This window comes from Psychrobacter sp. KCTC 72983 (genome assembly GCF_014280455.1).
Classification (GTDB): domain Bacteria; phylum Pseudomonadota; class Gammaproteobacteria; order Pseudomonadales; family Moraxellaceae; genus Psychrobacter; species Psychrobacter pacificensis.
Genome location: NZ_CP060390.1, coordinates 1,211,102 through 1,326,444, shown reverse-complemented (window position 1 = coordinate 1,326,444; position 115,343 = coordinate 1,211,102). Strand labels below are relative to the sequence as shown.

At 44.4% G+C, this 115,343-nt stretch carries 99 protein-coding genes and 1 riboswitch (2 of these 100 running past the window's edge); of the genes, 65 read left to right on the top strand and 34 right to left on the bottom strand.

Annotated elements, in window-relative coordinates:
* From PSBA01_RS05650 to PSBA01_RS13205, 3 genes are all read left to right on the top strand, one after another.
* Positions 1-817, top strand: partial view of an NADP-dependent oxidoreductase gene (locus PSBA01_RS05650; RefSeq protein WP_186475305.1) — the 3' portion only. It extends 209 nt beyond the left edge of the window; the window shows 817 of its 1,026 coding nt (coding positions 210-1,026); its start codon lies beyond the left edge, outside the window; its stop codon occupies positions 815-817.
* Between the two features lie 226 nt (positions 818-1,043).
* Positions 1,044-1,628 carry an EcsC family protein gene (locus PSBA01_RS05645; RefSeq protein WP_186475304.1) on the top strand — a complete coding sequence of 195 codons (585 nt, stop codon included), beginning with the start codon at positions 1,044-1,046 and terminating at the stop codon, positions 1,626-1,628.
* A complete protein-coding gene (locus PSBA01_RS13205; RefSeq protein ID WP_222436685.1) occupies positions 1,616-1,720 on the top strand; it encodes an EcsC family protein in 105 nt (34 codons plus the stop codon). Before PSBA01_RS05645 ends, PSBA01_RS13205 begins: the two co-directional genes overlap by 13 nt.
* Before the next feature lie 32 nt (positions 1,721-1,752).
* Here PSBA01_RS13205 and PSBA01_RS05640 read toward each other — a convergent pair whose 3' ends face one another.
* The 3 genes from PSBA01_RS05640 to PSBA01_RS05630 are packed head-to-tail and all read right to left on the bottom strand — an operon-like array spanning position 1,753 to position 5,232.
* Positions 1,753-2,370, bottom strand: a complete 618-nt coding sequence (locus PSBA01_RS05640) for an alpha-ketoglutarate-dependent dioxygenase AlkB family protein (protein ID WP_186475303.1) — start codon at positions 2,368-2,370, stop codon at positions 1,753-1,755.
* Between the two features lie 20 nt (positions 2,371-2,390).
* Complete coding sequence (locus PSBA01_RS05635) at positions 2,391-3,281, bottom strand: alpha/beta fold hydrolase (protein ID WP_186475302.1); 891 nt, start codon at positions 3,279-3,281, stop codon at positions 2,391-2,393.
* A 37-nt stretch (positions 3,282-3,318) separates the two neighbouring features.
* A complete protein-coding gene (locus PSBA01_RS05630; RefSeq protein WP_186475301.1) occupies positions 3,319-5,232 on the bottom strand; it encodes an ABC transporter ATP-binding protein in 1,914 nt (637 codons plus the stop codon).
* A gap of 361 nt (positions 5,233-5,593) precedes the next feature.
* On the opposite strand from PSBA01_RS05630, the gene PSBA01_RS05625 reads away from it, so the two are divergent.
* Together PSBA01_RS05625 and PSBA01_RS05620 are read left to right on the top strand one after the other, a co-directional pair.
* Complete coding sequence (locus tag PSBA01_RS05625) at positions 5,594-6,442, top strand: EamA/RhaT family transporter (protein ID WP_186475300.1); 849 nt, start codon at positions 5,594-5,596, stop codon at positions 6,440-6,442.
* Between the two features lie 177 nt (positions 6,443-6,619).
* The gene (locus PSBA01_RS05620) at positions 6,620-7,510 is read left to right on the top strand and encodes a fructose bisphosphate aldolase (protein WP_058023584.1); all 891 of its coding nucleotides are present in this window, start codon (positions 6,620-6,622) and stop codon (positions 7,508-7,510) included.
* Positions 7,511-7,584: 74 nt separating this feature from the next.
* Here the strand turns inward: PSBA01_RS05620 and thiC are convergent, their stop codons facing one another.
* On the bottom strand, positions 7,585-9,711 hold the full coding sequence (gene thiC, locus PSBA01_RS05615) for a phosphomethylpyrimidine synthase ThiC (protein ID WP_223334314.1): 2,127 nt from the start codon (positions 9,709-9,711) through the stop codon (positions 7,585-7,587).
* A gap of 246 nt (positions 9,712-9,957) precedes the next feature.
* Positions 9,958-10,113: riboswitch (TPP riboswitch) on the bottom strand.
* A gap of 292 nt (positions 10,114-10,405) precedes the next feature.
* Here thiC and pstS point away from each other — a divergent pair.
* From pstS to phoU, 5 genes are all read left to right on the top strand, one after another.
* Positions 10,406-11,578 (top strand): phosphate ABC transporter substrate-binding protein PstS, encoded by a 1,173-nt coding sequence (gene pstS, locus PSBA01_RS05610; protein ID WP_071002586.1) that lies wholly within the window; start codon positions 10,406-10,408, stop codon positions 11,576-11,578.
* A gap of 209 nt (positions 11,579-11,787) precedes the next feature.
* Positions 11,788-12,741, top strand: a complete 954-nt coding sequence (pstC, locus tag PSBA01_RS05605) for a phosphate ABC transporter permease subunit PstC (protein WP_186475299.1) — start codon at positions 11,788-11,790, stop codon at positions 12,739-12,741.
* A 153-nt stretch (positions 12,742-12,894) separates the two neighbouring features.
* Positions 12,895-13,707, top strand: coding sequence for a phosphate ABC transporter permease PstA (pstA, locus tag PSBA01_RS05600; RefSeq protein WP_416383516.1), 813 nt, complete (start codon positions 12,895-12,897; stop codon positions 13,705-13,707).
* Positions 13,708-13,784: 77 nt separating this feature from the next.
* Positions 13,785-14,705 carry a phosphate ABC transporter ATP-binding protein PstB gene (pstB, locus tag PSBA01_RS05595; protein ID WP_186475298.1) on the top strand — a complete coding sequence of 307 codons (921 nt, stop codon included), beginning with the start codon at positions 13,785-13,787 and terminating at the stop codon, positions 14,703-14,705.
* Between the two features lie 102 nt (positions 14,706-14,807).
* Positions 14,808-15,590: a phosphate signaling complex protein PhoU gene (phoU, locus tag PSBA01_RS05590; protein ID WP_186475297.1), complete on the top strand. Its 783-nt coding sequence runs from the start codon at positions 14,808-14,810 to the stop codon at positions 15,588-15,590.
* A gap of 84 nt (positions 15,591-15,674) precedes the next feature.
* Here the strand turns inward: phoU and PSBA01_RS05585 are convergent, their stop codons facing one another.
* On the bottom strand, positions 15,675-15,965 hold the full coding sequence (locus PSBA01_RS05585) for an oxidative damage protection protein (protein ID WP_186475296.1): 291 nt from the start codon (positions 15,963-15,965) through the stop codon (positions 15,675-15,677).
* Positions 15,966-16,439: 474 nt separating this feature from the next.
* Complete coding sequence (argH, locus tag PSBA01_RS05580) at positions 16,440-17,813, bottom strand: argininosuccinate lyase (RefSeq protein ID WP_186475451.1); 1,374 nt, start codon at positions 17,811-17,813, stop codon at positions 16,440-16,442.
* Between the two features lie 239 nt (positions 17,814-18,052).
* Between argH and PSBA01_RS05575 the strand changes: the two genes are divergently transcribed.
* From PSBA01_RS05575 to PSBA01_RS05550, 6 genes are all read left to right on the top strand, one after another.
* Positions 18,053-19,078, top strand: coding sequence for a histidine kinase (locus PSBA01_RS05575; protein WP_228724648.1), 1,026 nt, complete (start codon positions 18,053-18,055; stop codon positions 19,076-19,078).
* A 244-nt stretch (positions 19,079-19,322) separates the two neighbouring features.
* Positions 19,323-20,060: a LytR/AlgR family response regulator transcription factor gene (locus PSBA01_RS05570; RefSeq protein ID WP_186475294.1), complete on the top strand. Its 738-nt coding sequence runs from the start codon at positions 19,323-19,325 to the stop codon at positions 20,058-20,060.
* A 204-nt stretch (positions 20,061-20,264) separates the two neighbouring features.
* Positions 20,265-21,299, top strand: a complete 1,035-nt coding sequence (gene hemC / locus PSBA01_RS05565; protein WP_186475293.1) for a hydroxymethylbilane synthase — start codon at positions 20,265-20,267, stop codon at positions 21,297-21,299.
* Positions 21,300-21,394: 95 nt separating this feature from the next.
* A complete protein-coding gene (locus tag PSBA01_RS05560) occupies positions 21,395-22,384 on the top strand; it encodes a uroporphyrinogen-III synthase (RefSeq protein WP_186475292.1) in 990 nt (329 codons plus the stop codon).
* A 179-nt stretch (positions 22,385-22,563) separates the two neighbouring features.
* A complete protein-coding gene (locus PSBA01_RS05555; RefSeq protein ID WP_186475291.1) occupies positions 22,564-23,601 on the top strand; it encodes a hypothetical protein in 1,038 nt (345 codons plus the stop codon).
* 53 nt (positions 23,602-23,654) lie between these two features.
* Positions 23,655-24,143, top strand: coding sequence for an acyl-CoA thioesterase (locus tag PSBA01_RS05550; RefSeq protein WP_414706363.1), 489 nt, complete (start codon positions 23,655-23,657; stop codon positions 24,141-24,143).
* 132 nt (positions 24,144-24,275) lie between these two features.
* Here the strand turns inward: PSBA01_RS05550 and ribBA are convergent, their stop codons facing one another.
* Together ribBA and PSBA01_RS05540 are read right to left on the bottom strand one after the other, a co-directional pair.
* Positions 24,276-25,388: a bifunctional 3,4-dihydroxy-2-butanone-4-phosphate synthase/GTP cyclohydrolase II gene (gene ribBA, locus PSBA01_RS05545; protein ID WP_071002577.1), complete on the bottom strand. Its 1,113-nt coding sequence runs from the start codon at positions 25,386-25,388 to the stop codon at positions 24,276-24,278.
* 310 nt (positions 25,389-25,698) lie between these two features.
* On the bottom strand, positions 25,699-26,988 hold the full coding sequence (locus PSBA01_RS05540; protein WP_186475290.1) for a replication-associated recombination protein A: 1,290 nt from the start codon (positions 26,986-26,988) through the stop codon (positions 25,699-25,701).
* A gap of 423 nt (positions 26,989-27,411) precedes the next feature.
* Between PSBA01_RS05540 and PSBA01_RS05535 the strand changes: the two genes are divergently transcribed.
* Together PSBA01_RS05535 and PSBA01_RS05530 are read left to right on the top strand one after the other, a co-directional pair.
* Positions 27,412-27,945, top strand: coding sequence for a type IV secretion protein Rhs (locus PSBA01_RS05535; RefSeq protein ID WP_186475289.1), 534 nt, complete (start codon positions 27,412-27,414; stop codon positions 27,943-27,945).
* 84 nt (positions 27,946-28,029) lie between these two features.
* On the top strand, positions 28,030-28,926 hold the full coding sequence (locus tag PSBA01_RS05530) for a hypothetical protein (RefSeq protein WP_186475288.1): 897 nt from the start codon (positions 28,030-28,032) through the stop codon (positions 28,924-28,926).
* Positions 28,927-29,059: 133 nt separating this feature from the next.
* On the opposite strand, the gene gltA is transcribed toward PSBA01_RS05530, so the two are convergent.
* Positions 29,060-30,340, bottom strand: coding sequence for a citrate synthase (gene gltA, locus PSBA01_RS05525; RefSeq protein ID WP_186475287.1), 1,281 nt, complete (start codon positions 30,338-30,340; stop codon positions 29,060-29,062).
* Between the two features lie 1,028 nt (positions 30,341-31,368).
* On the opposite strand from gltA, the gene sdhC reads away from it, so the two are divergent.
* From sdhC to PSBA01_RS05465, 12 genes are all read left to right on the top strand, one after another.
* Entirely contained in the window at positions 31,369-31,755 is a 387-nt protein-coding gene (sdhC, locus tag PSBA01_RS05520) for a succinate dehydrogenase, cytochrome b556 subunit (RefSeq protein WP_083328899.1), read from the top strand.
* A 2-nt stretch (positions 31,756-31,757) separates the two neighbouring features.
* Entirely contained in the window at positions 31,758-32,162 is a 405-nt protein-coding gene (gene sdhD, locus PSBA01_RS05515; RefSeq protein WP_228724673.1) for a succinate dehydrogenase, hydrophobic membrane anchor protein, read from the top strand.
* 332 nt (positions 32,163-32,494) lie between these two features.
* Positions 32,495-34,345, top strand: a complete 1,851-nt coding sequence (gene sdhA, locus PSBA01_RS05510; RefSeq protein WP_071002571.1) for a succinate dehydrogenase flavoprotein subunit — start codon at positions 32,495-32,497, stop codon at positions 34,343-34,345.
* A 206-nt stretch (positions 34,346-34,551) separates the two neighbouring features.
* Positions 34,552-35,262, top strand: a complete 711-nt coding sequence (locus tag PSBA01_RS05505) for a succinate dehydrogenase iron-sulfur subunit (RefSeq protein WP_058023969.1) — start codon at positions 34,552-34,554, stop codon at positions 35,260-35,262.
* A gap of 938 nt (positions 35,263-36,200) precedes the next feature.
* Positions 36,201-39,086, top strand: coding sequence for a 2-oxoglutarate dehydrogenase E1 component (locus PSBA01_RS05500; RefSeq protein WP_186475285.1), 2,886 nt, complete (start codon positions 36,201-36,203; stop codon positions 39,084-39,086).
* 153 nt (positions 39,087-39,239) lie between these two features.
* Positions 39,240-40,475, top strand: a complete 1,236-nt coding sequence (odhB, locus tag PSBA01_RS05495) for a 2-oxoglutarate dehydrogenase complex dihydrolipoyllysine-residue succinyltransferase (RefSeq protein ID WP_093069779.1) — start codon at positions 39,240-39,242, stop codon at positions 40,473-40,475.
* Positions 40,476-40,731: 256 nt separating this feature from the next.
* Entirely contained in the window at positions 40,732-42,186 is a 1,455-nt protein-coding gene (gene lpdA, locus PSBA01_RS05490) for a dihydrolipoyl dehydrogenase (RefSeq protein ID WP_186475284.1), read from the top strand.
* Between the two features lie 158 nt (positions 42,187-42,344).
* Positions 42,345-43,511, top strand: a complete 1,167-nt coding sequence (gene sucC / locus PSBA01_RS05485; RefSeq protein WP_186475283.1) for an ADP-forming succinate--CoA ligase subunit beta — start codon at positions 42,345-42,347, stop codon at positions 43,509-43,511.
* A 74-nt stretch (positions 43,512-43,585) separates the two neighbouring features.
* Positions 43,586-44,461 carry a succinate--CoA ligase subunit alpha gene (gene sucD / locus PSBA01_RS05480; RefSeq protein ID WP_093069786.1) on the top strand — a complete coding sequence of 292 codons (876 nt, stop codon included), beginning with the start codon at positions 43,586-43,588 and terminating at the stop codon, positions 44,459-44,461.
* 335 nt (positions 44,462-44,796) lie between these two features.
* Positions 44,797-45,672 (top strand): UTP--glucose-1-phosphate uridylyltransferase, encoded by an 876-nt coding sequence (locus tag PSBA01_RS05475; RefSeq protein WP_093069789.1) that lies wholly within the window; start codon positions 44,797-44,799, stop codon positions 45,670-45,672.
* A 2-nt stretch (positions 45,673-45,674) separates the two neighbouring features.
* Entirely contained in the window at positions 45,675-47,351 is a 1,677-nt protein-coding gene (gene pgi, locus PSBA01_RS05470) for a glucose-6-phosphate isomerase (RefSeq protein WP_093069791.1), read from the top strand.
* Between the two features lie 37 nt (positions 47,352-47,388).
* Positions 47,389-48,795, top strand: a complete 1,407-nt coding sequence (locus PSBA01_RS05465) for a UDP-glucose/GDP-mannose dehydrogenase family protein (RefSeq protein ID WP_186475282.1) — start codon at positions 47,389-47,391, stop codon at positions 48,793-48,795.
* Between the two features lie 346 nt (positions 48,796-49,141).
* On the opposite strand, the gene PSBA01_RS05460 is transcribed toward PSBA01_RS05465, so the two are convergent.
* Positions 49,142-50,629 carry a phosphomannomutase CpsG gene (locus PSBA01_RS05460; protein WP_186475281.1) on the bottom strand — a complete coding sequence of 496 codons (1,488 nt, stop codon included), beginning with the start codon at positions 50,627-50,629 and terminating at the stop codon, positions 49,142-49,144.
* Between the two features lie 244 nt (positions 50,630-50,873).
* Here PSBA01_RS05460 and mazG point away from each other — a divergent pair, with 244 nt between their 5' ends.
* The 8 genes from mazG (at position 50,874) to yjgA (ending at position 58,423) form a co-directional block, all read left to right on the top strand.
* Positions 50,874-51,740, top strand: coding sequence for a nucleoside triphosphate pyrophosphohydrolase (gene mazG / locus PSBA01_RS05455; RefSeq protein ID WP_186475280.1), 867 nt, complete (start codon positions 50,874-50,876; stop codon positions 51,738-51,740).
* Complete coding sequence (locus PSBA01_RS05450; RefSeq protein ID WP_186475279.1) at positions 51,724-52,116, top strand: ComEA family DNA-binding protein; 393 nt, start codon at positions 51,724-51,726, stop codon at positions 52,114-52,116. Before mazG ends, PSBA01_RS05450 begins: the two co-directional genes overlap by 17 nt.
* Before the next feature lie 166 nt (positions 52,117-52,282).
* Positions 52,283-54,436, top strand: a complete 2,154-nt coding sequence (gene pcnB / locus PSBA01_RS05445) for a polynucleotide adenylyltransferase PcnB (protein WP_186475278.1) — start codon at positions 52,283-52,285, stop codon at positions 54,434-54,436.
* 1 nt (position 54,437) lies between these two features.
* Entirely contained in the window at positions 54,438-54,959 is a 522-nt protein-coding gene (gene folK, locus PSBA01_RS05440; RefSeq protein ID WP_223334360.1) for a 2-amino-4-hydroxy-6-hydroxymethyldihydropteridine diphosphokinase, read from the top strand.
* 118 nt (positions 54,960-55,077) lie between these two features.
* Positions 55,078-55,878: a 3-methyl-2-oxobutanoate hydroxymethyltransferase gene (gene panB / locus PSBA01_RS05435; protein WP_186475277.1), complete on the top strand. Its 801-nt coding sequence runs from the start codon at positions 55,078-55,080 to the stop codon at positions 55,876-55,878.
* Positions 55,879-55,928: 50 nt separating this feature from the next.
* A complete protein-coding gene (gene panC, locus PSBA01_RS05430) occupies positions 55,929-56,831 on the top strand; it encodes a pantoate--beta-alanine ligase (RefSeq protein WP_186475276.1) in 903 nt (300 codons plus the stop codon).
* A gap of 50 nt (positions 56,832-56,881) precedes the next feature.
* Positions 56,882-57,862, top strand: a complete 981-nt coding sequence (rapZ, locus tag PSBA01_RS05425; protein WP_186475275.1) for an RNase adapter RapZ — start codon at positions 56,882-56,884, stop codon at positions 57,860-57,862.
* A 48-nt stretch (positions 57,863-57,910) separates the two neighbouring features.
* Positions 57,911-58,423, top strand: a complete 513-nt coding sequence (yjgA, locus tag PSBA01_RS05420) for a ribosome biogenesis factor YjgA (protein ID WP_075105814.1) — start codon at positions 57,911-57,913, stop codon at positions 58,421-58,423.
* Between the two features lie 128 nt (positions 58,424-58,551).
* On the opposite strand, the gene PSBA01_RS05415 is transcribed toward yjgA, so the two are convergent.
* The gene (locus PSBA01_RS05415) at positions 58,552-59,172 is read right to left on the bottom strand and encodes a thiol:disulfide interchange protein DsbA/DsbL (protein ID WP_058023985.1); all 621 of its coding nucleotides are present in this window, start codon (positions 59,170-59,172) and stop codon (positions 58,552-58,554) included.
* Positions 59,173-59,672: 500 nt separating this feature from the next.
* On the opposite strand from PSBA01_RS05415, the gene ubiG reads away from it, so the two are divergent.
* The 4 genes from ubiG (at position 59,673) to PSBA01_RS05395 (ending at position 62,653) form a co-directional block, all read left to right on the top strand.
* A complete protein-coding gene (gene ubiG, locus PSBA01_RS05410; RefSeq protein ID WP_186475274.1) occupies positions 59,673-60,521 on the top strand; it encodes a bifunctional 2-polyprenyl-6-hydroxyphenol methylase/3-demethylubiquinol 3-O-methyltransferase UbiG in 849 nt (282 codons plus the stop codon).
* Positions 60,522-60,590: 69 nt separating this feature from the next.
* The gene (locus PSBA01_RS05405; protein ID WP_186475273.1) at positions 60,591-61,301 is read left to right on the top strand and encodes an HAD family hydrolase; all 711 of its coding nucleotides are present in this window, start codon (positions 60,591-60,593) and stop codon (positions 61,299-61,301) included.
* 98 nt (positions 61,302-61,399) lie between these two features.
* A complete protein-coding gene (locus PSBA01_RS05400) occupies positions 61,400-62,236 on the top strand; it encodes a YciK family oxidoreductase (RefSeq protein ID WP_186475272.1) in 837 nt (278 codons plus the stop codon).
* 150 nt (positions 62,237-62,386) lie between these two features.
* Complete coding sequence (locus PSBA01_RS05395) at positions 62,387-62,653, top strand: DksA/TraR family C4-type zinc finger protein (protein WP_058023989.1); 267 nt, start codon at positions 62,387-62,389, stop codon at positions 62,651-62,653.
* A 71-nt stretch (positions 62,654-62,724) separates the two neighbouring features.
* Here the strand turns inward: PSBA01_RS05395 and PSBA01_RS05390 are convergent, their stop codons facing one another.
* Together PSBA01_RS05390 and ompR are read right to left on the bottom strand one after the other, a co-directional pair.
* Positions 62,725-63,951, bottom strand: coding sequence for a GTP-binding protein (locus PSBA01_RS05390; protein WP_186475449.1), 1,227 nt, complete (start codon positions 63,949-63,951; stop codon positions 62,725-62,727).
* A gap of 67 nt (positions 63,952-64,018) precedes the next feature.
* Positions 64,019-64,777, bottom strand: coding sequence for a two-component system response regulator OmpR (gene ompR, locus PSBA01_RS05385; RefSeq protein ID WP_071002551.1), 759 nt, complete (start codon positions 64,775-64,777; stop codon positions 64,019-64,021).
* A gap of 376 nt (positions 64,778-65,153) precedes the next feature.
* Between ompR and PSBA01_RS05380 the strand changes: the two genes are divergently transcribed.
* Complete coding sequence (locus PSBA01_RS05380) at positions 65,154-67,697, top strand: Tex family protein (protein ID WP_186475271.1); 2,544 nt, start codon at positions 65,154-65,156, stop codon at positions 67,695-67,697.
* Positions 67,698-67,812: 115 nt separating this feature from the next.
* Here the strand turns inward: PSBA01_RS05380 and PSBA01_RS05375 are convergent, their stop codons facing one another.
* Both PSBA01_RS05375 and PSBA01_RS05370 read right to left on the bottom strand, forming a co-directional pair.
* Entirely contained in the window at positions 67,813-68,406 is a 594-nt protein-coding gene (locus tag PSBA01_RS05375; protein ID WP_071002549.1) for a hypothetical protein, read from the bottom strand.
* A 722-nt stretch (positions 68,407-69,128) separates the two neighbouring features.
* The gene (locus PSBA01_RS05370; protein ID WP_186475270.1) at positions 69,129-70,415 is read right to left on the bottom strand and encodes a saccharopine dehydrogenase family protein; all 1,287 of its coding nucleotides are present in this window, start codon (positions 70,413-70,415) and stop codon (positions 69,129-69,131) included.
* Positions 70,416-70,841: 426 nt separating this feature from the next.
* Between PSBA01_RS05370 and PSBA01_RS05365 the strand changes: the two genes are divergently transcribed.
* A complete protein-coding gene (locus PSBA01_RS05365; protein ID WP_021814049.1) occupies positions 70,842-70,997 on the top strand; it encodes a DUF1328 domain-containing protein in 156 nt (51 codons plus the stop codon).
* A 110-nt stretch (positions 70,998-71,107) separates the two neighbouring features.
* Here the strand turns inward: PSBA01_RS05365 and PSBA01_RS05360 are convergent, their stop codons facing one another.
* The 4 genes from PSBA01_RS05360 to PSBA01_RS05345 all read right to left on the bottom strand — a co-directional run bounded on the left by PSBA01_RS05360 (position 71,108) and on the right by PSBA01_RS05345 (position 74,765).
* Entirely contained in the window at positions 71,108-71,401 is a 294-nt protein-coding gene (locus PSBA01_RS05360) for a 4a-hydroxytetrahydrobiopterin dehydratase (RefSeq protein ID WP_071002546.1), read from the bottom strand.
* A 109-nt stretch (positions 71,402-71,510) separates the two neighbouring features.
* A complete protein-coding gene (locus PSBA01_RS05355; RefSeq protein WP_071002545.1) occupies positions 71,511-71,804 on the bottom strand; it encodes a GNAT family N-acetyltransferase in 294 nt (97 codons plus the stop codon).
* Positions 71,805-72,028: 224 nt separating this feature from the next.
* Positions 72,029-73,396, bottom strand: a complete 1,368-nt coding sequence (locus PSBA01_RS05350) for a fatty acid desaturase family protein (RefSeq protein WP_093069821.1) — start codon at positions 73,394-73,396, stop codon at positions 72,029-72,031.
* Positions 73,397-73,556: 160 nt separating this feature from the next.
* Positions 73,557-74,765: a flavin reductase family protein gene (locus tag PSBA01_RS05345; RefSeq protein WP_093069823.1), complete on the bottom strand. Its 1,209-nt coding sequence runs from the start codon at positions 74,763-74,765 to the stop codon at positions 73,557-73,559.
* Positions 74,766-75,196: 431 nt separating this feature from the next.
* Here PSBA01_RS05345 and ettA point away from each other — a divergent pair, with 431 nt between their 5' ends.
* Positions 75,197-76,858 (top strand): energy-dependent translational throttle protein EttA, encoded by a 1,662-nt coding sequence (gene ettA / locus PSBA01_RS05340; protein ID WP_071002540.1) that lies wholly within the window; start codon positions 75,197-75,199, stop codon positions 76,856-76,858.
* Between the two features lie 98 nt (positions 76,859-76,956).
* Here ettA and plsB read toward each other — a convergent pair whose 3' ends face one another.
* Entirely contained in the window at positions 76,957-79,791 is a 2,835-nt protein-coding gene (plsB, locus tag PSBA01_RS05335) for a glycerol-3-phosphate 1-O-acyltransferase PlsB (RefSeq protein WP_186475269.1), read from the bottom strand.
* Between the two features lie 247 nt (positions 79,792-80,038).
* Between plsB and ybaK the strand changes: the two genes are divergently transcribed.
* Complete coding sequence (gene ybaK / locus PSBA01_RS05330; protein WP_186475268.1) at positions 80,039-80,527, top strand: Cys-tRNA(Pro) deacylase; 489 nt, start codon at positions 80,039-80,041, stop codon at positions 80,525-80,527.
* An 88-nt stretch (positions 80,528-80,615) separates the two neighbouring features.
* On the top strand, positions 80,616-80,990 hold the full coding sequence (locus tag PSBA01_RS05325; protein WP_093069829.1) for a 5-carboxymethyl-2-hydroxymuconate Delta-isomerase: 375 nt from the start codon (positions 80,616-80,618) through the stop codon (positions 80,988-80,990).
* Between the two features lie 78 nt (positions 80,991-81,068).
* Here the strand turns inward: PSBA01_RS05325 and PSBA01_RS05320 are convergent, their stop codons facing one another.
* Positions 81,069-81,545: a hypothetical protein gene (locus tag PSBA01_RS05320; RefSeq protein ID WP_186475267.1), complete on the bottom strand. Its 477-nt coding sequence runs from the start codon at positions 81,543-81,545 to the stop codon at positions 81,069-81,071.
* A 114-nt stretch (positions 81,546-81,659) separates the two neighbouring features.
* A complete protein-coding gene (locus tag PSBA01_RS05315) occupies positions 81,660-83,480 on the bottom strand; it encodes an acyl-CoA dehydrogenase C-terminal domain-containing protein (RefSeq protein ID WP_058024882.1) in 1,821 nt (606 codons plus the stop codon).
* Between the two features lie 498 nt (positions 83,481-83,978).
* Here PSBA01_RS05315 and PSBA01_RS05310 point away from each other — a divergent pair, with 498 nt between their 5' ends.
* A complete protein-coding gene (locus PSBA01_RS05310) occupies positions 83,979-85,103 on the top strand; it encodes an FUSC family protein (protein ID WP_186475266.1) in 1,125 nt (374 codons plus the stop codon).
* A 36-nt stretch (positions 85,104-85,139) separates the two neighbouring features.
* Here PSBA01_RS05310 and aroE read toward each other — a convergent pair whose 3' ends face one another.
* Positions 85,140-86,003 (bottom strand): shikimate dehydrogenase, encoded by an 864-nt coding sequence (gene aroE, locus PSBA01_RS05305; RefSeq protein WP_186475265.1) that lies wholly within the window; start codon positions 86,001-86,003, stop codon positions 85,140-85,142.
* A 367-nt stretch (positions 86,004-86,370) separates the two neighbouring features.
* Between aroE and PSBA01_RS05300 the strand changes: the two genes are divergently transcribed.
* The gene (locus PSBA01_RS05300) at positions 86,371-87,057 is read left to right on the top strand and encodes a hypothetical protein (RefSeq protein ID WP_228724646.1); all 687 of its coding nucleotides are present in this window, start codon (positions 86,371-86,373) and stop codon (positions 87,055-87,057) included.
* Between the two features lie 12 nt (positions 87,058-87,069).
* Positions 87,070-88,047 carry an aminotransferase class IV gene (locus PSBA01_RS05295; protein WP_186475264.1) on the top strand — a complete coding sequence of 326 codons (978 nt, stop codon included), beginning with the start codon at positions 87,070-87,072 and terminating at the stop codon, positions 88,045-88,047.
* Here the strand turns inward: PSBA01_RS05295 and PSBA01_RS05290 are convergent.
* Positions 88,044-88,727 (bottom strand): DNA-methyltransferase, encoded by a 684-nt coding sequence (locus PSBA01_RS05290; protein WP_228724645.1) that lies wholly within the window; start codon positions 88,725-88,727, stop codon positions 88,044-88,046. The two genes, PSBA01_RS05295 and PSBA01_RS05290, sit on opposite strands and share 4 nt — an antisense overlap.
* Before the next feature lie 109 nt (positions 88,728-88,836).
* Entirely contained in the window at positions 88,837-89,037 is a 201-nt protein-coding gene (locus PSBA01_RS05285) for a DpnD/PcfM family protein (RefSeq protein ID WP_186475263.1), read from the bottom strand.
* A gap of 171 nt (positions 89,038-89,208) precedes the next feature.
* Here PSBA01_RS05285 and PSBA01_RS05280 point away from each other — a divergent pair, with 171 nt between their 5' ends.
* Complete coding sequence (locus PSBA01_RS05280; protein ID WP_186475262.1) at positions 89,209-89,703, top strand: hypothetical protein; 495 nt, start codon at positions 89,209-89,211, stop codon at positions 89,701-89,703.
* On the opposite strand, the gene PSBA01_RS05275 is transcribed toward PSBA01_RS05280, so the two are convergent.
* Positions 89,700-90,464: a DpnI domain-containing protein gene (locus tag PSBA01_RS05275; protein WP_186475261.1), complete on the bottom strand. Its 765-nt coding sequence runs from the start codon at positions 90,462-90,464 to the stop codon at positions 89,700-89,702. The two genes, PSBA01_RS05280 and PSBA01_RS05275, sit on opposite strands and share 4 nt — an antisense overlap.
* A gap of 170 nt (positions 90,465-90,634) precedes the next feature.
* On the opposite strand from PSBA01_RS05275, the gene mltG reads away from it, so the two are divergent.
* Both mltG and tmk read left to right on the top strand, forming a co-directional pair.
* A complete protein-coding gene (gene mltG, locus PSBA01_RS05270; protein WP_186475260.1) occupies positions 90,635-91,915 on the top strand; it encodes an endolytic transglycosylase MltG in 1,281 nt (426 codons plus the stop codon).
* Between the two features lie 186 nt (positions 91,916-92,101).
* Positions 92,102-92,734, top strand: coding sequence for a dTMP kinase (gene tmk / locus PSBA01_RS05265; protein ID WP_228724672.1), 633 nt, complete (start codon positions 92,102-92,104; stop codon positions 92,732-92,734).
* Between the two features lie 155 nt (positions 92,735-92,889).
* Here the strand turns inward: tmk and PSBA01_RS05260 are convergent, their stop codons facing one another.
* On the bottom strand, positions 92,890-95,199 hold the full coding sequence (locus PSBA01_RS05260; RefSeq protein WP_227674195.1) for a cation:proton antiporter: 2,310 nt from the start codon (positions 95,197-95,199) through the stop codon (positions 92,890-92,892).
* A 1,066-nt stretch (positions 95,200-96,265) separates the two neighbouring features.
* Here PSBA01_RS05260 and PSBA01_RS05255 point away from each other — a divergent pair.
* From PSBA01_RS05255 to PSBA01_RS05225, 7 genes are all read left to right on the top strand, one after another.
* Complete coding sequence (locus PSBA01_RS05255) at positions 96,266-97,630, top strand: Do family serine endopeptidase (protein ID WP_228724671.1); 1,365 nt, start codon at positions 96,266-96,268, stop codon at positions 97,628-97,630.
* 661 nt (positions 97,631-98,291) lie between these two features.
* Entirely contained in the window at positions 98,292-99,197 is a 906-nt protein-coding gene (dapA, locus tag PSBA01_RS05250) for a 4-hydroxy-tetrahydrodipicolinate synthase (protein WP_071002526.1), read from the top strand.
* A 101-nt stretch (positions 99,198-99,298) separates the two neighbouring features.
* On the top strand, positions 99,299-99,649 hold the full coding sequence (locus tag PSBA01_RS05245) for a hypothetical protein (protein WP_186475446.1): 351 nt from the start codon (positions 99,299-99,301) through the stop codon (positions 99,647-99,649).
* A 126-nt stretch (positions 99,650-99,775) separates the two neighbouring features.
* Positions 99,776-100,489: a phosphoribosylaminoimidazolesuccinocarboxamide synthase gene (gene purC / locus PSBA01_RS05240; protein ID WP_057757995.1), complete on the top strand. Its 714-nt coding sequence runs from the start codon at positions 99,776-99,778 to the stop codon at positions 100,487-100,489.
* A gap of 225 nt (positions 100,490-100,714) precedes the next feature.
* Entirely contained in the window at positions 100,715-101,224 is a 510-nt protein-coding gene (locus tag PSBA01_RS05235) for a hypothetical protein (RefSeq protein WP_186475257.1), read from the top strand.
* Positions 101,225-101,516: 292 nt separating this feature from the next.
* Entirely contained in the window at positions 101,517-102,152 is a 636-nt protein-coding gene (locus tag PSBA01_RS05230) for a DNA-3-methyladenine glycosylase (protein ID WP_186475256.1), read from the top strand.
* A 34-nt stretch (positions 102,153-102,186) separates the two neighbouring features.
* Positions 102,187-102,498, top strand: a complete 312-nt coding sequence (locus PSBA01_RS05225; RefSeq protein ID WP_186475255.1) for a YqfO family protein — start codon at positions 102,187-102,189, stop codon at positions 102,496-102,498.
* A gap of 142 nt (positions 102,499-102,640) precedes the next feature.
* On the opposite strand, the gene PSBA01_RS05220 is transcribed toward PSBA01_RS05225, so the two are convergent.
* The 4 genes from PSBA01_RS05220 to PSBA01_RS05205 all read right to left on the bottom strand — a co-directional run bounded on the left by PSBA01_RS05220 (position 102,641) and on the right by PSBA01_RS05205 (position 105,822).
* Complete coding sequence (locus PSBA01_RS05220; RefSeq protein ID WP_186475254.1) at positions 102,641-103,021, bottom strand: hypothetical protein; 381 nt, start codon at positions 103,019-103,021, stop codon at positions 102,641-102,643.
* A 102-nt stretch (positions 103,022-103,123) separates the two neighbouring features.
* Positions 103,124-103,792: a hypothetical protein gene (locus PSBA01_RS05215; RefSeq protein WP_186475253.1), complete on the bottom strand. Its 669-nt coding sequence runs from the start codon at positions 103,790-103,792 to the stop codon at positions 103,124-103,126.
* A gap of 744 nt (positions 103,793-104,536) precedes the next feature.
* Positions 104,537-105,463, bottom strand: a complete 927-nt coding sequence (locus tag PSBA01_RS05210; RefSeq protein WP_025643743.1) for an IS30 family transposase — start codon at positions 105,461-105,463, stop codon at positions 104,537-104,539.
* 155 nt (positions 105,464-105,618) lie between these two features.
* The gene (locus PSBA01_RS05205; protein ID WP_186475252.1) at positions 105,619-105,822 is read right to left on the bottom strand and encodes a CsbD family protein; all 204 of its coding nucleotides are present in this window, start codon (positions 105,820-105,822) and stop codon (positions 105,619-105,621) included.
* 684 nt (positions 105,823-106,506) lie between these two features.
* On the opposite strand from PSBA01_RS05205, the gene PSBA01_RS05200 reads away from it, so the two are divergent.
* A complete protein-coding gene (locus tag PSBA01_RS05200; protein WP_186475251.1) occupies positions 106,507-107,208 on the top strand; it encodes a TetR/AcrR family transcriptional regulator in 702 nt (233 codons plus the stop codon).
* Between the two features lie 49 nt (positions 107,209-107,257).
* Positions 107,258-109,456 carry a molybdopterin oxidoreductase family protein gene (locus PSBA01_RS05195; RefSeq protein WP_228724643.1) on the top strand — a complete coding sequence of 733 codons (2,199 nt, stop codon included), beginning with the start codon at positions 107,258-107,260 and terminating at the stop codon, positions 109,454-109,456.
* Between the two features lie 94 nt (positions 109,457-109,550).
* On the opposite strand, the gene PSBA01_RS05190 is transcribed toward PSBA01_RS05195, so the two are convergent.
* Positions 109,551-110,876, bottom strand: coding sequence for a D-amino acid dehydrogenase (locus PSBA01_RS05190; protein WP_186475250.1), 1,326 nt, complete (start codon positions 110,874-110,876; stop codon positions 109,551-109,553).
* Positions 110,877-110,967: 91 nt separating this feature from the next.
* On the bottom strand, positions 110,968-111,720 hold the full coding sequence (locus PSBA01_RS05185) for a YgfZ/GcvT domain-containing protein (protein WP_186475249.1): 753 nt from the start codon (positions 111,718-111,720) through the stop codon (positions 110,968-110,970).
* 312 nt (positions 111,721-112,032) lie between these two features.
* Here PSBA01_RS05185 and PSBA01_RS05180 point away from each other — a divergent pair, with 312 nt between their 5' ends.
* Positions 112,033-112,386 carry a zinc ribbon domain-containing protein YjdM gene (locus PSBA01_RS05180; protein ID WP_277077535.1) on the top strand — a complete coding sequence of 118 codons (354 nt, stop codon included), beginning with the start codon at positions 112,033-112,035 and terminating at the stop codon, positions 112,384-112,386.
* A gap of 106 nt (positions 112,387-112,492) precedes the next feature.
* Positions 112,493-113,794, top strand: coding sequence for a glutamate-1-semialdehyde 2,1-aminomutase (gene hemL / locus PSBA01_RS05175; protein ID WP_093067249.1), 1,302 nt, complete (start codon positions 112,493-112,495; stop codon positions 113,792-113,794).
* A 59-nt stretch (positions 113,795-113,853) separates the two neighbouring features.
* Here the strand turns inward: hemL and PSBA01_RS05170 are convergent, their stop codons facing one another.
* Entirely contained in the window at positions 113,854-114,204 is a 351-nt protein-coding gene (locus PSBA01_RS05170) for a DUF962 domain-containing protein (RefSeq protein ID WP_212564567.1), read from the bottom strand.
* Between the two features lie 454 nt (positions 114,205-114,658).
* On the opposite strand from PSBA01_RS05170, the gene ppx reads away from it, so the two are divergent.
* Positions 114,659-115,343 carry the beginning of an exopolyphosphatase gene (ppx, locus tag PSBA01_RS05165; RefSeq protein ID WP_093067257.1) on the top strand. 878 nt of this gene lie beyond the right edge of the window, so 685 of the gene's 1,563 nt are visible here — the first part of the coding sequence; its start codon is at positions 114,659-114,661; its stop codon lies beyond the right edge, outside the window.

Genomic DNA, 115,343 nt, shown 5'->3' with positions numbered 1-115,343 from the left:
GTGGGGCGCAGAAAATATCCAAAAACAAAAATTCGACAATAACCAGCCTGCTATTTTAGGGTTTGACGTATCAGGTACAGTGGTTGATAGCAACAGCGATGAGTTCGTTATTGGAGATCGCGTTGCCGCCTTGACCTTTACTGGTGGTTGCTATGCGCAGTACGTGGCGGTAGACACCAAAATGCTTGCCAAAGTGCCAGAGAGTGTGACATTAGAGCAGGCAGGGGCATTGCCGTGCATTGGGCAAACAGCGCTACAGTTTGTGGAATTTGCAGATATCAAAGAGGGTGAGCATGTCGTAATCAATGCACCAGCAGGCGGCGTCGGTCACTTATTAATACAGCTATTAATGGACAAAGTAAGCCGTGATGATATTAAGGTCACAGTTATTTGCTCACCAGAAAAATATGCCAAGCTCGGTGAGCTTATCGATACTGACAAGCTGGCAGGCTGGATTGATTATACCAAAGACGAAGCGTTCCCTGACTTGCAAGCCGACGTACTACTTGACTTAGTTGGCGATGATGCTGGCGTGCGCGCCCTGAGTGTGCTCAAATCGGGCGCGCGCGTGAATGTGTTGCCAACCATTTGGGTGGATAAACTCAAAGAAGCAGGCGAGCAAAAAAGCTTAGCAGTATCAGGGTATAAAGCGCAGCGTAGTGGTAATGATATGGCGCGTGTTTTACAGCTCGTTGCTGATGGTCAATTAACCTTAAAAATCCAAAAAATCTATCCTTTATCAGAAGTGGTAGCCGCGCACCATGAGCTACAAAAGGGTGATGCCTTTGGCAAGATTGTCCTTGCTGCTTCTGAATAAGAGGCGCTAACCAGTTTTTTAAAAATCATAGGGTCCTTTACGTACTTCATAAAACTCTACAAGAATGGTGTCTCTGACAACACAACAGGCCTACTCTCTAATGTTGTCTGCTGTGGGATAGTGAGAGACACGCTGATAAATGAAGTAATAACAAAGGATGTTCTATGACTATGAATAAAGACATTGAAAATAAAGATACAGAGAATAAAAAACAGACGAAAAAGTCATGGATCATGTCGCCTATGAAGCGCAAGTGCGTGAAGAAATAGAAGCATGGAAAAACCCTGATAAAGGTGTTTTGGACAAAGCTTTTGCGGTCCTTAATACGCCTATTGTCGCGGCAGGTGATGCATTAATGGATGTGCCGCAATTCGGCGATGCCTTAAAAAAAGCAACTGAGCAAACCATTAGTACTTTGAGTAATGCCGCCAATTGGACATTGAACACTCAAGGCGTTATCGAGAGCTATCAAGAGGAGCCTGATATTAAAGGCTCATCAATCAAGACGCTTTCTGATATCAAACATCTACCAATTGCGGTTGTCGATAAACAAGTCAAGCTGCTCAAAAGTAAATATGTCGCGCTAACCAGTGCGCAAGGCGTGACGACAGGGGTGGTTGGCTGGGTAGGTATTCCTGCCGACGTCGTTGGTCTTATCTCTACCAATCTACGCGCTATCGGAGAGTATGCGACTTACTATGGCTTTGACATGAATGATAAAGGCGAACAGTTGTTTGCCATGTCTTTGTTGGCGGTGGCTACTCCTGCCTCTGCTGAAGCGCGCAAAGCATTCATGCGGTGGGTGCAGTAGTGGCAGGCGGTGTTAATGCCAACTATACGGCCAATGTCTGTGAAGCGGCGTATCAATGCTACCGTGAACGTTTTTTAGATCGCATTGCATAGGTAATCGTTTACTCAACCTGACCATGGCAGTTTTAGTTTGCAAGCATTTGACGAAAGGTTAGGCTAATCCGTCCAGTATCGACTGTTTTTGTTTTCGTGATTGTATGCTTCCAAAAGCGCTGTGTCTCCCCATGCATGACAATTAATTGTCCAGACTCAAGATAAAGCGCGACTTTTTCTTGAGTTTTTTTGTGCTTAAAAACAAATTTGCGGGTGGCACCAAGGGAGAGAGATGCAATGATTGGTTGATGACCGAGCTCTTTTTCATCATCGGCATGATAGCCCATGCCATCAGTGCCAGTTGGATAATAGTTGAGCAAGCAGGTGTTGAAATGTGCTGCAATACCGATGTCTGCCAACGCTTTTTCTACATATTGTTTCACATGGAACACTATATCTGACCATGGTATTGTCTGTCGCGTGTGCCCTGAATACTGGTAATCTGCATCCGTGTCTCCCATCCAGACAATTTGGCGAGTCGTCACATGAGTTTTACCAAATAACGTCACTATATCCGATTGCCAAGGCAACCCATTTAGCAACGTATTATAGAGGACATTGGCATCGTTTATGACTATGCCTAGATCGTTTACATTACCATCATAGGGCAATATATTATCTGTGGGTGCGGACGCAAAAAGGTCAGTCATAGATTAATAGTTATCTCTCATTATTTGCTGCGTTGATAGTGCTCTTGAATGATCTGAGCACACAGTTTGGGCGCTTCCATTGGCAGCAGGTGACCATAGTCTAGCAATGAGATGATGCTGCTATCAGGCACAAATTTTTGCCATTGTTGTCGTACCTTATCATTGATGAATAAAGTAGGCTTACCGGTAATCAGCGTATAGGGGCAGCGTAGTTTTTTGAGCGCGGCATCGATATGAGGGGCGCCAAAATAGTTGGCCAGCTCTTGCTCTGGAGCAAACATCAAGCTGTAACTTCCATTTGGATTTTTGCTCAAGCTCTGTTCGGCAAATATCTGCAAGTGTTCATCACTGATGCGTCTATAAGCACGCTGCGCACGCAAGTTGTCATAATAAGCATCAACACTCGGCCACGTAGATTGCCTATTTACTGTACTTTTGAAAGGCTCACGACTCAGCAGGATAGAACGCGGTAACAGATTATACAAGGTGGCTTGGTTTTTGGTGAATGTGACAGGCTCTATCAGATATAGCTGCGAAAACAGCTCTGGACGTTTGGCTGCTGCCATGGCTGTGGCGGTTGCGCCTTGTGAATGTCCGATACCGACGACAGGCTTATCTTGTGTTTTTTCTAAAAACTCAATAAGCAGGTCAGCATCTTGCTCACGCGTCAGACGACGGCTGTGCGGTTTGTCATACCAATAGCCACGCAGGGCAAGTGAGCTGATATCAAACTCAGTTGTCAGCTCATTTAGCAATGGCGTATAGGTACCAACGGTGAAACTATTACCACCATAAAAATGCGCGGGTGTGCGGCGATGGTTATCTGTTTGAACTGACTGATTGAGCTGGCTAAGATGATAGTAACGTGCTTTTTTACCATCAAGATTGATGCTGTTTGTAAATGCTTCCATAAAATAAACACTTCCTTGTGATTTATTTTGATAGGTCTTAGTTGTCTTCACCTAAAAACCCACCGCTTTGACGTTGCCATAATTTAGCATAGACGCCATCGCGTGCGAGCAGCGCCTCGTGACTGCCTTGTTCAATAATACGCCCTTTGTCCATCACTACTAGTCGATCCAGTGCTGCAATGGTTGATAAACGGTGGGCAATGGCAATCACGGTTTTGCCAGTCATCATGTCGTTTAAGCTTTCAGTAATGGCAAATTCGATTTCAGAGTCAAGGGCACTCGTGGCTTCATCAAGCAGCAAAATTGGTGCGTTTTTCAGCATTACGCGGGAGATGGCGATACGCTGGCGCTGACCACCTGAGAGTTTGACGCCGCGCTCACCGACCTGGGTATCAAGGTCGGTGTTGCCTTTGTCATCGCTTAAGTCTTTGATAAAGTCCCATGCTTGGGCTTGCTTAGTGGCTTCAATAATTTCAGCATCGGTGGCATCTGGACGACCATAAGCAATGTTTTCACGGATGGTACGATGCAATAATGAGGTGTCTTGGGTCACCATACCAATTTGCTGGCGAAGTGACTCTTGAGTGACCTCATCAATTGCCTGTCCATCAATAAAGATTTTGCCACTATCGACATCAAAGAAGCGTAGTAGTAAATTCACCAAGGTTGATTTGCCTGCCCCAGAGCGTCCGACCAGACCGATTTTTTCACCTGGTTTGATGTCCAAATAAAAGTCATCTAGCAGCTTCACACGGTTGCTCGCCAGTGCGGTTCCTACAGTGTGCGCCTCATCGACGCGCGCGCCTTCATCATCGGCAGCGCTCATATCCTCTTCGTAACCAAAATCAATATGATCAAAGACAATACGACCATCAGTGACCGTTAGTGTTTGCGCATTGGGTTTATCGACGATTTTTTGTGGGGCTGATAGAGTACGCATGCCATCTTGTACCGTACCAATACTCTCAAACAAACTGGTGGTCTGCCACATAATCCAGTGGGTCAAACCGTTTAAGCGCAGTGCCATGGCAGTCGCGGCCGCAATCGCGCCAACGCCCACATCGCCTTGTTGCCACAAATATACACCGATAGCTGCAGTCGAGCCAATCAAAGTCACACTGATGGCATGATTGACGACCTCAAGATAGCTGACCCAGCGCATCTGCGCATGTACCGTACCCAAAAACTGATTCATCGCGTATTTGGCATAGCCAAGCTCACGCTGCGAGTGGCTAAACAGCTTGACGGTCATGATATTGGCATAAGCATCGGTGATGCGCCCGGTCATCAAGGCGCGGGCATCCGCTTGTACAATGGCCGTACGTTTGAGGCGCGGAATAAAATACCACATTGCAAGCCCAAACAGCACAAACCAAACCGCAAACGGAATGAGCAGCAAGCTGTCCAGATTAAATAAAATCACCCCAGTAGTGACAAAATACACCACCACATACATCATCATATCGGTGATGGTCATCACTGTATCACGCACGGCCAATGCCGTTTGCATCACCTTTGCTGAGACACGTCCTGAAAACTCATCTTGATAAAACTGCATCGACTGCCCAAGCATTCGGCGGTGAAAACGCCAGCGCATCTGCATCGGAAACACGCCTTGGATCACTTGAAAATGTACCAATGACGATAAGGCAATCCAAAATGGGCTGAGGATTAAGACAGCAAACATCAGCAGTAGCATGTCGCTTTTTTCTGCCCACAGTGTCTGCGGGGTATAAGCACCCAGCCAATCCACCAAGTTACCAATCCATGCAAACAACATGGCCTCATAGACCCCAACACCTGCGGAGAGGATCATAAATAAGAACAGCCAGCCACGCAAACCATGAGTACAGGCCCACAAAAACTTCAACAACCCCTTACGAGGCAATGGCATGGGCGTTTCTGGGAAGGCAGGAAGACGGGATTCAAAAAAACGAAAGAGAGCGTTCATAGGCGGCAATAATACGTCAAAACAGAGCGGTTTTGAGTCGTTACTTATGTTAATAAAATAGCAGGGTATTTTATCAAAACTTGGCAATCAGGCGTGCAGTAAATTGTAATTGATCCATGCATAGTGCTTTTGGTTGATACGTTATTGCCAATAACGCGCGTGGAAATACGGATAAATAGATTGCTGTCAAAAATATATTTTGCTACCTTCTAGACCACAACTGGCTTAGTTGATCGAATGATGAGCGTTGTAATCATATTTTTTAATGAAATCAGTTGAATACAAAGCGGCTTACTTGATGCTGCGCCACCAGTGTATGGATAATAAATACCCAGTACTAGGGTTCAAAAGGTAGGCCTTAATGATGTATCTAACCATTGCGGTGCTGTGTAGCGTCGCTGTTTCAGTGCTTTTAAAAATACTACGCCAAAAGAAAATGGATATTCGTCAGACCATTGTCGCAGGTTATCCCGTCGCTTTTTTACTGACTTGGCTTTTATTGAAGCCTGATGTCGGCGCCATACATGCGCTAGACAGTGCTTGGGGCATCATCATCGCGCTTGGGATCTTGCTACCGGCCGTGTTTATTATCCTTGGACGTGCTATTGAGGCGGTGGGTATGGTGGCAACGGATGCCTCCCAGCGCTTATCATTGATTATTCCGATCATTGCCGCTTTTTTGCTATTTGGTGAGGTGGTGACAGGTACGCGTGTGCTGGGATTGGCACTTGGCTTTTTGGCACTAGGAGCACTGGTTTATCGACCACAGCAGACAGATACCCCTAAGCAAACAAAATACACACCGCTGTGGTTATTCGGTGTATGGGCGGGTTACGGCATCATCGATATCTTGTTTAAGCAGGTTGCCAAGCAGGGTACTGCTTTTCCGTTGACACTGTTTGTGAGTTTTGGAGTCGCAGGTTTATTATTACTCGTCTATCTGCTCGTCACTCGGGTGCGCTGGCAGGCAGACGCCCTTGTCGCTGGATTGCTACTTGGCGCGCTCAACATGGGTAATATTTATGCTTATGTCAGAGCCCATCAAGTGCTCTCCGATTCACCCAGTATTGTGTTTACGGGGATGAACGTGGGTGTCATCGCAGTCGCCACATTGATCGGAGTGGGCGCGTTTAAAGAACGACTCAATCGCATCAATTTGGTGGGGCTGCTACTCGCAGTATGCTGTGTGGGCGTCTTATTTTTGGCGTGAGATATGTTGTCCAAGGAAGGATAAAGTAGAATTTTTAGCAAAGTTGTCACGTTTTCTATATAGGCATACTTATCATCCTATGATAAGGTCATCTACAAATAGCAGACCTTATATAGGTGATAGAAAGCTTGATTTATAATGTTTAATTTCACTCAATAAAAATAGGATGTACTTTCAATGGAATACGACAATCAGTTACAGCGCATAAAAGACGGTTCAGGGTTTATCGCTGCGCTCGACCAAAGTGGTGGCAGCACACCAAAGGCTTTAGAGAATTACGGCATCAGCGGCGATGAGTATGAGAATGATGAGGCCATGTTTGATTTGGTGCATGAGATGCGTGCCCGTATCATGACGTGCGACTGTTTTGACAATGAGCGTGTGCTTGGTGCGATCTTATTTGAAGATACCATGGAGCGTGACGTCAATGGTAAGTCGACCGCCAACTATCTGTGGGAAGACAAGCAAATCGTCCCATTTTTGAAGGTAGATAAAGGTTTGGCGGAGCAGATGAGCGGCGTCCAAGTCATGAAGCCGATGCCTAATCTAGACCTGTTGCTAGATAAAGCCAAGAACTATCCAGTATTTGGTACCAAGATGCGCTCAGTCATTTATGAGCCAAATGTCGATGGTATTGAGCTCGTTGTACAGCAGCAGTTTGATGTGGCCAAGCAAATCATCTCAAAAGGCTTGATGCCAATCGTTGAACCAGAGGTCAATATTGATAGTGCCCAAAAGCATGATTGCGAAGTGCTATTAAAAGCCAATATTTTGCGTAATCTGGAACGCTTAAATGACGAACAGCAAGTAATGCTCAAGCTGACATTGCCCGAAGAAGCAGGATTTTATCAGGAACTGGTCGACCATCCAAAAGTGCTCAAAGTCGTGGCGCTATCTGGTGGTTATAGCCGCACTGATGCGTGCGCGAAGCTCAAACAAAACCCCGGTATGATTGCCAGCTTCTCGCGCGCCTTTACCGAAGGGTTGAGTAAGCAGCAAAGCGATGAAGAGTTTGCCGATACCATCAATACGTCGATTGAGGAGATTTATCAGGCGTCGAAGGTTTGATATTACTAAATACATAAACTAAAAAAGCCCAAACCTGATAGTCAGGTTTGGGCTTTTTTATTATAGTAAAAAGCTTATACCTCTTTGTATAACTGGCGTCCTTCCTTGTTGTATTTTTCCATCATCTCAGCCATGCCTTGACGGACTTCTTCAGCACTGGCTTCGCCTACTTGTCCGACCAGTTCTGTATCGACTTTTTTGATCAAATGATCATCATCGCTCAAGTCGCCTGATTGCGGCGTCACTTTTTGGTTGGCGGCATCTTTGTCCAGTCCTGCTGCATACTCACGCACGTTTTGCGTGATTTTCATGGAGCAAAACTTCGGACCACACATAGAGCAAAAGTGTGCCGATTTATGCGCATCTTTTGGCAAGGTCTCATCGTGATATTCGCGCGCGGTATCAGGGTCGAGCGCCAGATTGAACTGATCATCCCAGCGGAATTCAAAGCGCGCTTTGGATAGCGCATTATCACGCGCCTGTGCACCAGGGTGACCTTTGGCAAGGTCGGCGGCGTGTGCAGCGATTTTATAGGTAATAATGCCGTCTTTGACGTCTTTTTTGTTTGGTAGCCCTAAGTGCTCTTTTGGTGTGACATAGCATAGCATCGCGGTACCAAACCAGCCAATCATCGCCGCACCAATCGCACTGGTGATATGGTCATAACCAGGGGCGATGTCAGTCGTTAATGGGCCCAAGGTATAGAAAGGCGCGTCAGCACACAGCTCAAGCTGCAAATCCATATTTTCTTTGATACGGTTCATCGCCACGTGTCCAGGGCCTTCGATCATCACCTGTACGTCGTGCTCCCATGCCACTTTGGTCAATTCACCAAGCGTACGTAGTTCGCCAAACTGCGCCTCATCATTGGCATCTTGCAAGCAGCCGGGGCGTAGGCCATCACCTAGACTGAACGCCACATCGTATTGCTTCATAATCTCGCAGATATCTTCAAAATGCGTGTATAAAAAGCTCTCTTTGTGATGCGCCAGACACCACTGCGCCATGATAGAGCCGCCGCGTGAGACGATACCTGTCAAACGCTTTGCGGTGAGCGGTACATAGCGGAGCAGGACGCCTGCGTGAATGGTAAAGTAATCCACACCTTGCTCGGCTTGCTCAATCAAGGTATCACGGAATATCTCCCACGTCAGATCTTCAGCGACGCCATCGACTTTTTCTAAGGCTTGATAAATCGGTACGGTACCAATCGGCACAGGAGAGTTGCGGATTAGCCATTCACGAGTTTCATGAATGTGATTGCCCGTCGATAAATCCATGATGGTATCCGCGCCCCAACGCGTGGCCCATGTCATTTTGGAGACTTCTTCATCAATCGATGAGCCGAGCGCTGAGTTGCCGATATTGGCATTGATTTTTACCAAAAAGTTGCGCCCGATAATCATTGGCTCAGATTCAGGGTGGTTGATGTTGTTGGGGATAATTGCACGTCCAGCGGCTACTTCATCACGGACAAACTCAGGGGTGATAATTTTGGGCATATTGGCACCGAAGCTCTCACCCTCATGTTGACGCATGTCAGTCAGTTCATGCTGCTTTTGCGTCTCACGTATCGCAATATATTCCATCTCAGGGGTAATGATGCCGCGACGCGCGTAGTACATCTGAGTGACGTTTTTCCCTGCTTTGGCACGGCGCGGTTTGTCAATATGAGCAAACCTGAGGTTGGCAGTACTGATGTCACGAGCACGCGCTTGCCCGTACGAGCTAGATAGACCGCTTAGTTGCTCGGTATCACCGCGCTCGGCGATCCAGTTTTCACGCAGTTTGGGTAGACCGCGGGTCAGATCAATCTCGACATTGGGGTCAGTGTACACGCCTGAAGTATCGTACACATAAAAAGGCGGATTGTGCTCGCCATCCTTATCACCCGTACCGCCAACTGGCGTATCCGTTAAGCTGATTTCACGCATCGGTACTTGAATATCAGGCCGTGAGCCTTCGATATAGACTTTGCGCGAGGCGGGTAGGATACGGTGTAAGTCGCGCGCGTCTTCTTCAAAGCGTGCATCACTGGCGGCGCGGTGGGCAGGTGTCTTTAGCGCGTCGGCTTTTTTATCGGCTTTGGTGTCTGATACGAGAGGTATGTTATCGGCTGGGTTGTGCGTTTGGACTTGTGATGGCGCTGAGGCACTGTCTAAAGAGGCATTGTCAAAAGAGCTGCTGTTTGAAATAGTCATATGCTGTCCTAGCGTGTTGGTTTTTGAATAAAAGCAACACCGCCAGTAGCTGCGGGGCAAACACTCGTCATTCAGACAAATTTATATTATCAACACCTAACAGCGAGCAAAGAAATTGTCGCGGTTAATGGTCATCAAATAGTGGACGCCGCTTTCTATCTTCTCTCGTTATCTACGTATGCGGCGTGCATCGTTAGACAATAGCGATGATAAAAAAGTATTTTTACGCGTCCGTTGTCATCAATAACAACGTGCTTAAGACTTCCCTGCGTCGGTACTAACCGCATCAGGTTCGGCGGGTGATCTCTCAGCGAATGTAGATAGGTGGCTACTTTTATCAATGTTTAACTATAAACGTTTAATAAAGTAGGCCAATGCTACATCGCACCCCGAGTCTGTCAGTGTTGTAAATCTTCTTCATACTAACAAAATTCTGCGTTAACGGCTAATGGAATTTGGATGAAAATATCAGGCGCTTATTTTGCTATTTAGCATGGATACAAAGAACAGGAGTTATTGATAGTAATTAAAATTCCTTGATATTACTGATACTTAGAGGCGATTGCTAAATATTGTGTAAAGCGAATGCAGGATTTGAGAGGTTGTCATTAAACTGTCATAAAGATTTGGCAAGATAACGCTCATATCACAAACAATGCTTTTTTATATCGTTGTTAAATTTTAGGAGTCCTACATGCGTTATTCGTTATTAGCAGTGGCCGTTAGTTGTACATTAATGCTTACGGCGTGTAATAAGTCAACAGAGACGGCAGAACCAGCTGCTGATACGACCAGTAGCGCCGCTACCACGGCTGAAACCACCACGCAGACTCAGGCAACGCCTTCTGCTGACACGGGTTTCAAATCTGCTGAAAACATCGCCATGAATATCACAGGTGCAGGCGCATCATTCCCGCAGCCGATCTATGCCAAATGGTCTTCTGACTATAACGCTGCCACAGGTGGCCAAGTCAACTATCAATCTATTGGCTCATCTGGAGGTATCAAACAAATCCAATCAAAAACCGTCGATTTTGGTGCTTCTGATGCGCCATTGACACCTGAAGAGCTTGAAGAATCTGGTCTTATCCAGTTCCCAACCGTGATTGGTGGCGTTGTGCCAATCGTTAACATCGATGGCGTTGAGCCAGGTCAGTTGAAGCTAGATGGTGAAACCTTAGCCAATATCTATCTGGGTAAAATCAATAACTGGAATGATCCTGCGATCAAAGCCTTGAACCCAGATTTGACTTTGCCAGATGCCGCCATCACCACAGTATTCCGCTCAGACGGTTCAGGTACGACGTTTAACTTTACCGATTATCTCGCCAAGGTATCACCAGATTGGAAAGACAGCGTTGGTGTTGATAAAACGGTCAAGTGGCCAACCTCTGCGACTGGTGCAGGTGGTAAAGGTAATGAGGGCGTCTCAAGCTACGTCAACCGCATGAAAAACTCTATCGGCTATGTGGAGTATGCCTACGCCAAGCAAAACAACATGTCACATGCCGCGCTTAAAAATGCCGCGGGCAATATCGTGCAGCCATCTGCTGAAACCTTTGCCGCCGCTGGTGACATCGATTGGTCACAACAAGAAGGCTTTTATAAAGTCATCACCAACTCTGAGACGGATCAAGCATGGCCAATCGCTGCTGCTACTTTCATCTTAGTACACAAGCAACCAGAGAATCCTCAGCAAGTCGCTGGCGTGTTGAACTTCTTTGACTGGGCGTATACCCAAGGTGATGATGATGCCATGGCGCTAGACTATGTCCCATTCTCTGATACAGCAGTGGCTCTATTCAAAGAGAAATGGAATGAGGTCAAAGGTAGCGATGGACAGCCAGTTTATAAGCCAGCGCAATAAACGATCTGTACAAGCTGCTTAATGACTTTTTGATTTCCTCTTAAGCCACTATTCTCCGGTAGTGGTTTGAGAGGTTTTATCACAGCAAATTTGACCAAAACACTAATCGCTATATTTCACGATAATCATTAGTCAAGTTGCGTTTGCTGTCATAAAACGAAATGAACACCCTGATTTTTTGAATTCACCCATTCAATGCTGAGACACTTATGACAGACTTAAGGTCCCAACTGGCTAAACAAAAACGTTACGACGCTTTATTTGTCAATTCTACCAAAGCGTTTGCCATACTCGTCCTCCTATCGTTAGGGGGCATTTTGGTGTCTCTGATTGTTGGGGCGTGGCCGAGTATCCAAGAGTTTGGTCTGGGGTTTTATAGCAGTAATAATTGGGATACGGTTGCCAATGAGTACGGGGCACTCGCGCCTATTTATGGCACCTTGGTGACGTCATTTATCGCGATTGTTATCGCTGTACCAGTCAGTTTTGGTATCGCGATATTTTTGACCGAAATGTGTCCAAAGTTCCTCAAAAAACCGCTTGGCATTGCCATTGAGCTGTTGGCAGGTATTCCTTCTATCATTTATGGGATGTGGGGCTTGTTTGTCTTTGCGCCTTTCTTTGGTGAGCATATTCAGCCATGGTTTATTGAGCATGTGGGCCCGCTACCGATCATCGGTAAGCTGTTTACAGGCGCACCCATGGGACTAGGGATGTTTACCGCGTCCTTGGTACTTGCCATCATGATTATCCCTTTTATCGCTGCCACCATGCGTGATGTTTTCTCTGTGGTGCCAGATCTACTCAAAGAGTCGGCCTACGGTATGGGTGCGACGACGTGGGAAGTGATGTTCAAGATTATCTTGCCTTATACCAAAGCGGGTGTCGTTGGCGGCGTGATTTTGGGACTGGGTCGTGCGCTCGGTGAGACCATGGCAGTGACTTTCTTGATCGGTAATGCGTTCAATATCAGCCCAAGTCTATTTACTTCTGGTGTGACCATCACCTCAGCATTGGCCAATGAGTTTGCCGAAGCGTCAAGTGAGCTGCATCTAGCATCTTTACTACATCTGGGCTTAATCTTGTTTATTATCACCTTCATCGTGCTGTCGTTGGCCAAACTGATGCTCATGCGCATGGATTACAAAGCAGGTAACCGATAAGCCTAAGCATGGTTATTGGATCTCGATTGATATTGATAAAAGATATGGGAAATAAATAGTATGGCTGCTAACAATGCGATGAATGCGCCCATGACCACCAAGCCAAGCAGCGTGGGGCGTTACAACAAGAGTCTGTACAACAAACGTCGCTGGATGAATAAGCTGGGTTTGGGGTTTGCCATGTCAGCCATGGTGTTTGGCTTATTTTGGTTATCATGGATCTTGGTGACGCTGTTTATTGAAGGCTTCCAAGGCATGGTGCAGCTGCCAATTTTTACCGCTGACACGCCACCGCCGATGAGTCCAGGTGGTTTGCGCAATGCGATCGTGGGTTCTGCCATGCTGGCGTTTTCAGGGTTGTTCATCGGCGCACCCATCGGGCTTATGACTGGTATTTATTTGTCTGAGTTTTCTAGAGGCAGTATGCTTGGCCAAGTGACGCGCTTTTTGAACGATATTTTATTATCGGCACCATCCATTGTCATTGGTCTGTTTATATATGCTTTAATGGTCAAAGGTCAAAGTTTCTCTGGTTGGGCAGGCGCATTGGCATTGGCATTGATTGTCATTCCAGTCGTCGTACGTACCACAGAGAATATGCTGAATCTGGTACCCAATAGCTTGCGCGAAGCGGCTTATGCACTTGGCACGCCCAAGTGGAAAATGGTGACGCAAGTGACTATCAAGGCTGCCAAAGCGGGACTGACGACAGGGGTACTTTTGGCTTTTGCTCGTATCACTGGTGAGACGGCGCCATTGCTATTTACCGCCCTCAATAATCAGTATTTCAGTACCGATATGGGTCAGCCAATTGCCAACTTACCCAATACCATCTATCAGTTTGCGATGAGTCCTTATGATAACTGGCATACATTGGCGTGGGCAGCGGCGCTACTGATCACAGCGTCGGTCTTGGTATTGAATATTCTGGCAAGATTTATTGGCAATCGAGGTCAGGTCAAATAAAGGCCGATATTGCTGCACAGATACCAAGCATTTACTTATACTTATATGAAATACACTAAGCTAGGTTGGATAATATTATGAATGATGTCGTAAGCAAAACCCGCACAGAAAAAACGGCTGATCGCTTTAACAGTACAACAGACAGCTTGTTAAATAGAACCACGTCTCATAGTGCGCAATCGCAGCAACCCAATACCGCTGACTTCACCAAGCAAAGTATTCATGATATGCCCAAAAACATGCCCAAAGCAAAAATGGAAGTCCGCGATCTTAACTTTTACTACGATGATTTTCAGGCATTAAAAAACATCAATATCGATATCGCAGAAAAGAAAGTAACGGCGTTCATTGGTCCATCAGGTTGTGGCAAATCGACGCTGCTACGTACCTTTAACCGCATGTATGATCTGTATCCAGGAATGCGTGCAGAGGGCGCTATCAACCTTGATGGGCGCAATATTTTGGGCAAAGACATCGATGTCAATTTGCTACGCGCGCAGGTCGGTATGGTATTTCAAAAGCCAACCCCGTTTCCCATGTCGATCTATGACAATGTTGCCTTTGGTGTCAAACTCTATGAAAAGCTCAGCAAAGACGAGCTGGATCATCGCGTGGAGTGGGCACTAAAAAAATCGGCGCTATGGCCAGAAGTGAAAGACAAACTAAAAGCATCCGGCCTGTCACTATCAGGTGGTCAGCAGCAGCGTCTGTGTATCGCTCGTAGTGTCGCAACCAAGCCTGAAGTATTGCTGCTCGATGAGCCAACGTCTGCGCTTGACCCTATCTCGACGGGCGCTATCGAAGATCTGATAGAAGATCTCAAAAATGACTATACCATCGCCATTGTTACCCACAACATGCAGCAAGCGGCGCGGGTATCAGACTATACCGTCTATATGTATCTAGGCGATATGATCGAGATGGGTGAGACTGATCAGATCTTTACCAAACCTACCCAAACTGCGACAGAAGATTATATTACTGGTCGCTATGGTTAAGATTGATTGTGCCAAGCAAAGGCACACGAGATGGTTCACTGAGCTATCTCACTCAATAAGATTACGGCACGACTAAAATATAGATTTCAGGGAATACCTCTCATGCAAAGTGATAAGCATATCTCCAAAAGTTTTGACCAAGATCTTGATGAAGCCATCCGTCTGTTTTTGTACATGGGTGATAGTGCTGCCAACCAAGTGGCCAAAGCGATTCATGCACTTATTGATAGAGACGAGACACTGGCGCAAGAGGTCATCGAGATGGACTTTGATATCAACCGAATGGAGGTTGAGCTCGATGAACATATCTTATTGCTGGTTGCTAAGCGTCAACCTGCCGCAGGAGATTTGCGTTTAGTCATGTCGATCAGTAAAGGCGTGGTAGATTTGGAGCGTATTGGCGATGAGGCGGTAAAAATCGCGAAAATGGCCAGCAGAATCGCGGCACAAGGCAAATCCTCTTACGGTTATGCTGAAGTACAGCATTTGAGTAATCAAGTACGGGTGATGCTTAACAATTCGCTAGAAGCGTTTAGCCAATCAAATGCTGAATTGGCGTTTGAAGTCATGCGTAACGACAGTGTGGTCAATAGTGAATACCAAACGGCCATTCGAGCACTGATGACTTATATTATGGAAGACTCTAGACAAGTCTCAAAAGTCATCAATATCATGTGGATTTTGCGCTCGCTTGAACGTATCGGCGATCATGCTCAAAACGTGGCCGAACTTGTCATCAACTATATCAGTGGCCAAGACGTGCGTCACTCTGACTACTCAATGGTCGAAAAAGCAGTACAAGAGGCCAATGATCGCTTAGCCGCTCGTCAAGTGAGCACGATGTCAGTCGACGACTACGAAGCTTTAGAAAGTAATGACGACTGATAACGCAGACAAAATAGTCTTCTTACGTAAAAAACGCGCTTACTATAGCGCGTTTTTTTATGGATGTAATACAGTGGTCTCAGCCTAGCTTTCTGGCGTCCAGCCTTGGGCGCGCTCATAGTCTTCATTATTCAAGAACTTATCACGCTGCTCGGTCAAGAATTTTTTGGCTTCAGGATCCATCATACTCAAGTGGTTCTCATTGATGAGCATGGTTTGATGTTCTAGCCACTCTTTCCATGCCTTGTCAGAGACTGTTTCTTGTAGCTCTTGGCCTTTTTTGTTAGGGAAGGGCGGATGGGGCATTTTTGGTAGTTCTTGCTTGTATTTGCGGCAAAACACGGTATTGTCTTGGGGATTAAAAGTCTCAGTCATCAGGCGTTCCTTATTTATTATATTAGGGCGTGTCATCAATTAGCCTATTCAGTCATTTAGCGGTCTTAAAATGGCTAAATCTTGTCAAACATCGTCAAAAACTTTGTGAATATACCGATATTCTCTGCAGTTTTTTCCTTGTTTGACTACCATTTATCTTATTTTAAGCCTCGCTATCTAAATGATGACATGCCCTAGCAGGCAAGTTAAATAATCGTATGAGTCTATGATAACGGTCTTGGTCAATTTAGCAAAGGGTATCTCGTGTCTCTTAACCAACAGACATCAATCTACAAGGCGTCATCCGTACATTCTACTTTTTTTCTGCTTTTATTGTTGCTGGTTTCATATGACGCCGAATGAGGCTGCGCGAAAAAGCGCGAATAGCGAATGGTTAATGAAATAAAAACACCCGCATCAATAGCGGGTGTCAGATATATAGCGATAAGTTAGCTCTGGCTGAAAAGGGTCTGATTAGGCAAAGGCTTTTAAGCGAGCACGGCCACTGACCACTGCTTGCTTGACTTGGTTTGGCGCAGTACCGCCCAGATGGTCACGAGCGTCGAGTGAGCCTTCTAGCGTGAGATAGTCAAAGACATCCTCACCGATGGCATCACTGAATTGTTGCAATTGTGCCAATGATAAGTCACTGAGATCAACGCCTTCTTTAATGCCTAGTGCAACCGCATTACCCACGACTTCATGCGCATCACGGAACGCAACGCCTTGACGGACCAGATAGTCTGCTAAGTCAGTGGCAGTAGCATAGCCTTTCATTGTCGCAGCACGCATACTTTCTTTGTTTGGGACGATGTTGGGCAGCATATCAGCAAAGGCAAGTAGTGAGCCTGTCAGCGTGTCAACACAATCAAACAAAGGCTCTTTGTCTTCTTGATTGTCTTTGTTGTAGGCGAGTGGCTGGCTTTTCATCAGGCTGAGTAATGTCATCAGCTGACCAAAGACACGCGCCGCTTTACCACGTACCAATTCTGGCACGTCAGGGTTTTTCTTCTGCGGCATGATTGATGAGCCAGTACAGAAACGATCCGGTATCTGCACAAAGTTAAACTGCGCTGACATCCACAGAATAATCTCTTCACTCATACGTGACATGTGCATCATCAAAATAGAAGCGGCGGAGGTAAACTCAATCGCAAAATCACGATCTGAGACCGCATCGAGCGAATTTTGACAAATACCTTCAAAACCCAATAGCTCAGCGGTGATAGTACGATCAATCGGGAACGTCGTGCCAGCGAGTGCGGCGCTACCAAGGGGCATTTGATTGATACGGCGGCGGGCGTCAATCAAACGCTCGGTATCGCGATACAACATCTCAAACCACGCCATTACATGGTGACCAAAGCTGACAGGCTGGGCGGTTTGTAAATGCGTAAAACCAGGCATAATGGTATCGGTATGTTGATCAGCCAGGTCAAGTAAGCCACTTTGTAAGCGTATGAGCAGCTCGATAATATTATCGGTTTCTTCACGTAACCACAAACGAATGTCAGTCGCGACCTGATCGTTACGGCTACGACCCGTGTGTAGTTTTTTGCCAACAGCGCCTATAATATCAGTGAGGCGTGATTCGACATTCATGTGCACGTCTTCGAGGGCGATTGACCAGCTAAACTCACCTGCTTCGATCTCGCGTAATACTTGATGAAGGCCGTCGATAATGGTGGCTACTTCATCAGCAGTCAAGATATCGCATTCTTTGAGCATCGTTGCATGGGCAATCGATCCTTGAATATCGTGACGAGCAAAGCGTTGGTCGAAGCCGACAGAGGCGGTAAAGGCAGCCACGAAGCTGTCCGTCGCTTCACTGAAGCGTCCGCCCCACATCTGCTGGCCCTGAGTGCTGGTAGGGCTGTTTTGTGCATCTTTGTTTGTTACTGAGACATTCGTGCTAGAATCAGCAACAGATGAACTTTTACTTGATTCAGGATTACTAAGGTTTGAAGAATTGGCGTTCATATTGGTACAAGACAAGTCAAGAGAGTAAGAACTCAAGTATAGCAAATGATGAGGTTGCCTTACTAGCTACGCGCTTAGAGTTTTTTATTCCAAAACTCATGGAGATCATGAGGCCTTTGCAGTGGCTGACATATATTGCTTTTTGGTCGCTGTTTCTCACAGTGATTGAGCGGCATGGTCTGTCCAGTTGGTCGGACTTTATCATCAAGCTTGTTGCGCGAACCATACAAAACGGTTTGACCGTTATACCTGCATTATATTTGGTAGATTATCTGCGCCCTGTCTTCAAAAATGCCAGTATTCCTAGTGTGAGTGTGTGTATCGTCATGCTCATGATGTTTGCCGCTACGGTATCCATGGCTTTAGTCGTTTTGGTTTTGATTAATATGGGTTTGATGGAATATGATCGTCAAGCTTTTATGACCAATCTGTTTTTCAATACCGTACTGACGGGCGGTTTTACCATTGTATTTTTATTATACTTTTTGCGTAGCCATCGTGAGCTTAATGCGCTCAAGCTATCGTTTGAATACAAATTGACCGCACAGAATGACTTAATAAAAGCCCGCACCGCGCCGCACTTTTTCTTTAATACCATTAACACACTGGTCTCACTCATTGAGTCCAATCCGTCAAAAGCCTCTGCTTTATTACAAAACGTTTCGGTCTTATATCGTGCCAGTTTTAGCGGCGAACGTGAGATTAGCTTTGAAGAGGAAGTGGCGCTCTGTGAGCATTATCTAGCGATCGAGTCTAGCCGTTTGGCAGACAAACTCGAGGTCCATTGGGATTTGCCTGATGAAGATATTATGTATGATATGGTGATTACGGCGTTAACCTTACAAAGCGTACTGGAGAAAATGCTACTCAATGTGGTTGAGATGACCACTGAAACCATCCATTTTAATATTAAAGTCACTTGGGAGCAGCACAGAGTAACTATACAGATCGACGTCGAACTTCCCACAAAGACCTTAATCATTAACCATGATTTGCGTCAGCATATGGATTTTTATATTCAAGCGGATCGATTACGTGCGTACTTTGGTCAAAGTGCTGATATCCAAAGCACAGTTACTGGTAACCACATCACTACCATTATTGACTATCCCTTACAAGATGTCAGTTTATAATCTTTCCTCTTTTACCGTTTTTCATTATGTTCTCAGACACTATATTCTTATTATAAGATGTTGTGGCATATTTATTGCATCGTCTTTTATATCTATATGGTTATTGCGATTTTTATCTGGCAATTATTGACAATGAGTGCTTACTATCAAAAATATGATGCAGAAAATTTCACCATATTGAACTGGTCAGTACATTCGTCATACCATCGAAACATATTCAGTAGAGTTTGGGGTGGGAGTTTATATGCGTATCGTAGTTTGTGATGATGAGCCTTTAGCGCGTGAGCGTTTGGTCAGAATCGTACAGGAATCAGGTTATGAGGTGGTTGCGCAAGCTACCACAGGGGCAGAAGCGATTGTCGCCGTAAAAACTCAGCAGCCTGACATTATATTATTAGACATTCGTATGCCTGAGATGGATGGGGTGCGCTGTGCCCAAGAGCTGGACAAACTTGATCATCCACCAGCCATTATATTTGTCACCGCTTACGATCATTATGCGATAGCGGCACTAAAAGCCAATGCAATCGGCTATTTGTTGAAACCGGCAAACAAAGACGAGCTATTAGAAGCACTGAACAAAGCAAAAAACCTAAACGCGGCGCAATTGAATGAAATTCGCAAGCTTGCAAATCCAACGGCGCGTCCGATACGCGAGCATATTGCTGCTCGTACCCATCGCGGTGTAGAGCTGATTAAACTTAAAGATATCTATTATTTTGCGGCAGATCAAAAATACGTCAAAGTACGTCACAAAGATGGCATTGTATTGATTGATGAGACCCTAAAAGAGCTAGAGCGAGAATTTGATGATCGTTTGTTCCGTGTGCATCGCAACGCTATTATCAATCTGAATTTTTTAGACTTTTTAGAAACCCTAGACGCTGGACAATATCAGATACGTTTTAAAGGAATCGATGAGACGTTAGCCGTGAGTCGTCGTCATCTGCCAGCCTTACGTGACAAAATTCAAAGCATGTAATAGGATGTTTTCAGAGCGACATAATCATCCCATATCATCAAACCCTTATTTATGCTTAAATAGGGGTATTTTTTTGCGCCAGCATTTACTATCTCTGATGTGAGTCGACCATTTTTTGTGGCAAGTTTTCCTAATCGCTTAGCACCAACTTGGCACTGACACTGTAGCATTTAGATTATAGTACCGAATTTATTGAGGCCCTTTATGAGCAATCCGCAGCAACCTGCTTTGACTACCTTAACCATCGCCACGCGACAGAGTCCTTTGGCTCTATGGCAAGCGGAGCATATTCGTGATCGCTTACTGGCGCTCTATCCTGAGTTGACAATTGAGTTACTAAAAATTGTCACTAAGGGTGACAAGATTTTGGACACACCTTTGGCCAAAATTGGCGGTAAGGGTTTATTTGTCAAAGAGCTTGAGCAAGCATTGTATAACAAGCAAGCAGATATTGCGGTACATTCGCTAAAGGACGTACCGATGCAGATGCCTGAAGGCTTGACACTAGGTGTCTATTGCAAGCGTGCTTCACCAACTGATGCTTTTGTCTCAAATACTTATAATAGTATTGATGAATTGCCGCAAGGTGCAGTTGTTGGGACGTCAAGTTTGCGCCGTCAGTGTCAGATCAAAGCCTACCGCCCAGATCTACAGATCAAAACCTTGCGCGGCAATGTTGGTACGCGTTTAGGCAAGCTAGATGCAGGCGAGTATGATGCCATTATTTTGGCGACCAGTGGCTTGCAGCGTATCGAATTAGATGAGCGCATTCGCGGACAGCTAGATATTGATGCCTGTTTGCCTGCCGTTGGTCAAGGTGCGTTAGCCATTGAATGCCGTGAAGGTGATGACGAGGTGTTGAAATTACTAGCGCCATTGAACGATGATAAAGCGCGTATTCGCCTTATCGCTGAGCGTGCGCTTAACCGTCACTTGGAGGGTGGCTGCCAAGTCCCGATTGCAGCCTATGCTGTCTTGCAAATGGCTGATGAAACCAGTGCGAATAACGATGACAATGGTGAAAACGGCAACAACGATAACGGTAATGTACTGTGGCTCCGTGGTCGTGTGGGTCAGGCGGATGGCAGTAAATTGCTAAAAGCAGAAAAGCGAGTGACATTGGTTGGTACACAAGACGAGCAAGAGTCGCAGGCAAATCAGCTCGGTATTGATGTTGCCAATATACTACTTGCTGATGGTGCAGGGGCTATCTTGTCAGCGATTTATCACGCTGAGTAGCGTATTCACTTTGTCATACTGAGTCATTGATCCACATATCCACTGTTTGGTCGATGATTCAGTCCATTCTACAAGCCTTTTGTCGTGGTACATCTATGTCATCAACGTCAACTAAAGCTAGGTCTACTCATAAAAATCAATCCACTGATGGGTCGGTGCCAAAAATTGTCATCAATACGCGGCCGATAGCACGCGCTGCGCCATTGACGAATCATTTGCGAGCAGCAGGGTTCACGGTGGTTGAGATACCGATGTTGACGTTACAGCCGCGCCCAACGACTGGCGATGACCTAGCATTAATGCGTGCGTGGCTAGCAGGTGAATATAAGGCTCTGGTCATCATAAGCCCAACGGCGGCCACTTCTGGGTTGAATGTTTGGCAGTCGCTTGTGTACAGTGAGCATGACGATAGTAGTTATGCGCAACTGGACAATAAAGCAGCCAACATAGCTTCTGAAGCTTTGGTAGCCCCAAGTCAAATCATTGCAGTGGGTCAAGCAACCGCTACGGCATTGACTCAAGCCAATATAGACTCGGCAAACTACCAAGTACGACAGCCTGAAGTTGCCAATAATGAAGGTATGCTAGCAATGCCTGAGATAGAGCGTTTACAGGCGGGTGATAAGCTTTTGATATGGCGCGGACTGGGCGGGCGACGATTATTGGTCGATACTTTACAAGCACGCGGTGTACATGTCGATAGTATTGCGTGGTATAAGCGTACAATGCCTACCGAGGCAATGACTCAGTATCAGCAGTGGCAAAAAGATTTTTTTGTATGTAATCAAACGACAAATACAACACCAAAGCAAGCAAAACCTATCGTCGTCGTGAGTAGTGGCGTTGCTTTTGAGCATTGGACGAGCATCGTCCAAGGTGCAAGAGAAAGAATGTCAGAACCAAAACGTAGTAATGACATAATGACTGATGGAAGAGATAATTTGCCACTCACGCTAGCGGACTTTTCTTATGTCGTATTGGGTGAGCGCTTAGCAAATATGGTTGCAGCGCAGCGCTTGAGCTATTGGCGTGTAGAGGATTTGGCGCCAGACACCATTCTTTCAGCCATCACTACCAATACTTAGGGCGTGTCTCTATTTTAAAAATGGTGATAAAAATGAGATAAATCACAGGCAAACAGCGGCAAAGATTTAGCCATTTTTAGTCCATTTAGTGACAAACGTTTGAATTGGGGACATGCCCTAATTTTATAATTTCTATTTGATTTAAATATGTTTATACCTACCCATCACGGTACTGTCTTATGCCAATGAATTCTGAGTCTTTATCTAAGGATCCTTCTGCTATACAGCAGCGTCGGCAAGCAAATATCTTGCTGCTGCGGATGCAGTGGTTGGTCATTTTGCTGCTTATCGCGGCATTACTCTGGCTCTATATTAGTCAGCAGCGTTTTCAGCACAGTGTCAATGAGCGGTTGCAGAGCAATGAGCAGGTTGTCAGTCGTCTAAATGAGATGGACGATCGTTTATTTGCCATGAGTCAGCAGACATTGCCAGAGCCTAGAATCAAAGCCAGTAGCCAAGCGCAAAATCAGCTGGATTTACTACGTATTCAAATAAAAGCCGCTGACAGATTGCTAGCAGACAACAATGATAGTGCCGCGATCGAGTTGTTGCGAGGTTTGCATTGGCAATTGGCACAAAGCAGCAACGAGATTGCACCTGCATTGACCGTCGTAATCAAGCAAAGTTTGCTTAAAGACATCGAGCGATTACAAGCGCAAAGCTCACAACCTAGCCCATGGCAAATACAAAATCTTGCGATTCAAAACATCCAAGAGTTTTTGCACAGTCATGAGCGCCTTGGGAGTTACGAGGGTACTGATATCCAGCGCCGAGAGCTAGTTGATGCTGCAACTGAGGGTGACCAAAAGCGTGCAGTAGCGAACCCGCCTGCTCAAACGTCAGTGCGTAACGATATGACATTAACGCGTAGACAACTGACGATTCATGAAGTCATCATGACGTTGAATTTGGCGAGCCAAGCGAGCAATATGCGCGAGCAGGATCAACTGATCAATTATTTGACCCAAGCGCGCAAACAGCTAAAAACCTTACTACCTAAATCATCGGTTAGCAATGGCAAAAACTCCGCGCAAGTTGGCGCCATTGGCATTGCTCCATCCGACAAAAAGCCAAAGGGTACGGACAACAACCTAGAGACCATGCAGTCGCCAAATGATATACCAGAGGTCATTGCCTGGCTTGACCAACTGATTGTCAATGCTCCTAAGCCAACACCCTTGTTAACCACACAGATTTTGGATAAGCCACAACCTTAATCGATACGGTTCGAAACAGCTATATATAGACAACATGAGACACAAGGTAAGTTATGACCAATATGAGTGAAAAGCCAGATTTTATGTCTGAGGTAGCAATTGATCGACCTGAAGTACTGGCGCATTACCCAGTGATTCATTATCAGCCGATTCATTGGGGTGAGATGGATGCCTTTAACCATTTAAATAACGTGGTGTATTATCGTTATTCTGAGTCAGCGCGCATTGGTTATTTGCACGCGTTAGATATGTTCGATGGCAGTATGGTCACCGTCTTGGCACAGTCGAGCTGCCAGTATTTGCACCCAGTGACCTATCCTGATACTTTGTTATTGGGGGTTCGCTGTAAGCGTCTGGGCAATACCAGTATTGCGATGGAATATAGCTACTATAGTACAGCACAAAACAAAATCGTTGCGACCGCTGATGCCGTCGTAGTGCGTCTCGATAGTGATGGGAAAGGTAAGTTACCGTGGACAGCAGAAGAACGTGCGCGCTTACTGGCACTAGAGGCAAAATTTGGTCATACCCCTGAATATTAGAATAGGCTTTAGCTGCGTTGATGACCTATCTCGGATAGTGTTATATAACCATCAAAAATAAAAAAGGCACGCTAACATTATCGTAGCGTGCCTTTTTTCATGACTTTTCTCAGGCCATTTTCCAAGTAGATTTTAGCTCTCTTGCGGTGCGTGCACAAAATCCACCACATTGAGATCAAAACCTGATAATGCATAAAACTTCATGGGCGATGACAGTAGACGCATATCACGGACGCCTAAATGACGTAATATCTGTGCACCAACGCCGATACTGCGATAAGGCTGCTGGGTGATGGTCGATTGTGACTCATTGTCCAAGGCTTTATCTAATGCATCCCCTAGATCGACCGGTTGATGATTGCCGACCCAAACCAACACACCGCGCTCTGAGGCGCTAATCTCTTCTAGCGCTGATTGGACGCTCCAGCCACTACGACCAGTCATATCATTTTTGGCGGCAAATAAATCACGCAGTGGGTGGAAACCGTGGACACGTACGGTACTCACGCCTTCGCTCACATCTCCTTTTACCAAGGCGATATGAGTTTCTTCAGCGCCGAACTCGCGGAAACGGTGCAAGGTAAAAGTGCCATGTTCTGTTTCAAAAGGACGAGTTTCGATTTCCTCTACCGTTTGCTCATTGGCGATGCGGTAGTTGATGAGATCAGCAATGGTGCCCATCTTGATGTTATGCTCTTTGGCAAATATCTCAAGATCATCGCGACGTGCCATGGTGCCATCAGCGTTGATGATTTCTACAATCACCGCAGCAGGCTCCAATCCCGCTAGGCGAGCCAAGTCGCACCCTGCTTCTGTGTGGCCTGCACGGTGTAGAACGCCGCCGTTTTGTGCCATGATAGGGAAAATATGCCCAGGCTGCACGATGTCTTCTGGTTTGGCTGCCGAAGATACAGCGGCTTGAATGGTGCGCGCGCGGTCAGCCGCTGAGATACCTGTGGTCACGCCTTCAGCCGCCTCAATCGATACTGTAAAGTTGGTGCTAAATTTTGCCTCGTTGCGATCTGACATCAGCGGCAATGCCAATTGCTGGCAACGCGCTTGTGATAGCGTCAGACACACCAAGCCGCGCGCGTGGGTAATCATAAAGTTAATGTCTTCAGGACGAACATGGGTCGCCGCCATGATGATATCGCCTTCGTTTTCGCGGTCTTCATCATCCATCAAGATGACCATTTTTCCAGCACGAATGTCTTCGATAATCTCAGGAATCGTATTTAAACTCATAGTAAATCTCAATATTTTATTATTAATAAATATGTGTGGTTTGTAATATAAAGGGTTGTCGGCTCATTGTAGCAGTAGTTGGTAACACGTGCTGTTGCCGTTGAGCAAATCGTTTGATCATCGTAGCAACCAAATATGAAAATGTTTCATGATTCTTATTCATCATGACGATAGGTATTTTAACGGTTTTTGCCTCAGCGTGCTGACCCAAAGCTGAACTATAACGCTTAGTCTTTTAAAAACAGGGTTCAGTTTTACCAATAGTATATGCAACTAACTTTCAAACCTTTTGATCCAGTGGGTCAATAGATCAGTCGTTACTGGCCGCTTGGCTTTTTAGCCACGCCATAAACTGCTTGCTATGCTGTTCTCGCTGGTTATCGGCAAACTCATAAAAGCTCGTGCCTGCTAAGTTTTCTGGCAAATAGCTTTGAGGGTAGTAGTGATTGGGATAATCATGCGGGTAAGCATACCCTTGACCATAGCCTTGATTGCGCATCAGTTTGGTCACGCCATTACGTAGATGTAGTGGTACTGGCGAGGCGTCTTTTTCTGCCAACGCCATCGCTGCATTGATCGCTTTATACGTGCTGTTACTCTTTGCACTGGTGGCTAAATAGACCACCACTTGCCCTAGGATAATACGCGCTTCTGGCATACCGATGGATTGCACACTGCGCAGGGCTGCATCAGCGAGGAGTAGGGCGTTTGGGTTGGCATTGCCGATATCTTCACTGGCTAAGATTACCAATCTGCGCGCGATAAAATCGGCAGGCTCACCGCCAACGAGCATTCGCGCCATCCAGTACAGCGCCGCGTCAGGATCTGAGCCACGCACTGATTTGATCATGGCTGAGATAATATCGTAATGTTGCTCGCCATCTTTGTCATAACGTACCAACGCGGTCTGCGCCACTCGGCTGACCAATTCATCATTGATAATAATCGGTGATTGCTTGGCATCCGCTGTTTGAATCGCTAGTTCTAGCAAGTTTAGTGCTTTTCTGGCATCGCCGTGGGCCATTTGGCTGATGGTCTCTTGTGCTTGCAAGTCGATGGTGAGTTTTTGGAGTATAGGGTCCTCCGAGAGTGCCCGCCGTAATACCGCACTGATTTGCTCAGGCGTTAATGGCTCTAAACGATACACTTGGCAACGTGATAAGAGCGCGTTATTCACACTAAACGACGGATTCTCTGTCGTGGCACCAATCAGCGTAATATCACCAGATTCTACCGCGCCCAATAATGCATCTTGCTGCGCCTTATTGAACCGATGAATCTCGTCGATAAAGACCACTGGTGACTCAAATGCCAGTGAGTCTTTGCTATCGAGCACCTCGCGTAACTGCTTGACCCCAGTATTCAATGCAGAAAGCGCATGAAAAGGTCGATTGACCGCATCCGCCAATAGCATTGCGATGGTCGTCTTACCGATACCTGCTTCGCCGTGCAAAATAATAGAGGGCAGATGCCCTTGTTCGACCAAACGCTGTAAAGGTGCGCCAGTGGCCAAAAGATGCTCTTGGCCAATAATAGCCGCGAGAGAAGCAGGGCGCATACGCTGAGCAAGAGGGGTGTCGGCATGAAAGTTAGGCGGCATAAGGTTCTCTATTAAAAAATTAAAAAATTAAAAAACGGTCTATTGGCTAAAGTGGCGGCCATTGAGAGATTTTATAGTAAAATCTAAATAACGACATACTCGTCTATAGTTATCATTTCTATTGAAGTGAAAAGCGTTTGTTTGCTTGGCATGATTCTCGCAGCAACTTTACTATGACAATGAGTATTAGACATCAGCAGTCAAAGTAGGCTAATTTATAAGTAGGGTACTTGCTATAAACAATACACGCTAGGCTAACGCAAAAACATGTTAATGAAAGCTAACGAAGCGTATAGCTTATGTCCCCAGCACTTTATTTTTAATCATTCATCCTTACTAACGGTTCAATGGTAACGATCAGAATGGTTGACCAAACACCATTTATTATCACTGCCCTAACAAATATAAGGTATTACATTGACGATGTCTGGACAACCTCTCAAGCGTTTGTTGAATCGATATTCACGCAGCAGCGTAAAAAAGCAGCAGTCGCGTTGTCTGACAATTGGCGAGATAGCACTGGCACGCTCAGTGTTCGGTGACAGTATCAGATTAGATGAAGTGCGACTAAAAACCACTTGGTGGGTTCTCAAAAGTTATGCGGTGAGTCCGAATGGTAATATTTACTTTAATCCAGCCGATTGGATCACAGATTTTAGTGTGGCCTCGTTGGGCAAGCAAAGCTGGCTCATCCATGAGCTCACCCATGTGTGGCAGTTACAGCAAGGCTTGAAAGTGGTACGCGGTGCCCTTATCGATCGGCGATATGATTATGTGCTAGAGACGGGTAAGTCCTTTTTTAAATACGGTATCGAGCAGCAGGCGCGAATGGTTCAAGATTATTTTGTGCGCCGTCAAAAAGGACAGGATTGTCAGGATTTAGAAGCCTGTATACCATTTTTGACAGTAAACGCCATGACTGACAAAAAACGCGCCAACAGCAATTTTACTATTTAAACTGCCTCATAGTAAGCGAAAAGCCTACGTGCATCACCATTTTAGCTTTTTATATTTTAGCCTTATTAAAGGATATTTACGCTTATGTTTCGACTTTTGCCAGTAAAGCCTCATGTTGATACTTCTGCTAGCTCAGCTCTGGCCGCAGTAGCGCTAACGGGCGTGCTATTTCTGACCGGCTGTCAGCAGCAAGCTGACGCACCGCCTGTACCAGATGAGGCTCAGACAACTGAAAAAACAAGTGAGGAAGACAGTCAACCTATGCAGCAAAGTGATTCTGCTGCGGCGCGTATAGAGCAGTTTCAGCCTATATACGTTGCGCAAGCGCAAGGGCTACAGCGTCGACTACAAGCAGAGTATGAGTCACTGGAAGCGGCAGATACTTCAGATAGCGAAGAGTCGCTATTACTCAATGGAGCGACTAACGATTCAGCTACTCTTACAGAAAATGCGAATAGCGCCAATTCCGAACCATTACCAGCTGATAGTCCAGTAGAAGCTAACGCTACCAGTGAGGAAGGTTCGGATGCAGGGATGAATACAAGTACCGAAGTGGGCGAGCGTGATCTGACTGTATTAAAGCGTATCAGTCTTGAGCCGCGCAAACCGACTATATTGACGGAAGAGCAGATCATCGAGCGATATCAGCAAACGATGGCAGCGTTATATCAGCCTGTGACTACGCCACTTAGTGCAGAGGATTCTGATACGCTGATCAATATAGCGACCTTAATACCTCAGCTGTTTGAGCATGCAGAGATTGCAGGAAGGGTCAGTGCAAAAAGCCCTGCGCTGGCTCGGTTGATTATTCAGCACCAAGTATGGGAGCAAATAGAAGCGCAGCAAGTGGTTGATATGCAGCAAATGAAGCAACAACAGCAGCAAGAATTTGAAACGCTCATGGCCAAATTCAACGATACGATTAAAGGATATGACGAGCAGATTGCTAAATATGAGCAGACGTTAAAAGAGTTTCAATAACGGTTTAAATGATACTCATAGTAACGAGTTTGCCAATAATTGGATGAAGTATATTCAATAGTATCTATCCCATCATAGCAATAAAAAATCCCGCACGATGGCGGGATTTTTTATTGTGTCTGTACTATTGGACTTACTTGCGGTCTTCAACCTTGACAAAGTCACGGCGCGTTTCACCAGTATATAACTGACGTGGACGACCGATCTTGTATGGGGCGCTGTGCATCTCTAACAAATGGCTGATCCAACCTGAAGTACGAGCCAGTGCAAAGATTACCGTAAACATTGATGTTGGGATACCGATGGCTTTTAAGATAATACCAGAGTAAAAATCAACGTTTGGATATAGGTTACGCTCGATGAAGAACGGATCTTCTAGTGCAATTTTCTCTAATGCCATCGCCAATTCAAGCTTAGGATCATTGATACCTAGTGCTTCTAGCACTTCATCACAAGTCTCTTTCATGACTTTCGCACGTGGATCGAAGTTTTTGTAGACACGGTGACCAAAGCCCATTAGCTTCACTTCACGGCTTTTCACTTTTTCCATGAATTCAGGCACGTTCTCAACCGTACCGATTTCGTCTAGCATCTCTAGTACAGCTTCGTTTGCGCCGCCATGTGAAGGTCCCCATAGGGCTGCAATACCAGCAGCGATACAGGCATAAGGGTTTGCACCAGTAGAACCAGCTAAACGTACTGTTGACGTAGAAGCGTTTTGCTCATGGTCAGCGTGCAAGGTAAAGATTTTGTCCATCGCGCGAGTGATAACATCGTTTTTCTCGTAGTCTACATCAGCAGGCGTTGCAAACATCATGTATAAGAAGTTTTCTGCGTAATTAAAGTCGTTACGCGGATACATGAACGGTTCGCCTTGTGAGTATTTATAACTCATCGCGGCAAGCGTAGGCATCTTAGCAATCAAACGAATAGCTGTGATTTCGCGGTGTTCTTCATTGCTTACGTCTAGGTCTTCATGATAGAACGCTGATAACGCACCAACGACACCAACCATAATGGCCATTGGATGCGCGTCACGGCGGAAACCTTCAAAGAATTTACGTAGTTGGTCATGAACAGCTGTATGTTCACGAATTTTTTCAAAGAAATCTGCCTTTTGCTCAGCGTTAGGTAGGTCGCCATTTAGCAACGCATATGCCACTTCTAGGTATTCAGCATTATTTGCTAACTCGTCAATTGGGTAGCCGCGGTGTAATAATTCGCCTTTGCCACCATCGATATAAGTAATTTTTGATTCAACAGGAGCAGTTACTTTAAAACCAGGGTCATAAGACCAAAATCCTGATTCTTGCAAAGCAGCAACATCGATAACTGGGCGCCCTAAAGTACCTTCAATAATAGGAAGTTCGTATTCTTCACCATTCACGGTTAGTTTGGCATTAGTGTCAGCCATAAATTGCTCTCCATTGTTTTTGATTCGTTAGAATAAAATTACTACAGACGCATACCTCACGTCGTTATCTGTCAAACGGCAAAATCCGTTTCACTCATTTAATACGCAAGGTATATTAGCAGCAATTACTTATGATTTGAAAAAACTTTTATTGACCGTGGGTCCAATTGGCACGACCTAGCGGTGGTTGTTCGCTGTAATTTTTGTATCAAAATATGTCTGATTGGTTATTTTGCGCCAAACTTTCTGTTTATCAAACATATTTACAACGTCAATATTGACGTTATATTTTGGGGTTTGTCGCAAAAACGCAGCAGGATTTCGTAAAAAACGAGGCTAAAAACAGACAGGGCATGAGCAGTAGACAAGTTAAGTGTCGAGCATAATTGTCAGAGGTAAGCGTTTTCCACATTCAGTATTACATATATCTATTCGTTTGTTAATTAAGTGTGTGCCTTTATTACTTTAGGGATAAATTTGTAATTATCGTCCAGTCATTTTATAATTGTAGGAATTAACTGGCACTAGCTTTGTGCGAATTGATAAGTGGTCATGATATAGTGTCGCCTAGAGCTTACTTTATACATGCTTATTTACGATTGTCTGGTATTTTGATAAACCAAACCGAATTCTGTGGTTTAAATGTTCTTGTTAACTGCTCTATTTTTAGATGCTGAGCACCAGTATTTGGTGCTCAGTACAAGGTTTATTTTGATAGAGAAGACATATTAACGTTGTCTGGCTATTCATACGACCAATAAAAATAGACTGGTTAGTCGATCTTACTCATGTTTATTTTCTTTGTTGTATAATAGATAGGTTGTTTTGTAGGCCTGTCAGCTCGACAAGCGACACTAAACAGCTTATCAATACCTTATATACATGATTCTTTCTTCATATTTAGCACAAACTAAAAGAAGTCAGCTAGCTCTTCCTTACTTTATTCGTCTCGTGTGTTGCTCGATGCTCAACTGACACCATTTTTGTCAAGCGTTGATAGCAGATACAGGAGTATAACCGCAAAAAGGATGCCCGCTGTGAAAAGCAACCGACCTATTGATCTGCCTCTAAGCCAAGTGATTAGCGTTAATCGCTCACCGATCGCAATCGCCTCTATTTTGCATCGTATCTCTGGCATTATTTTATTCTTATTAATTCCTGTAATGCTGTGGCTATTACAGAACTCATTGGCGTCGCCTGAGAGTTTTGAGACCGTATTTGACAACGTACTTGTGCGCTTTTTGGCATGGATATTTGTTGCCGCCATCGCATATCACTTCGTGATGGGTATCAAACATTTATTTGCTGATATGGGCATGAACGAAGAGCTAAAATCTGGCCGCGCTGCCTCTATGGTCAGTTTTGTAATTGCAGCGATTTTAGTTGTCGCGTCATTTATATGGGTGATGTTCTAATGATTAAAAATGATTCAGGAATCAAAAGTGCTACTGGTCTGACAGGTTCAGGCTCACGCGATTGGATTGTTCAGCGTATTAGTGCGGTTGTCTTGGCCGTTTACAGTGTAGTGTTGTTGGGTTTCTTTTTGACCCACGGTGAAGTCACATTCCTTGAGTGGTCATCATTCATGACCAGCTTACCAATGCGTTTGTTTAGCTTGATCGCAGTACTTGCGTTGGCAGGCCATGCTTGGGTAGGAATGTGGACAGTATTTACTGACTATATTACATCTGGCAAGATGGGTGAAAGTGCGCCAAGACTACGTTTGGTATTACAGACTTTGATGATTATCGCTATTTTAGTATTTCTATTTTGGGGCATTATGATTTTTTGGGGTAATGGTTTTGGCATCGCTGCCGTTTAGCCCTCTCATAAAAAGCTCTGATATCTATATATAATAACGGATGCATCCAACTGATACATTAGTTGGCACAGTATTTTAGAGTCATCCGTTGATAGCCAAGAATAGTCATAGCATTGGACTAGCATTACTGATCAGCTAATCTGATTATAGTTGAGTAGGTTTAGTTCAATATAACGATAGATATGCAAATTAAGTGGTCAAAGACTGTTATATCATCTTCTTTAATAAGTGCATGCGATGGCCAGATAAAAGCCCTTAAACCTGCAATAAGAAGATTTTAAAACACGCTTTTCATTTACTTATAAGCATTAATAGGCATTAGGAAAACCGTAATGGCAACTAGACAAGACAATACCATTAGTAATATTAAGACCCTAAACTACGATGCAGTTATCGTTGGTGGCGGTGGTTCAGGTATGCGCGCTTCATTGCACTTAGCGGAAGCGGGTATGAAGGTTGCAGTCCTGACCAAAGTATTCCCAACACGTTCGCACACGGTTGCCGCTCAGGGTGGCATCGGTGCAAGTTTGGGCAACATGAGTAACGACAACTGGCATTTTCACTTTTATGACACCGTAAAAGGGTCAGATTGGTTAGGTGACCAAGACGCTATCGAGTATATGTGCCGTGAAGCGCCAAAGGTAGTCTATGAGCTTGAGCACATGGGCATGCCGTTTGACCGTAACGAAGATGGTACGATTTATCAGCGTCCATTCGGCGGTCATACGTCAAATTATGGCGAAAAAGCGGTACAACGTGCGTGCGCTGCTGCTGACCGTACAGGTCACGCATTGCTACACACGCTGTATCAGAAAAACTTACAGCAAGGTACTGAGTTCTTTATCGAGTGGATTGCGCTTGATTTGATCAAAGACGAAGCGGGTAACATCAACGGTGTTATCGCCCTTGAGCAAGAGACAGGTACTGTTGCGGTATTCCAAGCACCAGTTACTGTTCTAGCAACAGGTGGTGCAGGTCGTATCTTTGCCGCTTCTACCAACGCTTATATCAACACTGGTGATGGTATTGGTATGGCAGTTCGCGCTGGTATCCCACTACAGGATATGGAGTTCTGGCAGTTCCATCCAACGGGTGTTCATGGTGCAGGTGTACTATTGACCGAAGGTTGCCGCGGCGAAGGTGCTATCTTGCGTAACAAGGATGGCGAAGCTTTCATGGAGCGTTATGCGCCAACCGTTAAGGATTTAGCACCACGTGATCTCGTATCGCGTTCTATGGACCAAGAAATCAAAGAAGGTCGTGGTTGTGGCCCTAATGCTGATCATATCGTCATGGACATGACTCATTTGGGTGTCGACACTATCATGAAGCGTCTACCGTCAGTATTTGAGATCGGTAAAAACTTCGCCAACGTTGACATTACTAAAGAACCTATTCCAGTTATCCCAACCATTCACTACATGATGGGTGGTATTCCAACCACTATCCATGGTCAGGTAATCGTGCCGGATCTAGAAGCGGGTACAGATGAAGACGGTTTATATGCTAATGGTAACGTCGTTAAAGGCCTATACGCTATTGGTGAGTGCGCTTGTGTGAGTGTACACGGTGCCAACCGTTTAGGTACCAACTCACTACTTGATTTGGTTGTGTTTGGTCGTGCTGCTGGTAAGCACATTGTTGATGAGTTCCATCAAAACGATCATAACTACAAACCACTTGATCCGCATGTACTTGACATCACGGTTGGTCGTTTAAACAAATTGCAGCAATCAACATCAGGCTACAATGCACAAGACGTGGCTGATGAGATTCGCGCCACCATGCAGAAACACGCCAGTGTATTCCGTACGCAAGCCATGATGGATGAAGGCGTTGAGAAAATTTTAGCGCTGGGTGAGAAAGTCGAACAAATCCATTTGGGTGATAAATCACAAGTCTTCAACACTGCTCGTATCGAAGCGTTTGAAGTGGCAAACCTATACGAAGTAGCAAAAGCGACGATGGTATCAGCCGCGAGTCGCCACGAAAGCCGCGGCGCGCATAGTGTCTCTGATTATGATCGTCCAGAAGATGATGACTATGCACCAAACGGCCGTAATGACCACGATTGGATGAAGCATACTTTATGGTATTCTGAAGGCAACCGTATCATTTACAAACCAGTTCGCAAAGTGCCACTGACTGTTGACTATATCGAACCAAAAGTTCGCGTCTATTAATCCTAGACTATGCGCTCGATATAAACAGAAAGCTTAAACGTTTTATCCCTTATTCATTTATTAAAAAGGTGACCGCCAGCTACATGCTCATAGGAGTGCTGCTAGGCTATTAATTGATATTCAATTATCAGTAGTGATTAATAGCCAGCACTCATATGTTGCAATCTTTGTATGCCCGCCATCACCTACGTGTGGAGTTTAGCATTATGAGCCGAGGTACTCGCACCATCGAAATCTATCGCTACGATCCTGATGTGGACGCAGCCCCACGCATGCAAACTTATACGATTGAATTACTTGATTCAGATCGTATGTTGCTTGACGTGTTATTACGCCTAAAGAAAGAAGATGAAACAATCACTTTCCGCCGCTCTTGCCGTGAAGGTATTTGTGGTTCTGATGGCATGAACATCAATGGTAAAAATGGTCTAGCATGTCTAATCAACATGAACACGCTACCAGAAAAAGTAACCGTTCGTCCGTTACCTGGTTTGCCAGTGGTTCGTGACTTGGTTGTTGATATGAACCAATTCTACGAGCAATACGAAAAGGTACATCCGTACTTGATTAATGATCAGCCAGCACCCCCAACTGAGCGTCTGCAGTCTCCTGCTGAGCGTGAAAAGTTAAATGGTCTGTATGAGTGTATTCTGTGTGCATGCTGCTCAACGAGCTGCCCATCTTTTTGGTGGAACCCTGATAAGTTCTTAGGTCCATCAGCATTGCTACATGCGTATCGCTTTGTGGCTGACAGCCGTGACGGTGACACGCAAGCACGTTTGGCGCGTTTAGACGATCCGTTCAGTTTATTCCGTTGCCGTGGCATCATGAACTGTGTGTCAGTTTGTCCAAAAGGCTTGAACCCAACCAAAGCAATCGGACATTTACGTAATATGTTGATTGATCAAGCTGGTTAATTGTTTTGATTATTATTGACTAACAAAAACACCACCTATTTATTAGGTGGTGTTTTTGTTAGTCAAAATCACTGATTATAGTAGTGTTAATTTTCTGATTACTATTGTTTAAAGTGGGCTTCTATTGGTAGCGATGAACAATCCTGCCGGATAGGTAGAACAAGAAGCCTAGTACACTGGTGAATAATAGGGCGTTAGTCTATCCGTAAATCCGTACGGGCGATACGTTGACCATATGTAAGAAGACATATTATATAAACAGTCAATCTATACAATCAGATACACGTAAAGTTTGTTATAATTACACCCTGAACTTGATCAAACATTGCAAAGTTTGTTTCCGATGCATTAAAAGTAGCATCTATAAGGGCTATTGCATTAATACAATAAAACGTTATGTATACAATAACGAGGCTTCTATAATTGATAATAGATATTCATTACGTAAATACTTAGTATTGAACAAACAAACTATATCGCAAAAAACGCTCATGATATTCTATACAGCAATGCATGTTTATCTGAAACAATAAGATTTGTTAGCAAATAGCGGATATTTCAGCGATAATAGCCAGTTTATAGGCTAGCTGAAATATTGACCATTTATTAATAATTTATCATTGATGAATTGGTTATGGCTAAAAGAAGTATATATAAATTAATGTTGTGAAACGAGCCAGATCAGAAAACTGAGTGTTCACAAATAAATTTATTTTTAACATAGGTGTTGCAATAAGACTTGTTATCACTATTTAGCATTACTTGCTCTTTTAGACAATGACAGCAATATTCTATAGTGACGGCAATACTTAGGGATAAAGGGTTTTATCGAACTGTATACAATGGGGTATGACGAATTGTCTAAACGCCTAGCATACAACGACTGACACCATAATAAGCACGATTCCATTCATTTATCTATCAAATAGACGATTATTATGAATAGTATAACCAAAGAAAAAGCGGACCAAGGACATACTGAACTGGCCGCCGATAATGCCAGCTATATAGAAGCTCTTTATGAGCAATACCTAACGGACCCTGATAGTGTTGACACAGATTGGCAAGCGTACTTCGAACAGTACAAATCGTCAAATGATGCCCAGCATAATGCTATTAAAGACCAATTTTTGTTACTTGCCCGCAATCAAACGGCGAACAAATCGAGTAACGAAAGTACCGGTACAAGTAGTAGTAATTCAGACAACTGTACTGATCCAAAGCAAATGGGTGTACAGCAACTCATCTCCGCATACCGCCGCCGTGGTCACCGCCGCGCCAAGCTAGATCCATTGAACTTACATCCACGTGCAGAAGTGGAAGATCTGACCCTAGCTTATCACAACCTATCAGAAGCCGACCTTGATACTGTATTCCCAACCAATGATTTAGTGATTGGTAAAGACGAAGCACCATTACGTGAAATTATCGAGATCATGGAGCGTGTTTACTGCCGCCATATCGGTATTGAGTATATGCATGTGACCACCAGCACTGAAAAACGCTGGATGGAAGAGTATGTAGAAAGCAATCTAGGCTATATCAAGTTTGACAAAGAAAAGCGTTTGTCTATTCTTGAGCGTCTAACAGCGGCCGAAGGTCTAGAAAAATATTTGGCGCGTAAATATACAGGTGTTAAGCGTTTTGGTCTAGAAGGTGGTGAGAGTTTCATACCTGCAGTCAATGAAATCATCCAACGTGCTGGTGGCTATGGTACAAAAGAGATGGTCATTGGTATGGCTCACCGTGGACGTCTAAACGTGTTGGTCAATATTTTGGGCAAAAACCCTGCAGACTTATTTGATGAGTTTGACGGTAAAGTGCAGCCAGAGAAAGGCTCAGGCGACGTTAAGTATCACAATGGTTTTTCATCTAACGTGATGACCCCAGGTGGTGAAGCGCATTTAGCCTTAGCATTTAACCCATCGCATCTTGAAATCGTTGCACCAGTATTACAAGGCTCAGTACGTGCACGTCAAGTGCGCCGTAATGATCAGCCGTCATTAGATAATACTGGTGGCAACTCAGTATTACCAATCGTTATCCATGGTGATGCGGCTTTTGCTGGACAGGGTGTGGTTCAAGAAACCTTCCAAATGTCACAGACCCGTGCTTATACCACTGGCGGTACTGTACATATCGTTATCAATAACCAAGTTGGCTTTACCACTAGCCGTCAAGAAGATGTTCGTTCAACCGAATATTGTACTGATGTCGCAAAAATGGTACATGCACCAATCCTACACGTGAATGGTGATGATCCTGAATCAGTCGTTTTCGCGGCTCAATTAGCCTTAGACTATCGTCATCAGTTTGATAAAGACATCATTATTGACTTGTTCTGCTACCGTCGCAACGGTCACAACGAGGCAGATGAGCCTTCAGCCACTCAGCCATTGATGTATGCAGTTATTAAGAAGCTGCCAACGACACGTACCCTTTATGCACAAAAGCTCATCGCAGAAGGTATCTTAAATACTGAAGAAGAAAAACAGTATGAAGATAATTATCGTGAATCTTTAGACCGTGGCGATTACGTTGTCAGCTCACTGGTTCAAGAGCCTAACGAGCAGCTATTTGTAGACTGGAAGCCTTATCTAGGTCATGACTTGGTTGATGATTGGGATACCAGTGTTGATATCGAAAAGCTCAAAGGGTATGGACGCCGTATGGCTGAGATGCCAGAAGGCTACAAGCTACAGCGTCAGGTTCAAAAGGTTGTTGAGCAGCGTCTAGCCATGCAAACAGGCGAAGAGCCTCTCAACTGGGGTGCCGCTGAGACATTAGCCTATGCATCATTAGTTGATAACGATGATGTCTTGGTACGTATTACTGGTGAAGATGTCGGCCGTGGTACATTCTCACATCGTCATACTGAAATCTACAATGTTAATGATGGCAGCATGTATGTGCCACTTGCTCATTTGAGCGAGAAACAAGCACGTTTTGCTACTTATAACTCATTATTATCAGAAGAAGCTGTATTGGCCTTTGAATATGGCTATGCAACCACCGTACCGAATGCTTTGATCGTTTGGGAAGCGCAGTTTGGTGATTTCGTTAACGGTGCTCAAGTTGTCATTGATCAGTTCATCTCAAGCGGCGAGACCAAATGGCAACGCGTTTGTGGTTTGACCATGTTGTTACCACATGGCTTTGAAGGTCAAGGCCCTGAGCATTCATCTGCTCGCCTTGAGCGCTTCTTACAGCTATGTGCTGAAGACAATATGCAAGTCATCACACCAACGACGCCCGCGCAAATTTTCCATGCCTTACGTCGTCAGGCGATACGCCCAATTCGTAAGCCTTTGATCGTTATGTCACCAAAGAGCTTATTGCGTCATAAGCTAGCAACTTCTCATTTAGAAGAGCTTGCTAACGGTAAGTTCGAAACGGTATTGCCAGAGATGGACGATCACAACGCAGACAAAGTGACTCGTATGGTGCTATGCGGTGGTAAAGTATATTACGACTTGCTAGAGCAGCGTCGCGCATTGGGTCTTGATCATGTTGCGATCGTCCGTATCGAACAGCTATATCCGCTACCAGAGCAACGTTTGGTCGCTGAGATTGAAAAGTATAGCAATTTAACTGAGATTGTATGGACGCAAGAAGAGCCATTGAATCAGGGCGCTTGGTACTACTTAGCACCGCATATGTTCCGTATTGTTGTACCACATCCAACCAAAGCAAAAGTTATGGAGCCCGTGGCACGTCCTGCTAGTGCAGCACCTGCAACAGGATCACCAAAACTACATGCGCAGCAGCAGCAAGCACTGATTGCTGGTGGCCTTGGTGTAAGTGTTGATGAGTTAGCTCAATAATAGATTGTCTATTAAGACTATAGAAGATAAATGAATCAGGCGATGACAGTCAGTATGTTTTAATATTCTGCCAAATAGCATTATTAAAACGATACTGATTGCCTATCACGACTTAATAATAAGTATGAATATCCAAATCTAAGGAGTATATCGATGGCTGACATCAAAGCCCCCGTTTTTCCAGAATCGGTTGCCGATGGCACAATCGTTGAATGGCATGTCACTGAAGGTCAACAAGTTAGCCGTGACGACCTATTAGCTGAAATCGAAACTGATAAGGTGGTACTAGAAGTTGTGGCACCTGATGATGGTGTTGTGACCAAGATCGTCAAAGATGTTGACGATACTGTTCTGTCTGATGAGCTAATCGCACAATTTGAAGCAGGCGCAAGTGCTGGTGAAGCACCAGCGGTAGAGACAGATCAACCTGCTGCGCCAGTACAAGAAAAGCAAGCTGCAGATGGTGGCGAGCCAGTACAAGTCACTGACAAAAAAGATGAAGCAGAGCACAAAGATCAAAGCCCAGCCGTCCGTAAAGCGGCAAAAGAGTCAGGCGTTGATCCTAAAGATGTGGAAGGTAGCGGCCGCGGCGGTCGTGTCACCAAAACAGATATGGCTAACCCAACACTAAAATCAGACAGCAGCATCAAATCTGACAGCGGTCGTCCTGTAGCAGAATCAACGGGCGAGCGTACTGAAAAACGCGTACCGATGACTCGCTTGCGTAAGCGTGTTGCTGAGCGTCTATTATCAGCATCACAAGATACCGCGATGTTGACGACGTTTAACGAAGTGAACATGAAGCCATTGATGGACATGCGTGCTAAGTACAAAGAGAAGTTCGAAAAGCGTCATGGCGTACGTTTAGGCTTTATGTCGTTGTTTGTAAAAGCAGCGACAGAAGCACTGAAACGCTTCCCAGCAGTAAACGCTTCACTAGATGGCGATGACATTGTTTATCATGGTTTTTATGATATCGGTGTAGCCGTATCATCAGATCGTGGTCTGGTCGTTCCTGTACTGCGTGATACTGACCGTATGGGTATGGCGGACATCGAAGCCAAAATCCGTGAATACGGTAGCAAGGCGCAAGAAGGCAAGCTTGGTCTAGACGAGATGACGGGTGGTACATTCACTATCTCAAACGGCGGTGTATTTGGGTCATTGATGTCAACCCCTATCTTGAACCCACCGCAAACTGCCATCCTAGGTATGCATGCGATCAACGAGCGCCCAATGGCGGTCGACGGTAAAGTTGAAATCTTGCCAATGATGTATTTGGCGTTATCTTATGACCACCGTATGATCGATGGTAAAGAAGCGGTACAGTTCCTAGTAACTATCAAAGAGTTGGTCGAAGACCCAGCTATGTTGCTACTAGACTTGTAAGCTTCTAAGCTTGTATTGGCAACCGCTGATACAAGCTTTTTAGCTTTGGTGCAGATAATAGCTCTACCTGATAAGCAGCAACTGATTTGCTACTAAATATATTCAAAGAATTTAATAATGGTGACTGACGCTCAGTGATCGATAAGTGAGTCTTTCTCACGGACATAGCGTATTAGCTATCAAGTGTAGACAATGCTGAGCGTTTGGTAAATAAACCAGTTTAAATAACACATAAAATTAAAAATAGGAACGTACTATGAAAGATAATTATGATCTAGTCGTTATCGGCGGCGGACCTGGTGGTTACGAAGCGGCTATTCGTGCCGGTCAGTTGGGTATGAGCGTCGCTTGTATCGAAAAACGTGTTTACAAAGGCGAGCCAGCACTTGGCGGCACTTGCTTAAACGTTGGTTGTATTCCATCAAAAGCTTTACTTGATACCTCACATCGCTATGAGGCGACAAAAGACGAGCTCGACGAGCATGGCATCAGCACCGGTGATGTCGGCATCAACGTCGAGAAGATGATTGAGCGTAAAGAAGGTATCGTCAAGCAATTAACCGGCGGTGTTGCGGCACTACTCAAGGGCAATGGTGTTGACTGGCTACAAGGTTGGGGCACGTTAGTCGACGGTAAAGGCGATGACAAAAAAGTTAAATTTGTTGCGCTAGAGGATGATGCAGAAAGCACCATTACTGCCAAGAACGTTATCTTAGCCTCAGGTTCTGTGCCTATCGATATTCCAGTTGCCAAAGTCGATCACGAGCATATCGTCGACTCGACTGGCGCGCTTGATTTCACTGAGACGCCAAAGCGCTTGGGCGTGATTGGTGCAGGCGTTATCGGTCTTGAGCTTGGTTCAGTATGGCGTCGCTTGGGCGCGGAAGTCGTGGTTTATGAAGCGCTGCCTGAATTTTTAGCCGCTGCGGATAAAGATATCGCCAAAGAAGCTCGTAAGATGTTCAAAAAACAAGGCTTAGATATCCGCGTCGATACCAAAGTGACTAATGCAGAAGTCAAAGACGGTCAAGTCGTCGTCACTAGCGAAAACAAAGGCGAAGCCTCAGATGAGAGCTTTGATAAATTGATCGTTTGTGTCGGTCGCCGTGCTTACTCTGAGAAGCTACTTGGCGAGGACAGCGGTGTGACGCTAACCGAACGCGGCCTTATCGATGTCGATGATCAGTGCAAAACCAATCTAGATGGCGTCTATGCTATTGGCGATTTAGTACGTGGCCCGATGCTCGCGCATAAAGCGATGGAAGAGGGCATGATGGCGGTTGAGCGCATTCATGGCGAAAAAGCACAAGTCAACTATGACACTATTATCAACATTATCTATACCCATCCAGAAATCGCTTGGGTTGGTCTGACTGAAAAAGAAGCTGCGGATGCAGGCTATGAGGTCAAAACAGGCTCATTCAATCTAGCTGCTAACGGTCGCGCGCTGGCGCAAAGTGAAGCGCAAGGCTCAATCAAAGTCGTTGCCGATGCTAAGACCGATCGTTTACTCGGTATGCATGCTATCTTTGCTGGCGCGGGTGATATCGTCCATCAAGGCATGATCGCGATGGAATTTGTCTCTAGTATCGAAGATTTGCAGCTGATGACATTTGCGCATCCAACGATTTCAGAAGCAGTGCATGAAGCGGCGCTATCTGCAGATGGCCGTGCTATCCACGCTATCCAGCGCAAAAAGCGTAAGAAATAACTAGTTGCTCGTTTAATTATTATCGATTTACAACCTGATTGGGGTATCGCTATTTTGGTGATGCCACAATCATGAGTGCGTCAGACGTATGATTCATATGTATATGTGCGCACTTGATTTCACTTTTTATTAATTGTAAAAAATAAAGGATACAATCAATGAATTTACATGAGTATCAAGCAAAAGAGCTATTAAAAAGCTACGGATTGCCAATTCAAGAAGGCATCATCGCCCATAACGGCGACGAAGCTGCTGCAGCTTTTGATAAAACCCCAACGGATATCGCGGTAATCAAGGCGCAGGTACACGCTGGCGGCCGTGGTAAAGCGGGTGGCGTAAAACTGGTTAAAACTCGTGAAGAAGCCAAGCAAGTGGCTGAAGAGCTTATCGGCACGAACCTTGTTACTTATCAAACTGACGCAGAAGGTCAGCCAGTCAACTTTGTATTGGTTGCAGAAGATATGTATCCAGTACAAACTGAGCTATATCTTGGCGCTGTTGTTGATCGTGCAACTCGTCGTGTAACTTTCATGGCGTCTACCGAAGGCGGCGTAGATATCGAAGAAGTAGCACACAACACACCAGAAAAAATCTTCAAAGTACACGTTGATCCTTTAGTTGGTTTAATGCCTTTCCAAGCGCGTGACGTTGCGTTCAAACTTGGCCTTGAAGGCAAGCAAATCAATCAATTTGTTAAATTGATGACTGGCGCCTATAAGGCATTTGTTGAAAATGACTTTGCATTGATGGAAATCAACCCATTAGCCGTTCGTGAAAACGGCGAAATCGTTTGTGTTGATGGCAAAATTGGCATCGACTCAAACGCCCTATATCGTCTGCCAAAAATCGCAGCACTACAGGATAAAACTCAAGAAAACGAGCGTGAGCTTAAAGCCGCTGAGTTTGACCTAAACTATGTTGCTCTAGAAGGTAACATCGGTTGTATGGTTAACGGTGCTGGTCTTGCCATGGCGACCATGGACATCATCAAATTGTATGGCGGCAAGCCTGCTAACTTCTTGGACGTTGGCGGCGGCGCAACCAAAGATCGCGTTGTTGAAGCGTTCAAAATTATCCTTGAAGACAGCAGTGTTGAAGGCGTACTAATCAACATTTTCGGCGGCATCGTACGCTGTGACATGATTGCAGAAGCGATTATTGCTGCAGTAAAAGAAGTTGATGTACAAGTTCCTGTGGTCGTGCGTTTAGAAGGTAACAATGCTGAGAAAGGCGCACAAATCCTGAACGAATCAGGTCTAAAACTGATTTCAGCGCAAGGTCTGTCTGACGCTGCACAAAAAATTGTCGACGCTGTAAAAGCGTAATAGTCCCGATGTGATGGCAGCTTGCCCGTTATTGGCACTGCCGTCATAAGACAACCGAATACAAGGAAAACATAATGAGTGTATTAATTGATAAAGATACCAAAGTATTGGTACAAGGTTTTACTGGTAAAAACGGTACGTTCCATTCTGAACAAGCCATCGAATACGGCACCAAAGTGGTTGGCGGTGTTACGCCAGGTAAAGGCGGTCAAACGCACCTAGGTTTGCCAGTATTTAACACCATGAGCGAAGCGATGGAAGCGACCCAAGCAGACGCTTCTGTGATCTACGTACCAGCACCTTTCGTTCTTGACTCAATCATCGAAGCGGTTGACGCGGGCGTGAAGCTGATCGTGGTTATCACCGAAGGTGTACCAACCATCGATATGCTAAAAGCCAAACGCTACATCGAAGAAGCGGGCGACGTGCGTATGGTCGGTCCAAACTGCCCAGGCGTTATCACTCCAGGTCAGTGCAAAATCGGCATCATGCCAGGTCACATCCACTTGCCAGGTAAAGTGGGCGTTATCTCTCGCTCTGGTACACTAACGTACGAAGCAGTTGCGCAGACCACCAAGCTAGGCTTTGGTCAGTCAACTTGTATCGGTATCGGTGGTGACCCAATCCCAGGCATGAACCAAATCGATGCACTAAAACTGTTCCAAGAAGACCCACAAACCGAAGCGATCATCCTAATCGGTGAAATCGGTGGTACCGCTGAAGAAGAAGCCGCCGCTTACATCAAAGAAAACGTAACCAAGCCTGTTGTTGGCTACATCGCTGGTGTCACTGCACCTGCAGGTAAGCGTATGGGCCATGCTGGTGCTATTATCTCTGGTGGTCAAGGTACTGCTGAAGAGAAATTCAAAGCGTTTGAAGATGCTGGCATCGCGTACACACGTGACCCATCTAAACTTGGCGACAAGCTAAAAGAAGTTACTGGCTGGTAAGATAGACATTAGTCTATAGTGAAACTACTAAAACTATATTGAAATGTTAAGAAGACACCCCTACAATGGGGTGTTTTTTTATATCTGAAAATCCTATGAAAAGCGAGATATTGGCCATTACTTATAAAGATTGTATCAGTTCTCATAAACATGTTATTTTGAATGATATAGCTCGTAATTTTTGATTCAGGGTTCTTGAACTGATAATTTCTGTATATCTGCTGAGACGTTTGATATTAGCAAGGTACAAATCCAAATCGCTATAATATCTACTAAGTATTTGCTAAGTTAGCATTATTTTACCTAACCTACTTTCTTAAAACAGTCCTCTTATTATGAAAAAAATTACTCATGCTGTTATCCCTGTCGCAGGCTTTGGTACGCGTATGCTGCCATTGTCTAAATCTGTGCCAAAAGAATTGTTACCGCTTGGCAATCGCCCTGCCATTCATTATGTGGTCGAAGAGGCTATCGCTGCGGGTATCAAGCATATGGTCTTGGTCGGTCATGCACAAAAAAGCGCGATTGAAAACTACTTCGATATCAATGCTGAGCTAGATAATCAATTACGTCATAAAGGTAAAGATGAGGTGGCTGATAGTTTAAATTGGCTACCAGAGGATGTAACGGTATCAATAATACGTCAAGGTAAGGCCTTAGGTTTGGGGCATGCAGTACTAGCTGCGCGTCCTATCATTGGCGAACATGATTTTGCTGTATTGCTCCCTGATGTCGTTCTCGATCCGTTTACTACTGATATGGCTGCTGATAATTTGGCCTTTATGATTGATGCTTTTAGTCATGATGGCCATTCGCAAATATTGGTAAATGAAGTTGCTGACGAAGATGTGCACAAATACGGTATCGCCAAACTTATCGATACCAGTCATATAGATGAGATATCTGGCGGCGTTAATGCCAGCTTTGGCGTGGCAGGTTTTGTAGAAAAGCCAAGCTTAGCAGAAGCACCATCAAACCTAGCTGTCGTAGGGCGTTATGTTTTTAGCAATCATATTTTTGATTACCTCGCAAACACTAAAGCTTCAGTCGGTGGTGAGATTCAACTGACTGATGCTATCGATGCGCTTATTAACGAATATGGTGTGAATGTGACAACGATGCGCGGTGCCAGTTATGATGCCGGTGACATGCGCTCGTATATGCAAGCGTTTATCTATTTTGCCGAGCAGCAATTAGCAGATGAAAAATAGCGATGGATAAGATAAAGGACGATAAGAAGTATCATAGCGCTCGCCGTTCCAAATACTGGGAGCAGTTGCAAACGCTTGCGGCGCAGCCATGGTCGCTGGCAAGTTTATTTGCGCAAGATGACAGTCGTGCGACACGCTTTAGTGCGCAAGCTGGCGCGCTGTACATGGACTATAGCAAGCAGTGTATCGATGAGCGAGTTATGGATGCTTTATTGCGGCTAGCAGATAGCTGTGAGTTGTCCGCTCGAATTGATGCGTTGATGCAAGGGGCGATGGTCAACAATAGTGAAGAACGTGCGGCCCTACATACAGCACTACGTCTGCCTGAGAATGCAGAGCTACAAGTTGGTAAGCAAGATGTGGTTGCCGATGTACATCATAGTTTGGCGCAGGTAGCGAGATTATCCGAACGTGTCCGTAGTGGCACATGGCGAGGGTTCTCAGGTAAGGCCATCACTGATGTGGTTAATATTGGCGTTGGCGGCTCTGATCTTGGGCCTCTTATGGCGACCGCTGCGCTTGATGAATGGGCAGATACGGAAATCGGTGTACATTTCGTCTCTAATATGGACGGCACTCAGCTTGATAATTTGCTCAAACATTTAAACCCTGAAACCACTTTGTTTATTATATCCTCTAAATCCTTTGGCACAGTTGATACTTTATCTAATGCCAAAACCGCACTGTCTTGGTTACTTGCGACGGCGACGCTGCGCGCTGGTACTGAAGACAGTGTGTTGCGTCGGCACTTTATTGGAATATCAGCCAATAGTGAAAAGATGAGGGCTTGGGGGATACATCTTGAGCATCAATTAGAGCTTTGGGAGTGGGTTGGAGGCCGGTTTTCTTTGTGGTCAGCGATTGGGCTAGCCATTGCTATTCGTGTTGGTATGAATAGGTTTAGGGAGCTACTAAGTGGTGCTCACAGTATGGATGAGCATTTTGCACAGGCGCATTTTACAGATAACTTACCAGTATTGCTAGGGCTGCTAGCTGTATGGAACAGTACGTTTTTGAGGGTGAATGCCCATACCGTATTGCCTTATGATGGACGGTTGGGCTATCTGCCTAGCTACTTGACCCAGCTTGAAATGGAAAGTAATGGCAAGTCGGTCACTCAGCACGGCGACCATATTGATTATGATACTTGCCCAATTCTGTGGGGCGAGATTGGTTCAAACGCTCAGCATGCCTTTTATCAGCTACTGCATCAAGGCACGCAGCAAGTCTCCTGTGATTTTATCGCTTGTGTACGCCGTTATAGTGGCGAGGTGCAAAACGCCTCGTTGCAACAACAGCATGAGCTATCTTTAGCAAACTGCTTAGCGCAAAGTCGAGTCTTGGCATTTGGCAATGCTGCTGTCACAGAGGCATCGAATAGTGATGCAAAAACGGTATCCAGTGCAGATAAATACAAATATTACCGTGGTAATCAACCATCGACTACCTTGCTTATCGATGAGCTTACGCCTCATAGTTTGGGTGCGCTGGTTGCGCTCTACGAGCATAAAGTCTACGTGATGGCCAGTATTTGGGATATCAATCCGTTTGATCAATGGGGGGTTGAGATGGGCAAGCAAATGGCAGAGTCTGTGCATGACGCTATGCAGCAAGAGGCTCACAGCCAATTTGACACTTCTACCGACCAGTTATTACAGCATATCAAAAAACTGTCTTAGTAATACTGATCAATCAATAATGTAAAAAGGTACACTCATGGGGACTGCTACAAACGATCAATGTATGCCTTATAATGGATTTGCATCAAACCCATTGACCAGTTCCAATGTGTGTGTGCTGGTTGGCCATAGTATTGAAGCGATTACCAGTGCCGTGGTGCTGGCAAGTTTAGGTCAACGCGTTCATCTGTATGCAGATATAGATCTATTGGCTCAGCAGATACAGCAATATAGCTTTGAGCATCATCTGCAAGCGCTATGGCAAATGTATGTACAGCAGCGAGTTATTACAAGTCAAGCATTGCCAGATAGTGCAGAGACGTTAATACAATATTATGAAACGGCAAATCATGGTGACAGCCACGTCGTCAGTCAGAGCATTCATAGTGATGATCAAAATAAAGTGGCGCTTTACTGGTTGTTTTTAGACAGTATTAAGTCTGCGTGGACAGAAGATGGTTGGATTCGGGCTTTTAATCAAAGCCATCAGCAGGCATTACCTGTAATAATGAGCGGAATTAAGGAATTAGGCGCTGTATCAGCACTATCTGAGCGTCTACAGCGAGCGTGGGTCTATTATATACCGTTTGTTTTTTTGCAAGATGGTGATGCTTATAACTCCATGTTGAACCCTGCATTATGGTTGCTGGGTGAAAAAACAGCAGACAGCAACCAACATTTAGAGATGTTACAGCCGTTAATGCAGCATGCTCGCGCCGCTCATCATGCCGATATCGCAACGATAGAGTTTGCGCGTAGTAGTATCATGGCGATGCTCGCGACCCGGGTGAGCTTTATGAATGAGATGTCACGCTTGGCGGATAGCCAGCAGGTGGATATCAGTCAGGTGAGTCGTATTATGGGGTTGGATGAGCGCGTAGGCAGTAGCTATCTACAGGCAGGATGGGGGTTTGGCGGTAATACACTACCTACCGAGCTGGCTAAGTTACAGCAGTCGAGCAAAATGCATAGTTTAGACATGCCTCTTTTACAGTCTGTCGTGCATATTAATGAGGACCAAAAAGAGCTGATATTTCGCAAGTTTTGGCAGTATTTTGATGGTTTCATTGACAATAAAACCGTCATGATCTGGGGTGGCAGTTATAAAGCAGGCTCAGGCCGTACCGCAGGCTCAGCCATTCATCCATTGTTAGCATTACTGTGGTCTTATGGTATCCGTACACTGGTTTATAGTGATAAAGCACAGGGTGAGCTTGCTGCACTGTACGAACAACAACCATTGCTTGAATTGATTAGTAGTCCTTATCAGAGAATCAATGATGCTCAGGCCGTTTTTTTGATCAGCTGGTCGCCACGAGATCGATTGGATATTGATAAAATCAATCAGCAAGCCATGCCAGTATTTGATGCGCAAAATACATTTACTCGATCGCAAATTGAGCGCTTAGTAGGCGACTATGTGGGCATTGGTCGAGCTAAATAGTTTTATTTAACATTAGGGCGTGTTGAACATTCGACCATGGCACTGACAGCGACTATTTTTTAGGCGATTCGATGTTAAAAATAATAAGTTTAGTCATTCTAAGCGCTTATTTTTAACGATGAAGCGGCAAAAAAGAGTCCTGCCCCCTGCTTTTATCATTGGGGCTGATGCTAAAATTGCCCCATACTGCGTTACAAATCTCGCTAAGGCATCTGCATTATCGTCGCTTTGTGCCTTGTCTGGAACAATTTTAGCGATCAGCAGTGCCTATTTGCGAATGTTCAACACGCCCTATTCATTATCAAAAAAGCTCGCTAACCATGATTAGCGAGCTTTTTTTGTGACTTTACGCTGGTACTGCTCCTTGTACCGCTAGCCATTGTTGAATTTCTTGCGTTTTACTAGCCAATAACGAGTGATCGCCGCGACTTTCGATATTCAATCTGATAAGTGGTTCAGTATTTGAAGCACGCAAATTAAAGCGCCATTCGCCAAAATTTAGGCTTAAGCCATCAAGCAGAGATTTATTAGGGCTGTCGATACTAAATTTTTCTTCAATGGCACTGATGATGGTTGGGGCATCATGAGTCGTGAGGCGGAAGTTTAGTTCGCCTGAGCTGGGATAAGACTGAATATAGCCTGTGACCAATTCTGATAAGGTCTTACCTGTGATAGACAGCAGCTCAATGGTGAGTAACCAAGGAATCATACCGCTGTCACAATAGAAAAAGTCACGGAAGTAATGATGGGCCGACATCTCGCCACCATAGACCGCACCTGAGTCCCGCATGATTTGCTTGATAAAAGAATGTCCAGACTTACTGATGACGGCATTGCCATTATGCGCTTCGATAACCGCTTCAGTATTGTATACGACGCGCGGATCATACACGATTGATTCATTCGGGTATTTGTTCAAAAAGGCTTGAGCGAGCATACCGACGATGTAGCTACCATCAATAAATACACCGTTTTCATCAAATAAGAAACAGCGATCAAAGTCACCATCGAAGGCAATACCAAGATCCGCTTTGTTTTCCAAAACGGCCTGCTGGGTGGCCGTTCTATTGGTTTCAATCATTGGATTGGGGATGCCGTTAGGGAAGCTGCCATCTGGTGTATGATGCAATTTAACCACTTCAATCGGTGCATCTGCTTGTGATAGCTTATCAATTAACAAGTCCACGACTGGACCTGCGCTGCCATTGCCAGAGTTGATGACCAGTTTAAGCGGCTTTAATTTATCAACATCGATAAAAGTCATGACATGATCGATATAAGCACTTTTATCAGTCAATAATTGCAACTTTCCTGATTGATTGTCAGTGGTAAATTGTCCTGATTCTGCCAATGCTTGAATTTCTGCTAACCCATCATCCGCACTGATAGGTTTTGAGTGCTCTTTGACCAGTTTTAAACCATTGTAGTTGATAGGGTTGTGGCTCGCCGTGACCTCTATACCGCCCAGCGCCTGATAATAACTGGTAGCAAAGTACACCTCTTCCGTACCACTCATGCCCAAATCGATTACATCGACGCCTGCATCAACGATGCCTTTGATAGTGGCTTGTTTTAATTGCTCACTAGAGTGGCGAATATCGCTACCAATGACGATAGCTGGTTTTAGATCTGCCATATCATTGGTTCTATTTTCAATGGCTGCGTGATAGCGCTGATATAAAATCTGAGCAAAAGCCCGACCAATACGGTAGGCGATATCTTCATCGAGATTGACGCCAAGCTCACCGCGTATATCATAGGCTTTAAACGAGTTGATGGTGATAGGATTGAATTCCGTGGCTGGCTGATAGCTGGTGGTCGCAGAAGTCGACATAATGATAAAATTCCTTGCGCATGAGCAATGATAAAATAAGAAAGTAGATAGCATAATTATAAGCCAATCAGGGTTCAATGATACATTAACTACTCAATGAGTTAGATAAATGTCGATATGTATGACGCAGATTTATGCTGATCGATCACTAAGCCTCGTACTACACTGACATACGAGAATGATAAACTATACGCTATACCAAGCCAAAAAATGGCATGATAAATAAGATATAAGAGTATTTCCTATGAGTATTTTAGACAATAAAATTACCGTACCTAAGCCCGTGCAAGGAACGCCAGAAGCAAGCGGTGAGTTTGATGATCTGCTGGCTTTGATGGCTCGTCTACGAGCAGATTGTCCGTGGGATAGGAAACAGACCAACCATAGCCTGATTCCGTATGCCATTGAAGAAGCCTATGAGCTGGGCGAAGCAGTGCAAAGCGATGATGATGAAGATATAAAGGGTGAGCTGGGAGATGTCCTATTACAAGTCATCTTTCATTGTCAGATGTACGCTGAACAAGGGCGTTTTGATATGAGTGATGTCATTACGACCTTACAAGAAAAGCTGGTTCGCCGTCACCCTCATGTATTTGAAGCCGAAACGCTCAAGGACGATGCGGCAGTAAAAGTACGCTGGGATGAAATTAAATTGGAAGAGCAGCAGGCACGTGAAGCACGAGGTAAGTCAAAACGTCGCTTAGATAACGTGAAAGCCGGTAGTGCTCTCATGCAGGCACAAAATGTACAAAAACAAGCGTCAACGCTGGGTTTTGATTGGGACGGTGTTACTGGTGCCGTCGAAAAGCTAGACGAAGAGATTGCCGAGCTAAAGCATGAGCTAACAGATAAATCTATAGTCGAGATCAAAGCAAATATCAGAGAGGTAGAAAAGGAATTAGGCGATTGCATGTTTGCGCTCGTCAATGTCGCACGTAAACTAAACCTTGATGCAGAAGCCGCTACCTTAACCTGCGTACATAAATTTAAATCACGTTTTGGTTATATTGAGGAGCAATTAGCATTAAGTGGTAAGCGTTTGGAGGACAGCGACATCACCGAAATGGATGCATTGTGGGAAGCGGCAAAACAACATGAACGCTCATCATAAAATTTCGTCTCACAGTTATATTTCGCCCAGCAGCTACACAGCAATGTCTATTGTTAGTCTTTTATGCGCTCTGCTGATGCTTAATAATGCCCACGCTGCTCCCTGTTTTGACAACCCTCAGCGCGCTTACAATTATCTGTTGGCACAAGAAAATGCCAAAATACAGGCACGAGATGAAGCCACCGTAAATATCAATCGTGCCAGTGAAGGCGAGTTGGTATCGCTGAATGGTATTGGCAGCAGTAAAGCCCAGGCGATTATTTTATATCGTGAAATGTTTGGTGAATTCAAAACAGTAGATGAGTTGGCAAAGGTGAAAGGTATTGGTGCAAAAACGCTTGAGAAAAATCGAAGACGCTTAAGTGTGCAAGACTAATAGCAGTATTTTGCATTAATCAATCCCAATATTGACAAAATAGCATGTAAGTAAATGTCATAACACACCCAGCACGTGCAAAATTTGTTAAACTAGCGGGTACATCCGCCTGATAAACGCTGTGTTATTCAGGGGTGGTTAAAGAATACCGGCGAGGAGTAGATGCATGGCCGAGCGTGCCGCCAAGCAGTTAGAACTGAACAAATCTGAATTACCCAATTCCATTACTGAAGTGATTGCCACATTGACCCGAGCTGGGTTTGATGCGTATATTGTTGGTGGCGGTGTGCGCGACATCTTATTGGGTCTGCGCCCAAAAGACTTTGACGCCGTGACTGATGCCAAGCCGCACGAGATTAAAGACGTCTTTGGCAAGCGTTGCCGTATCATTGGTCGCCGCTTTCAGTTGGCGCATGTATATTCAGGTCGCGAGTTAATCGAAGTGGCGACGTTTCGTGGTCCACCAACGAGCAATGCCAATACCAATCAGGACGGTATGATCCTGCGCGACAATGTGTGGGGCGATATCAAACAAGACTTTGCTCGTCGTGATTTTTCTATCAACGCGCTTTATTATCAACCGCTCAAAGGCGTGGTGCATGATTTCTGCGGTGCGCTTGATGATATTGATAACAGAATCATTCGTCTACTGGGTCATGCGCCAGTGCGTATCGAAGAAGATCCAGTAAGACTATTACGTGCGCTGCGATTTAAAGCCAAATTGGGCTTTGAGTTTGATGATGCGTTATCCGATCAGTTTCATGATGGTAATTGGGCGCTGCTTGAGCAGATATCGCCACATCGTCTCTACGATGAAACACAGAAGATGTTTACCGGTGGCTATCTAGTGCCACTGTTGCCACTATTGTTTGAGTCTGGCGCGATCGATAGCCTTATCATTTATCCACCAGCCGAGCCAAGCGCCTTAGTCAATCAAGTGGCCATCAATACCGACAAGCGTATTGCGGCAGGCAAAAGCATCAATCCAGCGTTCTTTTATGCGGCGCTATTGTGGGAAAACTATTTGCATCAATTGGCAAAAGCTAAAAAGCGCAATATGCCGTTTGCTGAAGCACAAATGCATGCCGCTGGTAAAGTCATTGACCGTCAACGCATCAAAACCGCTATTCCAAAATTTGCTGAGCAGTTTATCCGTGATATCTGGATATTGCAGCCAAAACTTGCGGCTCCGCGTAGCAAGCAAATCGTTCAGCTCTCTGAGCATCCGCGCTTTCGTGCAGGTTTTGACTTTTTATTATTGCGTGAGCAATGCGGTGATGCTGAGCACCCATTGTCAGAGTCGACGAATGGCATGGGCGAGTGGTGGCAGACGTATCAGACATTGTCTGAACGAGAGCAACAGCAAGCGATTGAAGCGTTCGACGAAAATATTCGCCGCGGTGCCTATAAAAAAGGGCAACGTAGTCGCGGGCGCAATCGTCAAAAACCAGAAGCAAATATCACTGATCACTCACCATCTAATCAGAACAGTGCAAAACAAAGTAAAGCCAATACTAGTACTGATAAAGGTAGGAATGATCAGACAATGGTAAATGACCCATCAAATATCCCAGCACGCCGTCGTCGCGCTGTCAGTCAGTCTAAAAATGACAGCAGTAACAACACAGCATACAACACGCAGCAGGTAAAGCAAGACAGTAATGAGCTTGCGCAGCTACAGCAGCTATCGCTTGCCAGTAATAACCAGGCGACAAACAAACGCCATCACTCTAAACCTGCCCCACTGTTTGTGATAGAACACGAAAAAGTTGTGCCACCGCTACAAAAGCAGCTGCCAGCAGAGAGTGCATCGCAGCCGAAGCGCAAGAATACACCTGTGCAAACGGATAAAGCTGATCGTTCAGATAGTACTCAGTTGTCTAAAGCTAATTCGTCAGAGGTTAAGGCATCATCTGATCAGGTAAAACCAACTCGCACAATCGCCAGATCGCCTGCGCTTGTCAGTATGAATAACGAGCCGATTCCGCACAAGCGTCGCCGTCGTCAGCCTACTGTTGATAGTACAAATAGTGTCGAGTTGCAAAGTAAGAATGATAAAGAACAATCAACAGCGAAGTATGCGAGAAAAGCACCTAAGTCAGTAGCGACATCAGCTAGTCCAGCTGATACTACAGAAGCAAAAACTGTAGCGCGTGAAGGGACAAAGAAAGCGGCTACACCAACAAAGGCCAAGAAACCAGTCAAAGCAAAGACTGAGCAAGTTGATAGTAATCAAGCGCCTGCTGTTAAAGTGACCGACGATAAAGGCCCTGTGCCATCAAAACGCCGTCGCCGTCAGCCTAGTACTGAAAGTGCCTGATATGAATAACAGTATGAATGATAGTCACTGGGTTACCTGTTATGTGGGCCTAGGTAGCAATCTATCTAATGAGTTGGGCTCGCCTATAGACCATTTGCAGCAAGCGCTTGAAAGCATGAAAAAGAGTGAGAAAATACGCGAAATTAGCGTGTCTTCTTTTTATGCGTCAGCGCCAATGGGTCCACAAGACCAGCCAGACTTTATCAATGCGGTTGCTGGGTTTGAAACGGTAATGACGCCTTTTGAGCTGCTTAGTTTTTGTCAGCAGTTAGAGAGCATGGCCAAGCGGGCACGTTTGCGCCGCTGGGGTGAGCGTAGTCTAGATGTCGATATTTTACTATATGGTGATATGCAGATTGCCGAACCACAGCTAACGGTTCCGCACGTTGGACTATGCGAGCGTAATTTTGTATTAATACCACTGCGAGAGTTAGCGCCACATTTGACTATCGTAGAAACACCAATAGCTGATTACCCACAAAGTCATGATTGGACAGGCTTAAAATTATTATCAAACGACTGATCTGCAGTAGCTTATCATAACTGATTAAGTATTAGATACTTTTTATGATAGCTCACTAACGCTAGCTAAAATGATAGACATTGATAATTAAAGGCATTGCAAGTTAATTGAGGGTCATATGACAACATTATCTACGTTGAATAAATTTAAAAAAGAGGGTACTAAGTTTACTTGCTTGACGTGCTATGACTCAATGTTTGCACGGATGATGGATAAGGCACAGATCGATACGATTTTGATTGGTGATAGTCTAGGTATGGTCGTGCAAGGTCATGACTCAACACTACCTGTAACCGTCAATGATATGGCATATCACACAGCCAATATCGCCCGTAGTAATCAGCATGCGTTGATCTTAGCGGACTTGCCGTTCATGAGTTATGTGACGTTGCCAGAAGCCATTGCCAATAGCCGCCAATTGATGCAAGCAGGGGCGCATGTGATTAAGGTCGAAGGCGGTAGTGAGCTCTGTGAATTGGTGACGACTTTAGCGCAAGCAGGAACGCCTACTTGTGTACATCTTGGTTTGACTCCGCAATCGGTCAATGTCTTTGGCGGCTATAAGATTCAAGGCCGCGGTGACGAAGCGGCTGACAAATTGCTCGCTGATGCTAAGGCAGTGGTTGATGCTGGTGCAGCGCTGTTGGTGCTAGAGTGTGTGCCGGCAGCACTTGCCAAAACAGTGACAGATGCTGTTGCTGTACCAGTCATTGGCATCGGTGCAGGCGCAGATACTGATGGTCAGGTACTGGTGATGCATGACATGTTGGGCATGGTACACGGTCGTGTGCCACGTTTTGTACATGACTTTTTGACCGATGAGCGCAATCATGCACGCAGTATTGAAGGGGCTTTTGCGTTATATCAGCAATCAGTACGTGACCGCAGTTTTCCAACTGAACAGCATCAATTTAGCTAATCTATTTGAGCTTTCAAATATCAGAATGTTGAAATATAAGAAAAACTACCATGTCTCCAATTATTTATCATGATATCCCATCACTACGTGCAGCGCTTCAGCCTTATCGTGGTCACGAAATTGACAAACAAGACCGTCAGCAGCGTATTGCGTTAGTGCCAACGATGGGCAATCTGCACGAGGGCCATCTTGAGCTGGTAAATATCGCAAAGCAACACGCTGATGTGGTGGTCGTCAGTGTTTTTGTCAATCCTACTCAGTTCGGTGTGGGTGAGGATTTTGATAGCTATCCGCGTACACTAGACGAAGATGTGGCTAAGCTTGCCACTGTTGGTGCAGATTATGTGTTTGCGCCAAGCGTTGATGCGATGTACCCAGTATTACCACCACCGACTACTGTATTAGCTGGCGCTATTAGTAGCCAACTATGTGGTCAATCACGTCCTGGTCATTTTGATGGCGTTGGTATCGTTGTCTCTAAGCTTTTCAACATTGTGCAACCAGATGTGGCGATATTTGGCCAAAAAGACTATCAGCAGCTAGCTATTATTAAGCAGTTGGTGCGTGATTTGAGTTACCCAATTGAGATTATTGGTGCGCCTATTATTCGCGCTGATGATGGGCTAGCGCTCTCCTCACGTAATCAATACTTAACCGAATCTGAGCGACAAGTTGCGCCTATACTGCATCGAGAGCTACAAGATTTGGCAGAGCAGTTGAAAGGTGGTGGTATTAGTCAGCAAGCGTTTGAATCACTACTAAAAGACAAGCGTACACGCATTACTGATGCAGGTTTCACGATCGATTATCTAGAAGTAAAAACTGAAGCGCTGGGTTCTGTCGTAAGTGACTCTACAACTTTCAATATAGAAAATAAAAACATTGTTATTTTGGTTGCAGCATGGCTGGGACGCGCACGTTTATTGGATAATCAGTTAGTAGTGGTGGGGTAAACCCTTCGGTACATAATGTATCGGATGCAATGAACTAGAATGGGTAGACCATGGATATAAGTCAGGATCAAAGCGATAATCAAGCCGCATCGACAACGCCAAAAATATCAGCGCCAAAAATATCAACGGATAAACTCAGTATCTTAGTGGTATCAGGACGTTCAGGCTCAGGAAAAACCTCAGTACTGAATATCTTAGAGGATTTAGGTTACTACTCTATTGATAATTTACCGCTGTCTTTATTGCCTAGCGCCGCTCACAAACTGGTAAAAGAGAGCGGTATCAATCGCATTGCCCTTGGCGTTGATATTCGAACGCCGCGCGCGGATCTGTCCAATTTTGCAGCAACCTATGCAGCATTAAAAGACACTTACGGCAATCAAGCTGTTCAAGTGTTATATGTGACCGCGCAGGAGAGCACCCTGATAGCGCGTTTCAATGCGACGCGCCGTGTACATCCACTCATGTCTCAGGATGTCGATAGTGACAATGCAAACCATGTCGTATTCAATCTACCTGCCGCGATCAAAAAAGAAGTTGAGCTGTTAAAGCCCATCTCCAGTCAAGCAGATATCAAGATCGATACAACGACTTTAAATATTCATCAGTTAAAAGACAGGTTACGCGAACACATTGGCATGGACAATCAAATTGTCATTAACCTGCTGTCATTTGGTTTTAAGCACGGTAGTCCTATTGATGCTGACTTTGTATTTGATGTTAGGATTTTACCCAATCCACATTGGAATCCTGAGCTGCGTGCCTCGACAGGGCTCGATGCTGAAGTCAGCACGTTTTTTGCAGAGTATCCTGAAGTGGCTGAAATGCTAGATGATATCGATAAGTTTTTGACACGTTGGCTACCAGAGTTTTTGCATAATAATCGCCATACGGTGACCGTTGCGATTGGCTGTACGGGCGGTAAGCATCGTTCAGTATTTATCACCGATCATTTGCAGCGTCGCCTCGCTGATACGATGCCAGAAGGTGTAAAGGTACTAGCAAAACATCGCGAAAAAAGTCGTTGGTAGTTGTATTCAGCACTATTAATTTATTACTTATTATTTTGGAAAGCTTTTATGATTGACTGGTCAGAACAAGATATGCGCGTTTCGCGCACAGAGCTCAAAAAATCTCATGAGCGCTTGCAGCAACTGTCTATACCGCTCGCTGGCCTATCAAAAAAACAGCTAAAAACTTTGCCAGCCAGTGATTATTTTATGGCGGAGCTCATGGCATTGGCCGATATTACCAGCGCCAATGCTCGTAACCGTCAGACCAAACGCGTCGGTAAGCTCATCAGCGAAGAAAATCGCCACGAGTTGGTCAAGGCATTGTTTGATGCATTTTTTCCTAAAGAGCAAGTGTCTAAAATTGAAAGTTGGTACGATCGCCTAAATATCAATGATGAGGGAACGCTCAAGCAATTTGTCAAACAATACAAAGCCTCTGAACATAATAGTATGTATCAGTTACTATTGTGGATTGAATACGCCAAGCATATGCAAGATGATGAGTTGATGGCGGAATCAAAAGAAGACTTGGCAACTTATATTCGCGAAGTGGCGATCTTGTCGCAATTGAAAAAATAGATATACGATAGTAATATCGATTAGATTTTAGAACGCAAAAAAGCCAATCAATGAATGATTGGCTTTTTAGTGTGTCATATAGATATTATCGCACGTAAATGATGTTATTCAAGCTAACGTGATTTAAGTTATTTCTTTTCAGCGCGGGCTTTATCGACTAGATATTCAACCACTTTAGGCACTTTAGCATCTTCACCTGTGACCACATATTTGCCTTGTACGACTACAGCAGGTACGCCAGTAAGCTGATAGCGCTTAGCGCCTTCTTGTGAGCGACCAATTTTAGTACCGACAGCAAATGAGTTGTAAAGGCTGTTGAATTTCTTCTCATTCACGCCTTTTGATGCATACCATTTGCTCAATGATGATTGATCAAACAGTTTTTTGCCATCTTTATGAATCGCATCAAACAAGGCAGAATGGGTTTTGTCTTCAAACCCTAAAAGCTGAGCGGCATAAAAACCACGAGCATTGGCTTCCCAAACAGGGTTTAGTGCTGCTGGTGTTTTAAAGAATACGACATCTTTGTCTTTGGTTTTTGCCCATTTTTCCATGTGTGGATCGAGAATATTACAATGCGGGCAACCGTACCAGAAAAACTCACGAACAATAATGGCATCACCGCTGATGGTCTCTGGATTGTCTAGCACACGGTAATCTTTTCCAGCGACATAGTCTGCAGCTTGTGCGCCCATAGAAGCAAGTCCAATGGCCATTGCCAGACCAGTCAATGTAATGACACGTTTCATACTTTATCCTTAAGATGTAGGAATTTAGAGTTTGTTAAAGGGTTTGTGTATCTATGGCGCTTATAATACATGATATCTGAGCGAGAAGAATTTCAATATACTTAAGTGACATAATATTGAGGTATCGACTATGATAACGTAAAACGTGGGCGCTTGTGAATCGGATTCTTAACCGACAGTTGTAAAGCTGTTAGCTATTATTTAAGGTATCTTACTTACGCTGCTTTGTATTTTTATCAATATTATCCGCTCATTTATATTTTTAGATCAGATCTCTCTATACTAGGAGTAATTGTCGATAATATGAATGAATATTTTTATAATAGGCCGTATAACGGCGCTATTACAAAGCAGCTGGCACACAAACTTAGGTGTTTGCCCAGTCTATTCACAATCAGTGACGATGTACTTACGACAAAGAAGCTGCGCTCATGATAATATTGAACACATAATCGTGCACTTTCTACGATAATAATGATAACGACAACAAAGGAAATACTATGAGCTCAGCCTTATCTTCTTCGCCAACATCGAGCGATACAACCAAAAACCGCTTCGATGATACAGTAACAAATACGATAAACGTCGATCCCAGCGAAGTCGAAAAATTTAACAACTTGGCGAGTGAATGGTGGAGCAATACAGGTGCATTTGCAACCTTACATGAAATCAATCCATTACGCTTAAATTGGATAGAAGAAAACGTCAAACGGGGTTATCAAAACGACGCTAACAATGGCAACAACACTGGCGCGATCAAAACAGCAGAGCAAGGGCTCTCTGGTAAAAAGGTACTGGACGTAGGATGCGGCGGTGGCATATTGTCGGAATCTATGGCGCGCCGCGGTGCGGATGTGACAGGGATTGATTTGGGCACTGAAAACCTCAAGGCCGCAACCGTACATGCCTCACAGGGCGGGTTAGAGAACACATTGCGCTATCAGCATATTTCAGTTGAAGAGCTAGCAAAAACGCATGCAGGTCAATTCGATGTAGTGACCTGTATGGAGATGCTGGAGCATGTGCCTGATCCTAGCTCAATTGTACAAGCGTGTTATGAGCTACTAGCCCCTGGCGGCGTCTGCGTGCTCTCAACCATCAATCGCAACCCAAAATCGTATTTGTTTGCCATCGTTGGGGCAGAGTATGTATTGCGATTGCTTGATCGCGGTACGCATGATTATGCCAAATTTATCACGCCAGCTGAGCTAGACAAAATGGCCATCAATACAGGATTTGCACGCCAAGATATCATCGGTTTGCATTACAATCCGCTTACTAAGCGCTATTGGCTCGCCCAAAATGTCGATGTCAATTATATGATCGCCGTTCAAAAGCCACTGGGTTAACATTATCAGTGACCAGCGATATCCATTGTATTTTTATTAAACACGTTATCAATCTCAAGAGCATTCACTATGAGCCAATTTGTAAAAGCTGTTTTATTTGACCTTGATGGCACGTTAATCGATACTGCTGCAGATTTTGTGCGTATCATTGGTAAAATGAGCCTTGAAAATAATTGGCAAGCGCCGCTTGAGACAGATATTCGTGAGCAAGTCTCTGCGGGTGCATCCGCTATGGTGCAATTAATGCTCAGACATAACGATCAGCTAGAGGTTGGCGAGGACGAGTTACTTAATTTTCGTCAACAGTTCCTAGATGACTATGAAGCCGACATCTGTGTCGATAGCTGCTTGTTTGATAGCCTTGACGCGGTGCTGGCAGATCTAGAGAGCAAAGGCGTACCGTGGGGTATTGTCACCAACAAGCCCCGCTATCTGGCAGAAAAACTGCTCAATAAAATGCAACTTGATGAGCGCTGTGCCGCTTTGGTCTGTCCAGACGATGTATCACGCTCAAAACCGGATCCTGAGCCGATGTATATGGCCCTAGAGAAACTGGGCATCCCTCGCGGTGCTGCTGGCTCTGTGCTCTATGTGGGCGATCATATCCGTGATATTGAAGCGGGCAACGCCGCTGGCATGCCAACCATTTTGGCCGCTTATGGTTATATTCCGCCTGAAGATCAAAAAACGCTAAAAAAGTGGGGAGCTGACTATATTGTTGAGACCCCTGAGCAGTTGAAAAAATTGCTGCTTTCTTCTGGCAAATTTGAGTATTTATAGACTGGTTTTTGGGTAGTAAATGGTCAGTATGAGTCATCTTGAGTTCATACTGATAAGCATATATTTTAATGATTCAACGATAAGTAGTGAGTAATACCATGAGTGACAATATCAATCAGCCAGCTAATCAGACAAACAACCAAAAAAACGTTCAAAGTCTTACTCAACCTTTGACTCATGACGATATTCGCAATTTTGTGCCACCTACTCATTGTCTAGATGGAAAAACTATCTTAGTGACAGGTGCAGGGGATGGCATTGGCCGTGTTGCAGCATTAACCTATGCTCGCTATGGCGCTACAGTATTACTACTAGGTCGTACCAGCAGCAAGCTCGAGTATGTCTATGACGAGATTGAGAGCCTTGGCGGTAAACAGCCTGCTATGTTGCCGATGAATCTAGAAGGGGCGACCTATGCTGAAATGCAGCAGCTAGAAGGATTGATTGATAAAGAAGTTGGTCAGCTGGATGGTATTTTGCATAATGCGGGTGTGCTTGGGCAATTGACGCCACTTGAGATGTATGACGTTGATACATTCGCTCAAGTCATGAAGGTTAACTTTACAGCGACCTTTATGCTCACCCAAGCATTGCTACCACTGCTAAAAGATGCCGATCATGGCTCTATCGTCTTTACGTCTAGCACTGTAGGTACGCATCCTCGTGCGTTTTGGGGCGCTTATGCGCTCTCTAAGCAAGCGGTTGAAGGTATGAGTGATATCTTCACGCAAGAAACTCAAAACACCACCAACCTGCGCTTTAACTGTATCAATCCGGGTGCTACTCGCACCAATATGCGCGCTCATGCTTATCCAGGGGAGAACCCTATGAGCTTAAAAACACCTGAAGATATTATGGCAGGCTACGTCTGTTTGATGAGTGATGCCAGTATTGGGGTGCGCGGGCAAGTTGTTGAGTTGCAGCCAAAAGATTAACAGTGATATTTTTGCTTTATGTGGTCATGTTCTATTTATGATATTGCGACGATTATTAGGTTGTAATCAGTCGTATCTAGCCCCATATATTTGTTATTAAAGAAGTTATATATAAAATAATGACTAATAAAAAACAAATAGGATAAAATTATGGCAGGTGGCTGGTCAAGAGATGGTGCTGAGCATGAGCAAATGGATGCAACGGTCAATGATGCGTTAGAGCGCGCAAGACGCTCATTGCCAACAGGTGTGAGTGCAGAGTTTTGTGACGAATGCGGTAATTCTATTCCGGAGGCGCGGCGACTAGCGGTGCCTGGTATCCAGCATTGCGTCAGTTGTCAGACAGCGCTTGAGCAAGAGGCAAAGGCGGTGGAGCTATTTAATCGTCGCGGCAGTAAAGACAGCCAATTGCGCTAAAAGGAAGAAGAAAGCAAAAGGGCGGGCATTGCTAGATAACATAGCAATGCCCGCCCTTTTTCTGTCTGTTGCTATATAACCATTGCCATCAGTTCGCGATCGCAATCCTCCCAATTTATAGAAGCTGCTGACGCTTTGGCATCATGCTCAGTTTCTGTTTTTTCTGTAGCTGTATCGACAGCATCTGTATCTACAGCATTGCCTAGTTGCAAAATGATTTCTAGCCGACTATCAGACTGTGGATTAATAGTTCTGGTGGTTAGACTACCAGGGTTAAAATTGATCTGCAGCCAGCCATCAGAAGTATGAACCACGCCTTTGATACGTTGCCAATTTGGCAATGCTAACAACCAATTCTGCAAATCGTCAGCGTTTAGTTGGTAATGAGCGGGTAATCGCCATCCAGCCAACTGAAAATCCTGCTGCTCTTCATGATAGCGATAGGGCAGATCACTATTAGCACTAGCCTGAGCTTCTGTCTCATCGGTAGATGAACTCGATGATGGTACAGTTGCTAAAGAATGGGTTTGAGACTGCAAGCCGATCATCGGTTTGTGAAGATGAGTGATACTGATTTTACGTTGATTTGCAATGATATGGCTGGGCTTGTCGAGTTGGTAGTTTAGACCTGCTATGTATTCCTTGGTTAATGGGGTGTTTGATGCGTCTTTTGTCTCAGTTGTTAGTTCGGATACTGCCCAAATGATTTTTGCATGTGAGTTTAGCGTGGCTATCCACTCTATCAAGGTGTGTTTTTCGCTACTACTTAGTTGATCATAGCGATTGACGATCAGCACATCGGCATCACGCACATGCGCTTGAAAACCCTCATGGTCACGATACTTAATCTGTTGCCACTGCTCGCCACTCAGTACAGTTATCACCGCATTCATCTGTAGTGCGGTTTGCCAATGCGGCGCACTGAGCTGTAATATCAGCTCGCGTGGATGTGCCAATCCTGTGGGTTCAATAAGCAGTCTTCGCGGGTGATGGTCATTAAGCAGACGACTGATCGCAATTTGTAAGGGCAGTTGACTGGTACAGCAAATACAGCCGCCACTGACTTCACGCATGGCGATATTCTGTTGCTCAAGATCGTTATCTTGAGAGCTTGCCAATAGTGCACCATCAATACCGATACGGCCAAACTCATTGATTAATAGCGCCCAGCGCTCGTCATTAGGTTTTGTGGCAAGTAGGTGATTGATGACGGTGGTTTTGCCAGCACCTAAAAACCCTGTCACTAACGTGCAGGGTATGTTTTGAAAAATAATAGGGTTTTTCACAGATATGCTCATCATATTGGCACGTGTTTGTGAATAATCAAACACGGCCTATATTAAAAGAAATGTCATCAGTCAAAGGTTATTCACTCTTGACGGTTTCTACCTCAGCTTCATCAGGAACGAATACATAGCCCACACCCCAAACCGTTTGAATATAACGGGCTTGCGAAGGGTTGTCTTCAATCAAGCGACGCAAGCGTGATACTTGCACATCGATAGAGCGCTCCATCGCACCCCACTCACGACCACGAGCAAGGTTCATCAACTTGTCACGGGTCAACGGCTCACGTGGATGCTGAACTAAAGCCTTTAACACCGAAAACTCACCTGTCGTCAAAGTGACGACATTCCCATCACGTTTGAGCGTGCGAGTCGATAGATCTAGTGTCCATGGACCAAATTCAACCACTTCTAATTGGTGACTTGGTGCCCCTGGAAGCTCACGGTTCTGACGACGCAAGACGGCTTTGATACGCGCCAATAGCTCTTTTGGGTTAAACGGCTTAGGCAGGTAATCATCTGCACCCGCTTCCAAACCTGCGATACGGTCAGCATCGCCACCTTTAGCAGTCAGCATAATGATCGGAATATCCGCATTGTCCGCACGTAGGCGCTTACAGATGCTAATACCGTCTTCGCCCGGTAGCATCAAATCTAACACAACCAAAGAGAAGAGCTCACGTTGCATGAGTTTGTCCATCTGACTACCATCATGGGCAGTACGAACGACAAAACCATCGTCTTCTAAGAAGCGCTGTAGCAAAGAGCGCAGGCGAGCGTCATCATCGACAACTAAAATACGCTGAGTCAAAGTATCGGGGCTGTTGTTATCAGTCATACAGGCATCCTCTTATAAAAATTATTGTTAGCAGAAATGACGAGTAAAAAGCGATGAGTAAAACACTGCCATTAATTATCGTTATTTAATGATGGATCAAAACAAGCACGTCATAAAACCAAAAACTATTGTTCAATATATCAGCACATCTCAATATTTGTGCTATGGATACTTTAGTGTATAAGATTGCACTGCGAATTGCATCACTCATAAGAATAAATGCTGTATGCGTTTGTTTAACAAGGCTACAGAACGTTTGATATAAAACGTTTTATGCCGCAAAACAGGCGATAATTAACGAAAAGATAAAAAGGATTTTTATTCATGCAGCTTTTGCTATAATGCAAAACTACATTTCTCAACGATTGATACGTATATGAGTAGCACTGATACCTTAACGTCATCTCAAACCTCGACAAATGCACAGGTTTTGGATGCAACCACACACGCGAATATTCACGACAAGCTTGCTCGCGCGCTTGGCATTAAGACTGCTCAAGTCAATGCGTTTGTGAAGCTTTATGATGAAGGCGCAACGGTTCCTTTCATTGCGCGTTACCGCAAAGAAAAAACGCAAAACCTTGACGACGCACAGCTGCGTGCTCTCGAGAAGTCTTTGAATTATGAGCGTGACATGGCCACCCGTCGCCTCAAAATCACTGAGCTACTGAGCACACAGGGCAATTTGACCGATGAGCTACAGACGCGTATCGATAACGCGACGTCTAAGCTTGAGCTTGAAGACATCTATCTGCCATATCGTCCGCGTCGTCGTTCACCGGCTGCCAAAGCACGTGCCGCTGGACTCGATGCTGCTGCGCAAGCTGTCTTGACGCAAGAGATCACCCCGACAGAGGCGCTGGCTGATTATCAAGTTCAGTCAAGTATCACTGATGATAGTGGTAATGAGATCGACGTTGACTTTAGCGATATCGACAAGCAGCTTGCTGGTGTGCAAGCCATTATCGTTGATGAGTGGACGCAAGCATTGGGGTTGTTGGACAACTTACGCAATGGTTTTGCCAAAACTGCCAGTATCGTATCGAGCGTTGCGAGCGAAGAAAAGCGTGAAGTTGGCGAAAAGTTCAAAGACTACTTTGAGCATAGCGAAAGCCTGGCTCGACTGCCAAACCATCGCCTATTAGCGATGTTACGTGGTCGTCAAGAAAACGTCTTGGGTCTAAAAATCGAAGGCGAAGACGCACCATTTATCGAAAAAATTATCAATCATTTCGATGTCGATGCCAAAGCGCCAGCAGCACGCCGTGAGTTTTTGACAGAGGCGGCCAGTAGTTTGTGGAAAGACAAATGGCGTCCACATATCGAGCACCGCTTACTGACCGAAAAGCGCCTAGCTGCAGAAGCAGATGCGATTGATGTGTTCGCTAGTAACTTACAGCATTTATTGATGGCTGCACCAGCAGGCTCTAAAGTGATCTTAGGTGTCGATCCTGGTATCCGTCATGGCGTAAAAATGGCCATTGTGGATGCGCAAGGTCATGTCATGTCAGATAGCGAAGAAAAACCTGTCATCGCAACCGTTTATCCGTTTGCCCCTGACAACAAAATGGATGAAGCCAAAAAAGTCATTGATGAGCTATTAAGTACTTATGATGTTGATTTGGTCGCTATCGGTAATGGTACGGCAAGTCGCGAAACCGATGCAATGATTAAAGAGATTTTGGCCGCGAACGCTGCACTTAAAGCCAAAGCTGTCATCGTCAATGAATCAGGCGCTTCCGTCTATTCGGCGAGCGAGCTTGCTAGTGATGAGCTTGCCAATTTAGACGTGTCGGTGCGCGGTGCGGTGTCTATCGCACGTCGCTTGCAAGATCCGTTATCAGAGCTTGTCAAAGTCGATCCAAAAGCCATCGGTGTAGGTCAGTATCAGCACGACGTGAACCAAAACCAGCTGGCAGATAGTCTTGATAAAGTGACTCAAGATAGCGTGAATGCGGTTGGTGTGGATGTGAATACAGCGAGTCCTGCTATTTTGGCACATATCGCGGGTCTGAACCGTAATGTGGCGCAGCAAATCGTGACTTATCGCCGCGAGCACGGGGCATTTGATAGCCGTGAAGCACTCAAAAATGTTCCACGTCTAGGCGCTAAGACGTTTGAGCAAGCAGCAGGTTTCTTACGTATTCGTAATGGTAGCAATCCATTAGATGCAACGGGCGTGCATCCAGAGAGCTATGCCTTGGTTGATAGCTTACTCGCACAAGCCGGCAAGCCTTTATCAGAAGTCATCGGTAACGATGGTGTACTGAATGCTATCGATACGACTGCGCTGGCTGCTAACGATGATAATGTCAGCGTAAAAGCGATTATCGAAGAGCTTGCTAAACCTGCACGCGATCCACGTCCTGAATTTAAAACGGCTAACTTCCGTGATGATGTCAATAGCATCAAAGATTTGAGCGAAGGTATGCAGCTTGAAGGCGTGGTCACTAACGTAACGGCTTTTGGTTGTTTCGTTGATGTCGGTGTACATCAGGATGGTTTGGTCCATATCTCTCAGATGGCCAATGACTTTGTCGCAGATCCCATGAACCGCGTCAAACCTGGTGATATCGTATCGGTTCGTGTTATTTCTATCGATGAAAAACGTGGTCGTATCGGATTTAGTATGAAGCCTGAGTCTGAAAAACCTGTCCGTACGGCTGCTAAGTCTACTGCAACCAGTACAGATGGTGAAAAAGTGAGCCGTCCACGCCGTAATCAGGCGAATAGTGACCGTGCAAATAATAGTCGTTCTGCTGCTGATCAGCGTTCGTCTAAGCCACGTGGTAAACGTCAGGACAATACGAATAGTAACCGTAGCAAACCGATCAAAAACGATAAAGCGCAAGCACCTAGTAAAATGGGTACACTTGGCGCCTTGTTACAAGAAGCTGGCGTGACTAAAACTAAGAAATAGCCAAAATTTATAGCCGTGTGCAACAAAAAAGGCAGCCAATTGGCTGCCTTTTTATATGTCACTTATTGATAGTAGTAAACTGTTAATCATACTATTCAATCAAGCACTGTCATTATTAACGAATGGTGAAACGACGGTTTTCGTTAAATTCCACTTGACCAGGCTGAGTCGCTAAAAGCTCACCACGACGGTCTTTTTTCTTTTCTTGTAAGGTACTAGTAGCATTTGCCGTTTTATTGTTAGAAGCGGCTTCACCTGCAATTAATGGCTGATAGTTTGAATTACTGTGCTGCATATTTGGCGTTTGTGTACGTTGGGTAGACTGTGAAGAAGCTGCACCCGTTGTCGCTGGCATATTGCCGTTCATTGTAGGCATATTACTATTGCTCATAGTGCCAGACTTATCATTCATCTTGTTATTCGATTCGTTCATTCTGTTGTCAGAGTTGTTCATACCCTTGTTCGAATCATTCATCTCGCTACGAGAGTCATTCATCTTATTGCTAGAGTTATTGATGTTGACCTGACTAGACTGTGCAGCTCCCAATTTACCAGTTGGTCCTTCTACACCGACTTGTACATTGCTTTTAACAGAGCTACTTGGCATACGTGATTGCATAGAATCACTGCTGTTGGTCGGCATAGCCATTGCAAGTGTAGGCAATGCAAGTGTAGTACCTAAAATTAACGATAAAATATTCTTTTTCATTATAAAACTCCAAATTCGATAAATGAACAATGATTAAAAACAGCTGCCATATCTATATATAATTATGTCTAAAATGCAGATAATTGAGGACAGCCTAATTTTGGTTAGACCTTACTATAATTTGTAAAAACAAAGTACCAGTTATATAACAGACATTTCAGTAGTAAACTCATTAAGGTTCTAACAGCTTGGTGTATTGTTGTGACGTTATGAAACTATTAAGCCCACATCTCATTTAAGAAATGAAGTAAGCATTTGGATCTATTTTATTCAACAATGATAGATTTACCAGTATTTGTATCGATAACAGGCTGCTAAAAACCTTTATCTGGCACACGAACTACTGGAAAATTTTGACTAATATCAATTCGATCAATAACATTATTTTAGAGAAATATTTTTACTAGATGATGTTTTTTGAAGTGAACTTTGATTAAAATTTTTAAATGAATATTCTCTATAACAATCAAACCGTAATGTATTTTGTCCTAGCGTATTGAGGAGAATATGGCTGTGCCATTAGACTAAAAATCTGTAGCATAATGTACTAAAAAATCGAAAAACCGCAACATTGATTACCAAAAAATACGCTATTAGCATTCGCTAATATGATAGATGAGCGCTATAAAATTTGCGTATTAAAAAACCGCACCTTGTTATCAAGATACGGTCATGAAAATCATCAGCATTAATAAATCATTATTTAAATGTTTTACATTCGGTTAACCATCGATAACTTCAAAGCTTAGACCTGAATGTTCTTCTAAACGGGCTATGAGCTTATCACCCATCGCAGAGGCAGGCGTCCAGAATCCGCCGCCAACGTCTTCTTTACTGATATCTTGTGCCAGACATAATGCTGCCTGCGCGAGCATACGAGAAGTGCTACCGTAACCAGGATCTTTATCGCCGGTAACTTTGACCGTGATGGTGTCGTTTTTAGCTGTTTGACCGAAATGGCGAATATCAAAGTAGCCATTTTCCTGCTCATCCTTAGAAGGGCCTGTGCCTGCTTTGGGCAGAACATGCTTGGACAATAACTCACGGCTTGGTTTAATCATCATGGCAGTGGCAAATCCTAGTAGACCCGCGCTCATCGCGTAGCTTGATAACTTACCTTTGACACCATCTTTCATCCACATGGCTTCGTCATATTTAAAATCGCGACCGTATTCGTAACCGAGTAGCTGGTTACTGCGATGGACAATACGTGTGTTGATACTCGCCATCACAAAGGGCGCCAACCAACGTTTATGGGTGCTGTCGTATTCTGGTTTGCTGACATTGTCTTGCCGTACATTGGGCACATCTGTGTCATCGTTTAGTAGATAAGGGTTGGCCACTTGCTTACGGCGTGATTTATCTTCACCAACTTCTTCGAATATCGTAGCCATCGAGGCAATCGTACCACCAGATATACCACCTTTTGCCGCTTTTACTCGCATGTGAATCACGTTACAAGCTTCTCCGAACTTCTCTTCTGCTTTGGTCTGCGTAAAGTACACGCCCAAATCTGATGGGATAGAATCAAAGCCGCAAGAGTTGACAATCCGTGCGCCGCTTTGCTTGGCAGTATCTTGATATTTGTCCATCATGTCTTTGATAAAAATCGCTTCACCAGTAAGGTCGACGTAATCGGCACCATTTTCAGCGCAAGATTTGATAAGAGGTTCGCCATATTTGAGATAAGGGCCGACGGTTGAGATGATGACTTGTGTCTGTTTGGTCATCTTATCAAGGCTGACAGAGTCTTTACTATTGGCAATGATAATATCTACTTTGCTCTCAAGTTTCGACTGTAGCTCATTGAGTTTTTCTTCATCACGTCCTGCAATTGCCCAAGTGACATTAGAGCCATCTTTATTTTTAGCATTGGATAAAAAATTGGTTAAGTAGTGAGCGGTTATTTGTCCGACAAAGCTCGTTGCGCCATATAAGATGACGGCATAAGGGCGGTTGTCGCTAGTATCTTGTTGTGCGGGTTTTGCGGTATCCGTCTCGGTACTCATAAGTATTGTCCTTAATATATTGGATGATAATGTGACTTTAAACTATAAACCAAGTGGTCTGAATAAGTTAGAAGTTTATGGGGTCGCGACAGTTTTCATTGCCAAATCTCTTTTTCAGAAATTTTTGATGTTATTTATATGCAATCATAAGACAATCAATAATTTAGCAAATAAGGTGCTCATCATCCTAAATAATATGTTTATAGACACAAGAAAAAATAAAAGGTGTTAACACTTGCTACAAACTTTACATAATCTACTGACATCATTACTAAAATGCACGTTGTTTAAAGAGAAATATTGCTAATCTATGTTTGTAAGCAGATATGACTGGTACTAGAAAAAAAAGTTAAATCAATACTATATTAAATCAATACTATATAAAGTTTACTATCTGATTTTTAACAATTATTTGAGGAGAATATTATGTTTCGTTGGGCTATTATCTTTGCAGTAATCGCACTGCTAGCAAGTTTATTAGGATTTGGCGGCGTCGCAGGACTGTCTGCTAATCTGGCATACATCTTCTTAGCAGTCGCTGTGATTTTATTTATTGTGGCATTTGTCAGTCGCAAAATGTAAACACAGCTTATTACTATAAAAAATCCAGTATAAAAAAAGACCCTCAATTGAGGGTCTTTTCTTATGTTCAACTAAAGCACTTCAGTTACTCATTTAACAGAAATATAAGGCTATAGACGTTTGGGTTGCACGATATGCTCCATGCGTTTTGCAAGGCGAATGTCCAAACTAGAAACGCCGCCGGTGTCCTGATTGGTTAGGCGTACCTCGACTATATTGTATATATTACGCCATTCCGGATGATGTTCGAGTGCTTCAGCATAAAATGCCGCTTGGTTCATAAAACTCATCGCCTCAATAAAATCGCTGAAGTGATAGGTCTTGACGATACTATTGCCATCACGCTGCCAACCAGCAAGCTCTTCTAACTGTAGATCAATTTGCTTGTCAGATAAACTACTCATATTAATAACCTTTATTGTTATACGGATTGGTTTATTAAAAGTTATATTGGGATGGATCTCCTAATCTAAAATTGCTGCATACTAGTTGTTTGGGATAAAGGGCGGTAAGCTATACCAAATCTTGGTACTCAGGGTGCTTGCTGATATATGAGGCCACAAACGAGCATTGCGGCACAACCTTTTTATCATGTTCACGGGCGTAATCTAGCGCATGTTTGACTAGTGCTGAACCGACACCTTGACCGCCTAACTGTCGCGGAACGATCGTGTGGTCATAGACGAGGGTGTCATCACGGTCTTGATAGCTGATATAGCCCGTCTGACCATCGACGGTAGTCTCAAAACGATTCGCTGCTTGATTATGTGTGATATCTAGTGCTGATTTAGTGGTTTGGTTACTCATGATACAACTCCATTTATTATTATCGAATTTTTAATAACTGCCATATTTTCTAAGGATGAATGAAGAAGGCAGATTTATTAAATACTACGTCATCAGTAAATATTTTGTGCTTGGTTGAGTATGTATGATTGATATCAAACAATCTAGTCGCTTACCGTAATAGTCGTTATGACGATTGTTAATAGTATTAATGTCTTTTAATCTGCGTTAAAAATGTGAATATATCACCATATATAAGCTATCGCTTTACGAACGACGGGTGGTAAGAATCGACTAAGACCCTTTGCTGTCTCGCTCTCTGGTGTCGACTTATGTGAGTGAGTGGTGGTATCCGCAGCCGATACCGACTGGTAGGCTTGCCACTTTTGCTCGCTGGGCTTACTAAAGTGATGAATACGTCCTATTACTTGTCGTAGCTGTGTGCTAAAACGCCCAGTGTTGTAAGGCAAATCATATTTATGACAGATGGCTTTTACTTGCGGGGCAATACTGGCATAGTGGCTAGCTGGCATATCAGGAAAGATATGATGCTCAATCTGATGAGACAAATTGCCAGTCAAAATGTGAAACCATTTATTCCCTTTGATATTACTAGAGCCAAGAATCTGACGCACGTACCAGTCGCCTTCGCTCTCATCCGCATCGAGATGGGTATAGATGTGAGCCTGCTCTGTAAAATGGCCACAGAAAATCACCGCCCACGTCCACAGGTTACGAACCGTATTGGCTGCTATGTTGCCACTCAGTGTGCTCATAGCGCTACGACGACCTAAGGTCAAGGCGGCTACGGCTGGCAAAGCCACATAATCTTTACCAACTTGGCGGGCAATTTTGGCAAATAGTGCACGAGATTTTTGCTGCATGATTTTATGCAAGTTAGGGGAGTCGGCGTATTCATCGACACTGATCTGAATATCATGAAAGGCAACCGCCCACTCAAAGCCAAAGGCCAATACGGCAGTACTAAACATATTGTAGCGATCTTCTGGCGTCCAAGGCTGCTCATCTGTCACCCGAATCAAGTGATAGCCAACGTCATGGTCGCGCCCAACAATATTGGTAAACGTATGGTGTAGATAGTTGTGCGAGTGTTGCCATAATGGGACAGGGCAGACAATGTCCCAATCAAACTTCTGACTGTTCAGATGCGGATGCTGCATCCAGTCGTATTGACCATGCATGACATTATGCCCAAGCTCCATATTGTTGAGTATTTTGCTAAAACTAAGTATTGACGTACCCAACAGCCAAGCCCCTATCTGCGAGCGGCGTGATGACATGCGTCCTGCGACAGCCAGTAAACCACGGGCGACAAGCTCACTATAGACCACAGTCGCATAAATCCGCTGAATGTATTTGGCGTCATCGCTACCTAATGAGTCCATCACACCTTCATATAGCGCATTTAATTCTACTGTCAAGGCATCACTTTGTGCTTTGGGTAAAGGCGCCTGCGTCACAGTGGGATAAGGCGTTTGCTGTGATGATAGAGTTGGCTGCTCGCTACTATCTCTTGCCAACTGTGCATCGGACAAAGGCGTCAACATGGGTACGGCAGAATGTGCTGTATCAATAGGTGGTAATAAGCGCATATATAATCCTTAACCGAAATGGCACGAATAAGCAGCACTGGATTCGATTTTATGAGTCATCTAAGTTTTAGCATACAATATGAATTAACATCAGTCTATTTTTTGGTTTTAAGAGGGCGATAGTCAGGGGTTGGTGGTCGTATTTTTAATTTCAGCAGGGCTAAATGTCTAACACCACGTCTGTCATGGCGATATTGATGCAGGTTTGGATAGACTCGTAACCATCACTACTTATCTTGTAAGTTTGGATGTTTTTGACCACGCCGCTCACTTTATTGCAGCGGCACAACTGGCAAATTCCTTGCCTACAACCATGCGCCAGTCGTATACCTGCGTTTTCGGCAGCGACCAATAATGTAGTGTCGCTATCGAACTGCCGTTGCCGTGATCGCAAATACACCGTATGCGACTCTGTCTGTAGTGCATTATCTAGTACTTGATTACCACCGCTATCAAAATCAGGCAGTGCGCTACCGAAATTCTCTATAATAATATTGTCACGTAGCTGATTGCCTTGCGGTAAAATGATTTCTGACACTGCTTTATATAAGCCAGCTAATAACGCTTGTGAACCGCAGGCAAATATCTGAGTATCTACCAATGGTAGATTAAGTGATAACAGACCCTCTGCACTTAAGTATCGTTCGCCAGCCAAATAAGTCGCAGGGTTATCAGTATGGATAAAATGATAGCTGAAGGCTGGATAGATATCGCTCAGCTGTTGCCACTGATGTTGAAACTGGGCAAGTTTCGTTCGATTATAATGTAGCAACGCTACCTGATGTCCGTCTGCTAGTGCTTGCGCAATAAGTCCTAGCATAGGCGTGATACCGCTACCGCCAGCGACAAATAATAAAGGGTGTAGTTTTTGGTTATCTGGTTCTCTATTATCTAAACTTGTCTTTGCCTGTGCCAAAGTAAAATGACCCAGTGGCATACTGGTATCAACGATGCTAGATAGCGACAGTTGCTTGGTCAAATAGTCAGATACTAACCCTTGCGGTTTAACAGCAATAGTAACCGTATGGCGTTGGCTTTTTGCTGACTTAGTAATGACGGCATCATCTTGCCACCACAATGGCTGATTCGCCAATCCTACGAGTGAATAGCTGCGCTGATGATAAACCCCATCGATAAAAACACGTAAATCAAGATACTGACCGCCTTGCCAATCATCTGCCCCTTTGGATATCTGCTGCCTAAACGCTCGATTGGTCTCAAATTGCAGTGCAATTAAATCATCACTCATCTCGTATCGAGCAATAAGGCGTAGCTTGGGTGTCGTCAATGACCAAAACGGATGTAAGCGCGACCCGATAAAATCGACAAACGCACGTTGAACTATTTCAGGGCGATAGCCGTTGGCCATTAATCAGTACCTGTATAAATATTATTAAAAATATATGAGAAATAATGACTCAGCTTATAGCCAGTTTCATTAATGGCATACTAAACCATTATTTTTTGCGCTGTTAAGCCACTCTAATATGTTAACGGCTATTGATTAACTTTGCGAAAGTTTTGATGCTATTTTTTGTGGTTTTTATCAAACAGCAATGAATCAGAATGTTAAGCTCGTAACCTCAGAAAAATATTTTTGCCCGCTTTTATCCAGAAACAGCGATACTCTATGACAAAAGCTGCAAAACAAGGGGTAAAACAACCTGTTAGCTTGCAGGGTATGCGCCACAATGCGATAATGAACGATAATTTGTAACCCTGATTTTGAGTTACGGCACGCTTGGCAGCAGCGCTGAGTGGTATTTGCTGTTCTCTTCTATGCAGTCTATCGGAGTGTTAATGGCTCAATATATTTACACGATGAACAACGTGTCAAAACTTGTTCCCCCTAAGCGTGAAATCTTAAAAAATATCAATCTGTCCTTTTTCCCGGGTGCCAAAATTGGTGTCTTAGGCATCAATGGGGCAGGTAAGTCGACCTTGCTACGTATTATGGCGGGTGTGGATACTGAGTTCAGCGGTGAAGCACGTGCGCAAACAGGAACCAAAGTTGGTTACTTGCCGCAGGAGCCACAACTCGATGACAGCAAAGATGTGCGCGGCAACGTCGAGGACGGCATGCGTGAGGCGTTAGATGCGTTAGCGCGCTTAGACCAAATCTATGCTGAGTATGCCGAACCGGATGCTGATTTTGACAAACTTGCTGAAGAGCAGGGCAAAATGGAAGACATTATCCAGTCATGGGATGCACACAATCTAAATAACCAGTTAGAGAAAGCCGCCGATGCGCTACGTCTGCCACCATGGGACGCGGACGTGAGTAAACTGTCAGGTGGTGAAAAACGCCGTGTTGCTTTATGTCGCCTGCTACTATCACGTCCCGATATGCTGCTACTCGATGAGCCTACTAACCATCTGGACGCCGAATCAGTCGCTTGGCTTGAGCAATTCTTGCAAAACTATAGCGGCACTATCGTTGCCATTACCCATGATCGTTATTTCTTGGATAATGTGGCGCAGTGGATTTTGGAGCTTGACCGAGGCTATGGCTACCCGTATGAAGGTAACTATACTGAATGGTTAGAGCAAAAAAACAAGCGCTTAGAGGAACAACAGAAGCAAGAAGAGTCGTTTGCCAAAGCGCTGAAAAAAGAGCTTGAGTGGATTCGTAAAAATCAAAAGGGTCAGCAAGCGAAGTCTAAGTCGCGCGTACAGCGTTTTGAAGAGCTGAACTCAAAAGAATTCCAGCAGCGAAATGAGACCTCAGAGATTTATATTCCGCCCGGTCCGCGTCTAGGTAATAAAGTTATCGAGGTCAATAACATCTCCAAGTCGTTTGGCGATCGTTTATTGTATGAAAACCTAAGCTTCAATGTCCCAGCGGGTGCTATCGTTGGTATCATCGGTCCAAATGGTGCGGGTAAAACCACGCTATTTAACATGATTACTGAGCGTGATACCCCAGATACTGGTTCGGTTGATTTGGGCGAAAGTGTCAAGGTTGCCTATGTCGGTCAGGTGCGTGACAACCTAGACGACAAAAAGACCGTCTGGGAAGAAGTATCAGACGGTCTTGACATGATTACTGTCGGTGACTACACCACGCCAAGCCGTGCGTACATCGGCCGCTTTAATTTTAAAGGCTCAGACCAGCAGAAACATGTCGGTCAATTATCAGGTGGTGAGCGTAACCGCTTGCAATTGGCAAAAACCCTAAAGCAGGGCGCAAACGTACTGCTACTCGATGAACCCTCGAACGACTTGGACGTTGAAACCTTACGTGCGCTAGAGGATGCGATTCAAGTATTCCCAGGTACGGTCATGGTCGTCTCGCATGATCGCTGGTTCCTTGACCGTATCGCCACCCACATCTTGGCGTTTGAAGAAGAAGGCCCAGTGTGGTTCGATGGCAACTACAGTGAGTTTGAAGCCTATCGTAAAAAGACAATGGGTGATGACGCCACGCCTAAGCGTGCTAAGTATAAGAAAATCACCAACTAATACCATTGTTTGGTATATTGGAACTGCATAAAAAAAGACCGCTAATCAATAGCGGTCTTTTTTGTTTAGCTTAATTGTTTAAAAGTCATGACTAACGATTAACGCTTACGCCCAAATTTACGCTGCTTTTTATTACTAATCTCAGTAATAGCACGAGTGATTTCTTCTTCGTTTAAACTTGCGACTTGCTGCAAGATTTGCATCATATCAGGCGTCAGCACATATTTGGCATGACTGGCGATGTCATTGATACGATGGTCAAAGGTCAATATGCCCGTTTCATCATCTTTTTGTAGATAATCAAGACGAGTCAAAGCGCTGATAAAGCTAGTAAATAATGCGCGATCAAAGAAGTCAGGAATATCATCGGCATACAGTACAGACAAGCGTTGTCCAAGCAAATGGCACAGGTCAACGACTTCGCTTTCGGTCAGATTACCAGAGCCCTGCTGAGCGAGTAGGGCAAGCGTCATAAAATAACGCTCAAGACTTTGCCCAACGGGTGTCGCCAGTACTTGTAGCTGTTGATAGCGCTTGCTATTAGACTCAGGAACACTAAGCGTGTCATCACCCAACTCAACAATCAACCCATGAGAGAGTAAACTATCGACTTTTTTGTTGAGCGTCTCCGCCAAACCATGCGCTGGGTAGTATAAGAACAGCTCACCTTGCAAGAATGGGTATAACTGCTCAGCGATACTATCTAAACGACTGCGTTTGATACGGCCGTTACGTGCCACTAGCGCTGATAAGAAAGACAGCAAGATAAAGACGTGTAGAATGTTATTGCGGAAATAGCTGAGCAATGCCGCTTGCTTGCCAGCGACCTGAATGATATCGCCCAAGATGTGCGGCGTACGCTCTATGAGTTTTAGCTTGATGCCATAATCAATGATTTCTTGCGGGCTCATATCTGTGATGACAGTGTCATCTGCATAAGGAAGCCGCTGCGCAAGGCCTTGGTACAAAGCGATTTGCTCACGGCAACTGTTTTCATCCAGTGCCGCTTTCGGTGCGGATAGTAGTACCAATGATAGCAGCGACACAGGCGTTATCACGGCAGCTTTATTGATATGCTGCATGACTTTTACACCGATATTATCGACCATGGCACTGACTTTTTCATCGAGTGGGGAGTCGGTGCGATCGGACGGTAAGCTGTTGGCTGGAACATCGAACTTTGTCATAAAATCGCTAAGATGCAGCGGTGTACCAAAACTTAGATGTACATTACCAAAAATACGCTCAATTTTACGACCCACTTTGAGTAGCCCAATCAACGATTCTGATTCTTTTGGTTTGCCCTTTAACTCACCGATATAAGTGCCGCCTTCCATAATACGCTCATAACCAATATAAGTTGGGATGAACACCACAGGCTTATTGGTTTGACGTAACTGGCTATGTACCGTCATCGCCAGCATACCCATTTTGGGCGGTAGTAGGCGACCTGAACGTGAGCGACCACCTTCAATGAAGTACTCGATCGGCGTATTACGCGTGATAAGGGTATGCATATATTCACGCAATACGGCGGTATAAAGGGCATTGCCACGGAAGCTACGACGAATATAAAAAGCGACAGCGCCGCGCAATAACGGTCCCAATACTGGCACATCTAAGTTATCACCTGCTGCGACATAAGGGATACTCAAACCGCGTTTGTAGATGACATAAGACAACAATAGATAATCAACATGACTGCGATGGCACGGCACATAAATCAGCTCATAATCGGTCGCAAGGTCACGTACTCGCTCAAAGTGATGAACTTCGACACCGTCATATAACTGCGTCCATAACCACGTTAAAAATTTATAAAAACCGCGAATAATCGAATGAGAGTAATCATTCACCATCTCATTGGCGTATCCTCGCGCTTGACTACGAGCGTCGCGTACGCTGGTGCCTTTTTCGGCAGCTTCCAGCTCTATTGCGTGCTTAATCGCTGGCGAGTAGACCAGTTTATCGACCAAATTACGTCTATCTGACAAATCAGGGCCCAGCATACTGGCGCGCTGCTTGTCTAAATAAATCGTCAATTGCTGCTGCAACATACGTACGAGTTCACGATTGCCATCAGCAGCCGCCACGAGCGTATAGCTGGGTGATTTTTCAGCATCAGTTTTGACATCATTATCCGTCGTTGCTGTTTCAGTATCTTGTGAGTCTGTAGCAGGTGAGCTTTTAGCAATTGAATCTTTAGAAGCTAAGTCTTTAGAAACTAAGTCTTTAGAAACCAAGCCTTCAGAAATTGAGTCAAAAACGTTAGGGCCCGCGCTTTCACCTTTGAGGCTATCATTGATGATAGTACGCAAATCTTGGGGTGGGTGGAATTGTACAAAGGTATCACGGCCCATCACGCCGATATTAAATAACTGCTTGCTGATACTCGGGTCTTGCCAATTGTCAGCGGTTAATAGTTTAAATAGCGAGTCTTCTTTTTCAGGGGCGCGTCCCCACAGGATAGATACGGGTACTAGGCGCACCTTTAGCTCTGGATATTGCAATACCGCAGAGACTAAGCGAGAAAGGCGCGGAGACAACTGATTGTCTTTGGCATGTGGGTGATTCAAAAATATGATGGCTGCATTTTCTTTGATATTGTGAGCCGCGTCATTGACCCCAACCAATGCAGGCGGCAAGTTATGCTCTTGCGTCTGCAAATCGATCAAAATACTGTTGGAGCGAGAATAATCCTGTAGCACATAAAATCTGAGTACCTGATCGTCGCTATCAAACTCAGGCAATTCACCCAATAGTTTTGGTTTGACAGCAACGTCGAGTAGCTGTCCCGATAGTTTACGATACAGCTGATTGATCGGCGCATTAGCGTAAGGCTTGGTGACGATTGGACCCGCGTCAGTTTCAGAAGTGCGGTCAGTGCTGACTGGCGCTTTAAAAATCCGTTTTTTTAGGAACTTCGGTATCATAATCAGTATCAAAAATAGTCAAATATGTTGCGCTTATGATGCCATAAAAGCCACTAAAGCGATATATAGTGTCTGTATATACTGCTAATATTAATACTATTGGGTTACTCACTAGTAAGCGAGCAATGATATAAAACGGTCAAGTATTTGAAAGTTACGATATTTGGCGTAATAATATATTGATGCCATGTCTATTTAATCCGTATGACGCCTATTCTTTAGTTCTATTTTATTAAGCCGAAATATTATGACGCCAGCTATCGATCTTGCCAAAAAACGCGGTCTTGATTACCGCATACACGAATACACGCATGACAGTCATGCGGCCTCTTTTGGTTTAGAAGCCGCAGAAAAGCTTGGCGTGGCGGCAGTGCAAGTGTTCAAAACTTTGGTGGTATCGACTGATACTGGCGACCTTGCGGTTGCGATATTGCCAGTAGATAAAACCCTCAATTTTAAAAAAATGGCCAAAGCACTATCCGCGAATAAATTGCTCGCCTGCAAAAAAGTACAAATGGCAGATCCCAAACAAGTAGAGCGTAGTACCGGCTATGTGTTGGGCGGCGTCAGTCCACTCGGGCAAAAAAAGCGCCTAAAAACAGTCATAGATAGTAGTGCTCAAGATCAGACAACGGTCTATGTCAGTGGCGGTCGTCGCGGTTTGGAGATTGAGTTACCACCAGCACAGCTAGCTCAGACACTAGATGCATGCTTTGGCGCTATTACTGATGAATAATACAAATAAACGTTTTACGGCGATGAGGCAGAGCGCGTAAACTTATCAGCCAGATCTTCTATTACTTTTTATATTTAAGGACACAATCATGCCGCATTTAACCATTCAAGCCACGCCCAATGTCAGTATCCCTCACGAAGAATCATTGCTAAAGTCGCTCAATAAAGCATTATGGGACAGTGGATATTTTGATAAGCCGACAGATATCAAAACACGTATCTTACCTATTGAGACGTTTTTGGTGGGTGTGGAAGATGATGAGCAAGCGAATGGGTTTATCTATGCCAATCTAAAACTGATGAGCGGCCGCGATATAGAGACTCGTAATCAGCTGGCTGAGCTCTTAGTCGCTACCATCGAAGAAAAGATCGGAGACGAGCAATCAGGTCGTGCGGCACTGCAAATATGCGTAGAAGTCGAAGAGATTAGTGCGGTATATCATAAGAAGATGCTAGGTAGTTAATGTTAAACGCTTTAACCTTTTCCAAAACGACTTATTATATTTTGAATACTGTTGTTTGAAGGCGTTAGACGTATATGGTTAAGCGGGCTTGCACAAAGACTGACTAGCAACCTTTGGTAGTATCATGACCTCAACTTTATAGCCTGCTGTTTTGCCATGAGTGGCCATAAGATTGCGGGCGATACGTAGTCGATATTCTCCTGTTTGTGGCAGACAGCCTTGATAAATGATACCGCCTTTGGTGCCATCTTGGGTACCATCCGGCATATGCAATACACCGACGTTAGCAGTCTCGGGCGTACCTGCAAGTGGTGAAATGTTAATAACGGCATATTGCTGACTTGCAGCATCGAAACGATACCACTGCTCATCGATATGAGGAGCGAGTTTACCAGTGACGACGCTAGTAACAGCGCCTTTTGCAAAATGTAGAGTACTATCGCTACTTTTGGCCGCTGCACTGCTGATGCCAATACTGACGAGCGTGGTACTAATGACCAATGCTCGTATATATCGAGCAGCTAAAGCGATGTTTTTATCGTTAGGTAAAACCATTATTTGCTCCTAAATTACAGGTTGCTTTTGATAGTCTTTAATCATAATACGGTCAGTTAAACACAAAAAAGCGCCTAAATGATAGGCGCTTTTTCGTGGATTATGAATACAGTGTTAGTCTAGAAAAGCAAAGTTTTCGATGTCCATCTCTGTCATGCTATTGCTTGGTGCGACCATGGATTCAGCATGTCCAGAGGTACGTGGTAGCAGCTTGTCAAAATAGAATTCGGCGGTTTGAATTTTTGCTTTGTAGAATTCTGGTGCTTCTGTGCCACCATTTTCAAGCTTGTCATAAGCGACCGCTGCCATACGTGCCCAGTGGTAGCCCATCATGACGTAACCTGAGTACATCAAGAAGTCATCTGATGCGGCCGAGATGATTTCACGGTCTTTACGAGCCATTAGCATCAAGCGTACTGTCAAGGTGTTCCACTCAGCGCACAGCTTGGTAAGTGCCCAAACAAATTTACGCATGTCTTTATCAAGGGCATACTCGCCGCACCATTTCATGATGCTTGAGGTATAGTCACGGATGATTTTACCTTTAGATTGCAAGATAACCTTACGGCCTAATAGATCCAATGCCTGTACGCCAGTCGTACCTTCGTACATCGTCGCAATACGAGCATCACGAGCAATCAGCTCCATACCCCATTCTTTGATATAGCCGTGGCCGCCATAGACTTGCTGACCGTGTTTGGCCGCTTCGATACCAAGCTCAGTCAAGAACCCTTTTAGGATTGGCGTATAAAAACCTAGCTTGTCATCCCATTTTTCAAACTCTTCTTCATCGCCATTCACGATACCCTGTGCCATTTTGTCCGCATAGCGTGCTGAATGATAAATCATTGAGCGACCGCCTTCAGCAAAGGCTTTTTGCGTCAGTAGCATACGGCGTACGTCAGCGTGGTGGATGATCGCATCAGCTACTTTTTCAGGATCTTTGGTACCAGATAGCGTACGCATAGAGCGGCGTTCTTTGGCATAGGGCAATGCATTTTGGAAAGATAGCTCCGTATGTGCCAGACCTTGGATACCAGTACCGATACGAGCAGTGTTCATAAAGGTAAACATCGCTTTTAGGCCTTTGTGCGGTTCGCCAATTAGGTAGCCAGTAGCACCATCGAAGTTCAACACACAGGTAGAAGACGAGCTGATACCCATTTTGTGCTCGATTGAACCACAAACAACAGCATTGCGCTCGCCAGATTCGCCTTCAGCATTCGGCGTGAATTTTGGTACGATAAATAGCGAGATACCGCGTGTACCCTCTGGCGCATTTGGTAGACGTGCTAGGACAATATGAATGATATTGTCTGTTAAATCATGCTCACCGCTTGAGATGAAGATTTTGGTGCCACTGATTTTGTAGGTACCATCATCCTGCGGGATGGCTTTTGACTTTACCTGACCCAAGTCGGTACCACATTGAGGCTCGGTCAAACACATCGTACCTGCCCACGTTCCTTCGACCAATTTTGGTAAATAAAGGGCTTTTTGCTCATCCGTACCGTATTGCAGTAGCGTATTGATACAACCAGTTGAGAGGCCAGAGTACATCGCCCACGGCCAGTTGGCAGTACCTATCATTTCAGCTTTGATTAGGGTGATTGACGTCGGTAAGTTCATCCCGCCGTATTCTTCAGGATACGAGATACCTTGCCAGCCGCCTTCTACAAATTGGTCATAAGCTTCTTTAAAGCCCTTTGGTGTGGTGACTTCGCCATTTTCAAAATGACAGCCTTCTTCATCGCCTGATTGATAGATAGGAGCAAGGACGTTTTCAGCAAAATCTGCCATACCCTGTAGGATCATATCTATGGTTTCAGGATCCGCGTTTTCGCCATTGTCTAGGCTTTTATAATGCGTTTGGTAATCAAATACATCATTAATCAAAAATTTGATGTCACGTAAAGGTGCTTTGTAAGTTAACATAATCGCTCTCTTTGGTTGGTTCGCTATCATGGACTTACGACGCAGTATTTGAGTCAAAAGTCATGTCAGCGATGTGTCATTATTTTAATCGAGATAGATACTATATCTATTGTTATGAGTGCTAGTAATAAACAGCGAGTCCATTGTGAAGGGCTTTAGGACGTCCTTGTTGAGCGTCAGCTATTATTGCGTTGATATGATTATAAATCTTATAGACCAATAAATATACAATTCATAACTATTATTCATGACTTTTATTTTAATTAATCAATTTTAGTTTTATGAAGTGGCTGATATATGTGCTGGATGTGCTCAAAGATCATCTGTTATAGATGATTGATGATAAGCAGAAGACCGAAGAGTAATAGACATAATATAGTCGAACCACTATTAAAGTGTTACAGCGTTAGACTCGTTTAGCCTACTACTGTAGTACTTGCACTCGTCTGCCTTGTACCACTTTTAATATTGATTGACTATAAATAAGGCAGACCCTCTATGAGTGAGTCAAAATTACACAAACAAACCTCTTGGTTGACCGCGCTATTCACGCGTATTAAGGGGCTCATTGATGGTGAGCTTGGGCATTTACTAACCGTCAATCGTAGCCGAAGGCCATGGCATATGCCTATTATTGCAGCGATTGCGATCAGCTTTCCAGTATTTGTGGGCGCTTACTTTGGTGACTTGTCTGCTGGAATCAAAGCGTCGCTAGGGTCAATGATTATTTTAAACCTGCCATTGGTGGGCGGGTTACCTTATCGGCTAGTGACAGTGATGGCTTGGGGATTTGCCATGATACTCAGTTTTGCGCTGGGTTTGATGGCGCAGCAATTACCTATACTCAGGCTGCCTGTCTTTATGCTCATTGCGCTTAGCGTGGTGATGTTGGGTCGTTATTATAAGCAGCCACCACCAGCAGGGCTGTTTACATTGATGGCAGGTGCCATTGCGCTGTTCATTCCTATACCTGTAGACCGAATACTCTCAGCAATAGGTCTGGTCTTGCTGGGTAGTGGGTCGTCGATGTTGCTCGCGCTACTGTATACGCTGTTTTTGCTCGCCACACGTCCTATTGCCCCTGCGCCTAGTTATCATTATGAGCCAGATATGATCAGTGATAGCCTCATTGTCGTAAGTTTCATCAGTCTGGCGTTGGTAATAGCAGTTTTATTAGACATGCCTTATCCATATTGGGTGGCAATGAGCTGCTTTATTATTATTCAAGGCATCCAGCTGCGAACCATGTGGATCAAGCAGTTGCATCGTATATTGGGTACGTTGGTTGGTATGGTGGTTGCCAGTTGGATGCTGTCTTGGGGGCTCTCGACATGGGGTGTCGCCGTGGCTATATTATGTATGATGCTATTGATTGAGTCGTTTGTCGATCGGCATTATGGGCTGGCGGTGATTTTTATTACACCGTTGACGATATTTATCGCAGAGTACGGCAGCACGATGGCGGTGCCGCCAGTGGCAGGAGATGTCATTCATACGCGCATGATTGATACGGCACTTGGCTGTGTGATTGGTCTGAGCGGTGGTTTGGCCATCCACTCTACACAATTGCGTGTACCACTGCGGCGTTTGGAGCACTGGCTGCTGCTGCGCTTTAGTGAATAATAAGCAGCAGTTTGATGCTGCTGATTAAGAGTTCCATTAAGTATTTTGACTCAGTGCTTCTGTTGCTTTTGAGACATCAATTGTATGACCAGTCCAGCGCTCAAAACTCAATGCTGCTTGTCCGATGAGCATGCCGTAACCTTCAGACGTTTGGGCATCACGCGCCGCGAAATGCTGCAAAAAGGGTAGGTCGCGCCCATACATCATGTCATAAGCGTATTGACAGTGTAGAGTGTCATCCAGCGGCAGTTTATCGCCTGATAAGCCAATAGAGGTGGCATTGATAATCATATCAAACGTGCCGCTCAAATCCTTGGTGGCATAGGTCTGAATCTGCTGCGCTGCAATCACCGCGCTTGCTGCGCTCAGCTCGTCCACCAAATCTACCGCTTTACTCACGGTGCGATTGGCAATAGTCAGTGAGCCAATACCTGCTTGAATCAGCGGTAGTATGACACCGCGTGCCGCGCCGCCTGCGCCAATTAGGGCAACGCGAGCACCGTCCAGTGGCCAACCTAAGCGTGTTATGTGATTGACGAGCCCTTGTCCGTCCGTATTATCGCCGTATATGGCCTCTTTTATCGACGCGCCTTGTTGTAGTAGCGCCTCATTTATCATGAGGGTATTGACCGCGCCTGCTGTTTTGGCATGCTCTGACAAGCCGCCGCGCGCCGCACAGCAGTCATAAGCGACTTGCTTAAAGGGTACGGTCACGTTAGCACCCACACCACCACCATGAAAAAACGCCTCAATGACCGCTGTAAAACTGGCAGCATCGTCAGGGCAATACTGGCGCTGATAGCGAATATCAATACCTGCCTGTAAGGCAAATTGCGCATGAATTTCAGGAGATTTGCTGTGGGCAATCGGATTGCCAATAACGATGAAGTGTTGGGTCATAAAGGGTCCATTGGCTAAAAGAGGCAAGACATCATTAAAGATGCATCGCTTACGGCCATTTATCATAAGCGATAAAATGATGATTGACAAACCAATGGCTCATCTAGGTATGCTGCTGCTGAGTAAGGTTTCTGAGGCGTTTTTTCTTTAACAAATATGTACCTTCTTGGAACGTTATGTGTAACCTAAAAGGTAGTCAAGCGCTGAGCAGTTGGGTAAACTATCGATTATATGTTAATTAGTATAATATGCTCTAATGACTGTTAGGTTATAACTTTTATTACATACATTCTTTATTAAAAAATCCTTTGTTATCGGTGGCTTGTGGGCCAGCTCGTTAATATTCTTTTAAGATCAATCTAAAAGTGTGAGTAAATTATCTATGTGGAATCATAACCTTCAGACTCTTCTAGTCGGTACGATAATGGCAGTTAGTGTGACGCTTGGCGGCTGTGATAGCACCAAAGAGGATGCTCAAAATCCAGAGACAAACGCTGAGAGCAGCGAGCAGGCTGTGGCCGAGGCTCCTGTAGAGAACAGCGCTGGGGATAATCCTGATCTAGATGGCGCGACCGCCCAGCAAGGTACACCAGTAAAATACGATGTCTCGGCATGGAACGCTGACAAGGGCGAGCCCCTTGGCACCGATGAGTTAGATAGTATCAAGTCAGCATTTGGTAAAGTAATAAGTACGGACGAGAACAGCCTAGACTATGCCAGTAATCCTGCCACCAAATATCGCTTTATGAAGACGGACGCGCCTTATCTAGATATTATCGACTCCGAAAAATATCTTGAGCTTGGCTGGTATTATGCCAATCCGACCGATTCTGATAAAGAAAAAGAGTTGAGCCAAGACCATGCCAAAAAAGCCTACCAACTATCGCGCCGACTGATGGGTGACGAGGGTGGCAAAATGGTCGCTGATATGCTCAGTAATCAAATCATCAAAAACAGAGTCATTGGTGGACAAAAAGTAGAACTGGCAAAATGTGAGTTTTATAGCTGTATGCTAGTCATCAATAAATCCGCTGCCCAAACAGACAATAGCTAAGCGATGCTAGATATGAGGTCACTGCCTAACCGTTGGGTCTGTCTATATCCACAAGACGATACGGCAACCAGCAAAGCGGTGACACTGTCGCCAGACAACCGCGGCCTAGCATATGCGGATGGGTTTTTTACGACCATGGGTGTGATGGACGGACTCATCCTATGGGCAGACTACCATCATCAGCGGCTCATCTCCCATGCCGACGCCTTGCAGTTAGATATAGACTGCGAGGAACTACTGGCAGTATTAAAAATATATGCCCAGCAGCTAGAGCAGGGTATGCTCAAGCTCGTAGTAACTCGCGCCGCACAAGACATTCGCGGTTATGGCTATGCACCAAGTGAATCAGGAAGTGCTTGTGAGATATGGCTAAAACCGGCTGTTATGAGAGTCTCCACGGCTGTGCAACTGTCATTACCTGACGGCAATCTAGTACCGATGCAGCCGAATGCCTCGGCAATATGTTTATCTTCACAGATTGCCTGCCTGCCGCCATCGCTGGCAGGACTCAAAAGCTTAAGCCGCCTAGATAATGTCCTTGCCAGTGGCGAGCTACAGCGTATAAAAGCTGAACCATTAGCGGCTAACGTTACAAAGAGCCTCAGTGAAGGACTGCTACGTGATATGAGTGGTCACTGGGTTGAAGGTACGATGAGTAATGTGTTCTATCAGTTAGCAGATGAGCCTTTATGCGAATCTGAAACGCACTCTAGTGGCCACGAAGGTGTTGATAACAATCATGAGAATTATCTAACAACAGGTCAATGGTATACCCCTTCTATGGATAAATCGGGCGTTGCTGGCGTGATGCGGCAGGTGATTATTGATGCTTTGTCCGCGACAGAGTACCCAGTGGTGATACGGTCGTTATCAGATGAGGACTTGCCTAGGTTGACGCGGTTATTCTTTTGTAATGCACTGCGCGGCATCATGCCGATGAGTAGTTTGACGTTATTGTCAGGTGATATTATAGATTTTAAATTCGTTTAGTTGTCATTTCCTTTATTTAATAAACGATAGAAATGTTGTTTAAAAAACTCTTTTCTCCCTTTATGTTGTAGGTCTTCATAGCGCGCTTGGCTGAGCTGTAGATATTCTGTTTCCTGTTCAATACCAATAAAACGTCTTTCTAAGACATTACCTGCGATACCTGTTGTTGAAGATCCAGCGAAAGGGTCAAGTATCAAAGCATTTTTTTTGGTAGAGGCTAAAATCATCTGTGCCAATAATGCCAAAGGTTTTTGCGTAGGGTGCTTACCACAAGATTTTTCCCACTTAGCAATTGCTGGCAAGCGCCACACATCTTTCATTTGCTTATCGTTATTGAGTCGTTTCATCAAGTCGTAATCGAAGTAGTGCGGCACTTTAGGATGTTTTCTCGCCCAGATAATGAATTCCGTAGAATGAGTGAAAAACCGACAAGAAAAATTAGGCGGTGGATTGGTTTTTTCCCAAGTTATAACATTAAGTATTTTAAAACCAAGCTGCGGCAAAATACGACCCAGAGTAAAAATATTGTGATGTGTACCACTGACCCATAAGGTTGCATTATCTGCCATTTTCTCTCGTACAGCAAAAAGCCATTCATAGGTGAATACATAAGCATCATTGTCACTGACAAGCTTGTCCCACTGACCTTTATTGACTGACTGGACTTTACCGTTTTTCACTGTCAAACCATCATTGAATGTACTGGTCAAGAGACAGCGCTCTACTATTATCTATACGCTTATTCATTAATGTTCACAAGTACTGAGAGCTACTTTTGGTTTGAGCTAGCTACTCATTCTCTTCTACGCCAAAGATAATAAATTCAGTATCAAGCATATCATCAGGTTCTAAAATAATATCCTCGCTTCTATACATTTCTCGCGTTTTTAGTAGAGCAGTTTCACCATCTTCTGCAACCACTTCTATAAGTGCACTCATCGTTTCGATTACTTCTATTTGATAAGTATTTGAACCGCCTGTCTTTATCATAAATATCCTCAATAATTAAAGTCTCTCATATATCGCTTCAGTCATTTATACCAATTAGATTAGCAAAAGCATTCAAAAGAAGTGATCGTCTTTTGTTACGCAGACTTGTGCCATAAAGCAAATCGATCAATGATCCTTTTTCAATAGAAATGATTAAAAGGACAATATCGCATGCGTTCGGTATATAAAGATCAACGAATTCCGCTACAAGTTCGTAGATTGATGATATTTAATAAAGTTTGCTGTGTAGCAAAAGAAAATCCTGATGAAGTAATTCACTTACCTTGCTACTCACAGATAGCATTTAGTATTGTCTATTCTAAGAAAGATAAAAAATACACAGCGTTTGGAAGTGTGTTTAAGTATGCGCATACCCGTCAAGAAGTCATTGAACAAGGTTTAGATAAGCAGTTTCATGAAGATACTGTGATGTGTGCAATCACAACCGAAAGACAAGCTTTTACTAAAGCTTCTCGCACTCCGTTAGGGCTGTTAATGAGCTGGAATAAACAGGTAAAAAATCGAGCTTATACCTGTCTCGATGGCAATGTGAAACACTTTTTCAAAGTAAATGATGAGCTAGAGCTAGATTATCCTCCTCACAAGTTTTACGGTCGTTTGGTTGCTGCCAAAGGTTTGCCATTATGGGATGATAAGTGTTCTTAGTATAACTTTTGATAATGGCCACGACTGACAAACTCAATCATGCCTTTATCTCGTAATACCTGTAACTGTTGGCGAATTTTATCTTTTACGTGGTTGTTTTCAGGATGTTTGAGCTGTAACTCATCAGCAAAAGCATAAACCTGATTGAGAGAGAAGTGAGCATCAAGTCGATCGATACATTGCCAAACATCTAATGTCCAGCCACGCGACTCTATAGATTGCGTGCGTAAAAATAAGGTTTTTTGGAATTGCTGGGTAACCGACTCTTTATCCATAATTCTTTGGTCTTTGACCAAAAAGACTTTGCCTGACTCTGGCACTTTTCGTAAGTCGATATTACAACCCACCCAACCTGCGCGTTTGGCAGTCACTGATAATGGTTTGCGCTTAACAATAATATCGGGCGTAAAAAACTGCTTGGGAATAATTAGAAAGTTATTAACGGCGTATGCTTTTGAGTAGGTCAAAAAGAAAAAACTGGGATTGTCCTCACTATTGATACGCTCAACCATCGTCTTATAAGCGCCATCATTAACGATGTTGCTTAACTTGGCTTTTTTACTTTTTAGCTCATATTGCTCATTACAATGCGCGCAGTAAAAATCAGCAACAGGTTGACCGTTAACAAATTCAGTCAAAGGCTGCTCGCTACAATTAGGACAGTAACCATTTTCTGTTACCCATGTTTCACTGAGAACGCGAATAATCTGTGATTTAGAGTGATAGTTTTTGGCGAGTCTTTGGTCAAAATATAGATTCATAATAGAGTGTCAGCATCGATGGACAGTGATAAAAATACCAGTAAAAGGTGGGAATGTTGAGCCATATAAATCAGTGTATAGACCAAGTTAATGCATAAGCTAAGCAAATACCATTGAAAATCGTACGGTTCAGTGCTAAATTCTAGCAAACATCTGCCTCGCGAGTTGCCATGAGCAAGCCCACACCCAATACACCACCTGAACGTCCCAATGAGTCGCTGTCGAATAAGCAAGATGGCACAGTCGAGGAGCGTGTAGACACCACGCTACCGGACGCGCAACCAGTGGTAGATAGGGTGGAAGACACGCCAGAAACCAATGTCTCGCTGATCAGTGGCAACAGCAAACCGCGTCAATATAAAGTCAACAATCCCTCGTTTTTTATGCAGCGCGGTTATCAGGTATTGCTGGTACTAGGGCTCATTGCTGCATTTTTCTTAGTTATGGTATATCAGACCTTATTTGGCCGTATCGAGCAGCCGCAGCAAATGGTCACGATTGAGCAAGGTCAGACGTATTATGGCCTATTGCCGCAGTGGCAAAATCAGATTCCGCTATTTTCGGCCAGCGTAGCCAAGCTATATATCAAGTCGCAAGTCGATGCGCCTTTGCATGCAGGTATCTATCAATTACCTGAGAACCCAACCATTGCTGAGGCATTGCAAATATTAGAGCAGGGCGCAAAAGCAGCCATGGTAAAGGTGCAAATCATCGAAGGAAAAACATCAAAAGATTTGTATCAAGCGCTGCGTGATAATGACAATATCGAAAAAGAAGTGCTGACCGCAGGCAGTGATAATGCCAGCATTGCACAAGCGTTAGATTTGGCTGGTATATTGCCAGACAGCGTGACCAACAGTAGTGATCCTATCGTCAATCATAATCTTGAAGGGTGGTTTGCGCCCGATACCTATTATTATGGTGAAGGAACGAGCGATAAAAAAGTGCTCACAGACCTATATAAACGCCAGCAAAAAGCGCTGACCGATGCGTGGGAAAATCGCGCGCCTGACCTACCTTATAATAGCCCTTACGAAGCACTAGTAATGGCATCTATCATCGAAAAAGAAACCAGCGTACCAGAAGAGCGTCCGCTAGTCTCTGCCGTATTTAGAAATCGCTTGGTTAAAAATATGCGTATGCAGACCGATCCGACCATCATTTATGGTATGGGTAGCCGTTATGATGGTAATATCCGCCGCAAAGACATCGATGAAAAAACGTCTTATAATACCTATCAGATTGATGGCTTACCGCCAACGCCAATCGCGCTGCCATCTGCCGCATCTATCGAAGCCACCTTGCATCCTGCCGATAGCGACGCGTTATATTTTGTGGCAACTGGTAACGGCGGACACAAATTTACCAATAGCTTGGCTGAGCACAATCAAGCGGTAAAAGACTATCTGAGCGTCATGCGCGAGAAAAAATCTCAAACACCGCCACAATAGAGTACCTTCTTTATCTCTTATAAAACGTATCGTTTATTGAGCGCTATAATCTAACGATAGCGCTCACCGATGACATAAGGTCATATCATGTCAGTATCTATACAGACCAACGCGCCATCCGCACAGACGAGTACAGCATCGTCCACGCTACCGAAATCAAATGCTTCACAAACGACGACCGCACCTATTGTAGGGCGGTTTATTAGTTTTGAAGGAACGGAAGGCGTCGGGAAAACCACGGCGATTGAGCAGCTCTGCTTGCAACTAGAGAAAAATGGTATTCAATACCTTCGTACTCGCGAGCCGGGTGGTAGTCCGTTTGCTGAGCGACTGCGCGATATATTGCTAGATCCTGCAACTGAAATTGAGGATGATACAGAGCTTTTATTATTATTTGCAGCACGCTGTGATCATATGCAGCAAGTCATCCTGCCTGCGCTACAACGTGGCACATGGGTTATTTGTGACAGGTTTACGGACTCTACTATTGCGTATCAGGGTTTTGGACGCGGACATGGCGATAAAGCGATGCTGACCAAAATTGAGACGCTGATCGAGCAGTTTGTGACGCAGTTGCCTGAGCTGACTTTATGGCTTGATTTACCTGTAGCAGAGGGCATGGCACGCGCCAATAAGCGCAGCGCAGCAGATCGCTTTGAGCAGCAGGCAATGGCGTTTTTTACTTGGGTACATACCGGTTTTAGTCAACTTGCAAGCTCGCATCCTGAACGTATCCAGCGTATCGATGCGTCAGGCAGTACTGATGAGGTGAGCGCGCGAATATGGCAGGCAGTCGTAGACAGATTTGATGTTGAATAATCATATTTGAGTGAGCATGTTTATCTTGTAAGTAGATTTAATAATCAAGCAGATATGATAAAAATAAAAAGCCCCAGCATGTCGCTGGGGCTTTTTATTGATGACAGTTTGTTATTTAACCAATTATGACGTTAGCGGTTAAATAACGATAGAGTTTATTTATCACTATTTTTGTCATTCAGCTCACTCTGTTTGGCTTCTTTCCCAACCGCGCCAGAAGCGTCGGTGTCAGCTTTGGCAGTCGAATGAGTAGCACTGTCTTGACCAGAGTCAGGGAGACGATTGGGATCAAGCGCTCCTTTTTTATTTTTAGGCGCGTTGCCATTACCATTGGCATTACTATTACTAGACGGCTTAGTCTTTGAGGTCGCGGTCGAGTTTGCTGTCATCACACCTGTGTTCGCTGTGTTGGTAGCCTCTGTTTTTGGTGCTACTGCCTTATCATCGGCCGCGACTGTCGCAGTATTGGACTTATCTATGGCGCTGTTCGCATTAGGGGCACTGGCGACGCTTTGCTCAGTATTTTGAGCCGTATTAGTTGGTGCCTCTGGCGCTGGTTTTTGTAGGTTATCGCTGCCCAGCTCTTTTTCTTTACGCTTTTCAGGCGCTTTTGAGCTGGACTCAAAGTTGGCATCGGCGACCATACGCGCTTGCTCTTGTTTTGGTGTTACGTCCACTGGTTTTGGCTGTACTTCATCATCCACAACTAAGGAGATAAGCTTGCGATCGCGAGGCACCGTACCTTCGAACTTATCAGTGATGACGTGCAGCTTGCCTTCTTTGTCTATGGTATATAGTGGCACAAACTGCTTGTTATCCGCTTTATACTGCTCAAAGCTATAGCTGTCAGTAATGTTGGTGATTTTGATGCGGGCTTTTTTGGACAGCATACTAGCAAGCTTGGTATATGTCACATCTTTGCCAAACAGCCACTGTGAATGGAAGTTTGACTGTTTATCGTCGCGCTCACTTTTGACTTTTTCATCACTGAACTTGAGACGGTATAGCTTACGCTCGCCAAATTCATGACGATAATGAATCTCAGACAAGGTATTCATCTCTTTGTCCATACTCATGGCAAACAAACGCCCAATACCAATCAGATCAAGATGGTGATCAGCGTGATCAGAGATTGGGTTGCCAAAATAAGTACGCAATCCACTCATGCGTGCGCGCGCGATATTGGTATAGTTATTATGCGCGACGATGACATCGAAGCCTTGCTCTTTAAGAGAGGTAGCGATGAGTAGGGCAATCGGGTTTGAACCGACGATAAGAATACCGTTGGTCTCAGGCTCACGTACGCCCAGCAAGTTGCCGACCATCTTTGCGCCCAGACCCTGAATCATTACCGTACCGATGATGACCATAAATACCAATGGTACAAGCAGCTCAACGCCTTGAATATCATACTCTTGCAAACGAATCGCAAACAGGGATGAGATAGCAGCAGCGACGATACCGCGAGGGCCAATCCAGCTGATCATCAGCTTTTCATTGGTTTTGAGGTTGGAGCCGATGGAGGACGCCCATACTGATAATGGACGCGCCACAAACATGACAATAGCAAGGAGCACCAGACCTACAAATCCTACGCTCAATAAACTTGCCAGCTCTACACGAGCGGCCAAAATAATAAATAGCACAGAGATCAGTAGAACGGTTAAAGACTCATTGAACTCTAGAATCGTCTCGCGTGGGAATTTTGGCCAGTTTGCCAAAGCCACACCCAGTACGGTCACAGTCAATAATCCTGATTCATGCTCCAAGTGATTTGATACCGAAAACAAGACCAAGACGAATGCAAGGGTAAAAACATTGCGCAAAAACTCAGGAACCATATGGCGCCGCATGAGGAACGCCAGTAACCAAGCGCCTGCCATACCAAGTGCCGTTGCCAATACGACAATTTTGGCAAATAGCAAGATACTACTGGCTTCACCGCCTGAGATGATATATTCATAGACCAATACCACGGCAATTGCGCCGATTGGATCAATGATAATGCCTTCCCATTTTAGGATATTAGAGATGGTTTTATTGGGGCGTACGCTACGCAACAGGGGCATAATGACCGTCGGACCGGTCACGCAGACCAGCGCACCAAACAGGAGTGCAATCAATGGGTCGACATCGAATAGCAAATAAGTCGACAGCGCCACGATAGCGATGGTGATGAGTACACCAATCGAGACCAGCATTTGCACCACAGTACCATGCTGCTTGATCTCATCAAACTCTAGCGTTAGCGAGCCCTCAAATAGAATAATTGCCACGCCCAAAGAGATAAAGGGGAACATCAGCTCACCTAATACCAAATCAGGGTCAAACACCCCCAGGACTGGTCCGATGATAATGCCAATGAGCAATAAAAATAAAATGGACGGTTGCTTCAAATACCAAGCCAGCCATTGGGCGGCAATGCCAATCCCAACCACGCCGGATAGCAATAGGGCGGTATCCATAAATTAATCCTTTTGTAATCTTGTCATATTTTATATCTATCCATAGCTGCTATAAGATAGTCGCTACCGTTCGTTTATGATCAATTGTTATCATTACTGATTATATCTGGGTCATCACATTGATAGCCATCATGAATCGCAACATGAGCTTGAGATGATATATACACTATAAAGTAGCAAGGGCAAAAGCATTCTTAGACAAATAACAGTGGTCTAAAAATGCAAAAGATGGAAAACAGGGATGATGATAGCAAGCTTGATAAACGAGTAGTCGATAGCATTTTTACTAATTGACTTTTGTTTGTTTTATGATTTGTTTTGCTTGCTATCATAACATGATTTGATTCATATACATGTATATAGAGCCTGCCACGATATCAGCGCGCAGCCACAAAATTGTACAAAGTCAGTATGAAATAACCATGCCTTGGGTTATCCTGCATTATGTAAATAATGGCAAGATAACGTTTTGTCCATCATACAGTAGCTACGTTGGTCATGCACGCCGCTAAAACAACAATAATATGACGTCAATCAGAGACCGTATATTGGCGCTGAGGGTTTATGTTTACTAAAGCCAACAACCCTGGTTTTGATTAAAATAAATATAAAAACGGGGCTGACATGATCGTTACTATATCAGCCTAGCGATAAAACATATATGAAATCGATGCATAGCACGAATACCATCGTGTAATATGAGTATAACGATATAGTCAATCCTAAATAAAACAGATACATTATATATCAAGGTGGAACTGGTCTAAATTTTCCTTGCGTGCTGTGCCTACGCTGCTCGATGCTGCGAAAAATTTATCCCAGTCCCACTGTATCGTTTTTATACTGAATTCACTATATAAGCAAATATAAGAACGCTGACCAATAACGATTGGGGTTATGTGCGTCAGGCAAGACGTTATCGAGTACCATCATCTAATTACCAACAATAATAATGACCATTCATATGGAGGACAATATGCCTATCAATATGTTTAAATCACGAACCACTGTCGATATGCGACTTTGGTTACAGCGCAGTGCGCTGGCGCTCGCTGTGAGTACGGCGATGGTGGCTAGTATTAATGTCACCACAATGAGCAATGCACATGCGGCTGTAACCACGGCTGATTTCTCTGGCCTAGTTCAACAAGTGACGCCAGCAGTGGCGCGCGTCAACGTCACCAAGACAGTCAGTGAGGCTGAGCTTGCTAAGGCGCAAACGGCTGAAGTGTTGCGGCAGTTTTTTGGCGATCGGGTGCGCATTCCTGATCGAGCAGTCACGCCAGCGATAGAGCATGCTTATGGTACGGGGTTTTTTATTACCTCTAATGGCTATATGCTGACCAATCATCACGTCATCGAGGGCGCTGACAAAATCACCGTCACACTTAATGATAGAACCGAGCTTGATGCAACCTTGATTGGTAGCGACGAGCGCTCAGATGTGGCTGTACTAAAAGTTGAAGGCACTCAGTTCCCCGCGCTACCGATTGGCGACTCAAACAGCTTAAAAGTAGGGGAGCCCGTACTAGCCATTGGTTCACCATTTGGTTTTGATTATTCAGCCTCCGCTGGCATCGTCAGTGCCAAATCACGCAGCTTCTCACGCGAAACCAGTGTGCCGTTTATACAAACCGATGTGGCGCTAAACCCTGGCAACTCAGGTGGCCCTCTATTCAATCAGCGCGGTGAGGTGATTGGTATCAACTCGCGTATCTTTAGTGGGACGGGCGGCTACATGGGGCTATCATTCTCTATCCCAATTGACGCTGCTATGGATATCTATGAGCAATTAAAGACCAGCGGTGAAGTCGCTCGCGCATATTTGGGTATCTATCCGCAAGATATTGACCGTAATCTGGCCGAAGCTTATAAATTGGATAAACCACAAGGCGCTTTGCTGACCCGCGTTTCTCCAGACTCGCCAGCACAAAAAGCAGGTCTAAAACCTGGTGACATTATCTTGCAGTACAATAATGTACAAATCATGCGAGCATCCGACTTATTGAATCTGCTCAACCGAGCAAAGCCAAGCGATCCATTTCGCGCACAGATTCAGCGCAATGGTAAGCAAAGAACCATCACAGGTAAGCTTGCTTATGCACCTAATGATGTCAGAGCCCAAAGTGGGGATCAGCAAAGTGATGATGTCCAACTGGGCCTACGTTTGCGCGATTTGACCAAAGATGAACAAGCAGAGATTGCTACAGACAATAAAACGGGGGTGTTGGTCACGACGGTTGATCCGACAGGGTTAGCCGCGCGCTCGGGGATCTTAGCAGGTGATGTCATTACCAATTTTCACCAAAAGCCTATTAAAAACGTAAAGGATTTCTCTGACGCCATCTCATCCCTACCCAAAAAAGGCGTTGTCACGATAGAAATTATTCGACAAGGCATCCCTGCTATTATTGGTCTGCGTATTGAATAGATACAACCATAAGGAAGTGATTTGGGCAGCAGCATACCGAAAAACACCGAAAAGTATAATTGCTCATCATAAATACCGCTCGCTATAAGAGATACGCAAACGGATATTGCATCAGTCTGCAAATAATGTATTTAAATATTCGTCAGCAGCGGTTAGGCACGCGAGGCCTGCCTTTTCGCTTATATCGTCCCACCATCGATGTGTTGACGATTCGTTAACATTAATCAAAAGACTTATCAGTGCTGATTCATTACGCTAAACTAGCTATTAAGTTCAGCGTGTATTTATTGATAAAGCTCTGAGCTTATATTTATGGTTTTTGGTAATACAAAAACCTCTTTTTGACCTTTGATTTATGATTGCAGCATCAATTGATTGATAGCGGTCAAATCAAAATATGCTACACTAGCAGGCGTTTTTATTATTATATTTTATGGCGCAACAGGTATTTGCGGTCACTGGCATCGATAATGCCAATACTCACTTTAATACGCAGTAATTTATAATGTAAACGTTATGATAATAAATAAAATTTCAGCATTAACATCAAGCAAGGGTTGGTCATTAGCGTTTATCAACGTATATAAATTTTTGGCACTTGCAAACGACCTATCATGTGACAGCTTTGATAAAAGCTAGGATAATACAGTAAGGCACGGTTATGAGCACAGCATACGACGAGATCAAAACCCGATTACAAGGCTCAATGGTAGCCTTGGTAACGCCCATGCACCCTGACGGTACAGTTGATTATAAACGTCTGGCTGACCTCATAGACTGGCAGATCGAGCAGGGCACGCATTGCCTCGTTGCTGTCGGCACCACTGGCGAGTCGGCAACCCTATCGATGCAAGAGCATAGCGATGTCATTCGCTATTTTGTCCAGCATGTTAAAGGTCGCGTACCAGTCATCGCAGGTACTGGTGCAAACAACACCATAGAAGCGATTAAACTGACTCAAGACGCAGCAGATGCTGGTGCAGACTGTGCGTTATTGGTTGCCCCTTATTATAATAAGCCGCCACAAGAAGGCTTATATCAACATTACCAAGCCATTGCTAAAGCCGTCAATATTCCTCAGATGCTCTATAATGTACCGGGTCGCACGGTCGTCGATATTGCCCAAGAGACGGTCGAACGTCTTGCTGATATCGACAATATCGTTGCTATCAAAGATGCGACAGGCTCTGTTGGTCGCGGTGAGCAATTGATTAAAGCTGTTGGTGACAGAATGGTCGTATTGTCTGGTGATGATGGTACAGCGCTTGATCTACTAAAAGTAGGTGGTAAAGGCAATATCTCAGTGACTGCCAACGTGGCGCCAAAAGCCATGAGCGAGACTTTCGCTGCTGGCTTGCGTGGTGATTTTGAAACGGCTAGTCAGATTCATGACGTAGTCAAACATCTACATCGTGACTTATTCATCGAGTCAAGTCCTATTCCAGCTAAGTATGCGCTACATAAAATGGGCATGATCGATAAAGGGATACGCTTACCACTCGTTTGGTTGGCAGAGCAACATCATGCGACTATTGATGAAGCGTTGGTTCGAGCAAACATACTATAACCTGATCTTCAGCGATTTAAGACTTGTTGCTTGACGATTAATATTCAAGAGAGCAACAAGTCAATTTATCATGATAAGCCAATCGCCTAAATGAGCAATAACTGCTAACTCAGAGAGACAACATGATGACAGTATCATCAAAAACAGTATCATCAAAAACGACAAAACTACTTCCTGCAATACTGACCTTAGTTTTGGGTAGTACGTTGGTATTGAGCGGCTGCCAAGCGACCAAGAGCCTGCTTGGAAAGCGCGACAATGGCAGCTTAGACTATCAACAAAGCAAAAAGCTTGCACCGATAGAGCTGCCGGCTGCTCAAGAAACAGCGCCTTTCGTGCCTTTGTATCCAACCCCTAATGTGGGCGCGAACACGCTTAAACTACAGAATGAGTCAGGTAATCAGTATCAGTTGCCAAAGCCTCAGCGTGCTGTTAGTAGCCCTTCAAACTAATTTCTTTCTTCATTTGTACCGCCGATTTTTATGATTATTGATTAAAATAATATCGATATTGTAATAAGAGTCAGCGGTCGCTGCGCGTTTTTACCACATAAGCTTGAACGAACAGGAACCCCCATAATGCAAAAGCAACAACTGCTGTATAAAGGCAAAGCCAAATCTGTCTACGAAACAGAAGACAATGATCTTCTGATTTTACACTTCCGTGATGATACCTCAGCGCTCGATGGTAAGCGTATCGAACAACTGGCACGTAAAGGCGTGGTGAATAACCGCTTTAATGCTTTTATCATGCAAAAATTGTCTGATGCTGGCATCGAGACGCATTTTGAAAAGCAATTGTCTGACGACGAAGTATTGGTCAAGCGCTTGGATATGATTCCTGTAGAGTGCGTGGTGCGTAACTTTGCCGCTGGCAGCTTGGTACGTCGTTTGGGCTTAGAAGAAGGGCAAGCATTGACACCGCCAACGTATGAGCTTTTTTATAAAGATGATGCGCTAGGTGATCCGATGGTCAATGAGTCGCTCTCTGTATCTCTTGGCTGGGCGACCAAAGAACAATTGGCTAAGATGGAAGAGCTGACCTATCAAGTCAACGATGTACTCAAAGCATTGTTTGATGCGGGTGATTTGATTTTAGTTGATTTTAAATTAGAATTTGGCGTATTCCACGACCGTATCGTATTAGGTGATGAGTTCTCACCAGATGGCTGCCGTATCTGGGATAAGAATACCAAGAAAAAGCTGGATAAAGACCGTTTCCGTCAGTCATTAGGTGATGTGATTGAAGCTTATGAAGAAGTGGCTGACCGTATTGGTGTGCCATTAAAATAAGTATCAGATACTTAGCATAAAATAAAAACTGAGCCATGCGCTCAGTTTTTTTATGGCATTATATTTGTGATGGTTCCTTAGTGAGTATTTAAATCTTTGGCTGTGGGCTAAGAGTATCAAGGTTTTAACTCAATAAGATAGGCGCGGTGTACTTCATGGTGTACTTACCATACATATTCTATTAGTGATCGGTGCGCTATACAGGCATCGAACTGGCATAAAACAATGAAAAATATCGTTTCTATTATAAAAACTGTTTTTATTACAATGGTAATATCATTTATTTCACTAATTTGGTGGACTTTTTACACAGACGGCTATATAGGATTCGGGGGTGAAACGCCATCCAGAGAAGATAGACCGTCAATGCAAGAAGTTGCCTCATTACTAGATTATGTAACTAAAGGGCTTCCTCTCGCAGATCGAAATACTAAGAGATCAAAAGATATGGTTAGGGCCGCAGTCAAAGTTTATGAAAACCCGACCCGAACAACTGTTAATCGATTAATGCAAAATATTACTAGCCAAAAAATTTGGAAAGAGATGCCTACAGAAGACTCTAATAGTCAAGAATATTGCTATGATCAGTATAGTCTTATTATTAATAAAGAAAATGATGATGACATTGTATTAAATAAAGGTACAGTTCAATATTTATTCGTACATGTATCTTGGACAGATTCTAGCCCTTGTCGTAAAGCCTATCTTGAGCGTTTAAATTTTAAAGCATTTTAAATAGATTTTAGCCTTGATTTGGAATACCCTAATGAAACCAGTTATTTCACACCAAAAACCTATTAACAAACCACTTAAAACAGACCGCTATAATAGAACCACTTATAACAGACTATAATTCATATCCATTTATCAACAGTATCACTCTTCAGCCATAGGCCTATCACTTAATTCGTATAAAAAATCAAACATAGCGCCAACACTGTACTCCATACCTTATCTTACTTTTATGCTAATTTGTTAGTACTTACTCATATCAATTAGACCATAAAAATAAGAAAAGGTTTCGCTAATGTCTACTGCTTTATCAACTGTTTTAGAGCTAGCTTGGTTTACGCGTCCGACCTGTGTGGTCGCTGCTGACTTGATTGGTAAAGTTATATGTCGACAGCTAACAGATAGCGACGGATCAGAAAAAGTTTTGCGAATGCGTATTTCTGAGACCGAAGCCTATATTGGTCAAGATGATCCCGCCTGCCATTCACATGCAGGGTCACGGACGGCGCGCACAGAGATTATGTATGAGCAAAGCGGTGTGTTTTATGTCTATTTGACATACGGTGTGCATCATATGCTAAATTTGGTTAGTGGCTCTGTAGAGTCGCCTGAATCGGTGCTGATTCGCGCTGGATTTTTAACCGATGATAGTGACCGTTTGATTGATGAGCAACAACTCAGTCCAAATAAGCAGCTGACTCACCCCAAGCAGTTTGCAGGGCCAGGTAAACTGACCAAGCGCTTGCAGATAACTCGCGATTTATATGGCAAACCGATCTCGCCAGACTCAGGCGTTTGGGTCGAAGATGATGGTTGCCAGCCACCTGTATCAGTGCGTCCGCGTATCGGTATTGATTATGCCGGTGATGCTAAAGACTGGCTACTACGCTATATATGGACTGATCATCCTTCTTTATCTAAGAACTGGTAGATTGAGATTTAAATCTATTTTGTGAGGTAAGTTCATGTATAAGTTGACGGTTTTTATTCCTGATGAGGCATTAGAGCAAGTAAAGTCCGCTTTATTTGCCGCTGGTGCTGGTAAGATTGGCGATTATGAACAGTGCTGTTGGCAAGTGCAAGGAATAGGGCAGTTTAGGCCGTTAGCAGGTAGCGCGCCGCATATCGGTAAGCAAGATAGTTTAGAAACGGTCGATGAATGGCGAGTAGAGATGGTCGTCGATGACGCATTTATTACTGCTGCTGTCATCGCGTTAAAAGAGGCGCACCCGTATGAAACGCCAGCGTATGATGTGATAAAAGTCTTGGATTTTTAGTTTTATCTAGAAAAATATTAGCTTGTTAAGTGTAGGAATTCTCACAAAAAAACCAAATAAGCCACTTGATGACTTATTTGGTTATAAATTTTTTGATATTTCAACTGAGTATTAACAGTGAATATCAGACCCTAATAATCGATTAATCCTTTTTAATCTTAATGACATTGTAGCTTGGATAGCCCAGTTCGATTTTATAATCGTCGCGACCGCGTTCAGCTTTGACCTTGATTTTACGGTCGCCCTTTTTATATTTAACATCTTTGACACGATATCCCATGCTGCTAACTTTATTGGCAGCTCGACGCTCGATAGCAGCTGAGTAGACGTTTTTATCAGCTTTTTTATGCTTGTCTTTGTGCTTTTTATGATCTTTGTTATCTTTGTAGACGTCTCCATAGATATCGTCATATACACTATAGCCGCCAGGTGTGGTGACACAGCCAGTAGTTACCGCTAATAAAGTGGCGACAATACTGCCAGACACTACATTCTTTAGTGTTGAAGATGATAAAGCTTTCATAAAAATGTACTCATAATCTACTATCGTTGGATAAAGATAGTTTTCTAATATTTCAGTAAAGGGGCATGTAGAACTGCTCTACTGACAGTAGTGTCAGCGTCATCAGTCTTTTTTAACGTTAATAACGTCTAAATTTGGATAGCTAAGCAATATCTCATACTCCTGCGAGCCGCGTCTGGCCTCAATGTCAAAGACACCACGCTTGTTTTTTTCTTCAAGATCGATATCTTCGACACGGTAACCCATAGATCTTACTTTATTGATGGCACGGCGCTTGATCGCTGGGTAACGTGACTCTCTTTTAATGCTGTCCTCTATATCACCTTTTTTATAGCGCTTGTCGTTCTTATATTTACCATTATCTTTATGCTTATCTTTTTTATAGCGGTCACTGTCTTTTTGATACTTGTTATCTTCCCAATTGTTCGACCATGATCTTTTATTTGAGCTGATGAGTCTTAGAGAAGGATAAGTATATGTTAGCTCATAGAGCTGATTATTCTTTTTGGCAAAAGCTGTCATTGCGCGATCGCCACGATAGCTATCAGAGCGAATGTCTATGACTTGATAGCCTTGGCGGCGTAAGTCTTGACGTAGCTGCTGGCTGACACGGTTGAAGCTATCGTTCTGCCGATTATTATCGCCACGATATATGGGCTGGTTATCATAGCCAGGACCAACGACAGCACAACCGACAGTGGTACCCAATAGAGCAACGATAAGACCAGTAGATATGGTTGTCTTAAAGGAAAATGGTTTTAGAGTTTTCATGAGGCAATATCCTATAAGGTTTCAGAGAGTTTGCAATAAGAATGCTTATATAAGTCAAAGGTAGAAGGTTCTAAAATATGTTGATACAGCCATACTCAGATAGGTATTAAGAGCTACTATCACTAAAAAAAGTATTTTTAGAAATGTTTTCTTACATTATCTATCATAGGATACAAAGCTTTATATTAAGTGTCATTTGCGTTAATAAGTTGTAATTATTGAGAATAATTAAATCGTTGTAAGCATATGCTTACACGCAATGACGTTTACGCGACTTAACATTAGAGTGAGAGTTAGGCATTATGGTTACACGGCATTAGGGAGTGTGACTCAAGGATTGAGTTGGCCGCATTAAGGATAATGATTCAATTATTAGCATCAGGATGATAATAATAGTTGAAGTAAGGACACATACCCATTGCTGATAGCAGCAGTTAAGATTAGATGCTGTATGCAGTAATAAGGGCAGGATGCCCAGTATCACAATCACTGAATATTTGTGCAAGGATGCATAGAAAGCAGTCGTGATAGGTAACATGGACAGTTAACAATAAAACCGCATAACAATTTATTGCTATGCGGTTTTATCGTGTCTGGGAAACGCTAAACAGTTTTATATGGTATGAGAAACCTCTATCTAAACTATTATTTAACTGACATCATTATCTACCTAACACAAAAAAGCCGCATAATTTATTATGCGGCTTTTTATTTTCTTCTTAGATTAACACACCAAGTGCAACGCTAATTAATATTATAGAACGCCTGCATAGGCGTTTTAAACCCTAATCGTTTTCTTGGTCTGTTGTTTAGTTTGTTCTCAATGTCCTGTATTTCATTATCAGAGACTTGTCTAAAGTCACAACCCTTAGGCAAGTACTCTCTGATAAGGCCATTGGTATTCTCGTTGGTTCCTCGCTGCCATGACGCATAAGCATCGGCAAAGAAGAAAGGGCTAAAGAGCTTTTGTTTCACCTTCTTATGCTGAGCAAACTCTTTACCATTGTCAGAGGTAATGGTCTTAACCTGCAACCTCACTGGCGCTAAGAGTTCTATCATTGCCTCTGATACTTGCTGTGCTGTTTTATGACCCACACGCTTCATCTTCAGCAGCCCCGTTTTACGTTCAACGAGCGTGACAATCGCTTGCTTGTGATGCTGACCGATAACGGTATCCGCTTCCCAATCTCCAATACGTGAGCGTTCTTCAACAATACAAGGGCGCTCATGAATCGAGACTCTGTCATTGATACGGCCTCGAGTCTCAGCGGTTAGACGCTGCCGGTATGGTTTTCCTTTACGTCTGAGACACTGCCACAATGTACCGCCCTGCCTCTTATCACGCCAAATATAGCGATAAATGCTCATATGACTGATACCAGCATGAACGCCAGATATTTGCTCAGGACTCCAGTTCTCTTTAAGCTTGTCTGTCACCCATGCCCAGAGGTCAGTCACAATAGTTGTGGCGTTGTTAGCCCGTCTGTCACAAGCCTTGTTATTAGCATGCTTTGCTCGGTAACCTCGTAGGCTTTTATTACGCCTAAGCTCTCTTGATATGGTACTGGGACTTCTGTTTAACACCCTCGCTATAAAATTAATACTATGTTTTGCCCCTTTAAGGGCATAAATCTGGTATCGTTCACCTAGGCTTAGATGTGTATAGCTCATGGTTGCAATCTCACTTTGGTCGGTGGATAAAAACTTTGATGCTAGCGCATCTAGGTCTTTTTTTCACCTTGCATTTGGTATTGCACTTCATGTGTTAATCTAAGCTTCAAAGAATATCTATTTTTCAAAAAACTTTCTTTTATAAGAAAAGTGGATTAGTAATTGTTTTCGCGGCGCCAGTCATCTACTTCGCGCTCAGCATGATCTTGGGCATGACCATAACGCTCTTGGACACGGCCAACCAGCTTATCACGGCTGCCTTCCACTTGATCTAAATCGTCATCAGTTAGCTCACCCCATTTTTGTTTTACTGAGCCTTTTATCTGTTTCCATTCGCCTTTTAAAGTATTCTCATTCATGATTATATTCCTTTTATTTTGTTTGATTCACTTTCATCAAATAGTCTTTGAGTTTATTGACGATATGAATATCGTTTGTTAGAGCTACTGATTTATTACTTTTTTTATTTTAGTAGTTCACAAGTATCATTGGTTGCTACCAAATATCTTGTGATAATTAATATAAGGCTTTTCAATTCAGCTGTCTGTATACGCTATGTTTATAGTGTTACTTAATTATAGTGAGCGTGCATCGTGTGTTATCTGCTCACCGACTGTATTAATGATGCGTAAATTGCGTTTATTGTACGTAATGTCCATCGAATTGAGACCGATATCTAGAGGTAAGTGTCACATGGGGAACTATGAATATACGGGCTAGGTAACTGCGCAATCTCTTAGCGTATGTCAACTGGGAAAGGGGGTGGGGTATTTATAGTAGACAAACATTCTGATCTTATGAAGCATTAATCTGTTTTGTGAAGCACGAGTCCTACTATGTGTTTGGCTATAGACTTATCGTTTAAATGACTATAACCTTATAGTCGAAACATAATTAGTAAAAGTTGTTGTGGGTTTAAAAATGACGAGTCTAAAAATAGTGAGCGATATGTGACTATCATCACACTTTTTTAGCACAATAGCACCTCAGGTAAATTACTGGCGTGTTGACATAATCATTTATCGAGTAGGGATACCTCTGTATTGAATGCATTAGCGCAAAATGAATCCGCACCTATAGAGTCAAAACGTGAGCTGGCAAAAGCCAAGACGCGGCGTGCCTTATTAAAAAGTGCGTTACGGCTCTATAGTCTAGAAGGTGCTCAAGGCATGAGCATGAATAAAGTGGCTAAAGGGGCAGGTATTGCGCAGCCCAGTTTTTATAATCATTTTGAGAGCTTGGATGCGCTACAGAACGAGCTCAGCGCTCAGTTAAAAGACCACTATCTATCGCCAATGCGGCTGGCATGGGTCAATATGCTCAAGGACTATGATGTATTGACTAAGGATGAGTTTAATCAGCAGTGTCAGCAATGTCTGATAATGATTTTTGATTCTGCCTTTCAGAATATTGCGCTATTTCAGCACTTACTCGAAGATCGTCCGCGATTCACTGCCGATATAGAGAACCAATCCTCACTCAATAATGGACTGGGTAATCTAGTCGCAGACATACAAGAGGAGTGGACGGAGATATTTATTCAAGGATTGCAGCTATCCAATCGTTCTTGTGAGCGCAGTGCGGTGAATCTCTGTGTAGATATGGCAGCCGCGCAAGTACATGAGCTGATCTTGGGCTGTCATCAGCAGCGCTACTCGAGGGAGCAAGCGATTGCGACATTGAATATCAGCTTTGATACACTGTTCGCCAATTTTTTGCAAGGAAGCAACCATAGCGACTCATGATATATCTCATGAAAGCTAGGATTTATAAAACATAAAAGGGAGTATGACTATGGGCACTACAGCGGCTAGCGCGACGGACAACGAACAAATCCACTTTAGAACCTGTACTTTATGCGAGGCCATGTGCGGCATCAAGATCAAGCACGATGGCGAAAAAGTCTTATCGATCAAAGGGGATAAAAACGATCCTTTTTCTCAAGGCTACATTTGCCCAAAAGCCACTGCTTTGCAGGATTTGTACGAAGATCCTGATCGTTTACGAGGGCCTGTTGAAAGAACGGCGGACGGTTGGAAATCGATCAGTTGGATTGAGGCGTTAGATAAAGTCGCTGCAGGTATCCAGTCTGTTCAGCAAAAATATGGTCAAAACGCATTTGGGGTGTATTTAGGTAACCCGAATGTCCATAACATGGGCGGTATGCTGACCATCAAGCAGCTACTGACTAGCCTAAAGACGCGTAGTCGCTTTTCTGCGACTTCAATTGACCAATTGCCACACCATATCGTCAGCATGCATCTGTTCGGTCATATGCTCCGCATCCCTGTTCCGGATGTGAATCGCACGCAGTATATGCTCATCATCGGCGGTAACCCGCTAGCCTCTAATGGCAGTATCATGACTGCGCCCAACATGCGTCAAAAGCTCAAAGACATCAAAGCACGTGATGGCAAAGTGGTGGTGATCGATCCAAGGCGTACCGAAACCGCAGATATCGCCAGTGAACATCACTTTATTCGTCCAGCGACAGACGTATTATTGCTATTGGCCATGCTCAATGAAATCTACGCGCAAGGCTACGCCAAGGTAGATAGCCGAGTGGCAGGTTTGGCACCAGAGATTGATCGTATTGCATCATTTGCAGAAGGATTCACCCCTGAGTCAGTGGCAAATATTACAGGTATTACCGCCACTGAAATCAAACGTATCGTCAAAGAGTTTTGTGAAGCCGAAAGCTCAGTCTGTTATGGCCGTATGGGTATCTCGGTCCAAGAGTTTGGCTTGCTCAGCCAATATCTGTCCATGGTCATCAATATCGTCACAGGACGCTTAGATGAAGTGGGCGGACTCATGTTCCCCAATCCTGCTGTCGATGTGGTCAATAGCTCGGGCCCAGGTTATTTGGGCAAACGCCACAGCCGCGTGAGCAATCTACCTGACTTTAATGGCGAATATCCAGTGGTTGCGATGGCGGATGAGATGTTAGTCGCAGGAGAAGGGCAGTTAAAAGGCTTTATGAGTGTCGCCGGTAACCCTGTCCTTAGCACGCCAAATGGTGAAAAGCTAGATGAGGCCTTATCAGGGCTTGAGTTTATGGTGTCGCTTGATTACTTTGTGACTGAGACCAGCCGTCATGCCAATATTATCCTGCCGCCCGTCTCGCCACTCGAGCGTGACCATTACGACATTACGTTTAATGGTTTTGCTGTACACAATGTTGCCAAATACTCGCCTGCTTTATTTAGCAAAACAGAGAATGAGAAGCATGACTGGGAGATTTATCTAGAGCTTGCCGATCGCTTGGATAAAGACGCGCCAGAAGCGGTACAAAAAGAGCGTGCCGCGACAAAAGCGTTTGGACCGAAATTCTTACTTGAGCAAGGTCTCAAGTACGGACCTTATAAAGACGTCACGTTGGATGCGCTGATAGACAATCCACACGGTATTGATTTAGGACCACTGCATCGTATGTTGCCGGAGGCGATCAAGCATGCCGATAAGCAAATCAATCTCAATGTTGATTTTTATCAGGCAGATTTGGAACGGATCAAAGAAATGATGCAGCAGTATGATAATCAGGAGATTTTGCTCATCGGACGTCGCCATGTACGTAGCAATAACTCATGGCTGCACAATAGTTATCGATTGGTCAAAGGTAAGTCTCGTTGTACGTTAATGCTGCATCCAGAAACGGCAGCACAGCATGGTATTGAAGACGGACAAGACGTGAGAGTGACCTCTCGCGTAGGCAGTGTGGTTATTGCAGCAGAGGTGACTGATGAGCTGATGCCCGGCGTCGTCAGTATTCCGCATGGCTTTGGTCATGGACGTAAAGGGGTGAAGCAGAAGATTGCGCAAGCGCATGCCGGTGTCAGTGTTAATGACCTAACAGACGATACCTTAATTGATCAGTTGAGTGGTAATGCCGCCGTTAATGGCGTACCTGTGCAATTAGAGGCGTTGGGCGCTAACGCAGACAATGTGGCTAATGCGGTATTAGAAAACTCAATAGATAGTGCAATCGCATAAGTTCAATTTTTTTAAAGTAAAAAGCAGGCGCTTACACGATGTAAGCGCCTGCTTTTTTATGGAGATAGTTTTTTTATAGTGTCTAGAGATTCAGTCAGCTGTTTGTACCCACAAAATCAAAATCAACGTTGGGCGTTTCACCTTGTATCAATAAGCTGATGGCTTTTGCAGAACCGCAAGCATGCGTCCAGCCTAACGTGCCATGTCCTGTATTGAGCCATAGATTGTCAAAAGTGGCTGACGCGTTATGGCTACCATGTTTGACTTGACCGCAATGCGCGCGCCCAATCAAAGGTACGTTCGATGGGGTCATTGGGCGCAGTCCTGTCCAATATTGAACCGAATTTGCGATGATACCTTTTGGAAATAATTGCTGCACTCGGCGCGTAATGGCCTCACAGCGCGTGGCATTTAAGTCTAAATTATAACCATTAAACTCTGCGGTGCCTGCCACTCGCAACTTATCACCCAAACGTGAAGTCACCAGCTTAAACTCATCATCAATCAAGCTGACAAAAGGCGCTAAATGCGGCGCTCGTGGATTGACCGTATAGGTGGCTGAATAGCCCTTTGCTGGAAAGATAGGCACGCGAATATCCAATGGTTTTAACAGAGGAACGCTATAGCTGCCTAGCGCGATCACATGACTATCAGCTGTGAAAGTCTGTGCGTTTTCGCCTTTTGGGCGAATGGTAATACTGTGTACATGACGATGGGTAGAGTCGGTATCGACGTTAAGTGCCAAAATCTCAGTATCATATAAGAACTGTACACCCGTATCAATGCAGCGCTGTGCGAGTCTTTGCGTAAATAGGTGCGCATTACCAGATTCGTCACGGCTGGTGTAGGTTGCACCAGTGAGTTTATGCGCAATCGGATAGAGGGCAGGTTCCAAGTTGACGGCATTATTGATATCAATCACATGGCGCTCACAACCAAGCGCTTGCATGCGCTCAGTGGGTTCAATCGCCGCATCAAACTCAGCTTGGCTGGTATAAAAATGCATGATACCGCGTGTTTGCTGCTCATAATTGATACCGATATCGGCGCGTAGCTGTTGTAAGGCGTCGCGAGAATATAACCCTAAGCGTACCATTTGCACCAGATTGGCATCGGCACGATCAGCGCGGCACTCTTGCAAAAACTGCATCGCCCATTTGAGCTGATCCTTATCCGCACGCAGACGGAATAACAGCGGGGCATCCTCCTTAAACAACCATTTGAGCGCTTTCATCGGGGTGGCAGGATTGGCCCACGGCGTCGCATGAGAGACCGATATTTGACCACCATTGGCAAAAGACGTCTGCATCCCTGCCGCCGATTCGCGTTCGATCACAGTCACATCATAGCCTGCTTGACGTAGATACCATGCGGTGGTCACGCCCACCACGCCTGCTCCGAGTACCGCAATATGTGTCATGGGATTCTCTATGCTCATGTTAATCATGACGGCAGCCGTGTATTAGCTTGCCATCACCGTTGCTGCGCCGCCTATTTGTTTCAGCTTGATTTTACTTTGGGCGCGCAACATCCACCTGTAGTGCGGCTGGCAAGTCCAATATATTCAAATCGCTTTCTGCCAAGTGCTCAGGACGAGCAACGATAAGGGCAATAAAGCCATTGTCATTTTCCATCGCATTGACCACTTGGATTTTATCGAGTTTGTCGCCTGCTGCGGGGAGCGCACCTGTGCCTTTGATATAATGCAAAAACGCTTTTGGCGCAGATTTAAAGTAGATGCGAGCGATGACTTCTTGACCCAAGTAGCAGCCTTTATCATAGTCCATACCGCCACTTTGATGCAGGCGCAGCTCTTGCGGTTGGAACTCGCCTTGAGTCGCCGCGACAATCCAGTAATTACCAGTCGCGATACTGCATGCCATCCAAGCCTCAGTGTCTTTAGCGGTATTGTGATCGTCTTTATGGCTAAAGGTTGGCGCATCTGCCAGCACACAAGGGTAAATGGTAGCTGGTGCACTGGTATCAAATTTAGAAAACGCGCCAAACTTTTTTAAATGAGCTTGTAAGGCATCTGCACAATCGCTGCTGATGACCACATCATAGTGCTTCTCGGCTTGTTTTTTGATCCAAATGCCAAATTCGATCCGACCTTTTAAGTTGCAGATTGCAGCGGCTTGATAGCTAAGCCCAAGTTTGGTGACATCACAAGTCAATTGCCCTTGCAAGAATTTTTCGGCATCCTCACCTTGAATGGTCAACTGCGAAAACTGCGGCAATGCTGAGGGGTTTGGAGACTGAGTCATTGTTATTATCCTTCTACTGAAAGCTTCATTATTGAGGTCTAGAGACAAAATCGAAGTGATAAAAATAAAAATTATAGAGGTGCTTTTTCACTGACAGAACGTGTCAGCAAAAATGTAAATAAGGTTAAGAAGAGTACCACAAAAATGGTGTCACAAAAACGTCATACATAAGTGGGGCGCTTCAGTGTGGGTTAAGCATTAAATTGGGCGTAGTGCGCCATTTTCAACGGTACAAATTGGTTAAAAATGGTGAGTTACGGTACAATGGGCGCTCTATAACAACCCTGATACCCGATGACTGCCGAGGATATGATGAGCTTACCAAACTGCCCAAAATGTGATGCTGAATATACGTATGAAGATGGTGCGTTACTGGTATGTCCGATGTGCGCTCACGAGTGGACGGCGGCTGAGACGGATGCGGCACAAGCGGAAGAGCAAGATGCTGCCATTCGTGATGCGGTTGGCAATGAGTTACAGGACGGCGATGCCGTGACCGTCATTAAAGACCTCAAGGTTAAAGGCTCTTCACTTGTCATTAAAGTTGGAACTAAAGCGAAAAGTATTCGCCTATTGCCAGACGCAACCGATGGTCACGATATTGATTGTAAACTTGACGGTTATGGCCCAATGAAGCTGAAATCTTCTGTCGTCAAAAAAGCGTAAATTGTAAAAATGTCTTGAAAGATTCGATAATAAACAAATATAAGACTGACGACATTTAGAAAATACAGAACTGACAGAATATAAAACCTATAAATAGAGAATAGCTATGAGTACTAAAAACGAACAGCTTTTTGCGCAAGCCCGCAAACATATTCCAGGCGGCGTTAATTCACCCGTCCGTGCCTTTGCAGGGGTCGGCGGTACGCCAATTTTTATGCACCGCGCTGATGGCAGCAAGATTTATGACACCGAAGACAATGCCTATATTGATTATGTGGGTTCTTGGGGCCCAATGATTTTGGGTCACGCGCATCCAAAAGTCATCGACGCTGTCAAACAAGCCGCCGATGATGGTTTGAGCTTTGGGACACCAACGCCGTTTGAAACCACGGTCGCTGATAAAATCTGTGAGCTCGTGCCGAGCGTTGAGATGATTCGTATGACCAGCTCGGGGACTGAGGCGACCATGAGTGCGATTCGTTTGGCACGCGGTTATACTCAGCGTGACAAAATCGTCAAGTTCGAAGGCTGCTATCATGGCCATTCAGACAGTCTGCTTGTCAAAGCAGGCTCAGGCATGCTTGATATCGGTGAACCAACGTCTAAAGGCGTACCAGCCGATTTTGCGAAGCACACGATCACGATTCCTTATAATGATCCGCAAGCGATCAAAGACTGCTTTGAAAAATGGGGCGACGAGATTGCTTGCGTGATCTTGGAGCCGATCGCTGGCAACATGAATATGGTAATCCCAACACAAGAGTTTCATGATACGTTGCGTGCCCAGTGTACGGACAATGGCGCAGTATTGATTTTTGATGAAGTGATGACAGGATTCCGCGTGGGTCTGGGCGGTGCGCAGGCACACTTCGGTATCACGCCTGATTTGACCTGTTTTGGTAAAATCATCGGTGCAGGCCTGCCAGTTGGTGCGTTTGGCGGTAAAGAAGAAATCATGTCGTGCATCGCACCGCTTGGTGGCGTGTATCAAGCTGGTACGTTATCAGGCAACCCACTTGCGATGCGTGCCGGTATCGCGATGTTTGAAGACCTAACGGCAGAAGGTTTTTACGAAGACTTAGCTGCCAAAGTCGATCATCTGGTCGATGGTTTCCAAGCGGCGGCGGATAAGCATGGCATCAATCTGCGCACCAATAAATTGGGCGGTATGTTTGGTATGTTCTTTGTCAAAGACGCTGATACCAAAACCCCAAGTAACTTTGATGATGTGACAGAGTGCGATATGGAGATGTTCAATACCTTCTTCCACGGTATGTTAGATCGCGGTATTTACCTAGCGCCGTCTGCGTATGAAGCAGGCTTTATGTCAATCAAGCACAGCAATGAAGATATCGAGGCATCGATTACTGCTGCTGATGAGATATTTGCAGAGATAACAAAGGGTTAACCCACTCTAAATCTCTCAAATTTTAGACATTTGAAAGATAAACCAGCATTCATAATAAATTATGATGCTGGTTTTTTTGTACGTTTGTCATATTTGTGATCTTTTAGGCTTAAATTGCCACGCAGGACATCGCCATACATACGAAAATCACTAGCAAAACTTTTTAGCGGAAATTTAAGCGAGGCGGGTTTGTTTTTTTCAAAGAAAAAATGCCCGACCCAAGCGCAGGCATATCCTGCTGCGACACCTCTTGCGAGAGGCTTTACCGAGCCAGTTTTGATTGACTTTGCCAATCCTAACAAACCAAAACTGCTACCTGCAAAATGGAGACGGCGACAAGCCATGTTTTGATGCTCGTCTAAATAAAAATCATAAAACGCCTGTTTGGGTGACGCTTCAGTTTTTATCATATCCGTTCTGGTACTGTTATGGGTATTAGCGGTTTCGGTCGCATTTTTTTCGGTTGTTTGATTCATGCGGTTAGCGTCCTTGCTGGCGGGTTTATCGACTATCCATTGTCGGCAGTTTTTAGGTAAATAATTGATGGATTTCGATGTGATTTATACCGATGTAAAAGCAGTAAATAACGGTTTTTTATCACAATATTATGAGCTTTCAATGTAGCAAACCGTTATTGCTAACACAAGCGTTAGATGTAGGCTTGGTCATTAGCCTTTGATAGAGTGGTTTTACACTTTTGCTATGATTTTGCGGCGCTTGCGCGTATTTAGGATAAATGCTTTAATGGCAAAATGGCCCAGATTTGTGTGGCGGCTGCTTTTTCTATACCTATGATTTTATATCTATGTCGTACCTGATTTTGTTAAACTACACACTCTCTCTAATACGGTGACAACTTGCCTTATGCCTACTGACTATCTTACAAACCCGCCACTCGGCGATGATGAAATGATGGCAGCCATTGATATTGGTTCCAACAGTTTCCACTTAGCCATTGCCCGTCTTGATCATGGGGAAGTGCGCAAAGTAGTCTCTATGTCTGAAAAGGTACAGCTCGCTGCTGGACTGGATGAGCATAAAATCTTGAGCGAGACAGCTGCACAGCGTGGTCTGGATTGTTTGAGTCGGTTTGTGGCGCGTCTGGATTCTGTACCGCCAGAGCGTATTCGTGTGGTTGCGACCAACGCCTTGCGCCAAGCCAAAAATGCCAATGATTTTATTGCAAAAGCCAATAAGATTTTGCCCAAGCCCATTGAGATTATCGCTGGTCGCGAAGAGGCACGCTTGATTTATTTGGGCGTCTCGCATACCAATGAGAGTAGCGACAAGCGCTTGGTTATTGATATTGGTGGTGGCTCGACGGAATTTATTATCGGTCAAGAGTTTGATCCTTTATTGACTGAAAGCTTACAAATGGGCTGCGTCGCATTCACACAGAAGTACTTTGCTGATGGCCTCATTACCAAAGAGGCTTTTAACAATGCGATTTCAGGCGCGCGCAAGGAAGTACTGGCAATCAATGGTCGTTACCAAAAGACTGGTTGGAGCAGCGTGGTCGGCTCAAGTGGGACGATCAAAGCGGTGCGTA

Excerpts from the sequence above, each read along its gene's own strand:
- PSBA01_RS05645 (WP_186475304.1), top strand. The coding sequence starts at position 1,044 with ATGGATCATGTCGCCTATGAAGCGCAAGTGCGTGAAGAAATAGAAGCA.
- PSBA01_RS05640 (WP_186475303.1), bottom strand. The coding sequence starts at position 2,370 with ATGACTGACCTTTTTGCGTCCGCACCCACAGATAATATATTGCCCTAT.
- PSBA01_RS05635 (WP_186475302.1), bottom strand. The coding sequence starts at position 3,281 with ATGGAAGCATTTACAAACAGCATCAATCTTGATGGTAAAAAAGCACGT.
- PSBA01_RS05630 (WP_186475301.1), bottom strand. The coding sequence starts at position 5,232 with ATGAACGCTCTCTTTCGTTTTTTTGAATCCCGTCTTCCTGCCTTCCCA.
- PSBA01_RS05625 (WP_186475300.1), top strand. The coding sequence starts at position 5,594 with ATGATGTATCTAACCATTGCGGTGCTGTGTAGCGTCGCTGTTTCAGTG.
- PSBA01_RS05620 (WP_058023584.1), top strand. The coding sequence starts at position 6,620 with ATGGAATACGACAATCAGTTACAGCGCATAAAAGACGGTTCAGGGTTT.
- thiC (WP_223334314.1), bottom strand. The coding sequence starts at position 9,711 with ATGACTATTTCAAACAGCAGCTCTTTTGACAATGCCTCTTTAGACAGT.
- pstS (WP_071002586.1), top strand. The coding sequence starts at position 10,406 with ATGCGTTATTCGTTATTAGCAGTGGCCGTTAGTTGTACATTAATGCTT.
- pstC (WP_186475299.1), top strand. The coding sequence starts at position 11,788 with ATGACAGACTTAAGGTCCCAACTGGCTAAACAAAAACGTTACGACGCT.
- pstA (WP_416383516.1), top strand. The coding sequence starts at position 12,895 with ATGAATAAGCTGGGTTTGGGGTTTGCCATGTCAGCCATGGTGTTTGGC.
- pstB (WP_186475298.1), top strand. The coding sequence starts at position 13,785 with ATGAATGATGTCGTAAGCAAAACCCGCACAGAAAAAACGGCTGATCGC.
- phoU (WP_186475297.1), top strand. The coding sequence starts at position 14,808 with ATGCAAAGTGATAAGCATATCTCCAAAAGTTTTGACCAAGATCTTGAT.
- PSBA01_RS05585 (WP_186475296.1), bottom strand. The coding sequence starts at position 15,965 with ATGACTGAGACTTTTAATCCCCAAGACAATACCGTGTTTTGCCGCAAA.
- argH (WP_186475451.1), bottom strand. The coding sequence starts at position 17,813 with ATGTGGGGCGGACGCTTCAGTGAAGCGACGGACAGCTTCGTGGCTGCC.
- PSBA01_RS05575 (WP_228724648.1), top strand. The coding sequence starts at position 18,053 with ATGAGGCCTTTGCAGTGGCTGACATATATTGCTTTTTGGTCGCTGTTT.
- PSBA01_RS05570 (WP_186475294.1), top strand. The coding sequence starts at position 19,323 with ATGCGTATCGTAGTTTGTGATGATGAGCCTTTAGCGCGTGAGCGTTTG.
- hemC (WP_186475293.1), top strand. The coding sequence starts at position 20,265 with ATGAGCAATCCGCAGCAACCTGCTTTGACTACCTTAACCATCGCCACG.
- PSBA01_RS05560 (WP_186475292.1), top strand. The coding sequence starts at position 21,395 with ATGTCATCAACGTCAACTAAAGCTAGGTCTACTCATAAAAATCAATCC.
- PSBA01_RS05555 (WP_186475291.1), top strand. The coding sequence starts at position 22,564 with ATGCCAATGAATTCTGAGTCTTTATCTAAGGATCCTTCTGCTATACAG.
- PSBA01_RS05550 (WP_414706363.1), top strand. The coding sequence starts at position 23,655 with ATGACCAATATGAGTGAAAAGCCAGATTTTATGTCTGAGGTAGCAATT.
- ribBA (WP_071002577.1), bottom strand. The coding sequence starts at position 25,388 with ATGAGTTTAAATACGATTCCTGAGATTATCGAAGACATTCGTGCTGGA.
- PSBA01_RS05540 (WP_186475290.1), bottom strand. The coding sequence starts at position 26,988 with ATGCCGCCTAACTTTCATGCCGACACCCCTCTTGCTCAGCGTATGCGC.
- PSBA01_RS05535 (WP_186475289.1), top strand. The coding sequence starts at position 27,412 with ATGTCTGGACAACCTCTCAAGCGTTTGTTGAATCGATATTCACGCAGC.
- PSBA01_RS05530 (WP_186475288.1), top strand. The coding sequence starts at position 28,030 with ATGTTTCGACTTTTGCCAGTAAAGCCTCATGTTGATACTTCTGCTAGC.
- gltA (WP_186475287.1), bottom strand. The coding sequence starts at position 30,340 with ATGGCTGACACTAATGCCAAACTAACCGTGAATGGTGAAGAATACGAA.
- sdhC (WP_083328899.1), top strand. The coding sequence starts at position 31,369 with ATGCCCGCTGTGAAAAGCAACCGACCTATTGATCTGCCTCTAAGCCAA.
- sdhA (WP_071002571.1), top strand. The coding sequence starts at position 32,495 with ATGGCAACTAGACAAGACAATACCATTAGTAATATTAAGACCCTAAAC.
- PSBA01_RS05505 (WP_058023969.1), top strand. The coding sequence starts at position 34,552 with ATGAGCCGAGGTACTCGCACCATCGAAATCTATCGCTACGATCCTGAT.
- PSBA01_RS05500 (WP_186475285.1), top strand. The coding sequence starts at position 36,201 with ATGAATAGTATAACCAAAGAAAAAGCGGACCAAGGACATACTGAACTG.
- odhB (WP_093069779.1), top strand. The coding sequence starts at position 39,240 with ATGGCTGACATCAAAGCCCCCGTTTTTCCAGAATCGGTTGCCGATGGC.
- lpdA (WP_186475284.1), top strand. The coding sequence starts at position 40,732 with ATGAAAGATAATTATGATCTAGTCGTTATCGGCGGCGGACCTGGTGGT.
- sucC (WP_186475283.1), top strand. The coding sequence starts at position 42,345 with ATGAATTTACATGAGTATCAAGCAAAAGAGCTATTAAAAAGCTACGGA.
- sucD (WP_093069786.1), top strand. The coding sequence starts at position 43,586 with ATGAGTGTATTAATTGATAAAGATACCAAAGTATTGGTACAAGGTTTT.
- PSBA01_RS05475 (WP_093069789.1), top strand. The coding sequence starts at position 44,797 with ATGAAAAAAATTACTCATGCTGTTATCCCTGTCGCAGGCTTTGGTACG.
- pgi (WP_093069791.1), top strand. The coding sequence starts at position 45,675 with ATGGATAAGATAAAGGACGATAAGAAGTATCATAGCGCTCGCCGTTCC.
- PSBA01_RS05465 (WP_186475282.1), top strand. The coding sequence starts at position 47,389 with ATGGGGACTGCTACAAACGATCAATGTATGCCTTATAATGGATTTGCA.
- PSBA01_RS05460 (WP_186475281.1), bottom strand. The coding sequence starts at position 50,629 with ATGTCGACTTCTGCGACCACCAGCTATCAGCCAGCCACGGAATTCAAT.
- mazG (WP_186475280.1), top strand. The coding sequence starts at position 50,874 with ATGAGTATTTTAGACAATAAAATTACCGTACCTAAGCCCGTGCAAGGA.
- PSBA01_RS05450 (WP_186475279.1), top strand. The coding sequence starts at position 51,724 with ATGAACGCTCATCATAAAATTTCGTCTCACAGTTATATTTCGCCCAGC.
- pcnB (WP_186475278.1), top strand. The coding sequence starts at position 52,283 with ATGGCCGAGCGTGCCGCCAAGCAGTTAGAACTGAACAAATCTGAATTA.
- folK (WP_223334360.1), top strand. The coding sequence starts at position 54,438 with ATGAATAACAGTATGAATGATAGTCACTGGGTTACCTGTTATGTGGGC.
- panB (WP_186475277.1), top strand. The coding sequence starts at position 55,078 with ATGACAACATTATCTACGTTGAATAAATTTAAAAAAGAGGGTACTAAG.
- panC (WP_186475276.1), top strand. The coding sequence starts at position 55,929 with ATGTCTCCAATTATTTATCATGATATCCCATCACTACGTGCAGCGCTT.
- rapZ (WP_186475275.1), top strand. The coding sequence starts at position 56,882 with ATGGATATAAGTCAGGATCAAAGCGATAATCAAGCCGCATCGACAACG.
- yjgA (WP_075105814.1), top strand. The coding sequence starts at position 57,911 with ATGATTGACTGGTCAGAACAAGATATGCGCGTTTCGCGCACAGAGCTC.
- PSBA01_RS05415 (WP_058023985.1), bottom strand. The coding sequence starts at position 59,172 with ATGAAACGTGTCATTACATTGACTGGTCTGGCAATGGCCATTGGACTT.
- ubiG (WP_186475274.1), top strand. The coding sequence starts at position 59,673 with ATGAGCTCAGCCTTATCTTCTTCGCCAACATCGAGCGATACAACCAAA.
- PSBA01_RS05405 (WP_186475273.1), top strand. The coding sequence starts at position 60,591 with ATGAGCCAATTTGTAAAAGCTGTTTTATTTGACCTTGATGGCACGTTA.
- PSBA01_RS05400 (WP_186475272.1), top strand. The coding sequence starts at position 61,400 with ATGAGTGACAATATCAATCAGCCAGCTAATCAGACAAACAACCAAAAA.
- PSBA01_RS05395 (WP_058023989.1), top strand. The coding sequence starts at position 62,387 with ATGGCAGGTGGCTGGTCAAGAGATGGTGCTGAGCATGAGCAAATGGAT.
- PSBA01_RS05390 (WP_186475449.1), bottom strand. The coding sequence starts at position 63,951 with ATGAGCATATCTGTGAAAAACCCTATTATTTTTCAAAACATACCCTGC.
- ompR (WP_071002551.1), bottom strand. The coding sequence starts at position 64,777 with ATGACTGATAACAACAGCCCCGATACTTTGACTCAGCGTATTTTAGTT.
- PSBA01_RS05380 (WP_186475271.1), top strand. The coding sequence starts at position 65,154 with ATGAGTAGCACTGATACCTTAACGTCATCTCAAACCTCGACAAATGCA.
- PSBA01_RS05375 (WP_071002549.1), bottom strand. The coding sequence starts at position 68,406 with ATGAAAAAGAATATTTTATCGTTAATTTTAGGTACTACACTTGCATTG.
- PSBA01_RS05370 (WP_186475270.1), bottom strand. The coding sequence starts at position 70,415 with ATGAGTACCGAGACGGATACCGCAAAACCCGCACAACAAGATACTAGC.
- PSBA01_RS05365 (WP_021814049.1), top strand. The coding sequence starts at position 70,842 with ATGTTTCGTTGGGCTATTATCTTTGCAGTAATCGCACTGCTAGCAAGT.
- PSBA01_RS05360 (WP_071002546.1), bottom strand. The coding sequence starts at position 71,401 with ATGAGTAGTTTATCTGACAAGCAAATTGATCTACAGTTAGAAGAGCTT.
- PSBA01_RS05355 (WP_071002545.1), bottom strand. The coding sequence starts at position 71,804 with ATGAGTAACCAAACCACTAAATCAGCACTAGATATCACACATAATCAA.
- PSBA01_RS05350 (WP_093069821.1), bottom strand. The coding sequence starts at position 73,396 with ATGCGCTTATTACCACCTATTGATACAGCACATTCTGCCGTACCCATG.
- PSBA01_RS05345 (WP_093069823.1), bottom strand. The coding sequence starts at position 74,765 with ATGGCCAACGGCTATCGCCCTGAAATAGTTCAACGTGCGTTTGTCGAT.
- ettA (WP_071002540.1), top strand. The coding sequence starts at position 75,197 with ATGGCTCAATATATTTACACGATGAACAACGTGTCAAAACTTGTTCCC.
- plsB (WP_186475269.1), bottom strand. The coding sequence starts at position 79,791 with ATGATACCGAAGTTCCTAAAAAAACGGATTTTTAAAGCGCCAGTCAGC.
- ybaK (WP_186475268.1), top strand. The coding sequence starts at position 80,039 with ATGACGCCAGCTATCGATCTTGCCAAAAAACGCGGTCTTGATTACCGC.
- PSBA01_RS05325 (WP_093069829.1), top strand. The coding sequence starts at position 80,616 with ATGCCGCATTTAACCATTCAAGCCACGCCCAATGTCAGTATCCCTCAC.
- PSBA01_RS05320 (WP_186475267.1), bottom strand. The coding sequence starts at position 81,545 with ATGGTTTTACCTAACGATAAAAACATCGCTTTAGCTGCTCGATATATA.
- PSBA01_RS05315 (WP_058024882.1), bottom strand. The coding sequence starts at position 83,480 with ATGTTAACTTACAAAGCACCTTTACGTGACATCAAATTTTTGATTAAT.
- PSBA01_RS05310 (WP_186475266.1), top strand. The coding sequence starts at position 83,979 with ATGAGTGAGTCAAAATTACACAAACAAACCTCTTGGTTGACCGCGCTA.
- aroE (WP_186475265.1), bottom strand. The coding sequence starts at position 86,003 with ATGACCCAACACTTCATCGTTATTGGCAATCCGATTGCCCACAGCAAA.
- PSBA01_RS05295 (WP_186475264.1), top strand. The coding sequence starts at position 87,070 with ATGAGGTCACTGCCTAACCGTTGGGTCTGTCTATATCCACAAGACGAT.
- PSBA01_RS05285 (WP_186475263.1), bottom strand. The coding sequence starts at position 89,037 with ATGATAAAGACAGGCGGTTCAAATACTTATCAAATAGAAGTAATCGAA.
- PSBA01_RS05280 (WP_186475262.1), top strand. The coding sequence starts at position 89,209 with ATGCGTTCGGTATATAAAGATCAACGAATTCCGCTACAAGTTCGTAGA.
- PSBA01_RS05275 (WP_186475261.1), bottom strand. The coding sequence starts at position 90,464 with ATGAATCTATATTTTGACCAAAGACTCGCCAAAAACTATCACTCTAAA.
- mltG (WP_186475260.1), top strand. The coding sequence starts at position 90,635 with ATGAGCAAGCCCACACCCAATACACCACCTGAACGTCCCAATGAGTCG.
- PSBA01_RS05260 (WP_227674195.1), bottom strand. The coding sequence starts at position 95,199 with ATGGATACCGCCCTATTGCTATCCGGCGTGGTTGGGATTGGCATTGCC.
- PSBA01_RS05255 (WP_228724671.1), top strand. The coding sequence starts at position 96,266 with ATGGTGGCTAGTATTAATGTCACCACAATGAGCAATGCACATGCGGCT.
- dapA (WP_071002526.1), top strand. The coding sequence starts at position 98,292 with ATGAGCACAGCATACGACGAGATCAAAACCCGATTACAAGGCTCAATG.
- purC (WP_057757995.1), top strand. The coding sequence starts at position 99,776 with ATGCAAAAGCAACAACTGCTGTATAAAGGCAAAGCCAAATCTGTCTAC.
- PSBA01_RS05235 (WP_186475257.1), top strand. The coding sequence starts at position 100,715 with ATGAAAAATATCGTTTCTATTATAAAAACTGTTTTTATTACAATGGTA.
- PSBA01_RS05230 (WP_186475256.1), top strand. The coding sequence starts at position 101,517 with ATGTCTACTGCTTTATCAACTGTTTTAGAGCTAGCTTGGTTTACGCGT.
- PSBA01_RS05225 (WP_186475255.1), top strand. The coding sequence starts at position 102,187 with ATGTATAAGTTGACGGTTTTTATTCCTGATGAGGCATTAGAGCAAGTA.
- PSBA01_RS05220 (WP_186475254.1), bottom strand. The coding sequence starts at position 103,021 with ATGAAAGCTTTATCATCTTCAACACTAAAGAATGTAGTGTCTGGCAGT.
- PSBA01_RS05215 (WP_186475253.1), bottom strand. The coding sequence starts at position 103,792 with ATGAAAACTCTAAAACCATTTTCCTTTAAGACAACCATATCTACTGGT.
- PSBA01_RS05210 (WP_025643743.1), bottom strand. The coding sequence starts at position 105,463 with ATGAGCTATACACATCTAAGCCTAGGTGAACGATACCAGATTTATGCC.
- PSBA01_RS05205 (WP_186475252.1), bottom strand. The coding sequence starts at position 105,822 with ATGAATGAGAATACTTTAAAAGGCGAATGGAAACAGATAAAAGGCTCA.
- PSBA01_RS05195 (WP_228724643.1), top strand. The coding sequence starts at position 107,258 with ATGGGCACTACAGCGGCTAGCGCGACGGACAACGAACAAATCCACTTT.
- PSBA01_RS05190 (WP_186475250.1), bottom strand. The coding sequence starts at position 110,876 with ATGACACATATTGCGGTACTCGGAGCAGGCGTGGTGGGCGTGACCACC.
- PSBA01_RS05185 (WP_186475249.1), bottom strand. The coding sequence starts at position 111,720 with ATGACTCAGTCTCCAAACCCCTCAGCATTGCCGCAGTTTTCGCAGTTG.
- PSBA01_RS05180 (WP_277077535.1), top strand. The coding sequence starts at position 112,033 with ATGAGCTTACCAAACTGCCCAAAATGTGATGCTGAATATACGTATGAA.
- hemL (WP_093067249.1), top strand. The coding sequence starts at position 112,493 with ATGAGTACTAAAAACGAACAGCTTTTTGCGCAAGCCCGCAAACATATT.
- PSBA01_RS05170 (WP_212564567.1), bottom strand. The coding sequence starts at position 114,204 with ATGATAAAAACTGAAGCGTCACCCAAACAGGCGTTTTATGATTTTTAT.